This is a genomic window from Nocardioides psychrotolerans (genome assembly GCF_943371775.1).
In the GTDB taxonomy this organism is placed as follows: domain Bacteria; phylum Actinomycetota; class Actinomycetes; order Propionibacteriales; family Nocardioidaceae; genus Nocardioides; species Nocardioides psychrotolerans_A.
The window spans coordinates 1-90,038 of sequence record NZ_CALRWD010000006.1; the positions used below are offsets into that span (position 1 = coordinate 1).

Sequence of the window (90,038 nt, forward strand, 5' to 3'; positions counted from 1 at the left end):
ACAGAGGTAAGGCTAACCTAATTAACTCCTCGCGTCCCGTCAGGTTCGCCGTCGGCTGTGGCTGCACGTCCAGGAGCGCCGTCGCAGGTAATCTCGTCGCGTGAGCACCCAGCCCGGAGACGCGATGCGCACCGCTGCCCCCGCGGCTCGACGCGTGGGTGACTACACCCTGCTGTCCAAGATCGGCGAGGGCGGCATGGGCGTGGTCCACCTGGCCCGTCGCGACGGCGGCGACCGGGTGGCGCTCAAGGTGCTGCGGCCCCACATCGTCGGCGACGACGAGGGGCGCGCCCGCTTCGCCCGGGAGATCAGCTCGCTGCAGCGGATCCGCTCGCGCTGGGTCGCCGAGATCGTCGACGCGGACCCGTGGGCGGAGGTGCCCTACGTCGCGACGCGCTACGTGCCCGGGCTCTCGCTGCACGACCACGTCATCGAGGAGGGCCCCATCGAGGGGCGCAACCTGACGTGGTTCGCCGGGTGCCTGGCCGAGGGGCTGGCATCGGTCCACGACGTCGGCGTGCTGCATCGTGACGTCAAGCCGTCCAACGTGCTGATGGAGGGCCGCACCCCGATCCTCATCGACTTCGGCCTGGCCCGGGTCGCCGACGACCCCAAGCTCACGCACACCGGGTGGCTGCTCGGCACGCCCGGCTACCTCGCGCCCGAGATCCTCTACGGCGACGATGCGACGACGGCCTCCGACATCCACTCCTGGGCCGCCACCGTCGCCTACGCCGGCACCGGCAGCCCACCCTTCGGCCGCGGCCCGAGCATGGCCGTGATGGATCGCGTACGTCGTGGCGAGCACGACCTCTCCGGCCTGCCCCACGACCTGCGCCAGCTCATCGAGGCGGCGCTGGACCCCGAGCCGTCCCAGCGCCCCGACCTCGCGTCGATCCTGGCGTGGCTGCGCCCGCAGACCACCCAGCCGCACCCCGTCGTGCCGCCGGTGCCCACCGGACCCGAGGACATCTTCACGATCCCGCTCGCCCTGGCCGGGTCGCAGGCCGCCGATGCGCTGACCGACCGGTTCACCGAGCCGCCGACCCAGCGGCTGCCCGAGGACCCGCCGACCCGGCCCTACACCGAGGTCGCGCGGGTGGCGCCGCCCGCTGCTCCTCCTGTCGCCCCGCTCCACCCCGCACCCGGACCGTCTCCGGTGGGGCCGATGGGCCAGTGGGAGCAGGACTGGGACGAGCGCGTCGCCGCACCGCCGCCGACGCCGCTGGTCGAGCGGCTGCGTCGCGGCACGCTGCTGCTCGGTGCCGCGGCAGCCCTCGGGGCCGCGCTGACCGCGGCGCCGTGGGTGGCGTGCGCGGTGATCTTCGTGGCGGTCTGGCTGCTGCGCAGCGGCTCGCTGGCCGCCAGTGCTGCCGGCGGGCGTCGGCTGCGCCGCGGTCGCAAGTGGTACGACGGCGCGCAGTTCCTGCTCGGCGCCCCCTGGGACCTCGTCCGGTCCATCCCCGGCACCCTGATGCTGCTGCTGTGGAGCGCCGGGCTCGGCGTCGCCGGCGCCCTGGTCTGCTACGCCGTGGCCGCCAGCGTTCCGACCACGCTGTTCGTCAGCGGGCTGGTCTTCGCCGTCTCGCTGTGGTGGGGACCGGGCGGCACCCGCGTGCGCGGCCCGGTCTCGCGGGTCGTGGTGCCGATCTCGCGCAACGTCGGGCCGTGGCTCGTCGCGGTCGTGGCCGTCCTCGCGCTCGGTGCGCTGCTCGCGCTGCGGGTGTCGGGCAGCGGCGTCAGCTGGGCGCCCGACGACCAACGTCCCTTCGCCGGCTTCACCCCACCGACCACGGGCATCACCGGGCGCTGAGTGTCTCTGTACCGTCGGGAGCACCACCGAGCGGGAGGACCGACGTGATCGAGCTGAGCAAGGGCCAGGAGCTGGCGCTGACCACTGAGGACGGGCGTCCGCGCACCCTCCTGCGGCTGGGTCTGGGCTGGGACAAGGTGCCCACGGCGGGGATGATGGGCACCGGCGCCCCCGACGTCGACCTGGACGCCTCGGCCCTGCAGTTCATGGGCGAGCAGCTCTTCGACCTGGCGTTCTACAACAACCTGCGCACCCGCGACGGCTCGACGGTCCACCTCGGGGACAACAAGACCGGCAGCGGCGAGGGGGACGACGAGACCCTGACCGTCGACCTCGCGAAGGTCTACGCGAAGGTCGACACCATCGTCCTGCTGGTCAGCAGCTATCAGGGCCACAGCCTGACCTGGGTCGACCGCGCCTACGTCCGGCTGCTCGACACCGACGACGTCGAGGTCGCGCGCTTCCGGATCACCGCGGGCGTCGACGAGACCGGGCTGGTCATGGCCACGCTCGTGCGCTCGGGCGAGCACTGGGTGCTGCGCGCGATCGGCGACGGCATCGCGGTCCGCAAGCCGACCGACTCGCTCGCGGCGCTGACGCCCTACCTCTGAGCGAGTCCGTCGTACGACGGCGGTCGGTCGCCCGGAGCCGTGCCCCACGCCGGAGCGGGATCCTCGGTCGTGACGACCCTCAGCACTGCGGGACGGATCCCCGGGCCGAGCGGTAGCCACGACGCAGACCGCGCCACACCGTCGACGAGCACCCCGGCCACGTGGCTTCCCGACCCGACCCGTTCGATCACCGTGGGTGGCCCGGCCGAGGGGCGCACCGTCACGCGGTCGAACGCCGGCGTGGTGAGGCCGACGTCCGCCGTGCCGGGCGTGAGGGGGTAGAGACCGAGTGAGGCCCAGACGTACCACGCCGAGAGGGAGCCGAGGTCGTCGTTGCCGGGCAGACCTCCGGGTGCGACCGACCAGAGACCGTGCCGTGCTCGGGTGACGACCTCCGCCGTCCGCGTGGGCTCCCCGAGCCAGAGGTACGTCCAGGGCGTGAGGAACGACGGCTGGTTGCCCAACCAGGCGTGCGGGCTCCCTGCCCCGGCCGACAGGGAGGAGTGGAAGTCGTCGAGACGCTGCAGCGCCGCGGCAGGGGTGCCGAGACCAGCGAGGAGCCCGGCCACGTCCTGCGGCACGCCGCCGAAGGTGTACTGCGTCGGGTTGCCCTCCTGGAAGCCGTCACAACAACCGCCGGGGTCCGTGTCGGGCCCCGGGAACGCGCCGTCGCCGTCGCGTGGCAGGAGCAACCCGCGCCCCTCGTCGAGCAGGTTGCGCCAGGACCTGCTGCGCTCTGCGAAGCGAGCCGCGAGGTCCTCACGTCCTGCCGCCATCGCGAGGCGGGCGACAGCGAAGTCGTCCACCGCGTACTCCAGCGTGGTCGACGCCCCGTGGGGTTGCGGCCAGCCACGCTCCGGGGTGGTGTTGGGGACGTAGCCCAGACGGAGGTAGTCCGCGAGCCCGGGTCTCGGCCTGAACCAGCCCTGCCCCGGAAGGCCGTCGGTCTGCTCGCCCTGCCGGGCCAGGCGCGTCACCAACGGCTCGAGCGCGAAGTCCCGCGCCCCGAACGCGTGGGCCGTCGCGATGACGGGCGCGGCGGAGTCGCCGTTCATGACCCCGGTGTAGGACGCCACGAGGGGCCAGCGCGGCAGCCACCCGCCCTGGGTGGCCATCCGGGCCAGGGACCGCACGACGGCCGACGCCACGTCGGGGCGCAGCCACGCGAGCAGGGGCAGCTGGGTGCGGTAGGCGTCCCAGCCGGCGACCGCGCTGTAGTGGCGCTCGCCGGGCGCGAGCCGGTGCACCTCGCCGTCGAAGCCGGGATAGCGACCATCGGCGTCGCTGACCAGGCTCGGGTGCAGCAGCGAGTGGTAGAGCGCGGTGTCGAGCAGCGTCCGCTCCTGTGCCGTGCCCCCGGTGACCTGCACGCGCGCGAGCTCGCGGTCCCAGGCGGTCGACGCCTCGGCCCGCAGGTCGGCGTAGGACCAGCCCGGACGCTCGACCTCGAGGTTGCGACGTGCCCCCGCGAGGTCGACGAAGGACACCGAGACCTGCACCTTGCTGGTCCCGCCCCGGCGGTCCAGGGTCACCCAGCCTCCCGGGCGGGCGCCGCCCCACGTCCCGTGGGCGACCATCGGGCGGGCCAGGCGCAGCAGCACGTGGACGCGATAGCGGCCGGGTGACCCGCAGAAGCCCCCGCTCGTGGTCGACACCGCGATCTCGCGCCTGCTCGGGAAGCGCACCCGGGCGCCGCGGGCGCCGGCCAGGCTGCCGCCTGCCTTGACCAGCAGCCGCGAGGGGCGACCCCGGGGGAAGGCGAGGACGGCGAGTCCCGTGCGCAGGCCGGCGGCCAGGGAGACGCCGACGCCGTTGCCGAGCCGCGCGGCGTACCACCCGGGGTCGGCCCGCTCGGCGGCGTGGTCGAGGGCGACGCTCGCACCGGCCGGGTCGGCCGGCAGCGCGCCGGTCACCGGCAGGAACGGCACGTCGCCGAGCGCCGGGCAGCCGGCGCCGGAGAGGTGGGTGGCCGAGAAGCCGCGGACCCGGTCGTCCTCCCAGCCGTAGCCGGAGGCGGTCGTGGACGGGCGCCCGTCGCGTGCGCCGGTCGTGTCGGGGCCGAGGTGCACCAGCCCGAAGGGGCGCGCCGCCGCCGGGGTCGTGTTGCCGCTGTGCCAGGGCGCCGACCCGCCGGTGCCGATGAAGACGTCGACGTCACGGCCCGGGGGAGCGGCCTTCGCGGCGGCCGGCAGCGTCGCCAGGACGAGCGCCGCGACGAGGCCTGCGGCGTACGCCGCGCAGCGGGTGCGTCCCGAGACCGTCACCCGCTGACCGTACGCCGCGGGCGCGCCCCGTACGCCCGGATCGCGAGACCCCTGTCCACCTGCCGGTCGCCGTGGCACCATGGGGACATGCAGCACCGCATCATCATTCGCTAGCGCATCGAGCTCCGCCCGATGCGCCACCTCTCGCACTCCGAGAGGTTTTTTTGTGCCCCGATGTCCCCAGTCGTCCCCAGAACGAGAGATCCCCGATGGACCTGCACGGCGCCTTCCACGTCTACGACACCACCCTGCGCGACGGCGCGCAGCAGGAGGGGCTCAACCTCTCCGTCGCCGACAAGCTGTCGATCGCGCGGCAGCTCGACGGGCTCGGCGTGGGCTACATCGAGGGCGGATGGCCGGGGGCCAACCCCAAGGACACCGAGTTCTTCCGCCGCGCGAGCCAGGAGCTCGACCTGCGCCACGCCAGGCTCGCGGCCTTCGGTGCGACCCGCAAGGCGGGCGTCCGTGCCGCCGACGACCCGCAGGTCGCCGCCCTGCGCGACAGCGGTGCCGGCGTCGTGACCCTGGTCGCCAAGTCGCACGACCGCCACGTCGAGCTCGCGCTGCGCACCACCCTCGAGGAGAACCTCGAGATGATCCGCGACACCGTCAGCCACCTCAAGGCCGAGGGTCAGCAGGTCTTCCTCGACGCCGAGCACTTCTTCGACGGCTATCGCGCCAACCGCGACTACGCCCTCGAGGTCCTCCGCACGGCGTACGGCGCCGGCGCCGAGGTCATCGCGCTCTGCGACACCAACGGCGGGATGCTGCCGCCGTGGGTCTCCGACGTGGTCCACGACGTCATCGGCTCGACCGGCGTGCGCGTCGGCATCCACTGCCACAACGACACCGGCTGCGCTGTGGCCAACACGCTGGCGGCCGTCGACGCCGGCGCCACCCACGTGCAGGGCTGCATCAACGGCTACGGCGAGCGCACCGGCAACGCCGACCTCGTCACGGTCGTCGCCAACCTCCAGCTCAAGCTCGACCGCCAGGTGCTGCCCGCCGGCCTGCTCGGTGACTCGACCCGCATCGCGCACGCGGTCGCGGAGGTCACCAACTTCCCGCCGGCCTCGCGCCAGCCCTACGTCGGCACGTCTGCCTTCGCGCACAAGGCCGGCCTGCACGCCAGCGCGATCAAGGTCGACCCCAACCTCTACCAGCACATGGACCCGGTCGGCGTCGGCAACGACATGCGCCTGCTGATCTCCGACATGGCCGGCCGGGCGTCGATCGAGCTCAAGGGCAAGGAGCTCGGCTTCGACCTCTCCGACGACAAGGACCTGGTCGCGCGCGTGACCGGTCGCGTCAAGGAGATGGAGCAGCGCGGCTACACCTTCGAGGCGGCCGACGCCTCCTTCGAGCTGCTGCTGGTGGAGGAGGTGGAGGGCGTGCGCCCGTCCTACTTCGAGGTCGAGTCGTGGCGCGTCATCACCGAGACCCTCACCCACGCGCAGGCGGGGGAGGAGGCGGTCTCCGAGGCGACGGTCAAGCTCAAGGCGGCCGACGTGCGCTACGTCGTCACGGGGGAGGGCAACGGCCCGGTCAACGCCCTCGACTCCGCGCTGCGCTCAGCGATCGTGCAGGCCTTCCCGGAGGTCGCGAAGTTCGAGCTGATCGACTACAAGGTGCGCATCCTCGACCAGGGTCACGGCACCGACGCGATCACCCGCGTGCTCATCGAGACCAGCGACGGCGCGTCGTCGTGGGTCACCGTCGGTGTGGGCCACAACGTCATCGAGGCGTCATGGGGTGCGCTCGTGGACGGGCTGACCTACGGGCTGCGGCGCCACCACAACGACTAGGCCGGGCCGGGAGGCGCGTGTCCGGGCCATCGAGACAGGTGCAGCCCGTGCGCTAGTGAGAGGGGTCCACGTGGCCCCCTCTCACTAGTGTGGAGCGGGTGTCGTCAGCGTCGACCGGCCGCGCCTGGATGGGCGTCGGCGGAGACCACCCGGCGCACGAGGTCGTCCCAGGCCCGCTCGATCCGGTCGACCGGGATCTGCTCGATGTGGGTCTGCTGCTGGAGGATGACGATCTCCAGGGGCGCCAGGAGCGAGGTCGCCAGGATCGGGACGTCGCCGTGGACGCCGAGCTGGGTGAGCAGGTAGCGCACGTGCATGGCCGCGAAGCTCATCGCGGCGTAGGCGCGTGCCCCGGAGTGCCCGGCCGCGGTGATCAGGTCGCCGTGCTTGAGGTTGGTCTCGATGCGCGAGCGACCGAAGGCGAGGAGCCGCTCCATCGGCGGCGCCCCCGGCCCGAGCGGTGGGGGACCTGACAGGACGGACGCCTGCCACGCGGTCTCGGAGTGGTTGAGGAGCGCGGCCATCAGCCCCTCGCGGCTCTCGAAGCGGCGGTAGACGGTGCCCTTGCCGACGCCCGCGCGTGCGGCGACCGCGTCCATCGTGACGGCCTCGACGCCGCAGTGGTCGACGAGGTCGGTGGCCGCGCGCAGCAGTGCCTCCCGGTTGCGGGCGGCGTCGCTCCGCTCGGGCGGGGGGCCGCCCAGGAGGGGCAGCGACCGGTGCTCGCTCATGGCCGAACTGTAGGGGTCGGAGAAAGTCCGGACCTCCGGGAATAGAAAGCGGACTGCGGTCCGTTTAGCCTCGTATGACTACCCAGACCCGCATCGTCGCCCTCGTCGGCAGCCTCCGCGCCGACTCCCTCAACCGTCGCATCGCCGAGGCGCTGCGCGACCAGGCACCCGAGGGCGTCGTCGTCGAGATCGCCGAGGGCCTCGAGTCCCTCCCGTTCTACAACGAGGACCTCGACGGCGACGCCGTCCCCACGGCCGCCGCGACCCTCCGCGAGCTCGTCGGCAACGCCGACGCCGTCCTCGCCGTGACGCCGGAGTACAACGGCACCATGCCGGCCGTGCTCAACAACGCCATCGACTGGCTCTCGCGCCCCTACGGCGTCGGCGCCATCGTCGGCAAGCCGTTCGGTGTCGTCGGCGCCACCCCCACGCCGTACGGCGGCAAGTGGGCGCACGCGGACGCCGCGCGCTCCGCGGGCATCGCCGGCGCGATCGTCGTCGACGGGGCCGTCCACTCCCAGTCGGCCCTCGAGGTCGACGTCCTCGAGGACGTCGAGGTGCTCGAGCGCCTCCAGGCCGTCGTCGCGTCGCTCGCGGCGTTCCAGCCTGCTGCTGCCTGACGCGCTCGTCGGTCTAGGGCGCGCCCACGGGCGGTGACCCGTGCCGGGCGGCGTACTCCTGTGCGTACGCCGCCACGGCCACCGGCAGCGTCGGGTAGATGCGCTCGGCGCCGATCGCCTCCGTCAGCCCGACCCGGTCCAGGTCCAGCCGCAGGTCCTGCTTGACCCGGGCCAGCGCGAGCACGACCCCGCGAGCGGCCAGCTCGCCCCGCACGTCCTCGAGCGAGTCGAGCGCGGTGAGGTCGACCTCGACGTTGCTCTCCATGTTGACCAGCAGCCACTCGACCGGCTGGTCCTGGGTCGCGGCCTCCTCGACGGCGGCCAGCGCCCGGTGGCGGAAGTCCTCGGCGTTGGCGAAGAACAGCGGGGAGTCGTAGCGGTAGATCACCAGCCCGGCCACCGTCGTCGCGTCCGGGTGGTCGTCGACGTCGTGCATCCCGGCGAGACCCGGCACGAAGCCCAGGATCCCGTCGTGGCCGCGCGCCACGCGCCGCAGCAGGTCGAGGATCGAGAGCCCCACGGCCAGCGCGATGCCCGGCAGGATGTCGAGCAGGAGCACGCCGGCCACGGTGGCCAGCACGAGCACCAGCTCGCTGCGGCGGAAGTGCCCGATCCGCCGGATCTCGGCCCCGTCGACCAGCCGGATCGCGGCGTAGGTCACCACTCCGGCCAGGGCCGCGTCGGGGAAGGCCTCGAGCACCGGTCGCAGGACGAACATCGCGACCAGCACCGTGACCAGGGCGACCAGCGAGTGCAGCTGGGTCTTGACCCCGAGCGAGTCACCGATGACGGTGCGACTGCCGCTGCTGCTCACCGGGAAGCCCTGGGTCAGTCCGACCGCGACGTTGGCCGCTCCGAGCGCGAGCAGCTCCTGGTCGGCGTCGACGTGCTCGTGGTGGCGCGCCGCGAAGGCGCGTGCGGTCAGGACGTTGTCGGTGTAGCCCACGACGGCGATGCCGACGGCGGGCAGGGCCAGCTGGAGCAGCACGTCGAGGTCGACCGACGGGAGGCCCGGCACGGGGAGTCCGGCCGGGATGGCACCCACGGTCGAGATGCCGTGGGTCTCGAGCGAGAAGAGCGCGGTGACCCCTGCCGCGAGCAGCATCGCGATGAGGGGGTGCGGCCAGTGCGGACGCAGACGCTGCGCGACCAGCAGGCTGCCCGCGACGACCAGCGCCATCGTCACGGTGGGCAGCGCGACGTCGTCGAGGTGCGTGAGGACGAAGCGCACCTCGCTCACGGGGTCGTCGCCCTCGACGTCGATCCCGGTCAATCGGTCGAGCTGACCGACGATCATGAGGACGGCGACCCCGGCGAGGTAGCCGATCAGCACCGGCCTGCTCAGCAGGTCGGCGACGAAGCCCAGGCGCACGAGCCGACCGACCAGGCACACGAGGCCGACGAGCATCGCCAGGGCGGCCGCGGCGCCGGCGTAGGTGGCGGGGTCGCCGGCGGCGATCGCGCCCACGCTGGCCGCGCTCATCAGGGCGGTGGTCGACTCCGGCCCGACCGAGAGCCGCCGCGACGAGCCGAGCAGCGCATAGACCAGCAGCGGCGCCAGCGCGGCCCACAACCCGGTGACCGCGGGGAGCCCGGCCACGGCGGCGTAGGCCATCACCTGGGGGACCAGGTAGGCCGCCACGGTGATGCCGCCGAGCACGTCGCCGCCCAGCCAGGCGCGGTCGTAGTGGCGCAGGTCGTGCAGCCCCGGGAGGAGCCGGCCGTGCTGCCCGCGGTCGCGGGAGAGCTCGTGTGCCACGGGCACAGTCAAGCGTGACGAGCGCCCCGGTGGGGTGGAACGGCCCAGAGTGGGTCCCGGTCGCTAGGTTCGACCCATGGCCGAGCTGCACGACCTGACCGCCCTGGAGCAGGGTGCGCTGGTCGCCTCCGGGGAGATCTCGTCCCGCGAGCTGACCGAGCACTACCTGGAGCGGGCCGTCCGTCTCGACGACGTCGGTGCGTTCGTCACGCTCACCCCCGACCTGGCGCGCGAGCGGGCTGCGTCGCTCCCGGAGGGGACGAGCCCGCTGCACGGCGTACCAACCGCCATCAAGGACCTCAACCTGACCGCCGGCGTGCCGACCGCCTTCGGCTCGCCGGCCTTCGCCGACTTCGTGCCTGAGGTGTCCGACGCGGTGACGCTGGCGATCGAGGCCGCCGGGATGGTGAGCATCGGCAAGACCAGCACGCCCGAGTTCGGCTCGCCCTGCTACACCGAGCCCGAGGGTCTCCCGCCGGCCGTCACGCCGTGGGACCGCACCCGGATGGCGGGAGGCTCGTCGGGCGGTGCGGCCGCCGCCGTCGCCGCAGGGCTGGTCCCGGTCGCGCAGGGCTCGGACGGTGGAGGCTCGATCCGGATCCCGGCCTCGTGCTGCGGCCTGGTGGGGCTGAAGCCGACCCGCGGTCGCATCTCCGGCTTCCCGACGTACGGCGACCCGGTCGGTCTGTCCACCTCTGGCTCGATCGCGCGGACGGTCCGTGACGCGGCCGCGCTGCTCGACGTGCTGGCCGGTCGCCGCGCGGGGGACCCGGCCTGGGCGCCGCCGCCGTCCGGGACCTTCCTGGACGCCTGCGACCGCGAGCCCGGCCGGCTGCGGATCGCCCGGTTCGTCGAGCCGGTCATCGCCGACGTGGTGGTCGATCCCGCGTGCGTGACCGCCTGGGAGATGGCGTCTCGAGCGCTGGAGGCGCTGGGCCACGAGGTGGTCGACGTGCCCGTCCCGCTGCCGCCCGAGTCGGTGCCCGTCTTCGAGACCTGCTGGGCGGTGCTGACCGCGCTGTCGGTGGTCCCGCCCGAGCGCGAGCACCTGCTGCGGCCGCTCACGCGCTGGCTGTCCGATCGTGGCCGGGCCGTGAGCGGCCCCGACTTCGGGCTGGCCATCGGGGCGATGCGGCGCTTCGCGGCCGAGGCGCTGGTCGCGCTGGCGCCGTACGACGCGGTGCTGACGCCGACCCTGGCCGCGCCGCCGCTGCCCGTCGGTGCCCTGCGCGACGACGCCGACCCGGCCGCCGACTTCGAGGCCCAGAAGGCCTTCACGCCCTGGACGTCGGCGTGGAACGTGACCGGCATGCCGGCGGTGTCGCTCCCGCTGCACTGGACGTCCGACGGGCTGCCGGTCGGGGTGATGCTGGCCGCGCGACCGGCCGAGGAGGAGCTGCTGCTCTCGCTCGCGGCCCAGGTCGAGGCGGCGGTGCCGTGGCACGCACGGAGGCCTCCCCGATGGTGAGCCGGCTGATCCTGTGCCACTCCGCCGAGCTCGCCGCCGACGAGCTGGCGGCGGTGCGGGCGCTGATGGACGCGGCCTTCGACGACTTCACCGACCACGACTGGTCGCACGGGCTCGGCGGGATGCACGCCCTGGTGGTCGACGGGGACGACGTGCTGGCCCACGGCTCGCTGGTGATGCGCCGCTTGCTGGTGGAGGGGAGGTCGCTGCGGTGCGGCTACGTCGAGGCGGTCGCCACGGCGCCGACCCGGCGCAGGCAGGGTCACGCGACGACGGTGATGACCGCTCTCGAGGGGCTGGCGCCCGCCTACGACCTGCTCGCGCTGTCGTCGTCGCAGCGGGCGCAGGTGTTCTACGCAGGCCGGGGCTGGCAGCCCTGGCGCGGCCCCAGCTCGGTCATGACGCCCGAGGGATGCGTGGCCACGCCCGAGGAGGACGGCGCGATCCTGGTGCTGGACCGAGCGGACTCCGGGCTGGACCTGGAGGCTCCGATCACCTGCGACTGGCGCGACGGCGACGTGTGGTGAGCTCCGGCGCGGGGAGGCGTCAGGCGATGCCCCACCGCGCACGGAACTCGTCGGGTGCCTGGGTCTCCAGCTGCTCCCTGATCTGGTCGAGCGCCAGCGCTGCATCCTCGCCGGGGACGAGCGGGACCCGCAGCTCCTCCACCCCGTCCGAGCGTCGCCTCACGACGATGTCCCCGGCGCGGGTGAGCTCCAGCAGGCCTCCCTGGGTGGCGCACCACAGGTCGAGCGCCCCCAGCAGCACCCGCCGCGCGGGGCCACGGCGACGCGGCTCGAGCCGGTGCACGTAGACCTCGTCGGCGCTGACCGGCTCGAGGGGAGGCTCGAGGGTGGTGGTCATGGGACCAGCGTAGGACGGTGTGGCAACGTGCGCGCCACAGCGACCTTCGCGATCGACGACTGAACCCACGGGACCCGGGGCAGCGTCTCCAGGGCATGGGTCCACGACAGACGGGAGGCGCCGAGGTGCGTGACGAGTCGCGCGCTGGCGCCGCGGAGGCCACCTACGAGGAGTTTGTGGTGGCACGTTCGCCGACGCTCTACCGCACGGCCTACCTGCTGACCGGCCAGCAGACCGACGCCGAGGACCTCCTCCAGACGGCGCTGGTCAAGGTCTACGTCGGGTGGCGCAAGGTCGCCGCGGCCCGCTCGCCCGAGGCCTACGCCCGCCAGGTGCTGGTCAATGCCTTCGTCTCGGGGCGTCGCCCGGCGCGCTTCACGCGGGAGCGCCTGGTCACCTCGCTGCCCGAGCGGGGGGCCGAGGACGTGGACCCGACGGACCGGCTCAGCCTCTGGCCGCACGTCGAGGCGCTGCCGCCGCGGCAACGAGCCGTCGTGGTCCTGCGCTACTACGAGGGCCAGAGCGAGGCGGAGATCGCCGAGACCCTCGGCTGCGCCCGCGGCACCGTCAAGTCCACCGCCTCGGCCGCCCTGGCCACCTTGCGCACCCGGATGGGAGAGTCGTCATGAGCCTCGAGGACCGCCTCGCCGCCGAGCTCGGCTCCCGCGCCGACCGGCTCAGCACCCCGCACGTCGAGGTCTCCGGCCTGGAGCGGTTGGGACGACGCGAGCGTCGCCGTCGTCGTACGACGTGGGCGTCGGCCGGTGCTGCCGTCGCGGCTGCTGTCGTGATCGGCAGCGCCTCGATCCTCGCGCAGCCGGACGCCCGCACCGCCCCGGGGCCGGACCCCGCCACGGACCCCCCGTCGCAGGTCGTCGAGGAGTCGGGTGCGCTGCCCTACCTCCTCGACGGGACGCTGCACCTGGGGGACCGCCGCATCGCGGTCGACCCCGGCTGGCAGATCGCCTTCGCAGGGGGCACGACCCTCGTCGGCCGTCAGTGGGAGGGGCCGTGGGCCGTCGTCGAGGGCGACCGGCTGGTCGAGCTGCCGACCGGGATCACCACCCCGGTCGGTGTCATCCTCTCCGACGACGGGACGACGGCCGCGTGGGTCAACACCCTGGGCCGCACCACCCAGCGCGTCGTCCTGTGGGACCTCGTGGGCGGCTCGGAGATCGACCGGGTCGAGGTGGAGGTGGAGCCCGACTTCCGCGGCCAGCTCTCGCTCACCGGGATCGACCTGCTGGGCCGGGTCACCTGGACCGACAACATGCTCGAGGACCTCACCGTCTGGCGCCCGGGCACCGAGCCGGTCCCCGTCACGGGTCTGCCCGGGTCCTACCAGCGGGCCTGGCCGGGCGGGGTCGTGGCGGCCGGGCGCTACGGCGGCATCGGGGACGACGGGCGCTTCACCAGCGTGGGCCGCGTCGACGACGCCAACGGCTCGTCGTCGTTGTGGTCGCCCGACGGCACCACCCGGGTGCAGGTGAGCGGCACCAGCGCGGTGCTCCTCGACCTGCGCCGGGACGCCGTCATCCAGTTCCCCGACCTCGGCGTGCGGCTGAGCTCCGTCAGCCCGCGCGGGTGGGTGTCCCCGACCCAGGTGGTGCTGGCGGGTCCGCTCGCCGACTCCGACGACGGCCGACAGGCGCTCGTCCTGTGCGATGCCACGACGGTCCTGTGCGAGCCGGTCGACGAGGACGTGTCGGGCGATGCGCAGCTGCCCGACCGGTGGTGGTGAGGCGGTCGTCGGCGCTGTGCTGGGCGGGCGAGTCTGTCGCTTGGTGGGTGTTGCAACACCCCTCAAGCGCCAGGGTCCCCGGACATCCGGGGACTCATGCACCCCTCGGCCACCCCCACGAACTCCGCCCGCGACAAGGAGCCGGCGCCGGCCGGAAGGACCCCGAGCACCGGGAGACCGGTGACGCGGGGCAGGTCGTCGAGGTTGCAGGTCTCGGCGAGGCCGGGGTCGGCGGGCCAGGAGCCGATGACCAGTCCGGCCGGCTCGAGGGCCCGGGCGCGGAGGGCGCCGACGGTGAGCTCGGTGTGGTTGAGGGTGCCGAGCCCGGCCGAGGTGACGACGACGACCTCGACGGTCCCGGCCGGCAGTGCGTCAGCGAGGAGTGATGCCAGGTCGAGCAGCGTCCCGCCGTCGGCGTCGAGCCGCACGAGCAGCCCACCGGCGCCCTCGACGACCACCGTGTCCCACGAGTCGGAGCACGCGAGCTCCACGATCCGTGACGCGTGCTCGGCCACCGCGGGGATCGCCACGCCCTGGCGTCGCGCGGCCGTGTCGGGCGCGAGCGGCTCGTCGAGTCGCACCCACTCCTCGACGGCACAGCCGGTGAGGGCGGTCACCACGTCGACGTCACCGGCCGAGCCGTCGCCGATGCCGGTCTGCACGGGCTTCACCACGACGACCGAGCCCGTCGCAGACGCACGAGCCGCGAGTGCCGCGGTCACGATCGTCTTGCCGACGTCGGTCGACGTGCCGGTCACCACCACGACCGTCATGCGTGCTCCTTGACGACCGCGACCAGGATCTCGGTCGCCCGCTCCCACGCGTCGTCGTCGACGCCGGCGTTGACCGTGATGCGCAGCCTCGAGATCCCGTCGGGCACCGAGGGCGGGCGGAAGCATCCGACCCGCAGGCCGTGCTCGAGCGCGGCGGCCTGGGCGGCGACCGCGACCTGCGGCGACGGCATCGGCACCGACAGCACGGCACCGGCCGGGGGCTCGACACCGAGGGCGGCGGCGAGGTCCACCACGCGGCGGCGTACGACGGCGGGCAGCTCGGGACGCGCCCGCAGCACGCCCAGCGCGGCCAGCGCCGCGGCGGTCGGGGCCGGTGCGAGCGCGGTGTCGAAGATGAAGGGGCGGGCCTTGTTGACCAGGTGCTCGACCAGGGCGGGCGGGCCGAGCACGGCGCCACCCTGGCTGCCCAGCGACTTGGACAGCGTCATCGTGACGACCACGTGCTCCTGCCCGGCAAGACCGCGCTCGTGCACCAGCCCGGGGCCGTGGACCCCGAGCCCGTGCGCCTCGTCGACGACGAGCATCGCGCCGTGCGCGGCGCAGACCTCCGCGAGCTCGACCAGCGGGGCCTCGTCGCCGAGCACGGAGTAGACCGACTCCGCCAGCACCAGCGCCCGCTTGTCCGACCCCGCGAGGGCGGCCGACACCGCGGCCACGTCGCTGTGCGGCACGACGACCAGCTCGGCGCGCGAGAGCCGCACCGCGTCGACGAGGGAGGCGTGGATGTGGGCGTCGGAGACGACCAGGGTGTCGCGGTCGGCCAGGGCGGTGACCAGGGCGAGGTTGGCGTGGTAGCCGGTCGACATGACCAGCGCCGCCGGCTGCCCGGTGTAGGCCGCGAGCTCGGTCTCCAGCGTCTCGTGCAGGCGCAGCGTCCCGGTCACCAGCCGCGAGGCGCCGGCACCGGCGCCCCACATGAGTGCCGCGTCGGCGGCCGCAGCGGTGACCACGGGGTCGCGCGACAGCCCGAGGTAGTCGTTGCCCGCCAGGTCGATCGTCGCGTCCGCCGCCGGCCGCGGTCGCAGCACCCGGCGCAGCCCGGACTCCTCGCGCACGGCCGCCTGCTGCGCCAGCCACGCCGACCAGGTGCTCACGACACCTCCGCCGCTCGGGTGACGGCCGCGCAGATCCGGGCCAGGTCGTCGTCGTCGGTGACGTAGGGCGGCATCGTGTAGATGAGGTCGCGGAAGGGGCGCAGCCACACGCCCACCTCCGCCGCGGCGTCGGCGGCCTTCGCCGTGTCGACCGGGTGGTCGAGCTGCACGACGCCCACCGCGCCCAGGGTGCGTACGTCGTGCACGCCCGGCAGCGCGCGTGCCCCGGCCAGGCCCGCGGTCAGCCCTGCCTCGATCCGCGCGACGTTGCCGGCCCAGTCGCCGGACGTCAGGAGCTCCAGCGACGCCAGGGCCACGGCGCACGCGAGCGGGTTGCCCATGTAGGTCGGACCGTGCATCAGCACGCCCGACTCGGAGGCGGAGATGCCGCGCCCGATCGCCTCGGTCGTGAGGACCGCAGCGAGGGTCAGGTAGCCGCCGGTCAGCGCCTTGCCGACGCACATGATGTCGGGGGAGACCCCGGCCGCGTCCGCGGCCCACATCGTGCCCGTGCGGCCGAAGCCGGTGGCGATCTCGTCGAAGACCAGCACCAGCCCGAGCTCGTCGGCGACCTCGCGCATCACGCGCAGGCAGGCCGCGGGATACGCGTGCATGCCGCCCGCACCCTGCAGCAACGGCTCCACGATGATCCCCGCCAACGACGACGCGTGCTCGCGGGCCAGCGACGTGAACGCCTGTGTCCACGCGGCGATCTCGTCCTCGCCCGCGGAGTGACCCGGCGGTCGCGGAGCAAAGACGTGCTCGGGCAGCGCGGCGGCGAACATCGAGTGCATCCCGCCGACCGGGTCGCACACGCCCATGCAGCCGAACGTGTCGCCGTGGTAGCCGCCCTGCACGGTCAGCATCCGCGTGCGCTCGGGACGACCGAGGCCGCGCTGGTGCTGCAGCGTCATCTTGAGCGCGACCTCGACCGACACCGAGCCGGAGTCGGCGAGGAAGACCTTCTCCAGACCCACCGGGGCCAGGGAGACCAGCTTCTCCGCCAGCCGGACCGCCGGGGCGTGGGTCAGTCCGCCGAACATCACGTGCGCGAAGTCCTGCGCCTGCTCGGCGAGCGCCGCGTTGAGGGCCGGGTGGTTGTAGCCGTGGATCGCGGCCCACCACGACGACATCCCGTCGACCAGCACGCTGCCGTCGGCCAGCGTCAGCCGCACGCCCGAGGCCCCGGTCACCAGCCGCACCGGAGCCGGCGCGGTCATGGACGTGTAGGGGTGCCACAGGTGCTCGCGGTCGAAGGCGAGCAGGTCCTCGGGCGTGACGAGCACGGTCAGGCGTTGGGGCGCTCGGTGGTGCCGGCGCCGCGGCGGCGCTTGGCGGGGTCGCGCGAGCCCTCGTGGTCGGCGGGGCGCGGGTCCTCCTCGGCGCCGAGGACGACGAAGCCGTTGTCGCGGATCATCTCGAGGTCGGCCTCGGCGGCCTGGCCCTCGGAGGTGAGGTAGTCGCCGAGGAAGATCGAGTTGGCGACGTTGAGCGCCATCGCCTGCAGGGAGCGCAGGTGCATCTCGCGCCCGGCGGCGATGCGGATCTCGCGGTCGGGACACACGAAGCGCGCCATCGCGAGGATCTTCAGGCAGCGTGTGGGGGAGAGCTCCCAGGTGTTCTCGTAGGGGGTGCCGTCGAAGGGCATCAGGAAGTTGACCGGGATGGAGTCCGACTCCAGCTCGCGCAGTGCGAAGAGTGCCTCGACGAGCTGCTCGTCGGTCTCCCCGAGTCCCGCGATCAGGCCGCTGCAGGGCGAGAGGCCGGCGCTCTTGGCCTTGGTGACGGTGTCGACGCGGTCGGCGTAGGTGTGGGTCTGCACGATCGTGTCGTGGTGGGACTCGGCGGTGTTGATGTTGTGGTTGTAGGCATCGACGCCGGCCTCGCGCAGCCGCTCGGCCTGGCCGTCCTTGAGCAGGCCCAGGCAGGCGCAGATCTCGACCTGCGGGTTCTCGGCCTTGATGGCACCGACCATGTCGGCGACGCGCTCGACGTCCTTGTTGGTCGGGCCGCGGCCGCTGGAGACCATGCAGACCCGGGTGGCGCCGCCGCGCAGGCCGGCGGCGGCCTGCTGCATGGCCTCGTCGGTGTCGAGCCACTTGTACTTCAAGATGTCGGCCGTCGAGCCCAGGGCCTGGGAGCAGTAGTTGCAGTTCTCGGGGCACAGGCCGGACTTGAGGTTGACCAGGTAGTTGACCTTGACGGTGTTGCCGAAGTGCTCGCGGCGCAGGCGGCCGGCCGCGGCGACGAGGTGGACGAGCTCGTCGTCGTGGGCGCGCAGCACGGCGAGGGCGTCGTCCTCGGTGGCGGGCTTGCCCTCGAGGATCGAGGTGGCGAGCTGGTCGAACGACGTGGTCATGGGGCTCTCCTGGCGGGTCGACATCGGCACCCAGTATGAGGCCGGGAAGGTCGGCTCCGGTCCTGGGACCGCCACCTGAACGCTGGTCAGGTGAACGGCGTTCAGGTTAGGGTCCGGAGCGGCCCCGGTCAACGTGACCCGGCCTGCCTCAGGAGTGCTCCCCAGGAGGAGTGTCATGCGCCACCAACGCCACGACGTGGTCGAGCGAGCGGTCGACGTGCTCGACCGCTTCGGCCTGGCCGACCTCACCATGCGTCGCCTCGGCAGCGAGCTCGGCGTCCAGCCCAGCGCGCTCTACCACCACTTCAGCAACAAGCAGTCCCTGCTCGCGGCCGTCGCCGACGAGCTCCTGCGCCGGGGTGACCGCCCGCTGCCCGACGGCCCCTGGGACGTCCGCGTCGCCGCGGTGTGTGCGCAGCTGCGCGACGCGATGCTGGCCTACCGCGACGGCGCCGACGTGGTCGCCACCGTCCACGCGTTCGGGCTGGGCGCGAGCGCGCCGTACGACGCTCTGGTCGGCGCGCTGGCCGATGCCGGCTTCCCCGCGGAGCTCTCCCGCACCGCCGCGCGGACCCTGCTGCACTTCGTCTTCGGCCACGCCGCCGACGAGCAGACCCACCTCCAGGCCGGCAGCGCCGGCGCGATCTCGGACGGTCCTCGCGGTGGCTCGGACTTCGAGGTCGGGCTGGCGCTGGTCATCGACGGGATCCGGCTGCGTCAACCAACCGACCTGCACCAGGTCTGACCGGCCTGCTGTGACGGGTCCCGGCCTCGGCGGAGGGTCCTCCGGGTCGTGGTCTTCCGCGCTAGTGAGAGGGGGCCACGTGGCCCCCTCTCACTAGCGCACGGAGCACCCGATCCGCGCGCCGGTCATCCCACCCGACGCGCGAGGTGCAACGCCTGCTGGCGCTCGTAGGCCTGGGCGACCGAGCCGAAGACGAGCGCGCGGTCCGGCTGGTCCGAGGGGATCACGGCACGTCCACCACCGCGCCGTGCAGCTCGGCGAGCAGCAGCGCTCCGGCGAGGTCGAGCTGCGTGCGTCGCAGCCGGGCCGCGGCGAGGTCCACGCCGTCGAGCGTCGCCCCGCGCAGGTCGGTCGCGCTGAGGTTGGTCTCGCGCACGGACGCCCCGGAGAGCTGGGCGCCGCGCAGGACCGACGACGTGAGGTTGCACAGCGACAGGTCGGCCTCACGCAGGTCGAGGTCGGCCAGGTCGAGCTTGCTCAGGTCGGTGCCGCGCAACGACACCCCGCGCCACTGGCCACCGCTCACCTTCATCGGTCGCATCGTGCACCGGACGAAGACCGAGCCGGTCATCTTGCAACCGTCGAAGCTGGCGTCGAAGAAGTTGCTCCCCTCGAACTCACAGGTGACGAAGGCACTCGCCCGGTGGACCGAGGAGTTGAACCGCACGCCCGCGAAGACGCACCGCTCGAAGACCGCGCCCGACGAGCGGGCCTCGCTCAGGTCGACGTCGATGAAGGTCGACTCGACGTGGCGCCCGCCGCCGAGGTCCTCGGCATACCAGTCCTCGCCGCGGAAGGTCGCGCCGTGCGAGCCCTGCGGCATGCCACCGACCTCAGACATCGACCGTCCCGAGCTCGGAGGACTGCGCGAGGCGGTCGGGGAGGCTGGCCAGCACGCGTTCGTCCACAGCCCCACCCTCACACGAGGGCCCGACACCGCGCGATCGGGCACTCGGTGACGCCAGCGCGGCTCAGGTCGTCCCGCCAGCACCCACGACCACGTGCGCGAGCGCCTCGGGACGCACCAGCCGCGCGTAGTCATGCCCCTCGGGGATCCACTTCCTGCGCCACAGGTCGAGCTCGTCGTCGCTGTCACCCTGGTCGCGGTTGCGATCGACGGCGCGACGGCCGGCCAGCTCCGGCGAGAGGTCAATCCAGACGGCGAGGTCCACGAGGGGCAGGGTCTCGGGGCGGATCAGCCGGATGCCCTCGACGACCACCACCAGTGGCATCGGGACGTCGCAGGTGCGCTGCGCGCCGCCGTAGGCACGCACCGGGTAGGTGAGGCGTCGCTCAGGGGTCGTGGCGCGCAGGCGCCCGAGCAGGTCGAGCAGCACCGGCCAGTCGTGCAGGTCGAAGAGCCCGGAGCCAGGACCGGCCCCGGCGGCGAAGAAGCAGTCGGTGCGGATCACCTGCTCGGGTGTCCCACCCAGGTCGGTCATCAACCCCGCCGCGAGGGTCGACTTGCCGGCCCCGCCGTGGCCGGAGATGGCGACCACCGGCGGTCGCTCCGCGCCCGTCAGCAGCCGGGCGACCCGGTCGCGCACGGCGTCGTAGGACGTGTTCATGAGGCCAGCAGGCGCTCGCACTCGGCGAGCAGCCGCGCGCGGATCGGCGCACCCCGTTGCGCGAACTCCCGCTGCGCCTCGACGTAGGCCGCCTTGCCCTCGGGGGTCTCGATCGGCACCGGCTCGAAGCCCAGGTCGGCCAGGTCGTAGGGCGCGGCGCGCATGTCGAGCTCGCGGATGTCGCGGGCCAGCTCGAACGCGTCGGCGACGAGGTCGGAGGAGACCATCGGCGAGAGCCGGAAGGCGTGCTTGTAGAGGTCCATGCCGGCGTGCAGGCAGGCCGGCTGCTCGAACGCCGGCCGGTCGTCGCGGCCGGGGGAGAGGGTGTTGAGCGGTCGGGCCGGGTCGGTGAAGAACCGGAAGGCGTCGAAGTGCGAGCACGCCACCTTGTGCGACTCCACGACCGCGTCGGTGCCGTCGGGGCCGAGGCGCAACGGCCAGTCGGCGTGGCGGGTCTCGTCCTCCGCGAGGCGATAGACCATGGCCCACTCGTGCAGCCCGAAGCAGCCGAAGTGGGCGGGTCGCGCGGCGGTGGCGGTGAGCAGCGCGCGCAGGGAGCCGAGCAGCGGCCGCTGCTTCTCGACGTACGACGGCGCGACGCTGACCACGTCACCCGCCTGCTCGTAGCCCTTGAGGCCGGCATGCTCAGCGGCCCCCACCAGGCCGACGCCGAAGCCGGGGTGCCAGCGGCGCAGCTGGGCCGGGCGCTGGGAGTAGTAGGTGAAGAGGAAGTCGTGCACGGGGTGCTTCACGGCGGCGTCGCGACGCGCGAGGTGCGGAGCGGTGAAGGCGTCGACGCGCGCCGCGTGCGCGTCCGCGCGCGAGCGCCACTCCGCCTCGTCCAGCACAGCGTCGAGCACGTCGACGTCCTTCCGGGTCTCCACCCGCCAAGGGTAGGCGCCGCCCCGGTGGCCGATAGGGTCGAGGGCGTGCGCATCGCAAGGTTCACCACCGGATCAGAGCCCTCCTACGGCGTCGTGACGGGGGAGGTCGACGAGTTCGGCCAGCCCGCCGAGGACAGCGTCGTCGTTGCCCTCGCGGGCGACCCCCTCTACGTCGGCATCAAGCTGCTCGACCAGGAGCACCGCCTCGCGGACGTCAAGCTCCTCGCGCCGGTCCTGCCGCGCAGCAAGGTCGTCGGCATCGGTCGCAACTACGCCGCGCACGCCGCCGAGCTGGGCCACGACCTGCCCTCCGAGCCCCTGATGTTCCTCAAGCCCAACACCAGCGTGGTCGGTCCGCTCGACCCGATCTTCTACCCGCCGCAGACGCAGGACCTGCACTACGAGGGCGAGCTGGCCGTGGTGATCGGTCGGATCTGCCGCGACGTGCCGGCTGAGCAGGCGACCGACGTCATCCACGGCTACACGATCGCCAACGACGTGACCGCCCGCGACCTGCAGAAGTCCGACGTGCAGTTCACCCGCGCCAAGGGCTTCGACTCCTTCTGCCCGCTGGGTCCCTGGATCGAGACCGACCTCGACCCGCAGCACTTCATCGACGGCGTACGCCTGCAGACGCACCTCAACGGCGAGGTCGTCCAGGACGGCTCCACCGCCGACATGATCTTCGACATCCCCACGCTGATCGCCCACGTCTCCAGCGTCATGACGCTGCTGCCCGGCGACGTGATCCTCACCGGCACCCCCGAGGGTGTCGGTCCCATGGAGGTCGGTGACGAGGTCGAGATCTCGATCGCCGGTCTCGGCACTCTGACCAACAAGGTGGCCACCCGATGAGCACGCCCACGACCGCTGGCACGACCGACCCCTCGGTCCGCGTCCGCTTCTGCCCGTCGCCGACAGGCTCGCCGCACGTCGGCCTGGCGCGCACGGCCCTCTTCAACTGGGCCTTTGCCCGCCACCACGGCGGCACGATCGTCTTCCGCATGGAGGACACCGACAAGGAGCGCAGCACCCAGGAGTCCTACGACGCGATCCTCGAGCTGTGGCGCTGGCTCGGCCTCACCTGGGACGAGGGCATCGAGGTGGGAGGCCCGCACGGGCCCTACAAGCAGAGCGAGCGCGGCGAGATCTACGCCGACGCCCTGGCCAGGCTGCGCGAGTCGTCCTACACCTACGAGTGCTTCTGCACCAACGAGGAGGTCGACGCCCGTCGCGAGGCCTCGGGCTCCAAGATCATGGGCTACGACGGCTTCTGCCGCGAGCTCTCCGCAGAGCAGCGGGCGGCGTTCGAGGGCGAGGGGCGCAGGCCGATCGTGCGCTTCCGGATGCCCGACGGCTCGATCACCTGGACCGACCTGGTGCGCGGCGAGATCTCCTTCGAGTCCGAGAACGTCCCTGACTACGCGCTGTGCCGCGCCAACGGCGACCCGCTCTACACGCTGGTCAACCCGGTCGACGACGCCCTGATGGGGATCACGCACGTGCTGCGCGGTGAGGACCTGCTCTCCAGCACCCCGCGCCAGCTGGCTCTCTACGGCGCTCTCGTCGAGCTCGGCATCGCCCAGGAGACCCCGCAGTTCGGCCACCTGCCCTACGTCATGGGCCAGGGCAACAAGAAGCTCTCGAAGCGCGACCCCGAGGCGCACGCGCTGGCCTATCGCGACCAGGGCTTCCTGCCCGAGGGCCTGATGAACTACCTGGCCCTGCTCGGCTGGGCGATCTCGGGCGACCGCGACATCTTCTCGCTGGAGGAGATGGTCGAGGCGTTCGACATCAAGGACGTCAACCCCAACCCCGCCCGCTTCGACCTCAAGAAGGCCGATGCGATCAACGCGTCCCAGATGCGCCTGCTGTCGGTCGAGGACATCACCCACCGGGCGCTGCCGTTCCTCAAGGCTGCCGGCGTCGTCTCCGACCCCGTGTCCGACGCGGACGCCCAGCTCCTCGAGCTCGCCATGCCCCTGGTGGCCGAGCGGATCAACAAGCTCACCGAGGCCGTCGACATGCTCGGCTTCCTCTTCGTGGAGGAGCAGGACTTCACGCGCGACGAGGCCGATGTCGACAAGCTGCTCACCGAGGACGGCAAGGCCATCGTCCAGGCGTCCCACGACGCGGTGGCGGGCCTGCACGAGTGGTCCACCGCCGCGATCCAGGAGGCCCTGCAGCAGGCGCTGGTCGAGGAGCGCGGGCTCAAGCCCCGCGTGGCCTTCGGTCCCGTGCGCGTCGCGATCACGGGCCGCCGCGTCTCGCCGCCGCTGTTCGAGTCGATGGAGCTGCTCGGGCGCGAGCGCAGCCTGGCCCGGCTGCAGAGCGCGCTGGGCTGAGGGGACGCACGATGGGCCACGGCTACGACGAGATCCTGCGTGGTGCCCCGCGGCGCGGTTGGGGCTGGACGTTGCTCGGCGTCACGACGTACGCCGCCGGCTTCGTCCTGCTGGCCCCCCTGCTTCTGCTCGGCGTCTTCGCGCTCTACTTCGCGGCGATCGGTGACCTCAGCGCCGACCGGATGACCGCGCTGGGCGACCTCGACGACGTGACGCCGGCGATGCTGGCCTACCTCAACCTGTCGCTGGCCGCCGCGATCCCGATCGGGTGGTTCGTCATGCGCTGCGTGCACGGGCTCAAGCCGCGATGGCTCTCGTCGGTCATGCCGCGCATCCGCTGGCGCTGGATGGCGGTCTGCTTCGGCCTGTCGGTGCTGGCGCTGATCGCGACGGTGCTCGTGTCGGCGGCGCTGCCGCAGCAGGAGAGCGGCATCACCGGTGACGTCAACGCCTTCACCGACACCACGCGCGACTTCCTGCTCGTCGTGGTCCTGCTCACGCCGCTGCAGGCCGCGGGGGAGGAGTACGCGTTCCGCGGCTACCTCACGCAGGCCTTCGGTGGTCTCCTGCGCAGTCGCACGGCAGCGGTGCTCGTGCCCTCGCTGCTCTTCGCGCTGGCGCACGGTGCCCAGGACCCGCCGATCTTCTTCGACCGCTTCGCCTTCGGTGTGGTCGCCGGCATCCTCACCATCGCCACGGGCGGCCTCGAGGCCGCGATCGCGATGCACGTGCTCAACAACTGGCTCGCCTTCGGCTCCGCGCTGGCCTACAGCGACATGACCTCGGCCATGAACCCCACCGGCGGCACCTGGTGGAGCCTCCCGGTGACCCTGACGCAGTCGCTGAGCTATCTCGCCCTGGCCGTCATCGCGGCCCGCAGGCTGGGCGTCCGCACCACGATCGAGGGGGCCGTTTTGGAACCCGTCGGGCCACGCGTGTAACGTTTCTCCTCGGCCGCCGGACCTCGGTGCGGAGGGCCTAAGAAGAGTAAGACCATTGGGATATGGTGTAATTGGCAACACGACTGGTTCTGGTCCAGTTATTCTAGGTTCGAGTCCTAGTATCCCAGCCAAGATGCCGGTGGAGACCGGGATTTTGTGTGGCAGAGGGGCTTTCGCTAGTCTGTCGCAGCACCAAATAGCAACACCAGCACCATCTCTTGCCCCCGTTGTGTAGCGGCCTAGCACGCCGCCCTCTCACGGCGGTAGCGCCGGTTCGAATCCGGTCGGGGGTACAGATCACGCAGGGCCGGTCCACCAGGACCGGCCCTGTGTGCATTTCGTGTCGTGGCTGCGTCAGGCGCAGAGCCCGGCGGCGAGGCGGGCCGCGGCCTGCTCCTGCGCGGCAGCGGTCTCCTCCGGCGTGGCGGACGTGCTGTCCGTGGGGGAGGCGCCGTCCGACGGTGAGCCGCTCGCCGTGCCGACCGGGTCGTCGGCCTTGATGCTCTCCTCGCTGAAGTCGCGCCCGAGCCGCCGATCGTTGCGGATCCGCTCCCAGAGCCGGTCGGCGTCCTCGGTCCACACCAGCCGGTTGGGGTCGGGCTCGTACTCCGCGAACGGCACCGTGATGAAGCGGATGTCGTCGAGGCCGGTGTTCTTGAACTGCATCGCCAGGTCGACGAGGGCCGGCAGGTTGGCCAGCTCCTTGTCGAGCTTGAGCGAGCTCGTGGCGGCGTCGAGGAAGGAGAAGACGCGGTCCGGGCGCGACAGCGTGCCCGCGGAGACGACCTTGTTGATCATCGAGGCGATGAAGGCCTGCTGACGCGTCATGCGTCCGATGTCGCCGGTGACCGAGAGCACGGATCGCTCGCGCACGTAGTTGAGCGCCTGCTGCCCCGTCAGCGTCTGCGTGCCGGCGTCGAAGAAGATGTTGTGCTCGGGGTCGTCGACGTCCTTGGGGAGGCACACCTCGACCCCGTTGACGGCGTCGACCATGTCCTTGAAGCCGTTGAAGTCGACCACCACCTGGTGGTCGACGCGCACGTCGGTGAGCGCCTCGAACATCTGGGTCGTGCACAGGGCGCCCCCGAGCGTGAAGGCCTCGTTGAACATCACGAGCTCCTCGCCCGGGATCTGCTCGCCGTCGGGCATCATGCAGTCGGGACGGGTGACCAGGGCATCTCGAGGCAGGCTGACGCCATAGGCGTCCTTCCGGTCCGCCGAGATGTGCAGCAGGATCGTCGTGTCCGAGCCCTCGCTCGCCTGCGCTCCGTCGATCCCGTTGCCCTCGCCCTCGCGGGTGTCGGAACCCATGATGAGGATGTTGATCGGCTTCTGGGGTCCGTCGACCTCGACGACGTCCGGGCGGTCGACGCCGTCGGGGATCCCGGGGAGCGTCTCGATGTTGTTGTTGAGCTGCTGGTAGGCCACGGAGACGCCCACCCCCGTGAGCAGGGCGAGCACCAGGTGGGTGACGAGGATGACCTTCAGCACCGTACGACGGTGCTCGCGCGCCAAGGGGCGCCTGCGCGCCACCGGGGTGGGGTGGGTCGCCGGCTCGGCCGGCGGCGTCTCGTCGTCGGCCACGTTCACATCATCACAAACACCTGGTTGAATCCCTCGCCTTTCTGCGAGATGCCCGCGAGATCCCTGTGAGCGTGGCGCGACGATCGTCCACGGCGGTGTCCGATTCCCGCTAGCAACCGGTGTGGTGCTCGAGCATGATGGAGGCATGTCGCCGACCGAGCAGCTCGACCCCGAGTCCTGCTACGGCGCCGTGAAGTCGCGCGACCGCCGCTTCGACGGTGTCTTCTGGACCGCGGTCCGCACGACCGGCATCTACTGCCGTCCGTCGTGCCCGGCCCGCACCCCCGCGCTCGCCAATGTCAGCTTCCACCCCAGCCCGGCCGCCGCCCAGGCCGCGGGCTACCGCGCCTGCAAGCGCTGCCTGCCCGATGCCTCACCAGGAAGCCCGGACTGGGACGTCGCCGCCACGGCTGCCGGTCGAGCCATGCGGCTGATCTCCGACGGCGTCGTCGATCGAGAAGGCGTGGACGGGCTGGCGCGACGCGTCGGCTACACCCCGCGCCACCTCTCACGGCTCCTGGCGGGCGAGCTCGGGGCCGGCCCGCTCGCCCTGGCCCGGGCCAAGCGGGCCCAGACCGCGCGGGTGCTCCTCGAGACCACCGCACTCACCTGCGCCGAGATCGCCTTCGCCGCAGGCTTCTCCAGCGTGCGGCAGTTCAACGACACGATCCGCGAGGTCTACGCCGCGAGCCCGACCGACCTGCGGGGTCGTCGGGGCGCGCGACCGACCACCGGCTCCGTCACCATGCGACTCGCGGTGCGCACCCCCTTCGCGGGGCGGGCGCTGCTGGCCTTCCTGGCCTACCACCTCGTCCCGGGCGTGGAGGTCGCCGGCGACGGCTGGTATGCCCGCACCCTCGACCTGCCGCACGCGCCCGGCACGGTCCGGCTCGACATCACCGACGCCCTCGACGAGGGGGAGACCGCCTTCGTCACCGCGACCTTCGCCCTCCAGGACCTGCGTGACACGGCCGCCGCCGTCGAGCGAGCCCGACGCCTGCTCGACGCCGACTGCGACCCGATCGCCGTCGCCGACCACTTCGCCGGTGACCCCGTGATCGGACCGCTGGTGCGGGCCACGCCCGGCCTGCGGCTTCCGGGCCAGGTCGACGGTGCCGAGACCGCCGTGCGCACGGTGATCGGGCAGCAGGTCAGCGTCACCGGCGCGCGGACCGTGACCGGGCGGATCGTCGCGGCGCACGGACGTGCCGTCGAGACGGGCACCCCGGGCCTCACCCACCTCTTCCCCGACCCCGCCACCCTCGCCGGGGTCGATCCCGAGACGCTGCCGATGCCCCGGGCCCGCGGGAGGGCGCTGGTCGGGCTGTGTGCCGCCCTGGCGTCCGGCGACGTGGCGCTCGACCGTGGTCCCGACCGCGACGACGTCCGCCGTGCCCTGATCGCCCTGCCCGGGATCGGGCCCTGGACGGCCGACTACGTCGCGATGCGGGCGCTGGGTCATCCCGACCTGTTCCTGCCGACCGACATCGGGGTCCGCAACGCCGTCGCCGGGCTGGGCCACGACCTGCCGTCGGCCTTCGCGGCGTCCGAGACCTGGCGGCCCTGGCGCTCCTACGCCCTGATGCACCTGTGGAACACCCTCATGCCACCCGTCCCCACCGACCCCCAGGAGGTCTGAGATGTGGACCGTGATCGACAGCCCCATCGGCGAGCTGCGCCTCGTCGAGAACGGCGGTGCCATCACCGCCATCGAGTTCTCCCCGTTCGGCGACCCCGACGGCCGGGTCCGCGGCGCGCGCGACGACGACCACCCTGTCCTCGCCGAGGCGCGACGTCAGCTCACGGCCTACTTCGCCCGTGACCTCCAGGAGTTCGACCTCCCGCTCGCTCCCGGTGGCTCGGTGTTCCAGACGCAGGTCTGGGAGCAGCTCCGGCTCATCGACTACGGCGAGACCGCGACCTACGGCGAGATCGCGGCGCGACTCGGGCGCACCAACGCGGCGTCGCGCGCGGTCGGCCTGGCCAACGGCAGCAACCCGATCCCGATCGTCATCCCGTGCCACCGGGTCATCGGCGCCAACGGGACGCTCACGGGCTACGCCGGGGGAGTCGAGCGCAAGCAGGTGCTCCTCGAGCTCGAGCAGGACGCGCTCTTCTGAGACCCGGCGTCCGGAGCGCTCACTCAGCGGCGGCGCGGCGCAGCGACTCGGAGAGCCGCTCGGCGGCGGCGAGCACCGCGGGGGCGTGCATGCGTCCGGGCTGACGGGAGAGCCGCTCCAGCGGCCCGGAGACGGAGACGGCGGCGATGATCTTCCCGCCCGGGGAGCGGACCGGGGCGGAGACCGACGCCACGCCCTGCTCGCGCTCGCCGACCGACTGGGCCCAGCCGCGCCGGCGGATGCCGGACAGGGCGGCTGCGGAGAACGCCGCGTTCTGGAGACCGCGGTGCATCCGCTCGGGGTCCTCCCAGGCCAGCAGGACCTGGGCGGCGGAGCCGGCGCGCATCGTCAGCTGCGACCCGACCGGGATGGTGTCGCGCAGGCCGGAGGGGCGCTCGGCAGCGGCGACGCAGACGCGGTGGTCTCCCTGGCGACGCCACAGCTGGGCCGACTCGCCGGTGATGTCGCGCAGTCGCGCGAGGACCGGGCCGGCCGTCGCGAGGAGGCGGTCCTCCCCGGCAGCGGCGGACAGCTCGGCGAGCCGGGGGCCCAGGACGAAGCGTCCCTGCATGTCGCGAGCGACCAGCCGGTGGTGCTCGAGGGCGACGGCCAGACGGTGGGCGGTGGGTCGGGCCAGACCCGTGCCGGCCACGAGACCAGCCAGGGTCGCAGGTCCGGACTCGAGCGCGGTGAGCACGAGCGCGGCCTTGTCGAGAACGCCGACACCACTGGAGTTGTCCATATAGCAATACTGACGTCTCAGATCATGGGATGCAAGAGCAAGCCGGTGTGACCTGGTCGAGTCGGCGGTCGGTCTGGACCGGCCTGGTGCGAGGAGGTGCGCCAGGCGCCCTTGTCCGCATAGCGAGATCGATATCTCAGATCATGGGACGACGGCGTAGCGTTCTCCCGGCACGATCACCACCGGTCACGAAGGAGCGAAGTCATGGGCAAGACCTTGTCCGAGAAGGTGTGGGACGAGCACGTCGTCCGCTCCCACGAGGGAGAGCCCGACCTTCTCTTCATCGACCTGCACCTCATCCACGAGGTCACCAGCCCCCAGGCCTTCGACGGCCTGCGCCTGGCTGGTCGCGCGGTCCGTCGCCCCGACCTCACCCTGGCGACCGAGGACCACAACGTCCCCACGCTCGACTGGGACAAGCCCATCGCCGATCCCGTCTCCCGCACCCAGGTCGAGACGTTGCGCAAGAACGCCGAGGAGTTCGGCGTGCGCCTGCACCCGCTCGGTGACGTCGAGCAGGGCATCGTCCACGTCGTCGGCCCCCAGCTCGGCCTGACCCAGCCCGGCATGACGATCGTCTGCGGTGACAGCCACACCAGCACCCACGGTGCCTTCGGTGCGATCGCCTTCGGCATCGGCACCTCCGAGGTCGAGCACGTCCTCGCCACGCAGACCCTGATGCAGGCCAGGCCCAAGACGATGGCCGTGACCATCAACGGCAGCCTCCCGCCGGGCGTCACCGCCAAGGACATGGTGCTCACGCTGATCACCCACACCGGCACCGGTGGAGGTCAGGGCTACATCGTGGAGTACCGCGGCCAGGCCATCGAGGAGCTCTCGATGGAGGGCCGCATGACGGTCTGCAACATGAGCATCGAGTGGGGCGCCAAGGCCGGTCTCATCGCACCTGACCAGACGACGTTCGACTACATCGAGGGCCGCCCCGAGGCGCCCCGGGGCGCCGACTGGGATGCCGCGGTCGAGCACTGGAAGACGCTCGTCACCGACGCCGACGCCGAGTTCGATGCCGAGATCGTGCTCGACGCCTCCGAGATGACGCCGTTCGTCACCTGGGGCACCAACCCCGGCCAGGGCGTCCCGCTCGGCGGGTCGGTCCCCGACCCTGCCCAGTTCGAGGACGCCCAGGACCGCGTCGCTGCCGAGAAGGCCCTGCAGTACATGGGCCTCGAGGCCGGCACCCCCATGCGCGAGGTCAAGGTCGACACCGTCTTCGTCGGCTCTTGCACCAACGGCCGGATCGAGGACCTGCGCCTGGCGGCCCAGATCATCGAGGGTCACAAGGTCGACGCCGACACGCGGCTGCTCGTCGTGCCCGGGTCGGTGCGGGTGCGCATGCAGGCCGAGTCCGAGGGCCTCGACGTGATCTTCAAGGAGGCCGGCGCCGAGTGGCGCGGGGCCGGCTGCTCCATGTGCCTGGGCATGAACCCCGACACCCTGGAGCCCGGTGAGCGCAGCGCGTCGACCTCCAACCGCAACTTCGAGGGCCGCCAGGGCAAGGGTGGTCGCACCCACCTCGTCTCGATCCCCGTCGCAGCCGCGACCGCCATCCGAGGGACGCTGTCGTCCCCGGCCGACCTGGAGGCCTGAGTCATGGAGAAGTTCTCGTCGCACACCGGCGTCGGTGTCCCGCTGCGTCGCAGCAACGTCGACACCGACCAGATCATCCCGGCCGTCTACCTCAAGCGCGTCACGCGCGACGGCTTCGAGGACGGGCTGTTCAGCGCCTGGCGCAACGACCCCGAGTTCGTCCTCAACAACCCGGTCTACGCGGCCGGCTCGGTCCTCGTCGCCGGTCCCGACTTCGGCACCGGCTCGTCGCGCGAGCACGCGGTGTGGGCCCTGCAGAACTACGGGTTCAAGGCGGTCATCTCCTCCCGCTTCGCCGACATCTTCCGTGGCAACTCGGGCAAGGCCGGACTGCTCGCCGCCCAGGTCGACGAGAAGGTCGTCCAGCGGCTGTGGGACTACCTCGAGGCGACCCCGGGTGCGGCGATCACCGTGGACCTCGAGTCCCGCACGGTGCGTGCCGGCGAGGGGGAGGACGCGATCGAGGACTCCTTCGACATCGACGACTACACCCGCTGGCGCCTGCTCGAGGGGCTCGACGACGTCGGGATCACCCTGAGCCACGCCGACGACATCACCGCCTTCGAGGCGTCACGACCCAGCTGGAAGCCGGCCACGATCCACGGCTGAGCGGGTCCACATGGTGGGTCGGACGGAATAGGGGAAGCGTCAACCTCCTTGTGACGGGCACCGGGTGATCGTGCCCTGCGGGGCATCGACCACCGCATCCGTCGACGAAAGGACTGACGTGCCCACCATCTCGGCCAACGGCATCAACCTGAGCTACACCGACTCCGGCGGTGAGGGTCGCCCCGTCGTGCTCATCCACGGCTGGCCCCTCAGTGGCGCCTCCTGGAGCGAGCAGGTCCCGGCGCTGACCGACGCGGGCTACCGCGTCGTCACCTACGACCGTCGGGGCTTCGGCGACTCCGACAAGCCCGGCACGGGCTACGACTACGACACCTTCGCCGCCGACCTCGGCGGGCTGCTCGACGGCCTCGACCTCCAGGACGCGAGCCTGGTGGGCTTCTCCATGGGTGGCGGTGAGGTCGCCCGCTATCTCGGCACTGCTGGCGACGCCCGCGTGCACTCGGCCGTCTTCGCGGCTGCCGTACCGCCCTACCTGCTGAAGACCGACGACAACCCCGACGGCGGGCTCGGCGAGGACGACGTCAAGGGCATGATGGGCGCAGCCTCCTCCGACCGCGAGGGCTTCCTCGACGGGTTCACCACCGACTTCTTCTCGGCCGGTGGGGAGCTGAAGGTCACCGAGGAGCAGCGGCAGGACGCACTGGCTCTCGCGGCCAAGGCCGAGGACGCCGCACTGGTCGCCTGCATCGAGGCCTTCGGCACGACCGACTTCCGCCAGGACCTCGCCACGATCAAGGTCCCGAGCCTCGTCATCCACGGCGACTCGGACGCCACCGTGCCCTTCGAGGTCTCCGGAAAGCGCACCGCTGACAGCGTTTCGGGCGCCGAGCTGGCCGTGATCGAGGATGCACCGCACGGATTGAACGTCAGCCACGCGGCGGCCTTCAACCAGCACCTCCTGGCATTCCTGGAGAAGTGATCTCGGCCGTCGGCTATCGAGATATCCCAGGCAGGTAAGGGATATCGGATAACGACAGCACGCACCACGTTGGCGCACGTCAGGCGATTGCCGGGCGTGCGCCTACGTGTTCGTGGTCTAGCGCCGAAAAATAGGTTCCGCGATTGACGGCGTGGTGATTGTGACAATGGCCACCAATGCCTAGCGTGCATTGATGAAAGTCGGGCACAGCTCGACGCCACCAGTTCATTGGAAGGGAAGCTAGTGAACAAGTCACAGCTCATCGACGCACTCGCGACGCGTTACGAGGGGAACCGCAAGCAGGCAGCACATGCACTCGAGTCCGTCTTGGACACGATCACGCGTGAGGTCGCCAAGGGCGAGAAGGTCGCCATCACGGGCTTCGGCTCCTTCGAGAAGAGGATCCGTGAAGCCCGGTGGGTCCGCAACCCGCAGACCGGCGCACGCATCAAGGCCAAGAAGACGGCGGTGCCGAAGTTCAGTCCCGGGGCCGACCTGAAGAACGTCGTCTCCGGTGCCAAGAAGCTTCCGAAGCTGACGCTCGCGGCTCCCGCGGCTGCGGCGAAGAAGGCGGCGGCCCCGGCGAAGAAGGCGGCGGCCGCTGCCAAGAAGGCGGCTCCGGCCAAGAAGGCGGCGCCTGCTGCGAAGAAGGCGGCTCCGGCCAAGAAGGCAGCGCCGGCCAAGAAGGCGGCGCCTGCTGCGAAGAAGGCGGCTCCGGCCAAGAAGGCGGCACCTGCTGCGAAGAAGGCGGCTCCGGCCAAGAAGGCGGCACCTGCTGCGAAGAAGGCGGCACCGGCCAAGAAGGCGGCACCTGCTGCGAAGAAGGCGGCACCGGCCAAGAAGGCGGCACCCGCTGCCAAGAAGGCGCCCGCGAAGAAGGCTCCGGCCAAGAAGTCCTGACACACCACGAAACGGGCCGTCCTCCCTCAGGGGGACGGCCCGTTCGTCATGTCAGCTGCAGGTCGGCCACGAGTGCGGAGGTCTCCGGGCCGAGCCCCAGGGACCGTGCGTCGCGCAGGTCGTCGAGGTCGTCGACGTCGCGCCGCAGCGACGGAAGGTCGAGTCCGATCTCGGCGCCGCCGGAGGCCCGGTGCGCACGACGCGAGCCGAGACCGAACTCCGGGTCGAACTCGTCGTACGGCGCGGTGTAGAGCGTCGTGCCGACACCCTCTGCGTCGGGCACGAAGGAAGGCCCGCCCGGCACCACCGATGCGAGGGCCCGACCGAGGTCGGCGGGGCGCAGTGCCGGCAGGTCGGCGCAGAGCGCCGCGGGCGTCAGGTCGGGGAAGCGGCGCCGGGCCTCGGCCACGGCCTGGCGCAGCGCGGCGTTGAGGTCGTTGGTGTCGCCGTCGGGGATGGTCACGCAGCCGAGGCTCTCGAACTCCCGGGAGAACGACGCGTCGTCGGTTGCGACCAGCACGGCGTCGACGTGCCGAGCGGCCAGGCACGCGCCGACGGTGTCGAGGGCGAAGGCGCGCGCGAGGGCTCGACGCTGGGGGTCGTCGAGACCCGTCATCCGGGACTTGCCGTGCGCCGGGGGCTTGACCGGCACCACGACGACGTAGGACGTGACCACGCCTCGATCCTGTCAGGGGACTCGGCGCGGCGAGACGGTGGCCTCGGTCACGTCGGCGAGTAACCTGCACTCCCGTGAAGGTTCGCACAATGCAGGACAAGCGCCGCCCCGGCTTCGCGTTCGCCGTGACCATCGTCAAGCCGGTGCTGCTCGCCACGACGACCCACGAGTGGATCGACGGCGAGAAGCTGCCGGCCACCGGGGGGTGTGTCGTGGTGCTCAACCACGTCTCCCACGTCGACCCCCTCACGGCGGCTCACCTGGTCTACGACCACGGACGGGTCCCGCACTACCTGGCGAAGTCGAGCCTCTTCCACAACAAGGTGTTGGGCTTCCTGATGAGGGCGGCCGGCCAGATCCCGGTGGAGCGCGCCAGCAGCAACGCCGTCGGTGCCTTCACCGCCGCGGTGGAGGCGGTGCGGGCAGGCAAGGTCGTGGTGGTCTACCCGGAGGGCACCATCACCCGCGATCCCGACCTGTGGCCGATGACGGGCAAGTCCGGTGCCGCTCGCATCGCCCTGGAGACCGGCTGCCCGGTGATCCCGGTGGGTCAGTGGGGTGCCCACGAGATCCTCTATCCCTACGCCAGCAAGCCCGACCTCTTCCCGCGCAAGCTGATCCGGATGAAGGTCGGCGACCCCGTCGACCTCGACGACCTGGTGCAGCGCCCGCGCGACCACAGCGTCTTCGCCGAGGCGACCGACCGCATCATGGCGGCGATCACCGGCCTCGTGGAGGACGTCCGGGGTGCGACCGCACCTGCGGAACGCTTCGACATGCGCAAGGCCGGCATCCGCCCGACCGGCACCCCCGACCCGAAGGACGAGCAGTGAGCACGAAGGTAGCCATCCTCGGAGCCGGTTCCTGGGGGACCGCCTTCTCCATCGTGCTCGCCGACGGCGGCAACGACGTGACGATCTGGGGTCGGCGTGAGGAGGTCTGCGCCTCGATCAACGACCAGCACGAGAACGTCGACTACCTGCCCGGCATCGAGCTGCCCCCGGCGGTGAGCGCCACGCACGATCCCGAGCAGGCCCTGGCCGGCGCCGATGTCGTGGTTCTCGCGGTCCCGTCCCAGTCGTTGCGGGCCAACCTCGTCGAGTGGGCGCCGTACGTCGGCAAGGACGCCGTCATGGTCTCCCTGATGAAGGGCGTGGAGCTCGGCAGCCTCAAGCGGATGAGCGAGGTCGTCGCCGAGGTCACCGGAGCCGGACCGGAGCGAATCGCGGTCATCAGCGGCCCCAACCTCGCCAAGGAGATCGCCCGTCGCGAGCCCGCGGCGTCGGTGGTCGCCTGCGAGGACGAGGACGTCGCGCGGATGCTCCAGGCTCGCGTGCACTCACCCGCCTTCCGGCCCTACACCAGCGTCGACGTGCTCGGCTGCGAGCTCGGGGGCGCCTACAAGAACGTCGTCGCCCTCTCGGTCGGCATGGCAGTGGGACTCGGCTTCGGCGACAACACGACCGCGTCGGTGATCACGCGGGGGCTCGCGGAGACCGCGCGCCTCGCGATGAAGCTCGGTGCCAACCCCCTGACCCTGATGGGGCTCGCGGGGCTCGGTGACCTCGTCGCCACCTGCTCGTCCCCGCTGTCGCGCAACCGCACCTTCGGGGAGAACCTCGGCAAGGGGATGACGACCGAGCAGATCATCGCCTCGACCCGTCAGGTGGCGGAGGGTGCCAAGTCCTGCTCGTCGCTGCTGGCACTGGCCAACCAGTCCGGCGTCGACGCCCCGGTCGCGCACCACGTCGACGCGGTCGTCGCGGGGACGATGACCGCCAAGGACATGGTCGACGCGTTCATCGCCCGTGACACCAAGGCCGAGACCGACTGAGGGACCCTCAGACGACGAGCGTGTCCAGCGCACCGACCAAGTCGCGCCACAGGTCCTCGACGTCCTCGATGCCGACCGAGAGCCGCACCAGGCCCTCGGGGATCGTGGCCGGCTCCGCCTTCCACCGTCGGCGACGCTCGAAGGTCGACTCGACGCCACCGAGGCTGGTCGCGTGGACCCAGAGCCTGGTCTTCTGCACCAGCAGGTCCGCGGCCAGCGCCTCGCCGGCGAGCACGATCGACACGATGCCGCCGAAGCCGGGATAGCGGACCTCGGAGACCGCCGGGTGCTCGCGCAGGCGCTCGACCAGCGTGGTGGCGTTGGCCTGGGCGCGCTCGACGCGCAGGTGGAGCGTGCGCAGGCCGCGCAGGGCGAGGTAGGCCTCGAGGGTGCCCGGCGTCGATCCGAGGAGGTCGCGGCGACCCTTGAGGACGCCGTAGAGCTCGTCGTCGCCCGTGACGATGGCGCCCATGAGGACGTCGCTGTGGCCGGCGAGGTATTTGGTCACGGAGTGCACGACGATGTCGGCGCCGAGCGACAGCGGCTGCTGGAGCAGGGGAGTGGCGAAGGTGTTGTCGACGACGACGTAGGCACCTTCCTCGTGGGCGGCTGTGGCGATCGCCGCGATGTCGGCGACCTCGAGAGCCGGGTTGGTCGGCGACTCGAACCACACGAGCGCGGCGTCGACGCACGCCGCCGCGACGGCCGCGGTGTCGGTGATGTCGACCAGCTGGGTGGTGATGCGGCCGCGGGACTCGAGGTCGGCCAGCTGGAGGAGCGTGCCGGTGTAGGAGTGCTCGGGCGCGACGACCTTGCCGCCCTGGCCGACCAGGTCGAGGACCGTCGTGACCGCGGCCATCCCGCTGGCATAGCTCAGGCAGCGGCCACCCTCCAGGGCACCGAGGGCGTCCTCGAACGCGGTCCAGGTGGGGTTGCCGTAGCGGCCGTACTCACGGTCGCCGCCCGCGACGTACGTCGAGGTCATCGTGATCGGGGTGTTGAGGGGCTCGTCGGACACGTGCGGGGGACGTCCGGCGGTCACCGCGATCGTCGCGGGCTGGAGGTCGGGCGAGTCCTCGGTCATGCACGGAAGCCTAGGCGGATAGGGTCGTGGCGATGAACGCGACCACCCCCGACAGCAGCCCCGAGAGCCGCGCCGAGAGCCGCAAGCCCCGCGTCGCCGTCGTCTTCGGCGGACGCTCCAGCGAGCACGCGATCTCGTGCGTCACCGCCGGCAGCGTGCTGAAGGCCATCGACCGCGACGCCTACGACGTGGTGCCGATCGGCATCGCGACCGACGGGCGCTGGGTGCTCGAGAGCGGCGACCCCGACCGGCTGCGCATCGAGGGCGCCGACCGCCTGCCGAGCGTCGACGGCGAGCGGGCCCCGGTGGCGCTGGCCCAGCAGGCCGCCGGCACGGACCTGGTCGTCAGCGAGCCCTCCCAGCCCCCGCGCACCCTCGGCGAGGTCGACGTCGTCTTCCCGCTCCTGCACGGCCCATGGGGCGAGGACGGCACCATCCAGGGGATGTTCGAGATGGCGGGGGTGAGGTACGTCGGCGCGGGCGTGCTCGCCTCCGCGGTCAGCATGGACAAGGCCTACATGAAGGTGGTGCTCGCCGCCGCCGGTCTGCCGGTCCTGCCCTCGGTCACCGTCACCGCCCGCGACTGGGCGCGCGACCCCTCCGCGTGCCGCGCGCAGGCCGACGAGCTCGGCTACCCGTTGTTCGTCAAGCCGGCCCGGGGCGGCTCCAGCATCGGCATCTCGAAGGCCCACGACGCCTCCGAGCTCGACGCCTGCATCGAGGAGGCGCACCGCCACGACAGCAAGGCGCTCGTGGAGGTCTCGGCCGAGGGGGGTCGCGAGGTCGAGTGCGGCGTGCTGCAGGCCCTCGACGGCACCCCCGAGACCAGCCAGCCCGCCGAGCTGCGCGTCGGTGGTGACCACGAGTTCTACGACTTCGCCGCCAAGTACCTCCCCGGTGAGCACACCGAGATCGACATCCCCGCAGAGCTGCCGCCGGGCGTGGCCGACGAGCTGCGGGCGCTCGCCGCCCGGGCCTTCGAGGCGGTCAGCTGCGAAGGACTGGCCCGGGTCGACTTCTTCGTGATGCCTGACAAGTCGCTGGTCGTCAACGAGATCAACACGATGCCCGGCTTCACGCCCACGTCGATGTATCCCCAGATGTGGGCGGCGAGCGGCGTGGACTACCCCGAGCTCGTCGACCGGCTGATCCGGCTGGCCCTCGCGCGCGACACCGGCCTGCGCTGACCCGGCGCGCACCATCGCGCCGACTCGGCGCCGCGCGTCAGATGCAGGGCTGCTCGAGGCGGAGCGTGGACTTCACGGCGTCCGTGAGGTCCGTGAGCGCCGCCGACACGCCGTCGGGGCGGTAGTCCGCCGGCACCGCTAGCTGGATGAGCGGGCGGTAGCTCACCGCGGTGACGATGACCTCCTCGTCCTGCGCGTCCTCCTCCAGCGAGTCCGGCGGCGCGAACCATCCGACCCCGTTGACGTCGTCGCAGGTCGAGAACGCGTCGTAGTCCTCCGGCAGCGTGACCCCACAGGTCAGCACGATGGCCGGGTCGCCCCAAGCCGCGCCGAGGGCGTCAGCGGGCTCGACGTCGACCTGCTCCAGGTCGTTGAGCGTCGAGGGCAGCGCGTCGACCAGCTGCTCGCAGGCCTGCTGGTCCTCCTCGCTCAGGTCTGCCGACACGATCTCGGGCGTGCTGCTGCAGGCGCCCAGGAGGAGCACCAGGCACGCCGTGACGCCCGCGGACGCGACAACGCCCCGGACCCGTCGGGGACCGGGGCGTCGACGAGAGATGGTGCGGATCGAGCTCACGTGCCTCAGATGTGGACGACCGGGCAGGTCAGGGTGCGGGTGATCCCGTCGAGGGTCTGCACCTTGGCGACCACGAGCTTGCCCAGCTCGTCGACGTTGCGGGCCTCGGCGCGCACGATCACGTCGTAGGGCCCGGTCACGTCCTCGGCGAGCGTCACGCCCTTGACCGCTGCGATGGCCTTGGCGACCTCGGCGGCCTTGCCGACGTCGGTCTGGATCAGGATGTACGCCTGGACGACCATTGGGTGTCTCCCTCAGCTGGCGATGTCTCGAGTGACATCGGTGTGTCGTTGCGTGGATCAGTGTGACGGCCAACCTATCGGACCGCTCGCGGGTGTCCATAGCCGTCCCCGGTCCGGGGGGCGTGCCTGCGTCTGGTGGGATGGGGCCATGCCCTTCCCGCCCGACGCGACCCTGGCCGACGCCGGTGAGTTCGGCCTCATCTCCGACCTCGTGGCGCTCTTCCCGCAGGGCGAGCACGTCCTGATCGGGCCGGGCGACGACGCGGCGGTCCTCCGCATCCGCAACGGTCACGTGGTGGTCTCCACCGACCTGATGGTCGAGGGGCGCCACTTCCGTCGCGAGTGGTCCTCCGCCGAGGACGTCGGTCACCGGGCAGCGGCCCAGAACCTCTCCGACATCAACGCCATGGGCGGCCGCGCGCACTCCCTCACGGTCGGCCTGGCCGCCCCGCCGGACCTCCCGGTCCAGTGGGCGCTGGACTTCGCGGCGGGCTTCGCCGCCGAGTGCGCGCTCGTGGGAGCCAGCGTCGTCGGGGGAGACGTGACCCGGGCCGACCAGGTGGTCATCGCCGTCACCGTCATCGGCGCGTGCACCACCGCCCCGGTCGTCCGCTCGGGTGCCGAGCCCGGCGACGTCCTGGCGATCACCGGCCGCCAGGGCTGGGCCGCCGGAGGACTGGCCGTCCTGGGCCGCGGTTTCCGCTCCCCGCGGGTCCTGGTCGAGGCCTACCGCCGCCCCGAGCCGCCGTACGACGCGGGTGCGGTCGCCGCCGACGCCGGCGCCACCTCCATGATCGACGTCTCCGACGGCCTCCTCGGCGACGCCGCCCACCTCGCCGAGGGCTCCGGGGTCAGCATCGACGTGCGCACCAGCGCCTTCGAGATCCCCGAGCCGCTCCAGGCCGTCGCGGCCGCCACCGGCTCCGACCCCATCTCGTTCATCCTCGGCGGTGGCGACGACCACGCCCTCCTCGCCACCTTCCCGGACCCCGACTCCGTCCCCGACGGCTGGACGGTCATCGGCGAGGTCCTCGAGGGCGACCCCGTCGTCACGGTCGACGGGGGCGCGTACGACGGCGCAACCGGCTGGACCCACTTCTGACGGTCGCGGTCGAGGACGCACCGACCCCGCGACCCACCTCCACCACCCACCACGGCGAGGCACGCTGTCCGCACGCGGTGGACCGGGAGCCAGGGCCTCCTCCCGGGGGCTAAGAGGGAGGCGTGGCGCCGGGGAGACCTGCGCAACCAGGCACTGCTGCCGCCCGGCGACACGGCGAGCATGTCCCCCGGGAGGAGGCGCCTGGCGGACGGGCCACCGCGCCTGGAGCAGAGGGACGAGCCCTCTCCCAGCCGCCGCACCAGCGGCGGAACAAATGCAAGAAGACCGCCACCCGGAGGTGACGGTCTTCTCGAAGCTGTGGCTCAGGTCAGCGGGAGACCTTGCCGGCCTTGAGGCAGCCGGTGCACACGTTGAGGCGCTTGGGGGTGCCGTTGACCTTGGCACGCACACGCTGGATGTTGGGGTCGAAACGGCGCTTCGTGATCTTGCGCGACCACGGCCGGTTGTTGCCGAAGCCAGGCTTCTTGGCGCAGATGTCGCAGACGGCAGCCACGGTGATTGCTCCTGATGATCGAGGTGATGAACGAGGGGCCCGCACGGCGGGCAACCGAACAAGAGTATCCGACCGATGCCTGAGCAGAAAATCGTGCCGATCCGACTAGTCTTGCCGCTCCGACCCCCGACCCGAGGCAGGCGATGGAAGAGACCCCGCGCAGCGGCATCATCGAGCTCGCGGTCGTGCTCCGCTTCGTCGACGTGGCCACCGACGCCCTCGCCGAGGCCCGGGAGGAGATCGACGCCCTCAACGTCTATCCCGTGCCCGACGGTGACACCGGCACCAACATGTACCTCACCGTCTCCGCCGCGCGTGACGCCATCCGGGAGATGGCCGGCAGCCGGTCCGACATCGACCGCGACGAGGCCCTGACGGTCTTCCGCCGCGGGGCGCTCCTGGGGGCACGCGGCAACTCCGGGGTCATCCTGAGCGAGATGCTCGGCGCGATCGCGCGGCGCATCGCTGCCTCGAGTCCCGAGGAGCGCAACGCCCGGGTGATGGCCGACGCCCTCCACGACGCGACCGAGGCCAGCTATGCCGCGGTGGGGCGTCCGGTCGAGGGCACGATGCTGACCGTCGCGCGGGCCGCCTCCGAGGCGGCGCTGGCCCTCGCCGACGATCCCGGCGCACGGGCCCGCGACGTCTTCACCAGCGCAGCCCGGGCCGCGCGCGAGGCCTTGGCGCGCACCCCGGAGCAGCTCCAGGTCCTGCGCGACGCGGGCGTCGTCGACGCGGGAGGCCGCGGGCTCAGCGTGATCCTCGACGCCGCCGAGACGGTGCTGACCGGTCGGCGACCGATCCCGGTGACCAGCCCGATCGGCCAGCGCTCCATCCCCATCCCGCACGCCCCGACCGGCGCACTGCCGGAGGGTGACCTCACGGCGGACGGCCCGGCCTACGAGGTGATGTACCTCCTCGACGCCACCGACGACGCCATCGCGCCCCTGCGCACGACCCTGGACGGGCTGGGCGACTCGCTCGTCGTGGTCGGCGGCGAGGGCCTGTGGAACGTCCACGTCCACGTCGACGACGTGGGGGCGGCGATCGAGGCGGGCATCGAGGCCGGTCGTCCGCACCGGGTGCGGGTGACCCACTTCGCCGAGCAGGTCGTCGAGGCGCGCCAGGCGCGGGACGCCCGCACCGGCCGCAGGATCGTCGCGGTCGCCGCCGGTCCCGGTCTGGCCGAGCTCTTCGGTGAGGCCGGGGCGGTCGTGGTCCTCGGCGGCCCGGGTCGCCGACCCTCCACCGGGCAGATCATCGAGGCCATCACCGACTGCGGCGCCAGCGAGGTCGTGGTGCTGCCCAACGACGCCGACTCGGTCCGCGTCGCGCAGATCGCCGCCCAGATGGTCGAGACCGACGCCGCCCTCGGTCACGTGCGCGTCGCGGTCATCCCGACGCAGGCCCAGGTGCAGGGACTGGCGGCGCTCGCGGTGCACGAGCCGGCGCGCACCTTCGACCAGGACGTGCTGGAGATGACCGCGACCGCCCGCCACGCGCGCCACGGGGCGGTCACGATCGCGGCGCGCCAGGCGATGACGATGGCCGGGCCGTGCGAGCCGGGCGACGTGCTCGGCGTCATCGCGGGTGACTTCGCGGTCGTCGGCCACGACCTGACCGACGTCGCCTCCGGCGTCCTCGACCGTCTCCTGGCCGGTGGGGGCGAGCTGGTCACCCTGGTGGCGGGGGAGGGGAGCGGCGAGCTGGCCGATCGGGCGGCCGCCTGGGTCGACGAGCACCACCCCCATGTCGACGTCGTGGTGTACGACGGTGGTCAGGAGCGTTACCCGTTGCTCCTGTCCGTCGAGTGAGAGGGCACGCGTGATCAGCCTCGACAGCCCCGTCGCAGCGGTGTTCGGCGACGCCAAGGGCAAGCGCGACAAGGTCGTGAAGAACCTCCGGATCGAGACGGTCGGGGACCTCCTGCACCACTTCCCGCGTCGCTACATCAAGACCGGCGAGCTCACCCGCGTCGACGACCTCGAGCCCGGGCAGATGCTCACGGTGGTCGGGGAGCTCGGCAAGACCGACGTGCGCTCCTACACCGACCGCCGCTCCGGCAAGGTGGCCTTCCGCCTCGAGACCCTGGTGCACACCGACGGCCCGAGCCTGCGCCTGACCCACTTCGCCAAGAGCAAGCACGTCTCGGAGTGGCAGGCCCGCCGGCTCCCCGTGGGCCGCCAGGGGCTCTTCATCGGCCAGGCCGGGCGCTTCCGCGACGAGTGGCAGCTGACCAACCCGACGATGGTGCTCTTCGGGGTCGAGGCCGACGGCAGCGGCGAGGAGGTCGACGCGCTGGAGCTGATCCCGCCGCTCTACCCGCTCTACCCCCTCACCAAGGGCGTCGACCACTGGGACATCCTGCGCGCGGTCACCTTCGCCCGCTCCGTGGTCGAGCCCCCGGTGGAGCTGATCCCCGAGGACGTACGACGTGCCCACGACGTCGTCGACGCCCCCACCGCCCTCACCTGGATCCACGCCCCCGAGGACTTCTCCCAGGTCCAGTCCGCCCGCCGGCGCTACCGCTTCGAGGAGGCACTGGTCACCCAGCTGGTGCTCGGCAAGCGCCGCCGTGCGGTGCGTGCCCTCGGGGCGCACGCCCGCACGGGAGGTGACGGCGCGCTGCTCGCGGCCTTCGACGAGCGGCTGCCCTTCACGCTCACCGACGGGCAGCGCACGGTCGGTGCGCAGGTGGAGGCCGACCTCGCCCAGCCCCACCCGATGAACCGGCTGCTCCAGGGCGAGGTCGGGTCCGGCAAGACGCTCGTGGCGCTGCGCGCGATGCTGACCGTCGTCGACTCCGGCGGGCAGGCCGCGCTGCTCGCCCCCACCGAGGTCCTCGCCCAGCAGCACTACCGCTCGATCACCGCGATGCTCGGCGACCTCGCGCTCGGCGGGATGCTGGGCGGTCCGGAGGCGGGCACGGCCGTGGAGCTGCTCACCGGCTCGATGACCAAGACCCAGCGCACGGCGCCGATGTCGCGCCTGGCCAGCGGCGAGTCCGGCATCGTCATCGGCACCCACGCCCTGCTCGAGGACAAGGTCGTCTTCGCCGACCTGGGCCTGGTCGTCGTCGACGAGCAGCACCGCTTCGGCGTCGAGCAGCGTGCGGCCCTGACCGCCAAGTCCGTGATGCCGCCCCACGTCCTGGTCATGACGGCCACGCCCATCCCGCGCACCGTGGCGATGACCGTCTTCGGCGACCTGGAGACCTCGGTCCTCACCGAGCTGCCGGCCGGCCGGGCGCCGATCCAGACCAACGTCGTCAACACCCTCGAGCACCCGACCTGGATCTCCCGCGTCTGGGAGCGGGTGCGCGAGGAGGTCGCCAAGGGACACCAGGCCTACGTCGTGTGCCCGCGCATCGACGGCGACGAGCCCGAGCAGGGCGAGACCGACCAGCTCGAGCTCGACGAGGACGGCCTGCCGATCCCGCCCGAGGAGACGCGTCCGCCCCTGGCGGCCGTCGAGCAGGTGGTCGTGGAGCTCCAGCTCGGCGAGCTCAACGGGTTGCGGGTCGCCAAGCTCCACGGCCGCATGAGCGCCGACGAGAAGGACGCCACGATGCGCGCCTTCACCGCCGGTGACATCGACGTCCTGGTCTCCACCACCGTCATCGAGGTCGGGGTCGACGTCGCCAACGCGACCGCCATGGTGCTGCTCGACGCCGACCGCTTCGGCGTCTCCCAGCTCCACCAGCTGCGCGGCCGCGTCGGTCGTGGCGGCCACCCCGGGCTGTGCCTGCTCGTCACCCACGCGCCCTACCTGTCGCCCGCCCTCGAGCGGCTCGGCGCCGTCGCGAGCACGACCGACGGCTTCGAGCTGAGCCGCGTCGACCTCGAGCTGCGGCGCGAGGGCGACGTGCTCGGCGCCTCGCAGGCCGGCGGTCGCTCCGGGCTGGTCAACCTGCGGGTGCTGCGCGACGAGGCGACGATCGTGCAGGCCCGCGAGGCCGCCGAGACGCTGCTCGACCGTGACCCCGACCTGCTCGACGCCCCCGCCCTCGGGGTGGCCGTCGCCGACCTGGAGCTGTCCCAGCAGGGCCAGTTCATCGAGAAGTCGTGAGGACCGCGTGACCCGGATCATCGCCGGCGCGGCCAAGGGCCGCCGCCTCAAGACCCCGCCCGGCTCCACCACGCGGCCCACCAGCGACCGGGTCCGTGAGGCGTTCTTCTCGGCCGTGGAGGCGTGGTGCGGCTCCCTGCACGGCCTGCGCTTCCTCGACCTCTACGCCGGCTCGGGAGCCGTGGGCCTGGAGGCCTGGTCCCGCGGCGCCGGTGTCGTCACCCTCGTCGAGCAGGACCGCCGCACGGCGGCGCTGGTGAGCGACAACGCCCGCACCGTCGGCTTCCCCAAGGCCGACGTGCGTGCGGTCTCCGTGGCCGCGACGCTGCGCCGCCCCCCGGCCGCTCCCTACGACGTCGTCTTCAGCGACCCGCCCTACCCCCTCGACGAGGACGGGGTCGCCGCCGACCTCGCGGCCCTGGTCGAGCACGGCTGGCTCGTGCCGGGTGGGCTCGTGGTCGTCGAGCGGTCCCGGCGCAGCCCCGAGCCGACCTGGCCGAGCGGCTTCGAGGACACCCGGTCGAAGCGCTATGGCGAGACCGTGCTTTGGTACGGTCACGCAGCCCTCGACGGGCTCCCCGACCACCAGCAGGAGTGAGGGACCACCTCGTGCGCCGAGCCGTCTGCCCCGGGTCGTTCGACCCCGTGACCAACGGTCACCTCGACATCGTCCAGCGCGCCTCGACCCTCTTCGACGAGGTCGTCGTGGCGGTCGGGGTCAACCAGTCCAAGAACCGGCTCTTCAACGCCGAGGAGCGCATCGCCATGCTCGAGCAGGCGTGCGCACCCTTCCCCAACGTGCGTGTCGACGGTTTCAAGGGACTGCTGACGACCTTCTGCGAGGAGCACGGCATCCACGCCATCGTGAAGGGCCTGCGGGCCGTGAGCGACTTCGACTACGAGCTCCAGATGGCCCAGATGAACTCCTCGCTCACCGACGTCGAGACCGTCTTCGTGCCCACCAGCCCGGAGTACTCCTTCCTGGCCTCGAGCCTGGTCAAGGAGGTCGCGACCTTCGGGGGCGACGTCTCCGGCCTGATCCCCGACTTCGTCAACACGGCGCTGCTCACGCGGCTGGCCGAGCGGGCGGCGCAGGCCGGCGGGGCGTAGGCGTTTTGCTCCGGGCACGACCGGACGGATACGATCATCGCTGATCTGTTGTGCCCGGAACTGAAAGTGATCCACTGAGCAAATTGGACCCGAGAGCGCCGCTCGTGCTCGATACACGCGAGCTCGGCCGCCGCCCGGGGTCCCAGCGCGAGGTGTCACGGACCGTCCCGGCCCCAGCAGATCTGGGCATCGAAGTCCTTCGTGTCCCCGAAGGTGCACAAGTCGTTCTCGACCTGCGCATCGAGGCGGTCATGGAGGGTGTCCTGGTCACGTGCGAGGCGCAGGCCTCGCTCGAGGGCGAGTGCGTGCGGTGCCTGGAGCCGATCGACGACGACGTCGACGTGAGGTTCCAGGAGCTGTTCCTCTACGACGACCAGGCCGCCACCGAGGGGTACGACCCCGAGGACGACGACGGGGTCAGCATGCTCGAGGACGACCTGCTCGACCTGGAGCCCCTGCTGCGGGACGCGGTAGTGCTCGCGCTACCGTTCCAGCCGCTGTGTGAAGAGGATTGTCCCGGGTTGTGCGTCGAGTGTGGCGCGCGGCTGGCGGATGACCCCGACCACACGCACGAGGCGCCGATCGACCCGCGTTGGGCGGGGCTGACCGAGCTCCAGCACGACGAAGACTGACCAGCGAAGACTGACTTGTTCAGAGCCTGACCGGGCCCCCGGTCGACGTAAGAGGAGATAACAGTGGCTGTCCCGAAGCGGAAGATGTCGCGCAGCAACACGCGTCACCGTCGCTCGCAGTGGAAGGCCGTCGCGCCCTCCCTGGTGACCTGCGCCAACCCCGCCTGTGGTGCCAAGCACCTCCCGCACCGTGCGTGCGGCACCTGCGGCCAGTACGGCGCGAAGGCCGACCGTCGTCAGGTCCTCTGAGGCCTGCGACAGTCCGCTGAGCAACTACAGCGACCTGCGACGAGCGCTCGGTGATCCAGAGCTGGATCCCGAGCTGCTCGAGCGCGCCCTGACGCACCGGTCCTACGCCTACGAGAACGGTGGGCTGCCGACCAACGAGCGCCTGGAGTTCCTGGGCGACTCGGTGCTGGGCGTCGTCGTGACCGAGACGCTCTACCTCACCCACCCGGACCTCTCCGAGGGCCGGTTGGCCAAGCTGCGCGCCGCGGTCGTCAACGCGCGCGCCCTGGCCGGCGTGGCGATCGGCATCGGGCTCGGCGACCACGTCAAGCTGGGCCGGGGCGAGGAGGCGACCGGTGGTCGCCACAAGGCCTCGATCCTCTCCGACACGGTCGAGGCCGTCATCGGCGCGGTCCACCTCAGCGGTGGCGGGATCGTCACGTCCTCCGAGGTCGTCCACCTGCTCTTCGACCCCCTCATCGAGGCCGCGTCCGCCATGGGCGCGGGTCTCGACTGGAAGACCTCCCTGCAGGAGCTGGCGGCCGAGCACGCCCTCGGCGTCCCCGAATACCTCATCGAGGACGACGGCCCCGACCACATGAAGACGTTCACCGCGCAGGTGCGCGTGGGGGAGTCGGTCTACGGCAACGGCGTGGGCCGTTCCAAGAAGGAGGCCGAGCAGGCCTGTGCCGAGACCGCCTACGGCGAGATCGTCGCCGGGCTCCCCGCGGCCGGCAACGCCTCCGGCAGCACCGCCACCGTCACCGACTGACGTGCCGGAGCTCCCCGAGGTCGAGGTCGTCCGCGCCGGCCTCGAGCGCCACGTCCTCGGCGCCACCATCACCCGCGTCGACGTCTTGCACGAGCGGCCCGTCCGCCGTGACCCCCGCGGTGCCTCCGGCTTCGCCGACGCCCTGGTCGGTCGACGCCTCGTGGCGGCCCGCCGGCGCGGCAAGTACCTCTGGATCCCGCTCGACAACGGCGACGCGATCCTGGGCCACCTCGGCATGAGCGGTCAGATGCTCGTGCAGCCGCCCACCCTGCCCGACGAGCGCCACCTGCGGGTGCGCTTCGTGCTCGAGGGCGCCGACGAGGGACGCGAGCTGCGCTTCGTCGACCAGCGCATGTTCGGCGGCCTGTCGGTGTCGACCGGCGGCGCCGACCTCCCGGCCGAGATCGCCCACATCGCCCGCGACCCGCTGGACCCCGACTTCGACGACGACGACTTCGTACGACGAGCCCGTCGCCGCAGCTCCGGGGTCAAGCGGTTGCTGCTCGACCAGGCACTCGTCTCGGGCGTCGGCAACATCTATGCCGACGAGTCGCTCTGGCGCGCCCGTCTCCACGGCGAGCGACCGGGGGACCGACTGACCGGCCCGCAGCTGCGCACGCTGCTCGACCACGCCCGCGACGTGATGAGCGAGGCGCTCGGTCAGGGCGGCACGTCGTTCGACGCGCTCTACGTCAACGTCAACGGGGAGTCGGGCTACTTCGACCGCTCGCTGCACGCCTACGGCCGTGAGGGCGAGCCGTGCGAGCGCTGCGGCACCCCCATCCGGCGCGTCGCCTTCATGAACCGCTCGTCCTACTTCTGCCCGGCCTGCCAGCCGGCGCCGCGTGCCCGCCGCGTCGTGCGTCCCGGCACGCCCCTCCCGGACTGACTCGGCCGGCTGACTCGGCCGACTGGCTCGGTCCCGGACAGATCAGCCCAGATTGACCCCCGGGGCCCTCGGTGGGACGCTTGGAGACGGCCCGCTCCGGGCCGCCACCGCTTCCGAAAGGCTCGATGTCATGGCCAAGGCGCTGATGGGACACATCTACAGCGACCTGCGAGACCCGCGACTGTCTGCCGACAACGCACGGCTCCGCACCCGCGTGCGTGAGCTGGAGGACCTGGTCCTGCGGCTCAGCGAGGAGAACGACCGGCTCGTCGCCGCCCAGGCGGCCGACCTGCTCGACCTCGACACCGCGCCCCTGCAGGAGATGCAGCCCGCCTGAGCCTCACGGCTCCTCGCACCGCACGTCCGCTCCCCGGCACGCCGGGCGCTCGCGTGACCGCCCCGCACGTGCGTCGTTGACCCTCCGTGCGCCTCTCCCTCTCCGCCCTCGCGGCCAGCCTCCTCGTCGGCTCCTCCCTCGCGCTGGCGGGCCCGGCGTCACCGGCGTCGGCCGACAGCACCCGGGACCGGCTCGCCGAGATGTCCGAGCGACAGGGGCGCACCAGCTCGGTCGTCGAGAGCCCGCGGATCGCTCAGCTCTCCTCCAACCCGACGCAGACCGGCATCTCCGGCTGCTTCATGAAGACCGCCCCGATCTTCGTCACCAGCGGCGTCGACTCGCTGCGCGTGTGGAACGTCAGCGACCCGGCGCAGCCGCGTCTGGTGGGCACGCTGCTCAACGCCCTCTTCGAGAACGAGGCGATGAACTGCGGTGAGCGCACCACCTCGCGCGGCACCCAGCGCTTCGCGCTGATCGGGGTCGACCTCGTCCAGGCGGCGCCCGACGACATCGAGCACGTCAACGCGGGCGGCAACGAGCTGATCGTCGTCGACGTCACGAAGCCGTCGGCCCCGACCATCCTGTCCCGCACTCCCGGGTCGACCAGCACCCACACGGTCGCCTGCGTCGAGGAGCGCAGCTGCCGCTACGCCTACTCCGCCGGTGGCCGCGACGACTTCTCCGTCTTCGACCTGCGCAACCTCCGCAAGCCCGTCGAGGTCGACGCCCGCCCGAAGCAGGCCGGGGTGCAGCCCTTCGCCTCGCCGACCGGGGGCCACAAGTGGAACTTCGACGCCGCCGGTATCGGCACCCACACCGGCTTCGGCGGTGCGTCGATGTGGGACGCCTCCTCGCCGGCCCGACCGCAACTGATCACCACGACCGGCAAGGCCGGCGCCGGCGAGGACCCGCGCTTCCCCGGCTACAACGACTTCATCCTGCACAACTCCTTCCGGCCCAACGCGACGGCGTTCAAGCCCGGCAAGCGCCCCTCTATCGCCAACGGCAACGTGCTGCTGGTGACCGAGGAGGACTACGAGCAGACCGACTGCGCGCTCGCCGGGTCCTTCCAGACCTGGTGGGTCAAGCGCCTCGACGGCACCCCGTCGGCGATCGTCCCCCTCGACAAGGTCGAGCTGGCCGACCTCGGCACCTTCCCGCTGCCCCGCGGTGCCTTCTGCTCCTCGCACTGGTTCGACTACCGCCCCGGCGGCCTGGTCGCAGCCGGATTCTACGGCGGCGGCACCCAGGTCCTCGACGTACGCGACCCCCGCGACATCAAGCCCTACGCCCACTCGATCTGGGGCCTCTCCGAGGTCTGGGACGCCATGTGGGTGCCGGTCTACACGTCCGGCAAGCAGACGGGGGCGCGCACCAACGTGCTCTACTCCATCGACCTCGTGCGCGGCCTCGACGTCTATGCCGTCGACGTCCCGGGTGACGGCCGCGGCGCCGTGCCGCCCGCCTCGAGGGGCAGCGAGCGCACGGTCGGGCAGCGGGTCGCGGGCGGCGTCGTACCGCTCGGGGTCGTGGGTGCCGCGATGGCCGCCGCACTCGCCCTGCGGCGCCGGCGGCGGCCGGCTCCCGGGGCCTGACGCCCGCGTCCCCCGTCGTAGGGTCTGCTCCTTGTGAGCAGACTCGTCGAGACCGTCGTGCCGCGGCGTCTCGGCACCGACTTCCGGTGGCTGCTCGCGTCGTCGTGGACCAGCAACCTCGGTGACGGGATCGCGCTGGCCGCGGGTCCGCTGCTGGTCGCGTCACAGACCGACCAGGAGTTCCTCGTCGCGCTGGCGGCGCTGCTGCAGTGGGCGCCGCCCCTGCTCTTCGGGCTCTACGCCGGCGCCCTGACCGACCGCCTCGACCGGCGGCTGATCGTGGTCACCGTCGACCTCGCGCGGTGCGGGGTGCTGGTGGTGCTGGCCTCGGCGGTGGCGACCGGGCACGTGTCGGTCGGGTTGGTGCTCGGCTCGCTCTTCCTGCTCGGGACGGCCGAGATCTTCGCCGACAACGCCTCGGGCACGTTGCTGCCGATGATCGTGGCGCGCGACGACCTGGCGATCGGCAACGCCCGGCTGCAGACCGGCTTCATCACCGTCAACCAGCTCGCCGGGCCGCCTCTCGGGGCGGCGCTCTTCGCCGCCGGGATGGCGTGGCCGTTCGCGATGCAGGCGGTGCTGGTGCTGCTCGGTGCGGTCCTGATCTCCCGACTGTCGGTGGGGCGGCCGGAGCTCGGGTCGCGCGAGGGCGTGCCCGATCGGCGGGTGCGCGCCGACATCGTCGAGGGCTTCCGCTGGGTGCGTCACCACGCGGCCGTGCGCACGCTGGTGCTGACGATCTTCATCTTCAACATCACCTTCGGTGCCGCCTGGTCGGTGCTCGTCCTCTACGCCAGCGAGCGGCTCGGGCTCGGCGCGGTCGGTTTCGGGCTGCTGACCACGATCGCGGCGGTGGGCGGGCTGCTGGGCACGCTGGCCTACGGCTGGATCACCCGCCGGGTGTCACTGGGCAACCTGATGCGCGTCGGCCTGGTCATCGAGACCCTCACCCACCTAGCGCTCGCGATCACGACGGTGCCGTGGGTCGCGATGGCGATCTTCTTCGTCTTCGGGGCGCACGCCTTCATCTGGGGCACCACCTCGGTGACGGTGCGCCAGCGCGCGGTGCCGACGGCCCTCCAGGGCCGCGTGGGGTCGGTCTACACCGTGGGGATCTTCGGCGGGCTGGTCGCCGGCGCGGGCATCGGGGGAGTGCTGGCCCAGGCCTACGGGGTCACCGCCCCGTTCTGGTTCGCCTTCGCCGGGTCGGCCGTCTTCGTGGTGCTGATCTGGCGCCAGCTGGCCCACATCGCGCACGCCGACGAGGCCCCCGCGCCCGGGTGACCCGTGCCCGGGATCGGGGTTCCACCGCGACGGCGCCGTCGGCAGGTAGGGTGAGGCGCGCTGAGCTTCCCCAGCGGCGGTCGCCCCCGCACCCGCGCTTCAGTGCACGCCAACCACTGATGGAGTCTCGCGTTGTACCTGAAGAGCCTGACCCTCAAGGGGTTCAAGTCCTTCGCCTCCTCGACCACGCTCCAGCTCGAGCCGGGCATCACCTGCATCGTGGGTCCCAACGGCTCCGGCAAGTCCAACGTGGTCGACGCGCTCGCCTGGGTCATGGGCGAGCAGGGCGCCAAGTCGCTGCGCGGCGGCAAGATGGAGGACGTCATCTTCGCGGGCACCTCCGGTCGCCCGCCTCTGGGTCGCGCCGAGGTGCTGCTGACCATCGACAACTCCGACGGGGCGCTGCCGATCGAGTACGCCGAGGTCACGATCAGCCGCACGATGTTCCGCTCCGGGGGGTCGGAGTATGCGATCAACGGCACCTCCTGTCGGCTCCTCGACGTGCAGGAGCTGCTCAGCGACTCCGGCATCGGTCGCGAGATGCACGTCATTGTCGGCCAGGGCCAGCTCGACACGATCCTCCACGCGACGCCGGAGGACCGGCGCGGCTTCATCGAGGAGGCCGCGGGCGTCCTCAAGCACCGCAAGCGCAAGGAGAAGGCGCTCCGCAAGCTCGACTCCACCGACGGCAACCTGACCCGCCTCAACGACCTGCTCAGCGAGATCCGCCGCCAGCTCAAGCCGCTGGGCCGCCAGGCCGAGGTCGCCCGTCGTGCCGCCGGCGTCCAGGCCGACGCCCGCGACGCCCGCGCCCGGCTGATGGCCGACGACCTCGTCACGGCCCGCACCGCGCTCCAGCAGGAGATGGCCGACGAGTCGATCCTGGTCGAGCGTCGTGCCGAGGTCGAGAAGGCGCTGGCCGAGGGTCGCGAGGCCGAGGCGGCGCTCGAGGCGGCGCTGCGCGAGGACCTGCCCGCGCTGTCGAGGGCCCAGGACGTGCAATACAGCCTCAACGGACTCCGCGAGCGCCTGCGCGGCACCGCCTCCCTGGCGGCCGAGCGCGTGCGCAACGCCGCGACCATCAGCGAGAGCGAGCCCCAGGGGCGCGACCCGGAGGACCTCGAGGCCCAGGCCGAGCAGGTCCGCCAGCAGGAGCAGCAGATCGCGGCCGAGGTCGACGCCTCGCGCACCGCGCTGGAGCAGGCCGTCACCGGACGTCGTACGGCGGAGGAGGCGGCCGCCGAGGAGGACCGCCGGGTCGCGGGGCTGGTGCGCGCCGCGGCCGACCGTCGTGAGGGCCTCGCCCGCCTCCACGGCCAGGTCAACGCGCTCAAGTCACGCGCCGCAGCGGCCGACGACGAGATCGGCCGGCTCGGGCTGGCCCGCGAGGAGGCCGTCGCCCGCGCCGACCGGGCCCAGCGCGACTTCACCGCGCTCGAGACCCGGGTCGCCGGGCTCGACGCCGGCGAGGAGGGCCTCGACGCGGAGCACGAGGCCGCCACCCAGGTGCTCGACGACCTCGAGGAGCGCCTCGCCAAGACCCGCGAGGAGGCCCAGCAGGCCGACCGCGACCGCTCGTCGCTGGCCGCCCGCAAGGACGCCCTCGAGATGGGCCTCAACCGCAAGGACGGCGCCGGGGCGCTGCTCGCGGCCACCGACACCGTCTCCGGGCTGATGGGCTCGGTCGCCGCGCTGCTGTCGGTGCGCACCGGCTTCGAGACCGCGATCGCCAGCGCCCTCGGCTCCGCCGCCGACGCGGTGGCCGTGACCGACGCGGGCTCCGCGGTGGCTGCGATGGGTCACCTCAAGACCGACGACCTCGGTCGTGCCGGCATGCTCCTCGGCGGCCTCGTCGAGACCGACGAGCGCACCTGGCCCGCCCTGCCCGACCACGCGTCCTACGCCGTCGACGTCGTCGAGTGCCCCGACACCCTGCGCCCGGCGCTGCGGCGGCTGCTCTTCAAGGTCGCCGTCGTGTCCGACCTGGTCGCGGCCCAGGCCCTGGTCGCCGACCTGCCCGACGTCACCGCGGTGACCCGCGAGGGCGACGTGCTCGGTGCCCACTTCGCGGCCGGCGGCTCCTCCAGCCAGCCCAGCCTGATCGAGATCCAGGCCGCCGTCGACGAGGCCTCCTCGCAGCTGGCCGAGGCGATCGCGGCCTCGGAGCGGCTGACCTTCGACCTGTCCCGCCTCGAGGCCGAGCGCCTCGAGGCGCAGAAGCGCGCCGACGTGGCGCTGGCCAAGCTGCACGAGTCCGACGCCACGCTCGCGGCGGTGGCCGAGGAGCTCGGGCAGCACGGCTCGGCGGCCCGCTCGGCTCGCGGCGAGGCCGACCGGCTCGGCCAGGCGATCGAGAAGGCCCAGGCCGCGCGCGAGCAGGACCTCGCCGGGCTCGCCGACCTCGAGCAACGTCTCGCCACCGCCGAGGACGCCCCCGACGAGGAGCCCGACACCGCCGAGCGCGAGCGGCTGGCCGAGGCTGCCAAGGCCGCGCGCCAGGGCGAGATGGACTCCCGGCTCGCGCTGCGCACCGCCGAGGAGCGCGCCCGCGCCCTGCACGGACGCGCCGAGTCGCTGATGCGGGCGGCCCGCACCGAGCGCGAGGCCCGCGCCAAGGCCGCCGCCCGGCGCGAGCGACTGCTCCGCGAGGGCCAGGCCGCGGAGGCGGTCGGCGTCGCGGCGTCGTACGTCCTGTCCAGGCTGGAGGTCTCCATCCACCAGGCGACGGAGGCCCGCAAGGAGGTCGAGGCGTCGCGCACCGGTCGCGAGCAGGAGCTCCTGACCCGCCGCACCGCGCTGCGCGACCTGACGCGCGAGCACGACGAGCTGGTCAACTCCGTGCACCGCGACGAGATGGCCCGCACCCAGCAGCGCATGCGCATCGAGCAGCTCGAGGAGCGCGCGCTCGAGGAGCTCGGGCTCGACGCCGACGGGCTGACGGCCGACTACGGGCCCCACAACGACGTGCCGGCGACGGCACCCGACGCCGACGGCACCCTGCCCGACCCGGTGCCCTTCGTGCGCGAGGAGCAGCAGAAGCGGCTCAAGACCGCCGAGCGCGAGCTGACGATGCTCGGCAAGGTCAACCCGCTGGCGCTGGAGGAGTTCTCCGCGATGGAGGAGCGGCACAAGTTCCTCACCGAGCAGCTCGAGGACCTCAAGCGCACGCGCGCCGACCTGCTCGACATCGTCAAGGAGGTCGACGCCCGGGTCGAGGCCGTCTTCACCGAGGCCTTCGCCGACGTGACCGCGGCCTTCGACCAGACCTTCGCTCGCCTCTTCCCCGGTGGTGAGGGCCGCCTGGTGCTCACCAACCCCGGCGACATGCTGTCGACGGGCGTCGAGGTCGAGGCCCGGCCGCCGGGCAAGAAGGTCAAGCGGCTGAGCCTGCTGTCGGGCGGCGAGCGGTCCCTGGTCGCCGTGGCGTTCCTGGTCGCGCTCTTCAAGGCCCGGCCCTCGCCGTTCTACATCCTCGACGAGGTCGAGGCGGCACTCGACGACACCAACCTGGGCCGCCTCCTGCAGATCTACGAGGAGCTCCGCGAGAACTCCCAGCTCCTCGTCATCACCCACCAGAAGCGCACCATGGAGGTCGGCGACGCCCTCTACGGCGTGACCATGCGCGGAGACGGCGTCAGCGCCGTCATCAGCCAGCGACTGCGAGAGACCGAGCCCGTCTGATGAGCACGAGACCCACGCGGGGCGACTTCGTCGCCTGGCGCACCGTCACCACGCGCTGGCGCGACGACGACGCCTACGGCCACCTCAACAACGCGACCTACTACGAGCTGTTCGACACGGCCGTCAACGCCCACCTCTACGAGAAGACCGGGCTCGACATCCGCGCGCTGCCGCAGATCGGCGTCGTGGCCGAGACGTCGTGCCGCTACTTCCGCGAGATCGGCTTCCCGGAGCCGATCGAGACCGGGCTGGTCGTCGACAAGGTCGGCACCACGTCGGTCGTCTACAGGATCGGGCTCTTCCAGGGCGACTCCGACGAGGCTGCGGCCGAAGGGCGGTTCGTGCACGTCTACGTCGACAACACCGACCCGGCCCGGCGCAGCACGCCGATCCCCGACGCGATCCGGGCGGTCGTCGAGCCCCTGCTGAGGCCCGCCGGCGAGGCCGCGCATGAGTGAGGCGACCTCGATCCTGGACTTCCCGCGTCGTTACTGCCCGACCTGCGACCGGATCGTCCGCAAGGACTTCAAGCCCGGACCCGGCGGTCGCCCCGACGCCTCGTGCCCGCGCTGCCGGAGCCTGGAGCGGCACCGGTTCTTCGCGATCCTGCTGAGCGTGCTGGCGCCCCTGCTCGACGACGTCGACCTGCTGCTCGAGGTCTCGCCGTCGCCGCAGACCACGCCGCTGCTCGGCCGCCTCGGTGCGCGGACCCACCTCAAGCTCGACCTCGGCGCCGACAACCGCCGCGTCGACGTGCTGGGCAGCCTCACCGACGTCCCGCTGGCGGACGACTCGGTCGACCTCCTCGTCTGCTACCACGTGCTCGAGCACATCCCCGACGACCTCGCGGCCATGCGCGAGATCGCCCGGGTGCTGGCGCCCGACGGCCTCGGCATCCTGCAGGTCCCGTTCCGCCCCGGCACGGTCACCGACGAGGACCCGTCGGCCGGCGAGGAGGAGCGCGTCCGCCGCTTCGGCCAGGCCGACCACGTGCGCTACTACGGCGACGACTTCGAGGACCGGCTGGCGTCGTGCGGCCTGGCGATCCAGCGCATCACGCCGCGCTCGCTGCTCGGTGGGGAGATGGCCACCTGGGTGCGGGCCGAGCCCGACGAGATGGTCTGGCTGGTCCGGCCCGTGTCCGGAGCCGTGGTGCCGGCGCCCCTCGAGGGGCTGCCCACCGCCCTCACCCGCACCTTCGACGCGATGCTCGGGGAGATGACCCGCCTGCAGGGCGAGGTGCTCCAGGCCCGTGGTCGGCTCGAGCGGGTCCGGGCCGAGCGCGACCGGCTCCTCGCGGCAGCGTCGACGCCGGCATCGGCACCCGCCGTGCAGCCGAGTGCCTCCGTCGCGCGCCGCGTCGTACGACGGGTGCGGGGGATGAGGGGCACGTCACGCGGCCGCGCCGACTGAGGAGTGAAGGGCGGCCCCTCGGGGCATGGGAGGCTGAAGATCCGTTCCTCGTCTCTCGGGAGTCACCTTGCTCATCGCATGGATCGCCATGCTCGTCATCCTGCTGATCTGCGCGGGCGTCGGCCTCTTCGTCGCCTTCCCGCACCGCGGGGAGCGGCTGCCGGCCGCCCCCTGGCTCGGTGAGGCGATGGCGCGTGCCGCCGACGCCGTCCCCACCCTCGACCCGGAGGGCGACGCACGTGACGTCGCGACCGCCGACCGCCTGACCTCACGGGGCACCGCACAGCGCTGACCGGGGCGGCACCGGCCTCTGGTTGGATTGGGGCCATGGACGGCTTGGCTCTCGTGATCCTGCTCATCGCCCTCGTGGCGCTCGCCCTCGTGGGGACCGTCACCGGGCTCGTGGTGACGCGCCGGCGCAAGCCGGCACCGCTGCACGACACCTGGACCGACGACCTCGGCCTCCCGCCCGGTGGTGAGCCGGGCACGACGGACCTGCTCGAGCCGGAGGTCCTGGAGCCGGAGGTCGTCGAGCCCACCGCTCCGGCCCTCGAGAAGCCCGAGGGCACCGCCTCCCGGCTGGTGCGGCTGCGTCAGCGACTGGCCGGCTCGCAGGGCGGCCTCGGCCGAGGCCTGCTGGCCCTGCTCAGCCGTGATCGCCTCGACGAGGACACCTGGGAGTCCATCGAGGACACCCTGCTCACCGCCGACGTGGGCGTCGCCCCGACGCAGGAGCTCGTCGAGCGCCTGCGCACCCGGCTGCGCGTCGACGGCAACGAGGCGGGCGACCCGCGCACGGTGCTGCGTGAGGAGCTGCTCACCCTCGTCGACCCGACGATGGACCGCCGGCTGCAGGTCAGCGGCGAGGACGGCAAGCCCGGCGTCGTGCTCGTGGTCGGCGTCAACGGCGCCGGCAAGACCACCACCGTCGGCAAGATCGCCCGGATCCTGGTCGCCGAGGAGCGCTCGGTCGTGCTCGGCGCGGCCGACACCTTCCGTGCCGCCGCGGTCGAGCAGCTGGCGACCTGGGGCGAGCGCGTCGGCGTCGAGGTCGTGCGCGGCCCCGAGGGCACGGACCCCGCCAGCGTCGCCTTCGAGGCGGTCAAGGACGGCGTCGACCGGGGCGTCGACACCGTGATCGTCGACACCGCGGGTCGGCTGCAGAACAAGCAGGGCCTCATGGACGAGCTCGGCAAGGTCAAGCGCGTCATCGAGAAGCAGGCGCCGGTCACCGAGGTGCTGCTCGTCCTCGACGCGACCACCGGTCAGAACGGCCTGATCCAGGCCCGGGTCTTCAGCGAGGTCGTCGACGTCACCGGCATCGTCCTGACCAAGCTCGACGGCTCCGCCAAGGGCGGCATCGTCGTGGCCGTCCAGCGCGAGCTCGGCGTCCCCGTCAAGCTCGTCGGTCTCGGCGAGGGTGCCGACGACCTGGCTCCCTTCGATGCCGGCGCGTTCGTCGACGCCCTCCTGGGCTGACCTCGACGACCGGAAAGTGCGGGACGTTTTCGACGTTCCAGCGTGCTGGGGAGGTCGAAAACGTCCCGCACTATCCCGGCTGGAGATCGGCGTGCACCATCGCGCCGACTCGGCGTACGGCGTGCACCATCGCGCCGACTCGGGGGGCGGCGGGTCAGGCCTGGCGGGACGTCCAGATCGTGGAGGCGTCGCTGAGCACCTGAGCAGCGCGGGCGTCGAACGAGTGGGCGGCGGCGACCCGGTCGGAGATCGCGGCCAGCGCGTCGTCCGACGGCCAGCGCGAGCGGCCCTCGGGCGAGCAGAGGAACGCCAGTTCCTCGGGCGTCCGGTAGACCTGGACGGCGCCCTCGAGCTCCTCGACCCCCGGCACGTCGTCGCAGACCACCCGCGCACCGGCCGCGACGGCGTCGAAGAGCCGGTTGGCCAGGAAGCCGTGGGTGGCCATGTCGCCCCAGTGGTCGGCGAGCACCAGCCCGTGGGTGCGGTAGAGGGTCATCAGCGCGTCGTTGGCGACGTACGACGAGCGCAGGTGACCGTCGGGAAGCACTCCGTCCCAGCCAGGCCCGTGCACCTCGACCGGGACGCCGGTGGCCACGGCGTCGAGCACGATCTGGCGCGGACGGCGGGCGTGGGTGTTGCCGACGAAGAGCGGCCGTGATCCGTCGCCCAGCGGCACGGAGGCAGCGGGACGCAGGGCGAGGTCGGTGGCCTGGAGCAGCGGCCGGACCGGTCGCCCGGTCCGCTCCGACATGAGCGCCGCCCACGAGGCAGATGCGGCATAGACGAGCTCGAAGTCGAGCAGCTCCTCGGCGCTCACGTCGTCGGGGTGACTGATGACCCAGACCGCGTTGACCTTGCCGGGGATGGGTCGGATCGGGTCGAGGCCGCGGATGCCGAGGACGACGTCGTCCATGCGCGTGGCGGCGACGTGGTGGGCACCGTGGCGGAAGAGCACGGGGTCCTGACCGCGGGCGGACAGGGCGCGAGCCATCGACCGGGCGAAGTGCACGTCACCCCACAGGTCGCCCTTCTCGCCACCGGGGGCGGCGATCTTGAGCGCCCACCGCAGGGCGGGTGAGCCGTCGGGCAGCGGAGGAGCGGGCGGGCGCACGATGAGCGGCTTGGGGCGGGGGAGCGGCACGTCCTCGCCGCCGACGTGCGCGATCGCGAAGCCGGCCTCGGTCCAGCGCTGCCGGTCCGCCAGCGGCAGCCGACCGCGCCAGCGGCCCAGGAGGTGCACCCGGTTCTCCATGACCTGCGTCATGCGACCGGCGGTCTTGCCCTCGTGGTGCGTGACGCGGGAGGCCGTCTCGACCACGAAGTGGCCCTCGCGCAGCTCGCCCGCCCGCAGGCACAGGTCGACGTCCTCGGCGCCGTTGACGAAGATCGTGTCGAAGCCGCGCAGCCGGGCCACGTCGCTCGCCCGCATCAGCAGCGCGGCCGCCGTGACGGCGGTGAAGCGGGGATCGCTGATCTTCGCTGCGTCCTCCATCGGGTGCCCGACGAGGTAGTGGCACGGGATGGCGTGGTCGACCGGGAAGACGGTGCCCGCGGTCTGGATCGTGTCGTCGGGGTAGAGCAGCAGGGGCTGCACGCCGAGCACGCGCTCGTCGGCGAGGTGCGCGACCAGCGGCTCCCACCAGCCGGGGCGCGGCTCGGTGTCGTTGTTGAGGAAGAGCACGTGCTCACCGGTCGAGCGTGCGAAGCCGACGTTGCAGCCGATCGCGAAGTTGAGGTTGCGGGGGAGTCGCACGAGCCGCAGGCGCGGGTCGCCGAGCAGCCCGGCGCCCAGGGTCATCGCCACGTCGGAGCGCGAGCCGTTGTCGACCACGACCACCTCGACGTCCACCCCGGGGGTGTTGCGCAGCACGGTCTCGACGGCGCGCAGGGTCATCGCGGAGTCGTTCCACGTGGGGATGAGCACCGACACCCGACCGGCCACGCGGGCAGGCACGTCGCGCTCCGTCGCGGTCCAGTCGACCCAGTGCTGCCCGAGCACGACGTACTGCCACGCGTCGGACTCGCTCGTCGTGATCCGGTCGCTCACCTCGCGCGAGTCGTCGTAGTCGACCGCGAGGAACGGCAGCAGCTCCAGCTCCACCTGCTCGGCCAGCTTGAGCGCGAAGTCATGGTCGACCCAGCGCCGCAGCGCGACGTCGAAGCCGCCCACCTCCAGCGCCAGGTCCCGCTCGACCACGAGCACGTTGAGGTCCACGTGGTTGACGACCATCAGCGCGTCACGCGAGCCGCGGAAGGCGCGGTGCACCACCCGCTCGGGGTCGTCGGCGTCGCGCAGCACCATGCCGGCGTACGCCGCCCGCAGGCCCTGCCCGTGCATCGTCCCCACCGCGAGGCGCAGGAAGTCGGGGCGCCACGTGTTGTCGCTGTCCAGGAAGGCGACGTACGGCGAGCGGGCGGCGGCGAGCGCGGTGTTGCGGGCCGCGCAGACACCGCCCCACTCCTGCTGGACCACCCGGATGCGGGGGTCGCGGGCGGCCCACGTCTCCAGCACCGCGACCGTGTCGTCGGTGGAGCCGTCGTCGACGACGACCAGCTCCCAGCGCTGCAGGGTCTGCGCCGCCAGCGAGGCGAGCGCGACCTCGACAACGCCGGCGCGGTTGCGCACCGGCATCACGACGCTCACGAGCGGTCCGTCGCCGTCGGGGAGGGGTGCGTCCTGCCAGCGGGCGCGCCACGCCGTCTCGGCGTCGGCGTCCCAGGTCTCGGTGGTGCGAGGACCCCGCAGCTCCTGCTGGGCCCGCACCAGCCGTACGTGCTCCAGCAGGAGCCCGCGCGCGACGCTCCACGTCAGGCCGCGGCCACCCGGCAGCTCCGTGTCGGGACCGGCGGTCGACAGGAAGAGCCCGAGGGTGCCGCCGGGGTGCGCCGCCTTCTGCTCGGCGGTTCCGGGCACGGCCGACGCGTCGAAGAGCGGGCTCAACCGGTCGGTGCTGCCGGCGCGGGTGAGGTAGCGCAGCAGCGGCACGAACGTGCCCTCCTCGAGCTTGGCGCGCAACCACGGGGGGAGCGAGCCGAGGTCGAGAAGGGGGTGGGGTGACCAGGCGCCGGCAGCGCTCACGCACGCCCGCGCGGCCGCGAGGTCGGAGTCGAACGCGACCCCGGCCTGCGCCGAGCAGAAGTCGCGGTCCACGATCCCGGCCTCGACGAGGCGCTGGGCCGGAGCGGCCGGAGCGGCCGGAGCGGCCGGGCCGGCTGATGCCGCCACGGGCTCCTCGGTCGCGGACGGAGCCGGGTCGGGCTGCCTCCTGGAGAACTTCACGCCGACACCCTAGGGCGCTGCGACGAGGCGCAGGCGTGCCCGTCCCGCCCGCACCTCAATCGGGACACGCCCGGTCCGTAACACGGAAGTTACGCACGCCCGGGACTCGTTTCATCACCGCAACAAAGGCGCGCGGACCGTGAAACCTCCGGCCGTGAAGGTTCAGGGCAATGAGGCGGGGACCTCGCCACGACAACGCAGTCGTGTGCCGGCCACGCCCCCGGACAGTGATTCCCCTGGAGGTTCTGTGGACGGCTATTACGCCTTCATGCTGGTGGCGACGGCCCTGGTCCTGATGATGACGGTGCCCGCCCTGGCGCTGTTCTACGGCGGCATGTCTCGCTCTAAGTCAGTGCTCAACATGATGATGATGTCCTACGTCGCTGCGGCGATCGTCGGCATCCTCTACGTCGCGGTCGGTTGGTCGATGGGCTTCGGTGGCGAGGGCACGTTCTTCGCCGACCCGACCACGCTGATCTGGCTCAAGGACGTCCCGACGGACAGCTACATCTTCGTGATGTTCCAGATGACCTTCGCGATCATCACCGCCGCCCTCATCAGCGGTGCGGTGGCCGACCGGATGAAGTTCTCCGCCTGGATCCTCTTCGTCCCGCTGTGGGCGGTCCTGTGCTACTTCCCGATGGCCCACATGGTCTTCAGCTGCACCGACGACTCGCTCATCTGCGGCCGCATCGGTGCGCAGGACTACGCCGGCGGCACGGCCGTCCACATCAACGCCGGTGTCGCGGCCCTCGTGCTCGTGATCCTCCTGGGCAAGCGCATGGGCTGGCCGAAGGACCAGATGCGTCCGCACAACCTGACGCTCACCATGCTCGGCGCCGGCCTCCTGTGGTTCGGCTGGTACGGCTTCAACGTCGGCTCGATCGTCTTCACCGGTGACACCGACGAGGCCAACATGGCGCAGTTCTTCTCCGAGACGGGTCGCACCTTCACCACCACCACCTTGGCCACGATGGCCGCCATCCTCGGCTGGCTCCTCATCGAGAAGCTGATGCACGGCAAGGCCACCTCGCTGGGTGCGGCCTCCGGCATCGTCGCGGGCCTCGTCGCCATCACGCCGGCCACCGGTGCGGTCGACATCGAGGGCGCGGTCGCGATCGGCTTCATCGCCGGTGCCGTCTGCGCCTGGGCCGTCAGCCTCAAGTACAAGCTCGGCTACGACGACTCGCTCGACGTCGTCGGCGTCCACCTGGTCGGCGGCATCATCGGCACCCTGCTGATCGGTGTCTTCTCGACGTCCGACGGCGCGGGTGGCATCGACGGCCTCCTCTACGGCGGCGGTGCCGGCTCCCTGGGTGACCAGGCGCTCGGTGTCCTCGTCGCGGTCGCCTACTCCGGCGTGGTCACCGCGATCATCGCCCTGGCCATCAAGTACACGCTCGGCCTCCGGATCACCGAGGAGGACGAGGCCGAGGGCATCGACCTCACCGAGCACGGTGAGTCGGCCTACGACCTGCACACCAGCATGAGCGGCGGTGGCGGCAAGACCGGCGTCCTCGCGGCCAGCATGGCTCCCTCGGAAGGACACAAGGCATGAAGCTCGTGACCGCGGTCATCAAGCCGCACAAGTGGGAAGACGTCCGCGAGGCGCTCGAGACCTTCGGGGTGACCGGCATGACGGTCTCCGAGGTCAGCGGCTACGGCCGCCAGAAGGGTCACACCGAGGTCTACCGCGGTGCTGAGTACGACATCGCGCTCGTGCCCAAGATCCGCATCGAGATCGTCGTGGACGACGACGACGCCGCCGACATCGTCGGCATCGTCGTCAAGACCGCCCAGACCGGGCGCATCGGGGACGGCAAGGTGTGGGTCAGCCCCATCGAGACCGTGATCCGCGTCCGCACCGGCGACAAGGACGAAGCCGCTCTCTGAGCGGTCCGCTCGACCCGCAGCACCGCAGGGTGGACGACCCGGCTGTCGTGAGACAGCCGGGTCGTTTACATGTCTGAAACAAATCGCTTGGAGGGTGGTCGTCCGTGACAGCACCTTCACTCCTCGACCTCGCGCCCCTGGTGGCGGATCCGGCCGGGCTCGACTCCGGCGACACGGCCTGGCTGCTCGCGGCCAGCGCGCTGGTCCTGCTCATGGCCCCGGGCCTCGCGCTCTTCTACGGCGGCATGGTCCGCTCCAAGAGCGTCCTCAACATGATGATGATGACCTTCGGCTCGCTGGCCGTCATCACCATCCTCTGGGTCCTCGTCGGCTACTCCATCGCCTTCGGTGACGACCTCGGGCTCGGCCTGGTGGGTGACCCCACGCAGTACGCCGGCCTCTCGCAGCTGATGTCCGAGGACAGCAACGGCGACTCCGGGGTCCCGTTGATCCTCTTCGCCGTCTTCCAGGGCCTCTTCTGCGTCATCACCGGGGCCCTCGTCTCCGGGGCGATCGCCGACCGCGCGCGCTTCGGAGCGTGGATGGCCTTCGTCGCGGTCTGGACGCTCGTCGTCTACGCGCCGATCGCCCACTGGATCTTCGACTTCTCCGCCGGTGACCACGTGGGGGGCTGGATGGCCAACAACCTCGGGGTCATCGACTTCGCAGGCGGCACCGCCGTGGAGATCACCTCCGGCGCCTCGGGGCTCGCGCTCGCCCTGGTGCTGGGTCGACGGATCGGCTTCGGCAAGGACCCGATGCGGCCGCACAACCTCACCCTGGTCATGCTCGGCGCCGGCCTGCTGTGGTTCGGCTGGTTCGGCTTCAACGCCGGCTCCGCGCTCGGGGCCAACCAGACGGCCGCGGTCGTCTTCACCACCACGCTCCTCGCCGGCGCGGCCGGCGCGCTGGGCTGGCTCGGGGTCGAGCGGCTGCGCGACGGCCACGCGACCTCTCTCGGCGCGGCCTCAGGCCTGGTTTCCGGGCTCGTCGCGATCACGCCGTCCTGTGCGTCGGTCTCACCGGTCGGCGCGATCGTGATGGGCGCGGTCGCCGGGGTCGTCTGTGCCCTGGCGGTCGGCCTGAAGTACCGCTTCGGCTACGACGACTCGCTCGACGTCGTCGGCGTCCACCTGGTCGGCGGGCTGGTCGGCACGTTCGGCATCGGGCTGCTTGCCACGGCGGCCGCGCCGACCGGGGTGGACGGGCTGTTCTACGGCGGCGGTCTCGACCAGCTGGGCAGGCAGTTGCTGGGCGGCGGCGCGGTGTTCGCCTACGCCTTCGTGGTCTCGGGCATCATCGGACTCGTCGTCGACAAGGCCATGGGATTCCGCATCGACGAGGAGCACGAGCTCAGCGGCATCGACCTCGTGGTCCACGCCGAGACCGCCTACGACCTGCACGCCACCGCCGGTGCCCGCTCGGGCTCGGGAGTCCTGGGCGGTTCCACCGCCTCGAAGGAGGAAGAACGATGAAGCTCGTCACCGCCGTCATCAAGCCGCACAAGTGGGAGGACGTCCGCGTCGCCCTGGAGTCGGTCGGGGTCACCGGCATGACCGTCAGCGAGGTCAGCGGCTACGGCCGGCAGAAGGGTCACACCGAGGTCTACCGCGGTGCTGAGTACGACATCGCGCTCGTGCCGAAGATCCGGCTCGAGGTCGTCGTCAGCGACGAGGACGTCGAGGCGATCGTCGGCGCGATCCAGACCAGCGCCAGCACCGGCCGCATCGGCGACGGCAAGGTGTGGGTCGCGCCCCTCGACTCCGTCCTGCGCGTGCGCACCGGCGACCGGGACGACGCGGCGATCTGAGCCGATGACGGCACCCGAACGGGCCGCCCGCACCGCGGAGGCCGACGCCCTGTGCGCCCGGGCCTACGCCGCCTGCGGTGGTCCAGACGTCGGTGCCGCCCTGGTGGCGGTGGGGGGCTACGGCCGCAGCGAGCTGGCCCCCCACTCCGACCTCGACGTCGTCCTGGTCTCCGACGAGGGCGTCGACCTGGGGGAGCTGGCCCACAAGATCTGGTATCCCCTGTGGGACTCCGGCTCCAAGATCGACCACTCCGTGCGCACGCTGCCGGAGATGCTGACCGCAGCCGAGGCCGACCTGCGCGTCGCCTCCGGGCTGCTCGACCTGCGCCACCTCGCGGGCGACCCCAACCTCACCCTGCGACTACGCACGACGATGCTCGCCAACTGGCGCAAGGGCGCCAAGGAGCGCCTCCCGGCCCTGCGCGAGATGGTCCGCTCCCGCCACGACCTGATCGGTGAGCTGGCGCACCTGTCGGTGCCGGACCTCAAGGAGTCCGAGGGCGGGCTGCGCGATGCCACGGTCCTGCGGGGCATGGTGGCGACCTGGCTGGTCGACGTGCCCCACGCCGACCTCGAGCGCTGCCGCCTCGCGCTGCTCGACGTGCGCGACGTCGTGCACGGCACGGCCGGGCGGGCGACCGAGCGGATCACTCCCGAGATGTGGGCCGACCTGGCGCAGGGCCTCGGCCTGCCCGACGAGCGCGCCGCCCAGGTGCACGTGCGTGAGCTCGGTCGCCGGCTCACCCACCTCTCACGCCTCGCCTGGCGTCGCGTCGACGCCGTGCTCGCGCGTCCCGCGGCCGTCGGGGCGCGCCGCCCCTCGCTGGAGCCCGTGGCTGCCGGCGTCGCCCTCTCCTCGGGCGAGATCGTGCTGGACAAGAAGGCGCGCCCGGCCGACGACCCCGTCCTGCTCCTGCGCGCTGCCGTGGCGGCCGCCGAGCGCGACGCGGTGCTGGCGCCGGCGACGGCGGCGCGACTGGTGCGGGAGTGCTCGCCGTTGCCGGACCCTTGGCCGGCCGAGGCACGCCAGCTCCTGGTGCGGCTCCTGGCCTCCGGGCGCAGCCTGCTGGGCGTGTGGGAGACGCTCGAGGAGACCGGTGCCCTGAGCGGCTTCCTGCCCGAGTGGGAGCGGGTGCGCCTGCTCCCGCACGCGTCGGTCATCCACCGCTTCACCGTCGACCGCCACGTCATCGAGACCGCGATCGAGGCATCGTCGCTGATCCGGGGCGTGGCGCGACCCGACGTGCTGATGGTCAGCGCGCTGCTCCACGACATCGGCAAGGGCGGGCTGACCGAGCACAGCGTGGCGGGGGAGCCGATCGCACGCGCCATCGCGACCCGGATGGGCTTCGCGCCCGAGTGCGTCGAGCTGATCGCGCTGCTCGTCCGCTGGCACCTGCTCCTCGCCGAGACCGCGACGACACGCGACCCCGACGACCCTGCGACCGTCGAGCTGGTGACGTCGCGGCTGAGGACGGTCGAGGCGGTCTCCCTGCTGGGCGCCCTCACCGAGGCCGACGCCAAGGCCACCTCGCCCAAGGCCTGGTCCTCGTGGCGCTCCGGCCTCATCCTCGACCTGGCCCGGCGCGCGCACGCCGCCCTCGGCACCGGCGCGGCCCTGCCGCCGATCCAGAGCGACGACGTCCCGATCCCGGGCGACCTGCGCGCCGACAGCGTCCACATCTCCGTCGAGCCGGTCGAGCACGGCTCGCGCGTGACCACGATCGCCGTCGACCGCGTGGGACTGCTCGCCGACTTCGCTGCGATGTTCGCCCTTCAGCGCACCGCGGTGCGAGCCGCGCGCGTCTGGGCGCAGGGTGACTACGGCGTGTCGGTCTGGGAGGTCGCCGCCGAGGACCTGGACCCCGCGATCCTGCGACAGAAGTACGACGCGATCGTCGACGGCCGGCTCGACGCGTCGCACCGGCTGCGCCCCGCGGCAGGCGCCGAGCTCGCGCCCACGGTCGTCGTACGACCCGAGGCCAGCGACCTGGCCACCGTCCTCGAGGTGCGCACCGCCGACCGGCCGGGAGTCGTCTACCTCGTCTGCGCGGCCCTGGCCCGGCTCGACGTGGCGGTCCGCTCGGCGCACCTCGACACCCTCGGGCCGCAGGCGGTGGACGTGTTCTACCTCCAGGAGCCCTCGGCCGGGGTGCTCTCGGAGACGCGGGCCGCCGAGGCGGCGCACGCCGTGCGCGAGGCGCTGACGGGCCCAGCCGCGACCGCGTGACCAGCCGGCCGAGGCCCCGGCGTTAGGCTGGTGCCCGCCACCAGACCCATCGAATCGCCTGCCCTAGGACGTCACTTCCGTGTTTGCCACCCTTTCCGACCGGCTCGCCGACACCTTCAAGAACCTGCGCGGCAAGGGCCGGCTCTCCGAAGCCGACATCGACGCCACCGCGCGCGAGATCCGCATCGCGCTGCTCGAGGCCGACGTGGCGCTGCCCGTCGTCAAGGAGTTCGTCGGCGCGGTCAAGGACCGGGCACGTGGCGAGGAGGTCAGCGGGGCGCTCAACCCGGCCCAGCAGATCATCAAGATCGTCAACGAGGAGCTCGTCTCCATCCTCGGCGGCGAGACGCGCCGGCTGCGCTACGCCAAGTCCGGCCCGACCGTCATCATGCTCGCCGGCCTCCAGGGCGCCGGCAAGACGACCCTGGCGGCCAAGCTCGCGCTGTGGCTCAAGGAGCAGGGCAAGTCCCCGGTCCTCGTGGCGTGCGACCTCCAGCGTCCCAACGCGGTCAAGCAGCTCCAGGTCAACGGCGAGCGTGTCGGCGTCCCCGTCTTCGCCCCCGAGGCCGGCAACGGCGTCGGCGACCCGGTCTCCGTCGCCCGGGCGTCGATCGAGGAGGCCAAGCGCAAGCTCTACGACGTCGTGATCGTCGACACCGCCGGTCGTCTCGGCGTGGACGCCGAGCTGATGCAGCAGGCCTCCGACATCCGTGACGCGGTCAACCCCGACGAGGTGCTCTTCGTCGTCGACGCGATGATCGGTCAGGACGCCGTCGTCACGGCCCAGGCCTTCCTCGACGGCGTCGGCTACGACGGCGTCGTGCTCACCAAGCTCGACGGTGACGCCCGCGGTGGTGCGGCCCTGTCGATCGCCTCGATCACCGGTCGCCCGGTCATGTTCGCCTCCAACGGCGAGAAGCTGACCGACTTCGACCTCTTCCACCCCGACCGCATGGCGTCGCGCATCCTCGACATGGGCGACATGATGACCCTGATCGAGCAGGCCGAGAAGACCTTCGACCAGGAGCAGGCCATGAAGGCGGCCGCCAAGCTCAGCGGCCAGGGCGGCGAGTTCACCCTCGACGACTTCCTCGAGCAGATGCAGCAGGTCCGCAAGCTCGGCTCGATGTCCAAGATCATGGGGATGCTGCCCGGGATGGGCCAGTTCCGTGAGCAGCTGGAGAACTTCGACGAGCGTGAGATCGACCGGATCCAGGCGATCATCCAGTCGATGACGCCGGCCGAGCGCGCCAACCCCAAGATGATCGACGGCTCGCGCCGCGCCCGCATCGCCAAGGGCTCGGGACGCATGGTCTCCGACGTCAACCAGCTCGTCGACCGGTTCTTCGAGGCCCGCAAGATGATGATGCAGATGGCGCGTGGCGGCGGGATGCCCGGCATGCCGGGCATGCCCGGGATGCCCGGTGCCGGCAAGCGCGGCAAGCCGAAGGCCGTGGCCAAGAAGGGCAAGGGCGCCAAGAAGTCCGGCAACCCGGCCAAGGCCGCCCAGGAGGCTGCCGCAGCCAAGGAGAAGGCCGCCGCTGCCGCCGCCAACCCCTTCGGCACGCCCAAGGAAGACATCGACTACGAGGCGGCCGCCGCCAACCTCAACCTGCCCAAGGACTTCTCGAAGTTCCTGAAATAGGCTGCCGGACGCACAGCGGGGAGTCGGATCAGACATGGGCACGGTCCTCGTCGTCGACGGCGCCAACGTGGTCGGCGCCCGGCCCGACGGCTGGTGGAAGGACCGCGCGGGTGCGGCGACGCGGCTGCACCTGCAGCTGATGGTGGCCGACGTGCCGCAGGACCGGGTCGTGCTGGTGCTGGAGGGCGCGGCCAAAGGCGGGGTGCGCCCCGGCAAGGACGCGCACGTGCGCACCGTGCACGCCAAGGGCAACGGCGACGACACGATCGTGGCGGAGGCCAAGGCGGCCTCCGAGGCCGGACACCGGGTCTTCGTGGTGACCGCCGACCGGATCCTGATGGGTCGTGTCGAGCGGTGGGGCGCGATGATCATGACCCCGACGTGGCTCCTGGACCACCTGGACTGACTCCTCCCGGGCGCGACGCGAGCGAGCAGATAGCGTCGCCCCATGAGTGCTCCGACAGCCCTGCGCTTCCGTGGTCCCGTCCTGCCCGACGGCGAGGCGCGTGACCTCTACGTCGTCGAGGGGCGGGTCACCTACGAGCCGGTCGCCGGCGCCGAGACCGAGGCCGAGGGCTGGATCGTCCCGGGCCTGGTCGACGCCCACTGCCACCTCGGGCTCGACGACCACGGTGCCGTCGACGACGAGGCGACCGAGGGGCAGGCCATCCTCGACCGCGACGCCGGCGCGCTGCTGATCCGCGACTGCGGCTCCGCGGCCGAGACCGCGTGGATCCACGAGCGCGACGACCTGCCGCGGCTGGTCCGGGCCGGTCGCCACATCGCCCGCACACGTCGCTACATCCGCCACTACGCGCACGAGGTGGAGCCCGAGGACCTCACCGCGCACGTCGTACGAGAGGCGCAGCGTGGTGACGGCTGGGTCAAGCTCGTCGGCGACTGGATCTCGCGCGATGAGGGCGACCTGGCGCCGTCGTTCCCGGCCGCGGCCTTCGCCGAGGCGATCGCGGCGGCGCACGAGCACGGCGCGAAGGTGACGGCCCACTGCTTCGGTCGCGACGTCCTGCCGGGGCTGCTCGAGGCCGGCATCGACTGCATCGAGCACGGCACCGGGCTCAGCGTCGACCTGGTCGAGACGATGGCCGAGCGCGGCGTCGCGCTGGTGCCGACCGTGATGCAGCTGGACAAGTTCCCCGACTACGCCGAGGCAGGGGCGGAGAAGTTCCCCGACTACGCCGCGACCATGACCGACCTCTTCGCGCGTCGTCGCGACACGATCATGGCGGCCTACGAGGCCGGCGTCAGCCTCTACGCCGGGTCCGACGGCGGCGGTGTCGCTCGCCACGGCAACCTGGCCGGGGAGGTCATCGCGATGGCCGGGCTCGGCCTGCCGGCGTCGTACGCCCTCGGCGCCGCCTCCTGGCGAGGACGTGAGTGGCTGGGCTTCGACAACCTCGTCGAGGGCGCCTCGGCCGACTTCGTGGTCTACGACCGCGACCCGCTCGGCGACCTCACCGCGCTGCTCGAGCCGCGGTGCGTGGTCCTGCGGGGTCGGGTCGTCGCCTGACCCCGGCGTAGGGCTTATGCCTCGCGGCGCGGGCGACCGGTGGCGAAGAGCACGCCGGTGACGATCAGGACCACCAGGCCGAGCCCGCCGAGGACGAGCGGGACCAGGATGGTGGCGAAGATGCCGCCGACGAAGCTGCCGATGGCCGGCGCCGGTCCGACCTCGACCTCGCCGAGGGCGGCGGGGCAGGTGACCTCGAGTCGCCCGGAGCCGGCGTCGTAGCGGGCGACGCCCTCCCACTCGCGTCCGTCGAGGCTGCGGGTGAACGAGCCGCCGGGGGAGCGACCACGCACCTCCGACCCCGTCGAGGTGTCGACCACCACGCAGTCGAGGTCGGGAGCGCTCGGGTCGGCCCACAGCAGCACGTCCGACTCGGTGTCGACGACGACGCTCTGGGGCGTGTCGTCGGCGGTGATGCGGGCGTCGACGTCCATGAAGCCCGTCAGCGTCCACACGAGCAGCCCGATGAACGCCACGATCGCGCCCACGACCATCGCGCCCCCGAGCGCGAACCACCACCCGCTCGGCCGGCGGCGTCGCGGCGGAGGCGGGGGAGCGACGTAGGGCTGCTGACCGCCATAGGGTGGTTGCGGGGGCTGGGTCATCCACCCACCCTGCCCGATTTATCAGACCTCGCGCGACTCTGGCACAATCACCGGCTGAGTCCTGCGCGGGCGGACCCTCTCACCCGGCCGTCGCAGAGCCCATCGAAGGACCGGCCCGCGTGTTCCCCACCCGGACCCCGATTCCTTCACCCACCACTGAACTCAAGGAGACACCACAACCGTGGCCGTCAAGATCCGTTTGAAGCGCCTGGGCAAGGTCCGGGTGCCGCAGTACCGCATCGTCATCGTCGACTCGCGCAAGAAGCGCGACGGCAAGGTCATCGAGGAGATCGGCAAGTACCACCCCAAGGAGGACCCGAGCTACATCAGCGTCGTGTCCGACCGGGCGGTCTACTGGCTCGGAGTCGGCGCGCAGCCGACCGAGGCCGTCGCCAAGATCCTCAAGATCACCGGCGACTGGCAGAAGCACAAGGGCATCGACGGCACCGAGGGCACCCTCAAGGTCGCCGAGCCCAAGCGCGACAAGCAGGAGATCTTCAACGAGGCTCTCAAGGAAGCGGCGAGCGAGCCCAAGGGCGACGCCGTGACCAAGAAGACCGAGAAGAAGAAGGCCGCCAAGGCCGAGGAGCCCGAGGCTGCTGCCGAGGCCCCCGCTGCTGAGGCTCCCGCCGAGGAGGCCCCCGCGGCCCCCGCCGACGAGACCCCGGAGGTGGCGGCTGAGGCCGAGGCCACCGAGGGCGACGAGTCGAAGGCCTGAGCCCGATGCTCGCCGATGCTCTCGAGCACCTCGTCCGTGGTGTCGTCGACAACCCCGATGACGTCGTCGTTCGAGACAAGCAGCTGCGCCGCGGCTCGATCCTCGAGGTCCGGGTCCACCCCGACGACCTCGGCAAGGTGATCGGTCGCGGCGGCCGCACGGCGTCCGCGTTCCGCACCGTGATCGGTGCGCTCGCGGGCAAGAACGGCGCCCGCATCGACTTCGTCGACGTGGACCGCCGCCGCTGACGGCGACGCACACAGCACCACGCTCCACGGACCGGGCGTCCTCCTGCGGGAGGGCGCCCGGTCTGCTTTTCCTCCCCACGGTCCGCTGGCCCTACCCTGAGGCCGTGCAGCAGATCGAGCTCGTGGTCGGACGGATCGGCAAGCCCCACGGCATCCGCGGCGAGGTCACCCTCGACCTGCGCAGCGACGAGCCGGACCGGCGCTTCGCCCCGGGCGCCGTCCTCGACGTGCAGCCCCCGAAGGGCTCGGCCTTCCCGCACCGCACGCTGACCGTCACCCGGGCCCGGTGGCACCAGCAGACGCTGCTGGTGACCTTCGAGGAGCTGGCCGACCGCACGGCCGCCGAGACCGCCCGGGGTGTCCTGCTGCGCGCCAACGTCGACGCCGACGAGACGCCCGAGGACCCCGACGAGTACTACGACCACCAGCTGATCGGTCTCACCGCCTTCGACCTCGAGGGGCGCGAGCTCGGGACGGTCAGCGCCGTCGCCCACGGCGGTGCCCAGGACCTGCTGACCGTGCGCACCCCCGACGGCCGCGACGGGCTGGTGCCCTTCGTGAAGGCGCTGGTGCCCGAGGTCGACGTCGCCGGCGGGCGCATCGTGGTCGCCGACCGGCCGGGACTGGTGACCCCCCTCGAGGACGACGAGTCGTGAGGCTCGACTACCTCACGATCTTCCCCGACTACTTCGCCCCGCTGGCGCTCTCGCTGCCCGGCAAGGCCCGCGACAAGGGCTTGATCGACGTCCACGTCCACGACCTGCGCTCCTGGGCCACCGACCGCCACCACACCGTCGACGACACGCCCTACGGCGGCGGCGCCGGCATGGTGATGAAGCCCGAGCCCTGGGGCGTCGCCTTCGACGAGCTCGACCTCGACGGTGCCACGATCGTGTTCACCACGCCGTCGGGAGAGCCGTTCAGCCAGGCGCTGGCCCGCGACCTCGCGACGCGCGAGCGGCTGGTCTTCGCGTGCGGTCGCTACGAAGGCATCGACCAGCGGGTGCTCGAGCACGCGGCGGCCCGCGCCGAGGTGCGTGAGGTCTCCATCGGCGACTACGTGCTCAACGGGGGAGAGGTCGCCGCGCTGGCGATCACCGAGGCCGTCGTCCGCCTTCTGCCCGGCTTCATGGGCAACGCCGAGTCCCTCGTCGAGGAGTCGCACGAGGACGGCCTGCTGGAGTACCCCGTCTTCACCAAGCCCGCGAGCTGGCGCGGCCTGGACGTGCCCGACGTGCTCCTCTCGGGTGACCACGCGCGCATCGCCCGCTGGCGCCACGACCAGGCCGAGCGTCGTACGACGGAGCGCCGGCCGGACCTGCTCCGACCCGACGCGGTGGCCGGCGACGGCGGGTGGGAGGTCGTGCCCGCGACGCGCGGCGACGCGGGGGAGCTGCTCACCCTGCAGCGCGCCTGTTGGCTGCAGGAGGCGATCGCCAACGACAGCGTCGCCGGGATCCCGGCCCTGCACGAGTCCCTCGACGACGTGGTGGCCGGACTCGCGGACTGGACCACCGTGGTCGTGCGCTCCCACGGTCGGCTGGTGGGTGCTGCGCGCGGGCGGCTCGACGGGGCGGTGTGGGACATCGGGCGGATCATGGTCGCCCCCGACCTCCAGGGTCGCGGGCTCGGGCGGCACCTGCTGGAGCACGTGCAGGCGATCGCGCCGAGCGCCGCGACGTCGTACGCGCTGTTCACGGGGGAGCGCAGCGTCGACAACCTGCGGATGTACAAGAAGGCCGGCTTCCGGCTGCGTCCCGACCTGCCGTCCCCGCCCCTCGCGGTGGTGCTGACCAAGCCGAGACGCTGATTTCGGCCGGGACCCGGCGGTGTGGCAAACTCGACCCCCGGTCCAGTCGGCCGAAGGTCCGCTCCGAAGCACACCCGGAGGGTCTGCGTCAGGTTCCTGCCACAGGGGGAGCCTCGCGCCGCCGGCCACACGTCTGGTCCACACCGCAGAACCCATCCGATACCGCGCCTGACCTGTGGCACTCGCGAGGAGAAATCATGACCAACCTCATTGCCGAGCTCGGCAACGCCGCCAAGCGCGACGACGTCCCGGCCTTCCGCGCCGGTGACACCATCAAGGTCCACGTGAAGGTCGTCGAGGGCAACCGTGCCCGCGTCCAGATCTTCCAGGGTGTCGTCATCCGCATCCACGGCGCCGGCATCGGCCGCACCTTCACCGTCCGCAAGGTCTCCTTCGGCGTCGGCGTCGAGCGCACCTTCCCGCTGCACTCCCCGATCTTCGAGATGGTCGAGGTCGTCACCCGCGGTGACGTGCGTCGCGCCAAGCTCTACTACCTGCGCAACCTGCGCGGCAAGGCTGCCAAGATCAAGGAGCGTCGCGAGTTCTGAGCCTCCGGCTCTTCTCGAACGACGCTTGCCTAGACTCTGCGCGTGACCCCCGACTCCCGCGGCAACGAGCCCGTCGACCCCTCTCCGGAGGGTGATTCCGACCCGGCCGCCGCTGACGAGTCAGGGGTCGCGCGCACTGTCGTCTCCGAGCCCACCGAGGCAGCCGGCGATGGCAAGAAGCCGAAGCGCAAGCGCAAGAACCTGCCGATCTGGCAGGAGACGATCCTGCTGCTCGGCGTCGCCCTGGTGCTCGCGATCCTCATCAAGGCGCTGTTCGTCCAGGCCTTCTACATCCCGTCGGAGTCCATGGAGCCGGGCCTGGTCAAGAACGACCGGATCCTGGTGCAGAAGCCGTCCTACTGGTTCGGCGGCTCGCCCTCGCGCGGCGACGTCGTCGTCTTCGAGGACCCGGGTGGCTGGCTCGGCGCCGCCGAGGACACCGGCCCCACCAACGCCTTCACGAGCGCGCTGGCCAAGATCGGGCTCTACCCGACCGGCGGCCACCTGGTGAAGCGCGTCATCGGGGTCGAGGGCGACGTCATCGAGTGCTGCGACGAGGAGGGGCGGATCCTGGTCAACGGCGAGCCGCTCGAGGAGGACGACTACGTCCCCGCCGAGGTCGGCATCAAGTGCAAGGGCCCGATGACGGGCAACTGCGACTGGACCGCCGGCCCCGTGCCCGAGGGCCACATCTTCGTGATGGGCGACAACCGCGCCCACTCGGCCGACTCGACCGTGCACCTGTGCACCGAGGCGGAGACCGACTGCACCGACAGTCCCTACGTGTCCACCGACCTCGTGGTCGGCAAGGTCTTCGTGCTGGTCTGGCCGCGCGACCGCTTCGACTGGCTCGACCGGCCCGAGACGTTCGCGGACGTGCCCGAGCCCGCTGCAGCCCCCGCCGCAGACTGAGCGCTCGTGAGTGACCTGCCCCGAGGTCTCACCGTGCGTCGCGACGCCGGGCTCTACGGCTACGAGCGCGCGCTGCGCCGCCACGGCATCGAGCCGATCGCGGGGGTCGACGAGGCCGGGCGGGGTGCCTGTGCGGGCCCTCTGGTCGCGGGAGCCGCGATCCTGCCTCCCGGCAAGGCGGGGATCATCCCGGGGCTGGCCGACTCCAAGCTGCTCACCGAGAAGGCCCGGGAGCGCTGCTACGAGCAGATCGTCCGGCGCGCCTCGTCGTGGGCGGTGGTCGTCGTGGAGCACGACGAGTGCGATCGGCTCGGGATGCACGTCGCCAACATCGAGGCGCTGCGGCGAGCCGTCGCGCTGCTCGACGTGCCGCCGGCCTACGTCCTGACCGACGGCTTCCCCGTCGACGGGCTCGGGGTCCCCGGGCTCGCGGTCTGGAAGGGTGACCGGGTCGCCGCGTGCATCGCGGCCGCCTCGGTCCTCGCCAAGGTGACCCGTGACCGCCTGATGACGGACCTCGACGGCGAGTGGCCGGCGTACGACTTCAAGACGCACAAGGGCTACATCACCGAGACGCACACCGCGGCGCTGACCGAGCACGGCCCGTCGCCGGTGCACCGCATGCGCTTCGTCAACGTACGACGTGCGGCCGGGTTGTCAGAGCCGTTGCGGTAGCCCGAAGACCGTCTGCACACCCGAGGAGAACAGCACCGAGTCGGGCGCGCGGTCGGTGACCCCCGGGAGACCGGCGGCTGTCACCAGCTGGTCGTCCACGCGCAGGGCCCGGGCATGGCGCAGCGGCCACGGGGCGTGGGTGTTGGGGATCCACCAGCTGCGGCCGAAGCGACGCGTGTGCAGCCCGAAGCGCGCGGTGAGGAACAGCTCGAGCCCGGCCGGCTCGTCCAAGGGGGCACCGACCTCGACCTCGAGGTGGCTGTGCGGGCGCGCCAGGCTGCGACGACGGCTGTCGTAGGTCATCCGGAGCCCCTCGGGGTCCGCCGGCATGGCCGGGGGACTGCACGACATCCGCGCCCACTGGTAGGGCACCCCGAAGGAGGCGTTGGCCCCCGCGACCACGGCCAGCCGCTCGGCCTCCAGCGACGCGAAGACCACGCCACGGCGGCCGGCGTCGTCGATCGTGTAGTAGCGCACGTTGGTCTCGAGGAACGTCCCGAGCCAGGGCACGGCCGGCCCGTGGCCGACCCCGGCACCGACCATGCGGAACGGGATGAGCCCGACCCAGCCGCTGCCGTCGTACAGGTCGGGGCGGACGCCGTCGGGCAGCTGGGGCGCCAGGAGGTCGGGGTCGACGCGCCAGTGCAGGAAGCTGATGTCGCGCCACCACTGACTCATGATCTGCCGTGACGGCAGTGGCGGCCCCTGGCCCACGATCGGTCGGGGTGTCCCTCGTGCCGCGCCGCCTTCAGTGACCCTCACACGTCTACGATGCCAGTGCCGTGGGAACGCCCGTCCGGCACCGACGCCCCGACGACCCGCAGGAGACCTGATGAGCGCCGAGGAGCTCGAGAAGTACGAGACCGAGCAGGAGCTCACCCTCTACCGCGAGTACCGCGACGTCGTCGGCATCTTCAAGTACGTCGTCGAGACCGACCGTCGCTTCTACCTGTGCAACCAGGTCGACGTGAAGGCCCGCACCGAGGCCGGCGACGTCTTCTTCGAGGTGTCGATGAGCGACGCCTGGGTCTGGGACATGTACCGCCCTGCGCGCTTCGCCAAGAACGTCAAGGTCCTGACCTTCAAGGACGTCAACGTCGAGGAGCTCAACCAGTCCGAGATCGACCCTCCGAAGCCCTGACCTGGGCAGATACCTCCCGGGGCATCCACCTGCCGAGATCGGGAAATCCTGGAACCCTGGGTAGGTCCACCCCCTGACGCTCTACCCTGATCTGGGGAAGGCATGGGGTCCTCCCCGTTGTCCTCGCGGGGGGTGGGAGACATGGTCGGTCGAGGGATGCGCCTGCGGCGCCGCTCCGACGACGGCGCCTCAGCCGTCGAGTTCGCCCTCGTCGTTCCCCTCCTGCTGCTCCTGCTCTTCGGCATCATCAGCTACGGCGTGATGCTCAGCTTCCGCCAGACGCTCAGCCAGGCGGCCGCCGAGGGCGCTCGAGCGGCGGCCGTGACGTTCGTCGAGACCGACAAGCAGGATGCCGGCTACGACGCCATCGACGGTGCGCTCGACAGCTTCGGCGCCACCTGTGTCGGTGGCTCACTGCGCAAGGGGGCAGTCACGGTCGGCACGTGCACGGTCACGGCTCCCGGTCCCTGCACCCCTGCCGCCACCGGCGTCGAGTGCGTGACGGTGACGCTCTCCTACGACTACCGCGACCACCCGATCGTCCCGTCGTTCCCCGGCGTGGGCTACGTGATGCCGTCGGTGCTCACGTACTCGGCGCAGGCGAGGGTCAGTTGACCAGGAGCCGCGACGAGCGTGGCGCCGTCGCGGTCATCGTCGGCGTGATCTCGATGGTCCTCGTCGTGATCGCAGCCTTCGCGGTCGACCTGGGCATGCAGCGAGTGGCGCGGCGGGACATGCAGTCCCTGGCCGACGTGGTCGCCCTCGACCTGGTGCGTGAGCTGGACGGCCAGCGGACGATCGCTGACCTCACCCCGCTGATGCCGGGCCTGGCGCAAGCCAGCCTGGTGCGCAACAAGCTCTGCGGCCCGGCGAGCAACCGCCAGGTGTGCAACGTCGGTGACGTCCCACAGCTCAGCGTCGAGCTCGGCACCCTCAGCCCTGCCGGAGCCTTCACCGCCTCTGTCGCGCCCGCGGTGGTGCCGACCGCGCTGCGCGTCACCGCGGCCACCAGTGTGGGCTTCGCGTTCGTCCCCGGCAGCGGGGGCGCGGTCCGCACCGCTGTGGCCAACACCGACTCGGGCGCCTGCTTCAAGCTCGGCGCCGTGGGCGTCGGGCTCGACACCAAGCGCTCGCTGCTGCTCAACGCGATCCTCGGGGAGGCGCTCGGGACCCCCGTCAGCTTGACGTTGGCCGGCTACCAAGGCCTGGCGAACGCTTCACTGTCGTTGCTCGACCTCGTGGGTGTCCCGTCCCTCGGCGCCGGCACGGTCGACGAGCTCCTGTCCACCGACGTGAACCTCGCAGACTTCTACGACGCTGCCGCCGTGGTGCTGACCAACCAGGGCGACACGGCCCAGGCCGACCTGTTCGAGGCGTTCGCCCTCGCCGTGGGGCCCGTGGCCGAGGTCGACCTCGGCGACCTGGTCAACCTCGACCAGGGCAACGGCGCAGCCGCTGCTGCGTCGTTCAACGCCCTCGACCTGCTCTACGGCTCCGCCACGGTGTCCGACGGCCAGTCGTTCGTCGAGGTGCCGACGCTCGGGATCTCGCTTCCGTTGGTCTCGCTCACCGGCAGCGTGCGTGTGGGGCAGGCCGCGCAGGCCGGGTGCGGGCGGGTGCAGTCGGCCACCGCGACGACCCAGCAGGTGTCGACCGACCTCGACGGGACGATCGCCTCCCTCCCCGGCGTCTCCGGTGTCGGGCTCACGGTCAGCTCCACGAGCGTCACGATCACCGACCTCAAGGTGACCGCCGCCAGCGCCACGGGGGTGCTGACGGCCGCGGACTGCGGCACTCCTGACGTCGCGGACCCCGACTCCATGTCGGTCCTGGCGACGCCCGGGCTGGTCACCATCACCGGCAGCCTGTCCATCCGGCTGGGTGCCCAGATGCAGCTGCCGCTCGGGCTCCTGGGGGGACTGGTGCTGGTGGGGCTCGACATCCGGATCCCGGCGACGCTCAACGCGACCTCGTCCGCCGCGGGGACGACCGTCGCCATGGAGTTCCCGACGCTGCCCTCCTACGCGACCGCCCATCCTGCAGGCTCGGCCGGCGTGGGCCTGGCGCCCGGCGCGGTCTCCCTGAGCCCGGGGGGCACGACGGTCACCGCCACCCTGCTCGGGATCCCCTTGCCCCTGGGTGGCTCGCTCGCGACCGTCGTCAACGCAGCGATGACGATCACCTCGTCCCTCACGACGCAGCTCAACTCCGCCCTGGTCCTGCCTCTGATCGACGCGTTGGGGGTCAGGCTCGGCAGCGCCGACGTCTTCGGGCTCCCGCGCCCGCTCTGCGCCGAGCCGGCCCTGCGCGGCTGATCCACGCTCCACCGATCGGCCATTTCTCCTAGTCATCCCTGCTCAACCTCCACAGGAGTGCGGGCCAGGGGGGCTGGTCGGACCTACCGTGGGAAGCGGGGTAGATCGTGGGGGCCACCTAAGGGAGAGCAAGGACGTGTCGGAGCCGATGTCTCGACGTCGCGACCCTCGCCGCGAGCGCGGTGCCGCAGCCCTCGAGTTCGCCCTGGTAGCGCCGCTGCTCATGCTGCTGCTGATGGGCATCATCACCTACGGCTACATGCTGAGCTTCCGGCAGTCGCTGAGCCAGGCGGCCGCGGAGGGTGCCCGGGCCGCCGCCGTCGCTCCGATCTCCGCCAACCGTCAGGCCCTGGCCACATCGGCGGTGGGGGCCGCCGTCGGCGTGAGCTGCGGGACCACCTACCTGACCTGCACTGTGACCTTCCCCACGACGTGCACCTGCGTCTCGGTGACGGTGACGCACCGCTACAAGGCCGACCCGAGCAAGCCCGTCTTCCTGGGGCTGGGTCTCGTGATGCCGGAGACCATCAGCTACACGGCCGTCTCCGAGGTCAGCTGATGCGTCGGCGTGACGAGCAGGGAGGAGTGGCGGTCCTGACCGCCGCGGCCGTCGCGGTGCTCGTCGCCGTTGCTGCCTTCGCCGTCGACCTGGGCATGCAGCGCGTCGTACGCAGCGACATGCAGGCGCTTGCCGACGTCGTCGCGCTCGACGCCGCCCGCCTCCTCGACGGCCGGAAGGCCGGTGAGATCCGGGCGGGATCCCTCACGGAGCCGTCGCTCCAGGCGACCGTGGCCGCCAGCGTGGCCCGCAACTCGACCTCGTTGGGCAGCGTCACGTCCGTGACAGCCACGTTGGTCTACGTCGTCACTGGGACCAACGGGGAGCAGGTTCCCAGGAAGCTGCCGTCAGGTGCCGTGGAGGAGGTGGCTGACGGGGGCATCCCGGACGGTGTCCTCATCGATGCGCAGGGCTCCGTGGACTTCGCTTTCGCCCCGGGGTCCGGGGCCGCGAGCCGCAGTGCCGTGGCAGAGGCGTCGTCCACCGCGTGCTACCGCTTGGGGTCCTACGTCGCTGCCGTCCGGTCCGGTGACTCCGCGGTCCTGAGCCAGCTCAACGACTTCCTCGACCTCAACCTGAGCGTGTTGAGCTATCAGCAGATCGCGGCAGCCGACCTGACCCTGGCGCAGCTCGCTGCCGATCCCCGGATCGGCAGCGCCGACCAGCTCCTGACCGGCTCCGTCGGCTATGCCAACCTGGTCAACGCGACGATCGATGCCCTGAAGAAGGAACCCGGCGGCAACACGGCGGCTGTGCAGGCGCTCTCGTCCTTCCTTGCCCTCGCATCCGCCACCCCCATCGTCCGTGTGGGCGACGCACTCAGCATCTCGCCGACGGACGCTGCCGCCCTGAAGACCAACTTCAGCGTGCTCGACATCCTGGCCGGGACCCTGATGGTGGCCAACGGGGAGCACGCGATCGAGATCCCCAACATCCAAGCCGGTGTGCCAGGGGTAGGGGACGTCGACGGCTACCTCTACGTGCAGCAGGGGCCGCAGCTCGCGTGCGGTGCGCCCGGCAGCGCCACCTCCGTCGCCGAGACGAGCCAGGTCCGGACCGACGCGACGGTCAAGTTCCTGAACACCCCGAGCATCAACATCACCACGGCGTTGCTCGACGGGACGCTCCAGACGGCCAAGGCGGAGGGCGGCATCACGGTCAGCCTGGGCAACGCCACGGGCCGCCTGAGCGCCACGCCGAAGGTGCACTGCGGTGCCGGCACCCTTGCGGACCCCCACACGTTCAGCGTCGACGTCACGTCGGGAGCCGTGGACTACTCCCTCCGCGCGACCATCGAGCTCTCCGGGAAGCTCAAGATCGGCATCCTGAGCAACGTGAACATCACTGCCAAGGCGGACATCACGATGGCGGCGCCGACGGGTGCCCCGGCCAGCACTGCCAACTTGAAGATGCCTCCCAACGACACGGTGCCCGTCGAGACGGGCGGCGATCCCAACCTCCTGACCAGCGCCGTGCCCACCGTGACAGTCAAGGACCTCGTGTTCTCGGTCAGCGCCCTCGACCTGCTGACCCTGGGGCTCTCCCTCACCTCGCTCACGTCCACCATCACCCAGGCGCTCCAGGCCGCGGTGGCAGGTCCGGACGGATTCGTCGAGAAGACCCTTCGTCCCTTCGCCTACAACCTCGACAACATGCTCGTGAACCCGGTCGCCACGCTCTTCGGGATCCGCGTCGGGGGTGCCGACGTCTACGCCGTGCAGGCGGTGTGCAACGTGCCCGTGCTGCGCCACTGAGGGACCGGGGTCGTCCTTTCGGTCATTTCTCCTAGTCATCTCGAGCGGCTGCGAGTGGTTCGGTCGACCGGCGGACACTAGGGCGTTCTAGCATCCCCGCAGGGGGACCATCGGGGGTCCTCGGAAGGGCAGGGCTGCGCGCGTGGGACGTCGTACTCGGAGATGTTCTGGACGCGGAGAGCAGGGAGCGGCGGCCGTCGAGTTCGCCCTCCTGCTCCCGCTCCTGCTCCTGCTGGTCTTCGGGATCATCCAGTACGGGCTGTACTTCTGGGCCGTTCAGGGCGGCAGCGACATCGCACGCTCGGCCGCTCGTCGGGCTGCCGTGGGGGACCCGGCCACCTGCGTGACCTTCCAGAGCGCCGTACGCCGCGACATCGACTCGCTCACGGGCACCGGAGCGGGCGCGACCGTGCGCCGGACCTATCCCACGGCCACCGCCTCCGGGGTGCAGGTCGGCGACACCGTCACGGTCGAGGTCAGCTTCGACAGCTTCGACCTGCAGCTTCCCTTCCTGCCCTTCGTGGACGACGGGCGCGTGACGACGACCGTGGAGACTCGGGTGGACTTCGTGCCCCAGCAGCCGCAGGCCTGCCTGTGAGGCACAGCCGCGACGACCGCGGTGCGATGGCCATCATGATCGCGATCTTCGTGGTCGTCATGTTCACCTGCGCCGCCCTGACGGTCGACCTCGGCAACGCATGGGCTCGCAAGCGCGCCGTGCAGCGCCAGGTCGACATCAGCGCCCTGGCGGCCGGGCACCTGCTGCCGATGACCGACACCAACAGGAGCACCATCCTCGCGGAGGTCGCGTCCTACCTCGAGGAGAACGTCGTCGTCGGGCAGGACCCGGTGACAGCCGGCGCGCTCGCCAACGGGGCGACGGCCGACGGGGAGGTGATCTTCCAGGACAGCCGGGGGCTCGGCTGCCTGGTCGACTGCGCCCAGATGACGGTGGTCGCGCCCGAGGCGGACGTCGCCTTCGGGCTGGCCGGCATCATCGGAGCGACCGGCACCAGCGTCCAACGATCGGCCTCGGTCCGAGTCGTCTCGGCGCTGCCCCCGGCGTCGAAGATGATCCCGTTCTGGTTGCCCAACGGCTGCGGCTACGGCTCGGCGCTTGCCGACACCAGCGGAGGCAGCACGACGTCCGCGCCGGCACCCTCGCCCACCCCGACCGCGTCATCGACCCCGACGACCAGCCCCAGCTCGACGTCGACCCCGACGGCCACGGCGTCCGCGGCGCCGGTCGGGGCTGCTCCCGACATCGAGGTCGGCGGCCACACCCTCACCGGCGCCAGCCCGATCGCCGCGGCCAGCGGGTCGTCCTTCGAGATCTCGGGCTACCAGATCTCCAACATCCCGAACAACACCGACCGAGCCTCGATCCGCCTGTACTCGCCGGACCGCAGTCGCTACATCGACTACGCGGCCCAGAGTCCGGGCCGGGGTGCGCTGCAGGTGCCGCCGTTCACCGTCGGCACCGAGGTCACGGCCGCAGCGGGGGACTGGACGGCCTACGCGCTGCTCGCCGACAAGGGCACTGGCGACCTCACGATCTCGAGCACCTCGTTGGTCGTGCAGGTGCAGGCGACACCGTCGCCCTCTTCGCCGTCGCCGTCGCCGTCGCCGACCGCGACCCAGACCAGCGCGTCAGCGGCGCCGACGAGCGTCCCGGTCGGATGCGTCGGGCAGGCGCGCGGCAACTTCGGCCAGCTGGACTCTCCGCGGCGCGAAGGCTCCTCCACCCAGACCCGCCTGGCCCGCAACATCGCGTCCGGACTCGACCACCAGCTGGTGCCCTTCGCCTTCGCTCCTGGTGACGAGGTCAAGGACTGCGGCCGGACCAGCCAAGGCTTCATCTCCGGGGCACAGCCCGACACCAGCTCGCTCGACGGCCGCAACTGCATCGTCGGGGACACCGGCAACGACGGCCCGGCGATCATGGACGGCTTCGTCCAAGGCGTCGACAGCGTCCGCGGTCGGCTCGACGCGTCGCTGCCCGGTGCGCGCACGACCTGCTCCGGCCGCGCCGACGTCAGCGTCGGCGGTGTCTCCGTCAACAACGACGTGCTGTCCTGCTTCCTGCGCAACGGGGCGACGCTCGACCGGCTGGCCCAGGCGACCGGGGTGGACGCCACGATGCTCGACCCGCGCGTGGTCGACTCCCCGCGCTTCGTGTGGCTTCCGGTCGTCTATGCGACCGACCGCGCCCAGAAGGACTTCCAGCCGATCTACGACTTCGTGCCCGGGTTCGTCACCGACGAGACCCAGTCCGCGGCCGCGAGCCCTGCCAACGGGTTGGAGGTCAACGGCAACTCCGTGAAGACGCTCACGGTCTTCACCTTCAACAAGGCAGCGCTCCCGATCGACGAGCAGGCCGCCACGACCGTGTTCGACCAGAAAGCCCAGCAGAGCATCGTGCGGCTCGTCGACTGACGCAGCGCCGCTGCGCGGCCCGCGAGTCGTCCACAGGGAGGTCGGCGACCGCGTTCTCCACAGCCTCGTCGACGGCGTGCCCCTGACGTCCCCGGCCCCGGGCAGCCTCGGCGCAGGAGGTCTGGAGATGACGACGACAGCAGCAGCCCGACAGGCGTTGGGCACCTATGGAGAGTCGGTGGCGGCGCGCCACCTCGTCGAGCGGGGGTTGGTCCTGCTCGACCGCAACTGGCGGTGCGACGCGGGTGAGGTCGACCTCGTGCTCCGGGAGGGGCACGTGCTGGTGGTCTGCGAGGTCAAGACCCGCAGCAATGACGCCTGCGGGACGCCCCACGAGGCGGTGGGCCCTGACAAGCGTGACCGCCTCGGGCTCCTGGCCGAGCGCTGGGCCGCGGAGCACGGCGTGGCACCGCCCGACACGCGCATCGACCTGGTCGCGGTGCTCAGACCGGTGCGTGGGCCGGCCGTGGTCGAGCACGTGAGGGGGATCTGATGCCGTTCGCCACCGCTCGGTCGGTGTGCCTCGACGGCGCCGTCGGGCACCTCATCGACGTCCAGGCCGACGTGTCGCCCGGTGCTGTCGGCACGACGCTCGTCGGGCGCGCCGATCCGGCGCTCCACGAGGCCCGCGACCGGTGCCGGATGGCGATCATCAACAGTGACCTGCGGTGGCCGGCGACCAAGCGGATCACGGTGCTGCTCTCACCGGCCGACCTGCTCAAGCGGGGCACCCACTTCGACCTCGCGATCTGCATCGCGGTCCTGGCCGCCGACACCGTGGTGCCGCGCCACGCGCTGGAGTCCACGGCCTTCATCGGCGAGGTGTCCCTCGATGGCCGGTTGCGCTGCGTCGCCGGGGTGCTGCCCATGGTGTTGGCCGCGGCCGCCCGCGGCGTGACCCGGGTCTTCGTGCCCGAGCCGTCCGCCCAGGAGGCGTCGATGGTGCCGGGGATGACCGTGCTCGGCATGCGCTCGCTGGCCCAGGTCGCCGCCGAGCTCGCGGGGGAGGAGGTGCCCGAGGCGCCGCCGGTGGCGCCCATGTCGGGCAGCCGACTCCTGTCCTGGCGCGGCGAGGAGCGCCTCGAGGAGGTCGACTTCGCCGACCTGCACGGGCTGCGTGAGACCAAGTACGCCGTCGAGGTCGCCGCCGCCGGCGGCCACCACGTGATGCTGTCCGGACCCAAGGGGTCGGGCAAGACCAGCATCGCCGAGCGGATCCCGACCATCATCCCGGAGCTGGCGCCCGAGGAGTCCTTGGAGCTCACCGCGATCCACTCCCTCTGCGGGACCCTCGACGCGGCTCAGGGGATGGTGCGTCGGGCCCCCTTCCGCGCCCCGCACCACGATGCGAGCAAGGCCAGCCTGATCGGCGGCGGCTCGGGCCAGGTGCGACCGGGGGAGATCAGCCGTGCCCACGGCGGCGTGCTCTTCCTCGACGAGTTCCCCCTGTTCAGGTCCGACGTGATCGACGCGCTGCGCCAGCCCATGGAGAGCGGAGACGTCACCATCGCCCGGCACGGCGAGGCGGCCGTCCTCCCGGCGCGGGGCATGGTGGTGCTGGCGTGCAATCCCTGTCCCTGTGGCGACTACCGGCCCGCCGCGGGCACCAACAAGTGCAAGTGCCGTGAGGTGGTGCGCCGTGACTACCAGGCCCGGGTCAAGGGGCCGGTCTCCGACCGGATCGACATCACCCGCCACGTCGAGCCGCCTCTGCCGCACGAGCGGGGCGACCGGTTCGACCTGCTGGAGACCTCGGCCGAGATCCGGGCTCGGGTCGAGGTGGCGCGTCGGCTGCAAGCCGTCCGCTACACCGACTGCAGCTGGCGTCTCAACGGCCAGGCCCCGGGGCCGGCGCTGCGGGAGCGCTGGCCGTTGCCGCCCGCTGCGCAGCGCCTGCTCGACGACGAGGTGTTCGCCGGTCGGCTCACGAGCCGTGGCGCGGTGCGCGTGCACCGGCTCGCGATGACGGTCGCCGACCTCGCCGCAGTGCGTGCCGGGGTCAACGTGCGCCCCGGCACGGTGGAGGTGGAGACGGCCCTCCGGCTCAGGTCGGGCGACCCGCTGCTGGCCCGTCAGGTCGCCTTCTCGGTCGCGGTCGCGGTCGCGGTCGTGGACGTGGACGAGGAGCAGGCCGGATGAGCGATCAGGAGCGGTTGGCCCGCGTGGCCCTCAGCCGGCTGACCGAGCCCGGGGACTCCCGGTTCACCAGGCTCGTCGCCGAGTTCGGAGGAGTGGACTTCCAGACGGCGTTGCTGCGGGACCGAGACGCCCAGGGCATGCTCCACGACCTCGCAGTCCGGTTGGGCTCCTGCGACCCGGCGCGAGAGCTCGAGCGGGCCGACCGCCTCGGGATCCGGTTCATCATGCCCGGTGACGCCGAGTGGCCCCGACAGCTCGATGACCTGGTGCACGCCCCCGAGCTCCACCAGCGTGGTGGTCCGCCGATCGGCTTGTGGGTCAGGGGTCCGCTGCGACTCGATCAGCTCGGCGCTGCGGTGGCCGTGGTCGGCTCTCGCTCGGCGACCACCTACGGAGAGCAGGTGGCGGGTGAGATGGGGGCCGTGCTGGTCCGGCACGGTGCACCGGTCATCTCGGGAGCGGCCTTCGGCATCGACCAGGCTGCCCATCGCGGCGCCATCGCGATGGAGGGGCCGACCGTCGCGGTGCTCGCCTGCGGTGCCGATCGCGCCTACCCCGTGGCCCATCAGGCGCTGATCGACCACATCGGGCGGCACGGGGCCGTGGTCTCCGAGGCACCGCCCGGCTGCGCCCCCACGCGGATCCGGTTCCTCGCGCGTAACCGGCTGATCGCCGCCCTGTCGCGTGGCGCGGTGGTCGTCGAGGCCGCCCAGCGCAGCGGGGCCCTCAACACCGCTTCGTGGGCCGAGCGCCTCAACCGGCAGGTCCTCGCCGTCCCGGGCCCGGTGACCAGCGCCCAGTCCCAGGGATGCCACGACCTCGTCCGGCGCGGAGTCGCCACCTTGGTGACCAACCCCCAGGAGGTCCTCGAGATGGTGAGCAGCGCGGGGGAGCACCTCGCGGAGCAGACGCAGCAGCCGCCCACGCTGCGCGACCGTCTCACCCTGCGCCACCGCCAGGTGCTCGACGCGGTGCCGGTCGCCGCCGGTGTCGGGACGGACTCGGTGGCTCGCACGGCTGGTCTCGGCCTCGTCGAGGTGCGCTCCGCGCTGCTCCACCTCGAGAAGAACGGGCTGGTGGAGCAGGACGGCGTCGGATGGCGGCTCGGGTTGTTGGGGCGCGCCTGAGCCGATGCCGCCGACCGTGTTCCTAGAGTCAGGGGGTGACCGCCGACCCGACGCCCGTGGAGCCAGCGGAGGTGGGGGCCGCGCTGCTGCCCGAGCCCATGGCCCGCGTCCTCGGCGACTACGAGCGTCACCTGGTCTCCGAGCGGGACCTCACACCCCACACCGTCCGCGCCTACACGGCCGACATCGCGGGGCTGCTCGAGCACGCGTCCCGACTGGGCTGCACCGAGGTGACCGAGGTCGACCTCCGCACGTTGCGCAGCTGGCTGGCCAAGCAGCAGACGATGGGCCTGTCCCGCACCACGTTGGCGCGACGGGCGACTGCTGCTCGGGTGTTCACGGCCTGGCTGGCGCGCACGGGCCGGGCATCGGGTGACGTCGGGGCGTCACTCGGCTCGCCCAAGGCCCACAAGTCGCTGCCGCCGGTGCTGCGCGCCGACGAGGCGAGCGACCTGATCGCAGCCGCGGCAGAGCTGGCCGACGACGGCAGCCCCGTCGGGTTGAGGGACGTGGCGATGCTGGAGCTGCTCTATGCCACGGGCATCCGCGTCGGTGAGCTCGTCGGCCTCGACATCGACGACGTCGACCGAGACCGCTTCGTCATCCGGGTCTTCGGCAAGGGGCGCAAGGAGCGGTCCGTGCCGTTCGGCCGACCGGCCGCTCGGGCGATCGACTTCTGGCAGCGCCAGGGACGCCCGCACCTGCAGGTCGAAGGCTCGGGTCCCGCCCTCTTCCTCGGGGCGCGTGGCAAGAGGATCGACCCTCGAGCGGTCCGCACCCTGGTCCACCAGCGAATCGCGCAGGTGCCGGGGGCGCCCGACATCGGCCCTCACGGGTTGCGTCACACCGCGGCCACCCACCTCCTCGAGGGGGGCGCCGACCTGCGCTCGGTGCAGGAGCTGTTGGGGCACGCCTCGCTGGCCACGACCCAGCTCTACACGCACGTCACCACGGATCGCCTCCGCCGGGCCTACCAGCAGGCACACCCGCGAGCCTGAGCCCGGAGCTCAGTGGCGCAGCTCCTGCAGGAGTGCCACGAGACCGACGACGGGCGTGAAGAAGGCCGCCATGGCAGTCGTCCGGAGCAGTGGTGCGGCGGCGGGGCCCAGGCCCCCGAGCGGCAGCAGCCGGACCGGTCCCATGCCGACCAGCCGCAACGGGTCGAGGTAGGTCTGGCCCTCGATCCAGCCCCAGTGAAGGCAGGCGCGTGGGAAGCAGTGGGACCCCGGGAGCTGGAGCACGCCCACCGGCTCGCCGCGAGCCACGGTCGCGCCGATCGCAGCGATGGCCGTCACCGGCTCGTAGGTCGTGCGGGTCGTGCCGTGGTCGACGACGACCACGCCCCGACCGGCGAGCGAGCCCGCGAAGGTGACCGTGCCGGGCAGCGCCACCCGGACCGCTTGACCGGCACGTCCCGCGAGGTCGACTCCCCGGTGGCCCGCGCCGTAGGTCGAGTCGGGTGGGTCGAACGCCGCCACGACAGCGGGCACGGGACTCAGCGGCCACACCCCGACCGGATCCGGACCCTCGGGCGCGCCGGCTGCCGACCCGGCTCCGGCCAGGAGCATGAGGGCACCCAGGACGATGGTGGCGAGCCCGAGGGCGCGGGTCCGGTCGGCGGCGGTCGTGCAGGTGGTGATGGCCATGGCGCGATCGTCTCCCCGCGCGACGGCGGGTGGACGTCACCGGGCCGTGTCCTGGGGACGACGAGCGCGGCGCTGCGGCCTGTGGACGGCAGGTGGGCGTCCGGGCGATTGGCCGCAGGTGGCCACGCTCGACTAGTCTGGCCCTCATCAGAGCCAGGTCTCGACCCGGCACTAAAATTCGCACGCTTGCCGACCACGACGAGGCTCCTGAGCCTCGATCACCCGTGGGCGACGGCCCTCAGTCCCGCGAGACCTCACGGTCGAGCAGGTGGGGTCGCGCGCGAGCGTCAGGCGCGACCGACACCCGTCAGTCGTGAAGGAACTGAAAACGACCGGAGCCAGCCCCGGTGCGTCCTGTGTCAAGGGCGGACATCACGGTGCTGCCTCCTTACAGGAGAACCACCACCATGGCAGTCGTCACCATGCGCCAGCTCCTCGAGAGCGGCGTCCACTTCGGGCACCAGACCCGTCGCTGGAACCCCAAGATGAAGCGCTTCATCATGACCGAGCGCAACGGCATCTACATCATCGACCTGCAGCAGTCGCTGGCCTACATCGACCGCTCCTACGCCTTCGTCAAGGAGACGGTCGCCCGCGGCGGCACGGTCATGTTCGTCGGCACGAAGAAGCAGGCCCAGGAGGCCATCGCCGAGCAGGCGACGCGCGTCGGCATGCCCTACGTCAACCAGCGTTGGCTCGGCGGCATGCTCACCAACTTCCAGACCGTGCACCAGCGGATCAACCGTCTGAAGGAGCTCGACGAGATCGACTTCGACGACGTGGCCGGCAGCAGCCGCACCAAGAAGGAGCTGCTGCAGATGCGTCGCGAGCGCGACAAGCTCAACAAGTCGCTCGGCGGCATCCGTGAGATGACCCGCACGCCCAACGCCGTGTGGATCGTCGACACCAACAAGGAGCACCTCGCCGTCGAGGAGGCCCGCAAGCTGCGGATCCCGATCATCGGCATCCTGGACTCCAACTGCGACCCCGACCTCGTCGACTTCCCGATCCCGGGCAACGACGACGCCATCCGCGCGGTCGGCCTGCTGACCCGCGTCGTCGCCGACGCCGTCGCCGAGGGGCTCATCGCCCGCTCCGGTGCCAAGAACGGTGGCGCCGCCACCGCCGAGGAGCCGCTGGCCGAGTGGGAGCGCGAGCTCCTGGGTGGCGACGCCGAGAAGGCCGCCGTCGAGGCGACCGGTGGCGACACCGAGGCCCCCGCCTCGGAGGCCACGGGTGCCTCGAGCGAGGCTGCCGCGTCCGCCGACGCTGCTGAGGCCACGACCGAGGCTCCGGCCGCGACCGAGGCTCCGGCCGAGGCTGCCGCCACCGGCGAGGCGCCCGCCGAGGCTCCCGCAGCCGAGGCCACCGACGAGGCCAAGGCCTGATCGTCTCCGACCGCGGTGGGG

General features: G+C 72.0%; 87 protein-coding genes, 2 tRNA genes and 1 pseudogene. 68 read left to right on the top strand and 22 right to left on the bottom strand.

The annotated features are described in order from the left end of the window. The first annotated feature begins 100 nt into the window (after window positions 1–100). Together AAG827_RS03050 and AAG827_RS03055 are read left to right on the top strand one after the other, a co-directional pair. The gene (locus AAG827_RS03050) at window positions 101–1,813 is read left to right on the top strand and encodes a serine/threonine-protein kinase (RefSeq protein WP_341924333.1); all 1,713 of its coding nucleotides are present in this window, start codon (window positions 101–103) and stop codon (window positions 1,811–1,813) included. A 44-nt stretch (window positions 1,814–1,857) separates the two neighbouring features. Next, window positions 1,858–2,424, top strand: coding sequence for a TerD family protein (locus AAG827_RS03055; RefSeq protein WP_341924334.1), 567 nt, complete (start codon window positions 1,858–1,860; stop codon window positions 2,422–2,424). Here the strand turns inward: AAG827_RS03055 and AAG827_RS03060 are convergent. Beyond that, window positions 2,415–4,688: a GH92 family glycosyl hydrolase gene (locus AAG827_RS03060; RefSeq protein WP_341924335.1), complete on the bottom strand. Its 2,274-nt coding sequence runs from the start codon at window positions 4,686–4,688 to the stop codon at window positions 2,415–2,417. The two genes, AAG827_RS03055 and AAG827_RS03060, sit on opposite strands and share 10 nt — an antisense overlap. Before the next feature lie 209 nt (window positions 4,689–4,897). Between AAG827_RS03060 and cimA the strand changes: the two genes are divergently transcribed. Further along, window positions 4,898–6,493, top strand: coding sequence for a citramalate synthase (gene cimA, locus AAG827_RS03065; protein WP_341924336.1), 1,596 nt, complete (start codon window positions 4,898–4,900; stop codon window positions 6,491–6,493). A 104-nt stretch (window positions 6,494–6,597) separates the two neighbouring features. On the opposite strand, the gene AAG827_RS03070 is transcribed toward cimA, so the two are convergent. Continuing rightward, complete coding sequence (locus AAG827_RS03070; RefSeq protein ID WP_341924337.1) at window positions 6,598–7,224, bottom strand: helix-turn-helix domain-containing protein; 627 nt, start codon at window positions 7,222–7,224, stop codon at window positions 6,598–6,600. Window positions 7,225–7,298: 74 nt separating this feature from the next. On the opposite strand from AAG827_RS03070, the gene AAG827_RS03075 reads away from it, so the two are divergent. Continuing rightward, on the top strand, window positions 7,299–7,844 hold the full coding sequence (locus AAG827_RS03075; RefSeq protein WP_341924338.1) for an NAD(P)H-dependent oxidoreductase: 546 nt from the start codon (window positions 7,299–7,301) through the stop codon (window positions 7,842–7,844). 13 nt (window positions 7,845–7,857) lie between these two features. On the opposite strand, the gene sulP is transcribed toward AAG827_RS03075, so the two are convergent. Beyond that, window positions 7,858–9,603 carry a sulfate permease gene (gene sulP / locus AAG827_RS03080; RefSeq protein WP_341924339.1) on the bottom strand — a complete coding sequence of 582 codons (1,746 nt, stop codon included), beginning with the start codon at window positions 9,601–9,603 and terminating at the stop codon, window positions 7,858–7,860. Window positions 9,604–9,679: 76 nt separating this feature from the next. Between sulP and AAG827_RS03085 the strand changes: the two genes are divergently transcribed. Together AAG827_RS03085 and AAG827_RS03090 are read left to right on the top strand one after the other, a co-directional pair. Further along, window positions 9,680–11,071: an amidase gene (locus tag AAG827_RS03085; RefSeq protein WP_341924340.1), complete on the top strand. Its 1,392-nt coding sequence runs from the start codon at window positions 9,680–9,682 to the stop codon at window positions 11,069–11,071. Continuing rightward, the gene (locus tag AAG827_RS03090; RefSeq protein ID WP_341924341.1) at window positions 11,041–11,598 is read left to right on the top strand and encodes a GNAT family N-acetyltransferase; all 558 of its coding nucleotides are present in this window, start codon (window positions 11,041–11,043) and stop codon (window positions 11,596–11,598) included. Before AAG827_RS03085 ends, AAG827_RS03090 begins: the two co-directional genes overlap by 31 nt. Before the next feature lie 19 nt (window positions 11,599–11,617). Here AAG827_RS03090 and AAG827_RS03095 read toward each other — a convergent pair whose 3' ends face one another. Continuing rightward, window positions 11,618–11,935, bottom strand: coding sequence for a hypothetical protein (locus AAG827_RS03095; protein ID WP_341924342.1), 318 nt, complete (start codon window positions 11,933–11,935; stop codon window positions 11,618–11,620). A 125-nt stretch (window positions 11,936–12,060) separates the two neighbouring features. On the opposite strand from AAG827_RS03095, the gene AAG827_RS03100 reads away from it, so the two are divergent. Further along, window positions 12,061–12,564 carry a SigE family RNA polymerase sigma factor gene (locus tag AAG827_RS03100; protein WP_341924416.1) on the top strand — a complete coding sequence of 168 codons (504 nt, stop codon included), beginning with the start codon at window positions 12,061–12,063 and terminating at the stop codon, window positions 12,562–12,564. Then, window positions 12,561–13,676: a hypothetical protein gene (locus AAG827_RS03105; RefSeq protein ID WP_341924343.1), complete on the top strand. Its 1,116-nt coding sequence runs from the start codon at window positions 12,561–12,563 to the stop codon at window positions 13,674–13,676. Before AAG827_RS03100 ends, AAG827_RS03105 begins: the two co-directional genes overlap by 4 nt. A gap of 62 nt (window positions 13,677–13,738) precedes the next feature. On the opposite strand, the gene bioD is transcribed toward AAG827_RS03105, so the two are convergent. From bioD to bioB, 4 genes are read right to left on the bottom strand one after another with little or no spacing between them, the layout of a single operon-like run. Continuing rightward, on the bottom strand, window positions 13,739–14,449 hold the full coding sequence (gene bioD / locus AAG827_RS03110) for a dethiobiotin synthase (protein ID WP_341924344.1): 711 nt from the start codon (window positions 14,447–14,449) through the stop codon (window positions 13,739–13,741). Continuing rightward, window positions 14,446–15,564, bottom strand: a complete 1,119-nt coding sequence (locus AAG827_RS03115; RefSeq protein ID WP_341924345.1) for an 8-amino-7-oxononanoate synthase — start codon at window positions 15,562–15,564, stop codon at window positions 14,446–14,448. Before AAG827_RS03115 ends, bioD begins: the two co-directional genes overlap by 4 nt. Then, the gene (locus tag AAG827_RS03120; RefSeq protein WP_341924346.1) at window positions 15,561–16,850 is read right to left on the bottom strand and encodes an adenosylmethionine--8-amino-7-oxononanoate transaminase; all 1,290 of its coding nucleotides are present in this window, start codon (window positions 16,848–16,850) and stop codon (window positions 15,561–15,563) included. The genes AAG827_RS03115 and AAG827_RS03120 overlap by 4 nt, the downstream gene beginning before the upstream one ends. Before the next feature lie 2 nt (window positions 16,851–16,852). After that, the gene (gene bioB / locus AAG827_RS03125) at window positions 16,853–17,923 is read right to left on the bottom strand and encodes a biotin synthase BioB (RefSeq protein WP_341924347.1); all 1,071 of its coding nucleotides are present in this window, start codon (window positions 17,921–17,923) and stop codon (window positions 16,853–16,855) included. A gap of 175 nt (window positions 17,924–18,098) precedes the next feature. Between bioB and AAG827_RS03130 the strand changes: the two genes are divergently transcribed. Further along, window positions 18,099–18,668, top strand: coding sequence for a TetR/AcrR family transcriptional regulator C-terminal domain-containing protein (locus AAG827_RS03130; protein ID WP_341924348.1), 570 nt, complete (start codon window positions 18,099–18,101; stop codon window positions 18,666–18,668). A 223-nt stretch (window positions 18,669–18,891) separates the two neighbouring features. Here the strand turns inward: AAG827_RS03130 and AAG827_RS03135 are convergent, their stop codons facing one another. The 3 genes from AAG827_RS03135 to AAG827_RS03145 form a co-directional block, all read right to left on the bottom strand. Continuing rightward, window positions 18,892–19,491, bottom strand: coding sequence for a pentapeptide repeat-containing protein (locus tag AAG827_RS03135; RefSeq protein ID WP_341924349.1), 600 nt, complete (start codon window positions 19,489–19,491; stop codon window positions 18,892–18,894). 148 nt (window positions 19,492–19,639) lie between these two features. Continuing rightward, window positions 19,640–20,236: a hypothetical protein gene (locus AAG827_RS03140; RefSeq protein ID WP_341924350.1), complete on the bottom strand. Its 597-nt coding sequence runs from the start codon at window positions 20,234–20,236 to the stop codon at window positions 19,640–19,642. Then, on the bottom strand, window positions 20,233–21,120 hold the full coding sequence (locus AAG827_RS03145; RefSeq protein ID WP_341924351.1) for a 3-methyladenine DNA glycosylase: 888 nt from the start codon (window positions 21,118–21,120) through the stop codon (window positions 20,233–20,235). Before AAG827_RS03145 ends, AAG827_RS03140 begins: the two co-directional genes overlap by 4 nt. Before the next feature lie 45 nt (window positions 21,121–21,165). Between AAG827_RS03145 and AAG827_RS03150 the strand changes: the two genes are divergently transcribed. From AAG827_RS03150 to AAG827_RS03170, 5 genes are all read left to right on the top strand, one after another. Beyond that, on the top strand, window positions 21,166–21,975 hold the full coding sequence (locus AAG827_RS03150) for a fumarylacetoacetate hydrolase family protein (protein ID WP_341924352.1): 810 nt from the start codon (window positions 21,166–21,168) through the stop codon (window positions 21,973–21,975). Next, window positions 21,972–23,465, top strand: a complete 1,494-nt coding sequence (gltX, locus tag AAG827_RS03155; protein WP_341924353.1) for a glutamate--tRNA ligase — start codon at window positions 21,972–21,974, stop codon at window positions 23,463–23,465. Before AAG827_RS03150 ends, gltX begins: the two co-directional genes overlap by 4 nt. A gap of 11 nt (window positions 23,466–23,476) precedes the next feature. Further along, window positions 23,477–24,406, top strand: coding sequence for a type II CAAX endopeptidase family protein (locus tag AAG827_RS03160; protein WP_341924354.1), 930 nt, complete (start codon window positions 23,477–23,479; stop codon window positions 24,404–24,406). 56 nt (window positions 24,407–24,462) lie between these two features. After that, window positions 24,463–24,537: transfer RNA gene (locus AAG827_RS03165), tRNA-Gln, on the top strand. Window positions 24,538–24,626: 89 nt separating this feature from the next. Continuing rightward, window positions 24,627–24,699: transfer RNA gene (locus tag AAG827_RS03170), tRNA-Glu, on the top strand. Between the two features lie 61 nt (window positions 24,700–24,760). Here the strand turns inward: AAG827_RS03170 and AAG827_RS03175 are convergent. Then, window positions 24,761–25,990, bottom strand: a complete 1,230-nt coding sequence (locus tag AAG827_RS03175; RefSeq protein ID WP_341924355.1) for an LCP family protein — start codon at window positions 25,988–25,990, stop codon at window positions 24,761–24,763. A gap of 145 nt (window positions 25,991–26,135) precedes the next feature. On the opposite strand from AAG827_RS03175, the gene AAG827_RS03180 reads away from it, so the two are divergent. Continuing rightward, entirely contained in the window at window positions 26,136–27,629 is a 1,494-nt protein-coding gene (locus AAG827_RS03180) for an AlkA N-terminal domain-containing protein (RefSeq protein ID WP_341924356.1), read from the top strand. A 1-nt stretch (window position 27,630) separates the two neighbouring features. Beyond that, window positions 27,631–28,110, top strand: a complete 480-nt coding sequence (locus AAG827_RS03185; protein WP_341924357.1) for a methylated-DNA--[protein]-cysteine S-methyltransferase — start codon at window positions 27,631–27,633, stop codon at window positions 28,108–28,110. A 19-nt stretch (window positions 28,111–28,129) separates the two neighbouring features. Here AAG827_RS03185 and AAG827_RS03190 read toward each other — a convergent pair whose 3' ends face one another. Beyond that, complete coding sequence (locus AAG827_RS03190; RefSeq protein WP_091110341.1) at window positions 28,130–28,852, bottom strand: IclR family transcriptional regulator; 723 nt, start codon at window positions 28,850–28,852, stop codon at window positions 28,130–28,132. A 204-nt stretch (window positions 28,853–29,056) separates the two neighbouring features. On the opposite strand from AAG827_RS03190, the gene leuC reads away from it, so the two are divergent. From leuC to AAG827_RS03210, 4 genes are all read left to right on the top strand, one after another. After that, window positions 29,057–30,460 carry a 3-isopropylmalate dehydratase large subunit gene (leuC, locus tag AAG827_RS03195; RefSeq protein WP_341924358.1) on the top strand — a complete coding sequence of 468 codons (1,404 nt, stop codon included), beginning with the start codon at window positions 29,057–29,059 and terminating at the stop codon, window positions 30,458–30,460. A gap of 3 nt (window positions 30,461–30,463) precedes the next feature. Next, window positions 30,464–31,069 (top strand): 3-isopropylmalate dehydratase small subunit, encoded by a 606-nt coding sequence (gene leuD, locus AAG827_RS03200; protein WP_341924359.1) that lies wholly within the window; start codon window positions 30,464–30,466, stop codon window positions 31,067–31,069. Window positions 31,070–31,187: 118 nt separating this feature from the next. Further along, window positions 31,188–32,009 (top strand): alpha/beta hydrolase, encoded by an 822-nt coding sequence (locus AAG827_RS03205; protein ID WP_341924360.1) that lies wholly within the window; start codon window positions 31,188–31,190, stop codon window positions 32,007–32,009. A 243-nt stretch (window positions 32,010–32,252) separates the two neighbouring features. Further along, entirely contained in the window at window positions 32,253–32,909 is a 657-nt protein-coding gene (locus AAG827_RS03210; protein WP_341924361.1) for an HU family DNA-binding protein, read from the top strand. Window positions 32,910–32,955: 46 nt separating this feature from the next. On the opposite strand, the gene cofC is transcribed toward AAG827_RS03210, so the two are convergent. Next, a complete protein-coding gene (gene cofC / locus AAG827_RS03215; RefSeq protein ID WP_341924362.1) occupies window positions 32,956–33,585 on the bottom strand; it encodes a 2-phospho-L-lactate guanylyltransferase in 630 nt (209 codons plus the stop codon). Window positions 33,586–33,659: 74 nt separating this feature from the next. On the opposite strand from cofC, the gene AAG827_RS03220 reads away from it, so the two are divergent. Both AAG827_RS03220 and AAG827_RS03225 read left to right on the top strand, forming a co-directional pair. Further along, on the top strand, window positions 33,660–34,418 hold the full coding sequence (locus tag AAG827_RS03220; RefSeq protein ID WP_341924363.1) for a lysophospholipid acyltransferase family protein: 759 nt from the start codon (window positions 33,660–33,662) through the stop codon (window positions 34,416–34,418). Then, window positions 34,415–35,419 (top strand): NAD(P)H-dependent glycerol-3-phosphate dehydrogenase, encoded by a 1,005-nt coding sequence (locus AAG827_RS03225; RefSeq protein ID WP_341924364.1) that lies wholly within the window; start codon window positions 34,415–34,417, stop codon window positions 35,417–35,419. Before AAG827_RS03220 ends, AAG827_RS03225 begins: the two co-directional genes overlap by 4 nt. 7 nt (window positions 35,420–35,426) lie before the next feature. Here AAG827_RS03225 and AAG827_RS03230 read toward each other — a convergent pair whose 3' ends face one another. Continuing rightward, window positions 35,427–36,503, bottom strand: coding sequence for an aminotransferase class I/II-fold pyridoxal phosphate-dependent enzyme (locus tag AAG827_RS03230; RefSeq protein WP_341924366.1), 1,077 nt, complete (start codon window positions 36,501–36,503; stop codon window positions 35,427–35,429). Window positions 36,504–36,535: 32 nt separating this feature from the next. Here AAG827_RS03230 and AAG827_RS03235 point away from each other — a divergent pair, with 32 nt between their 5' ends. Continuing rightward, window positions 36,536–37,690, top strand: coding sequence for a D-alanine--D-alanine ligase family protein (locus tag AAG827_RS03235; RefSeq protein ID WP_341924368.1), 1,155 nt, complete (start codon window positions 36,536–36,538; stop codon window positions 37,688–37,690). Between the two features lie 37 nt (window positions 37,691–37,727). Here AAG827_RS03235 and AAG827_RS03240 read toward each other — a convergent pair whose 3' ends face one another. Continuing rightward, window positions 37,728–38,264 carry a DUF3515 domain-containing protein gene (locus AAG827_RS03240; protein WP_341924369.1) on the bottom strand — a complete coding sequence of 179 codons (537 nt, stop codon included), beginning with the start codon at window positions 38,262–38,264 and terminating at the stop codon, window positions 37,728–37,730. A 5-nt stretch (window positions 38,265–38,269) separates the two neighbouring features. Beyond that, entirely contained in the window at window positions 38,270–38,506 is a 237-nt protein-coding gene (locus AAG827_RS03245) for an Lrp/AsnC ligand binding domain-containing protein (protein WP_091021602.1), read from the bottom strand. A 148-nt stretch (window positions 38,507–38,654) separates the two neighbouring features. Between AAG827_RS03245 and AAG827_RS03250 the strand changes: the two genes are divergently transcribed. Beyond that, window positions 38,655–39,608: a thiamine-phosphate kinase gene (locus AAG827_RS03250; RefSeq protein WP_341924371.1), complete on the top strand. Its 954-nt coding sequence runs from the start codon at window positions 38,655–38,657 to the stop codon at window positions 39,606–39,608. A gap of 328 nt (window positions 39,609–39,936) precedes the next feature. Here AAG827_RS03250 and rpmB read toward each other — a convergent pair whose 3' ends face one another. Further along, window positions 39,937–40,122, bottom strand: coding sequence for a 50S ribosomal protein L28 (gene rpmB, locus AAG827_RS03255; protein ID WP_056862348.1), 186 nt, complete (start codon window positions 40,120–40,122; stop codon window positions 39,937–39,939). Window positions 40,123–40,265: 143 nt separating this feature from the next. On the opposite strand from rpmB, the gene AAG827_RS03260 reads away from it, so the two are divergent. The 16 genes from AAG827_RS03260 to ftsY all read left to right on the top strand — a co-directional run bounded on the left by AAG827_RS03260 (window position 40,266) and on the right by ftsY (window position 57,610). After that, window positions 40,266–41,936, top strand: coding sequence for a DAK2 domain-containing protein (locus AAG827_RS03260; RefSeq protein ID WP_341924372.1), 1,671 nt, complete (start codon window positions 40,266–40,268; stop codon window positions 41,934–41,936). A gap of 10 nt (window positions 41,937–41,946) precedes the next feature. Beyond that, complete coding sequence (locus AAG827_RS03265; protein ID WP_341924373.1) at window positions 41,947–44,190, top strand: ATP-dependent DNA helicase RecG; 2,244 nt, start codon at window positions 41,947–41,949, stop codon at window positions 44,188–44,190. 7 nt (window positions 44,191–44,197) lie between these two features. Further along, window positions 44,198–44,788: a 16S rRNA (guanine(966)-N(2))-methyltransferase RsmD gene (gene rsmD, locus AAG827_RS03270; RefSeq protein WP_341924374.1), complete on the top strand. Its 591-nt coding sequence runs from the start codon at window positions 44,198–44,200 to the stop codon at window positions 44,786–44,788. A gap of 11 nt (window positions 44,789–44,799) precedes the next feature. Further along, window positions 44,800–45,300: a pantetheine-phosphate adenylyltransferase gene (gene coaD / locus AAG827_RS03275; protein WP_341924375.1), complete on the top strand. Its 501-nt coding sequence runs from the start codon at window positions 44,800–44,802 to the stop codon at window positions 45,298–45,300. Between the two features lie 251 nt (window positions 45,301–45,551). Further along, window positions 45,552–45,932 (top strand): DUF177 domain-containing protein, encoded by a 381-nt coding sequence (locus AAG827_RS03280; RefSeq protein ID WP_341924376.1) that lies wholly within the window; start codon window positions 45,552–45,554, stop codon window positions 45,930–45,932. Window positions 45,933–45,995: 63 nt separating this feature from the next. Then, window positions 45,996–46,181, top strand: coding sequence for a 50S ribosomal protein L32 (gene rpmF, locus AAG827_RS03285; protein WP_309647903.1), 186 nt, complete (start codon window positions 45,996–45,998; stop codon window positions 46,179–46,181). Between the two features lie 16 nt (window positions 46,182–46,197). After that, a complete protein-coding gene (gene rnc / locus AAG827_RS03290) occupies window positions 46,198–46,932 on the top strand; it encodes a ribonuclease III (protein ID WP_341924417.1) in 735 nt (244 codons plus the stop codon). Between the two features lies 1 nt (window position 46,933). Next, entirely contained in the window at window positions 46,934–47,821 is an 888-nt protein-coding gene (gene mutM / locus AAG827_RS03295) for a bifunctional DNA-formamidopyrimidine glycosylase/DNA-(apurinic or apyrimidinic site) lyase (protein ID WP_341924377.1), read from the top strand. A 130-nt stretch (window positions 47,822–47,951) separates the two neighbouring features. Continuing rightward, entirely contained in the window at window positions 47,952–48,158 is a 207-nt protein-coding gene (locus AAG827_RS03300) for a hypothetical protein (protein WP_309647905.1), read from the top strand. Between the two features lie 86 nt (window positions 48,159–48,244). Next, window positions 48,245–49,753: a hypothetical protein gene (locus tag AAG827_RS03305; protein ID WP_341924378.1), complete on the top strand. Its 1,509-nt coding sequence runs from the start codon at window positions 48,245–48,247 to the stop codon at window positions 49,751–49,753. A 33-nt stretch (window positions 49,754–49,786) separates the two neighbouring features. Further along, complete coding sequence (locus tag AAG827_RS03310) at window positions 49,787–51,037, top strand: MFS transporter (protein WP_341924379.1); 1,251 nt, start codon at window positions 49,787–49,789, stop codon at window positions 51,035–51,037. A 132-nt stretch (window positions 51,038–51,169) separates the two neighbouring features. Further along, window positions 51,170–54,718 carry a chromosome segregation protein SMC gene (gene smc / locus AAG827_RS03315; protein WP_341924380.1) on the top strand — a complete coding sequence of 1,183 codons (3,549 nt, stop codon included), beginning with the start codon at window positions 51,170–51,172 and terminating at the stop codon, window positions 54,716–54,718. Continuing rightward, window positions 54,718–55,176 (top strand): thioesterase family protein, encoded by a 459-nt coding sequence (locus tag AAG827_RS03320; protein WP_341924381.1) that lies wholly within the window; start codon window positions 54,718–54,720, stop codon window positions 55,174–55,176. The genes smc and AAG827_RS03320 overlap by 1 nt, the downstream gene beginning before the upstream one ends. Further along, window positions 55,169–56,131: a methyltransferase domain-containing protein gene (locus AAG827_RS03325; RefSeq protein WP_341924382.1), complete on the top strand. Its 963-nt coding sequence runs from the start codon at window positions 55,169–55,171 to the stop codon at window positions 56,129–56,131. Before AAG827_RS03320 ends, AAG827_RS03325 begins: the two co-directional genes overlap by 8 nt. Window positions 56,132–56,198: 67 nt before the next feature. Beyond that, window positions 56,199–56,423: a hypothetical protein gene (locus AAG827_RS03330; protein WP_341924383.1), complete on the top strand. Its 225-nt coding sequence runs from the start codon at window positions 56,199–56,201 to the stop codon at window positions 56,421–56,423. 35 nt (window positions 56,424–56,458) lie between these two features. Beyond that, window positions 56,459–57,610, top strand: coding sequence for a signal recognition particle-docking protein FtsY (gene ftsY, locus AAG827_RS03335; RefSeq protein WP_341924384.1), 1,152 nt, complete (start codon window positions 56,459–56,461; stop codon window positions 57,608–57,610). 154 nt (window positions 57,611–57,764) lie between these two features. Here ftsY and AAG827_RS03340 read toward each other — a convergent pair whose 3' ends face one another. Further along, window positions 57,765–60,890 (bottom strand): glycosyltransferase, encoded by a 3,126-nt coding sequence (locus AAG827_RS03340; protein ID WP_341924385.1) that lies wholly within the window; start codon window positions 60,888–60,890, stop codon window positions 57,765–57,767. Window positions 60,891–61,137: 247 nt separating this feature from the next. Here AAG827_RS03340 and AAG827_RS03345 point away from each other — a divergent pair, with 247 nt between their 5' ends. From AAG827_RS03345 to AAG827_RS03380, 8 genes are all read left to right on the top strand, one after another. Further along, entirely contained in the window at window positions 61,138–62,448 is a 1,311-nt protein-coding gene (locus AAG827_RS03345; protein WP_341924386.1) for an ammonium transporter, read from the top strand. After that, a complete protein-coding gene (locus AAG827_RS03350; protein WP_309650419.1) occupies window positions 62,445–62,783 on the top strand; it encodes a P-II family nitrogen regulator in 339 nt (112 codons plus the stop codon). The genes AAG827_RS03345 and AAG827_RS03350 overlap by 4 nt, the downstream gene beginning before the upstream one ends. Before the next feature lie 104 nt (window positions 62,784–62,887). Continuing rightward, window positions 62,888–64,258 (top strand): ammonium transporter, encoded by a 1,371-nt coding sequence (locus tag AAG827_RS03355; protein ID WP_341924387.1) that lies wholly within the window; start codon window positions 62,888–62,890, stop codon window positions 64,256–64,258. Next, complete coding sequence (locus AAG827_RS03360; RefSeq protein ID WP_309650421.1) at window positions 64,255–64,593, top strand: P-II family nitrogen regulator; 339 nt, start codon at window positions 64,255–64,257, stop codon at window positions 64,591–64,593. The genes AAG827_RS03355 and AAG827_RS03360 overlap by 4 nt, the downstream gene beginning before the upstream one ends. A 4-nt stretch (window positions 64,594–64,597) precedes the next feature. Further along, window positions 64,598–66,823 (top strand): [protein-PII] uridylyltransferase, encoded by a 2,226-nt coding sequence (locus AAG827_RS03365; protein ID WP_341924388.1) that lies wholly within the window; start codon window positions 64,598–64,600, stop codon window positions 66,821–66,823. A gap of 79 nt (window positions 66,824–66,902) precedes the next feature. Beyond that, window positions 66,903–68,468: a signal recognition particle protein gene (ffh, locus tag AAG827_RS03370; protein ID WP_341924389.1), complete on the top strand. Its 1,566-nt coding sequence runs from the start codon at window positions 66,903–66,905 to the stop codon at window positions 68,466–68,468. Between the two features lie 34 nt (window positions 68,469–68,502). Then, the gene (locus tag AAG827_RS03375) at window positions 68,503–68,874 is read left to right on the top strand and encodes an NYN domain-containing protein (RefSeq protein WP_341924390.1); all 372 of its coding nucleotides are present in this window, start codon (window positions 68,503–68,505) and stop codon (window positions 68,872–68,874) included. Window positions 68,875–68,916: 42 nt separating this feature from the next. Further along, window positions 68,917–69,996 carry an amidohydrolase family protein gene (locus AAG827_RS03380; protein ID WP_341924391.1) on the top strand — a complete coding sequence of 360 codons (1,080 nt, stop codon included), beginning with the start codon at window positions 68,917–68,919 and terminating at the stop codon, window positions 69,994–69,996. Window positions 69,997–70,010: 14 nt separating this feature from the next. On the opposite strand, the gene AAG827_RS03385 is transcribed toward AAG827_RS03380, so the two are convergent. Next, window positions 70,011–70,601 carry a hypothetical protein gene (locus AAG827_RS03385; protein WP_341924392.1) on the bottom strand — a complete coding sequence of 197 codons (591 nt, stop codon included), beginning with the start codon at window positions 70,599–70,601 and terminating at the stop codon, window positions 70,011–70,013. 181 nt (window positions 70,602–70,782) lie between these two features. Between AAG827_RS03385 and rpsP the strand changes: the two genes are divergently transcribed. The 8 genes and pseudogenes from rpsP to AAG827_RS03425 all read left to right on the top strand — a co-directional run bounded on the left by rpsP (window position 70,783) and on the right by AAG827_RS03425 (window position 75,512). Next, on the top strand, window positions 70,783–71,319 hold the full coding sequence (rpsP, locus tag AAG827_RS03390; RefSeq protein WP_341924394.1) for a 30S ribosomal protein S16: 537 nt from the start codon (window positions 70,783–70,785) through the stop codon (window positions 71,317–71,319). Between the two features lie 5 nt (window positions 71,320–71,324). After that, window positions 71,325–71,567 carry an RNA-binding protein gene (locus AAG827_RS03395; RefSeq protein ID WP_341924396.1) on the top strand — a complete coding sequence of 81 codons (243 nt, stop codon included), beginning with the start codon at window positions 71,325–71,327 and terminating at the stop codon, window positions 71,565–71,567. A gap of 104 nt (window positions 71,568–71,671) precedes the next feature. Beyond that, window positions 71,672–72,223: a ribosome maturation factor RimM gene (gene rimM, locus AAG827_RS03400; RefSeq protein WP_341924397.1), complete on the top strand. Its 552-nt coding sequence runs from the start codon at window positions 71,672–71,674 to the stop codon at window positions 72,221–72,223. After that, window positions 72,220–72,888, top strand: a pseudogene (trmD, locus tag AAG827_RS03405) (tRNA (guanosine(37)-N1)-methyltransferase TrmD); the annotation flags it as partial. The gene rimM and the pseudogene trmD, both read left to right, overlap by 4 nt. Before the next feature lie 168 nt (window positions 72,889–73,056). After that, complete coding sequence (locus AAG827_RS03410) at window positions 73,057–73,377, top strand: GNAT family N-acetyltransferase (RefSeq protein ID WP_341924418.1); 321 nt, start codon at window positions 73,057–73,059, stop codon at window positions 73,375–73,377. 197 nt (window positions 73,378–73,574) lie between these two features. Beyond that, window positions 73,575–73,925 (top strand): 50S ribosomal protein L19, encoded by a 351-nt coding sequence (gene rplS, locus AAG827_RS03415; RefSeq protein ID WP_341924398.1) that lies wholly within the window; start codon window positions 73,575–73,577, stop codon window positions 73,923–73,925. Window positions 73,926–73,967: 42 nt separating this feature from the next. Beyond that, on the top strand, window positions 73,968–74,837 hold the full coding sequence (gene lepB, locus AAG827_RS03420) for a signal peptidase I (RefSeq protein ID WP_341924399.1): 870 nt from the start codon (window positions 73,968–73,970) through the stop codon (window positions 74,835–74,837). Between the two features lie 6 nt (window positions 74,838–74,843). Continuing rightward, on the top strand, window positions 74,844–75,512 hold the full coding sequence (locus tag AAG827_RS03425) for a ribonuclease HII (RefSeq protein WP_341924400.1): 669 nt from the start codon (window positions 74,844–74,846) through the stop codon (window positions 75,510–75,512). On the opposite strand, the gene AAG827_RS03430 is transcribed toward AAG827_RS03425, so the two are convergent. Then, complete coding sequence (locus AAG827_RS03430) at window positions 75,495–76,190, bottom strand: DUF2071 domain-containing protein (RefSeq protein ID WP_341924402.1); 696 nt, start codon at window positions 76,188–76,190, stop codon at window positions 75,495–75,497. The two genes, AAG827_RS03425 and AAG827_RS03430, sit on opposite strands and share 18 nt — an antisense overlap. Before the next feature lie 154 nt (window positions 76,191–76,344). Here AAG827_RS03430 and AAG827_RS03435 point away from each other — a divergent pair, with 154 nt between their 5' ends. The 11 genes from AAG827_RS03435 to AAG827_RS03485 all read left to right on the top strand — a co-directional run bounded on the left by AAG827_RS03435 (window position 76,345) and on the right by AAG827_RS03485 (window position 87,981). Beyond that, window positions 76,345–76,653 carry a DUF2469 domain-containing protein gene (locus AAG827_RS03435; RefSeq protein ID WP_341924403.1) on the top strand — a complete coding sequence of 103 codons (309 nt, stop codon included), beginning with the start codon at window positions 76,345–76,347 and terminating at the stop codon, window positions 76,651–76,653. A 141-nt stretch (window positions 76,654–76,794) separates the two neighbouring features. Then, window positions 76,795–77,268 (top strand): TadE/TadG family type IV pilus assembly protein, encoded by a 474-nt coding sequence (locus tag AAG827_RS03440; RefSeq protein WP_341924404.1) that lies wholly within the window; start codon window positions 76,795–76,797, stop codon window positions 77,266–77,268. Further along, a complete protein-coding gene (locus tag AAG827_RS03445; RefSeq protein WP_341924405.1) occupies window positions 77,265–78,968 on the top strand; it encodes a pilus assembly protein TadG-related protein in 1,704 nt (567 codons plus the stop codon). The genes AAG827_RS03440 and AAG827_RS03445 overlap by 4 nt, the downstream gene beginning before the upstream one ends. Window positions 78,969–79,116: 148 nt before the next feature. Further along, window positions 79,117–79,527, top strand: coding sequence for a TadE family protein (locus AAG827_RS03450; protein WP_341924406.1), 411 nt, complete (start codon window positions 79,117–79,119; stop codon window positions 79,525–79,527). A gap of 26 nt (window positions 79,528–79,553) precedes the next feature. Then, window positions 79,554–81,281, top strand: a complete 1,728-nt coding sequence (locus tag AAG827_RS03455) for a hypothetical protein (protein WP_341924407.1) — start codon at window positions 79,554–79,556, stop codon at window positions 81,279–81,281. A gap of 142 nt (window positions 81,282–81,423) precedes the next feature. Further along, a complete protein-coding gene (locus AAG827_RS03460) occupies window positions 81,424–81,879 on the top strand; it encodes a TadE/TadG family type IV pilus assembly protein (protein ID WP_341924408.1) in 456 nt (151 codons plus the stop codon). A gap of 26 nt (window positions 81,880–81,905) precedes the next feature. After that, complete coding sequence (locus tag AAG827_RS03465; protein WP_341924409.1) at window positions 81,906–83,717, top strand: hypothetical protein; 1,812 nt, start codon at window positions 81,906–81,908, stop codon at window positions 83,715–83,717. Between the two features lie 76 nt (window positions 83,718–83,793). Then, a complete protein-coding gene (locus tag AAG827_RS03470) occupies window positions 83,794–84,210 on the top strand; it encodes a YraN family protein (protein WP_341924410.1) in 417 nt (138 codons plus the stop codon). Further along, window positions 84,210–85,856: a YifB family Mg chelatase-like AAA ATPase gene (locus AAG827_RS03475; protein WP_341924411.1), complete on the top strand. Its 1,647-nt coding sequence runs from the start codon at window positions 84,210–84,212 to the stop codon at window positions 85,854–85,856. Before AAG827_RS03470 ends, AAG827_RS03475 begins: the two co-directional genes overlap by 1 nt. Further along, a complete protein-coding gene (gene dprA / locus AAG827_RS03480) occupies window positions 85,853–86,983 on the top strand; it encodes a DNA-processing protein DprA (RefSeq protein WP_341924412.1) in 1,131 nt (376 codons plus the stop codon). Before AAG827_RS03475 ends, dprA begins: the two co-directional genes overlap by 4 nt. 98 nt (window positions 86,984–87,081) lie before the next feature. Further along, entirely contained in the window at window positions 87,082–87,981 is a 900-nt protein-coding gene (locus AAG827_RS03485; protein WP_341924419.1) for a tyrosine recombinase XerC, read from the top strand. A gap of 9 nt (window positions 87,982–87,990) precedes the next feature. On the opposite strand, the gene AAG827_RS03490 is transcribed toward AAG827_RS03485, so the two are convergent. Then, entirely contained in the window at window positions 87,991–88,629 is a 639-nt protein-coding gene (locus tag AAG827_RS03490) for a peptidoglycan DD-metalloendopeptidase family protein (RefSeq protein ID WP_341924413.1), read from the bottom strand. 407 nt (window positions 88,630–89,036) lie between these two features. Here AAG827_RS03490 and rpsB point away from each other — a divergent pair, with 407 nt between their 5' ends. After that, window positions 89,037–90,017 carry a 30S ribosomal protein S2 gene (rpsB, locus tag AAG827_RS03495; RefSeq protein WP_341924415.1) on the top strand — a complete coding sequence of 327 codons (981 nt, stop codon included), beginning with the start codon at window positions 89,037–89,039 and terminating at the stop codon, window positions 90,015–90,017. The last annotated feature ends 21 nt before the right edge of the window (window positions 90,018–90,038 follow it).

Excerpts from the sequence above, each read along its gene's own strand:
- AAG827_RS03075 (WP_341924338.1), top strand. The coding sequence starts at position 7,299 with ATGACTACCCAGACCCGCATCGTCGCCCTCGTCGGCAGCCTCCGCGCC.
- leuD (WP_341924359.1), top strand. The coding sequence starts at position 30,464 with ATGGAGAAGTTCTCGTCGCACACCGGCGTCGGTGTCCCGCTGCGTCGC.
- AAG827_RS03485 (WP_341924419.1), top strand. The coding sequence starts at position 87,082 with ATGGCCCGCGTCCTCGGCGACTACGAGCGTCACCTGGTCTCCGAGCGG.
- AAG827_RS03430 (WP_341924402.1), bottom strand. The coding sequence starts at position 76,190 with ATGAGTCAGTGGTGGCGCGACATCAGCTTCCTGCACTGGCGCGTCGAC.
- AAG827_RS03185 (WP_341924357.1), top strand. The coding sequence starts at position 27,631 with ATGTGGACCGTGATCGACAGCCCCATCGGCGAGCTGCGCCTCGTCGAG.
- AAG827_RS03070 (WP_341924337.1), bottom strand. The coding sequence starts at position 7,224 with ATGAGCGAGCACCGGTCGCTGCCCCTCCTGGGCGGCCCCCCGCCCGAG.
- AAG827_RS03365 (WP_341924388.1), top strand. The coding sequence starts at position 64,598 with ATGACGGCACCCGAACGGGCCGCCCGCACCGCGGAGGCCGACGCCCTG.
- AAG827_RS03140 (WP_341924350.1), bottom strand. The coding sequence starts at position 20,236 with ATGAACACGTCCTACGACGCCGTGCGCGACCGGGTCGCCCGGCTGCTG.
- AAG827_RS03130 (WP_341924348.1), top strand. The coding sequence starts at position 18,099 with ATGCGCCACCAACGCCACGACGTGGTCGAGCGAGCGGTCGACGTGCTC.
- AAG827_RS03280 (WP_341924376.1), top strand. The coding sequence starts at position 45,552 with ATGGAGGGTGTCCTGGTCACGTGCGAGGCGCAGGCCTCGCTCGAGGGC.
- AAG827_RS03350 (WP_309650419.1), top strand. The coding sequence starts at position 62,445 with ATGAAGCTCGTGACCGCGGTCATCAAGCCGCACAAGTGGGAAGACGTC.
- leuC (WP_341924358.1), top strand. The coding sequence starts at position 29,057 with ATGGGCAAGACCTTGTCCGAGAAGGTGTGGGACGAGCACGTCGTCCGC.
- AAG827_RS03325 (WP_341924382.1), top strand. The coding sequence starts at position 55,169 with ATGAGTGAGGCGACCTCGATCCTGGACTTCCCGCGTCGTTACTGCCCG.
- rpsB (WP_341924415.1), top strand. The coding sequence starts at position 89,037 with ATGGCAGTCGTCACCATGCGCCAGCTCCTCGAGAGCGGCGTCCACTTC.
- AAG827_RS03095 (WP_341924342.1), bottom strand. The coding sequence starts at position 11,935 with ATGACCACCACCCTCGAGCCTCCCCTCGAGCCGGTCAGCGCCGACGAG.
- bioD (WP_341924344.1), bottom strand. The coding sequence starts at position 14,449 with ATGACGGTCGTGGTGGTGACCGGCACGTCGACCGACGTCGGCAAGACG.
- gltX (WP_341924353.1), top strand. The coding sequence starts at position 21,972 with ATGAGCACGCCCACGACCGCTGGCACGACCGACCCCTCGGTCCGCGTC.
- AAG827_RS03490 (WP_341924413.1), bottom strand. The coding sequence starts at position 88,629 with ATGGCCATCACCACCTGCACGACCGCCGCCGACCGGACCCGCGCCCTC.
- AAG827_RS03375 (WP_341924390.1), top strand. The coding sequence starts at position 68,503 with ATGGGCACGGTCCTCGTCGTCGACGGCGCCAACGTGGTCGGCGCCCGG.
- cimA (WP_341924336.1), top strand. The coding sequence starts at position 4,898 with ATGGACCTGCACGGCGCCTTCCACGTCTACGACACCACCCTGCGCGAC.
- AAG827_RS03300 (WP_309647905.1), top strand. The coding sequence starts at position 47,952 with ATGGCCAAGGCGCTGATGGGACACATCTACAGCGACCTGCGAGACCCG.
- AAG827_RS03160 (WP_341924354.1), top strand. The coding sequence starts at position 23,477 with ATGGGCCACGGCTACGACGAGATCCTGCGTGGTGCCCCGCGGCGCGGT.
- AAG827_RS03230 (WP_341924366.1), bottom strand. The coding sequence starts at position 36,503 with ATGACCGAGGACTCGCCCGACCTCCAGCCCGCGACGATCGCGGTGACC.
- ftsY (WP_341924384.1), top strand. The coding sequence starts at position 56,459 with ATGGACGGCTTGGCTCTCGTGATCCTGCTCATCGCCCTCGTGGCGCTC.
- AAG827_RS03440 (WP_341924404.1), top strand. The coding sequence starts at position 76,795 with ATGGTCGGTCGAGGGATGCGCCTGCGGCGCCGCTCCGACGACGGCGCC.
- AAG827_RS03465 (WP_341924409.1), top strand. The coding sequence starts at position 81,906 with ATGGCCATCATGATCGCGATCTTCGTGGTCGTCATGTTCACCTGCGCC.
- AAG827_RS03360 (WP_309650421.1), top strand. The coding sequence starts at position 64,255 with ATGAAGCTCGTCACCGCCGTCATCAAGCCGCACAAGTGGGAGGACGTC.
- AAG827_RS03395 (WP_341924396.1), top strand. The coding sequence starts at position 71,325 with ATGCTCGCCGATGCTCTCGAGCACCTCGTCCGTGGTGTCGTCGACAAC.
- AAG827_RS03435 (WP_341924403.1), top strand. The coding sequence starts at position 76,345 with ATGAGCGCCGAGGAGCTCGAGAAGTACGAGACCGAGCAGGAGCTCACC.
- AAG827_RS03385 (WP_341924392.1), bottom strand. The coding sequence starts at position 70,601 with ATGACCCAGCCCCCGCAACCACCCTATGGCGGTCAGCAGCCCTACGTC.
- AAG827_RS03380 (WP_341924391.1), top strand. The coding sequence starts at position 68,917 with ATGAGTGCTCCGACAGCCCTGCGCTTCCGTGGTCCCGTCCTGCCCGAC.
- AAG827_RS03135 (WP_341924349.1), bottom strand. The coding sequence starts at position 19,491 with ATGCCGCAGGGCTCGCACGGCGCGACCTTCCGCGGCGAGGACTGGTAT.
- rplS (WP_341924398.1), top strand. The coding sequence starts at position 73,575 with ATGACCAACCTCATTGCCGAGCTCGGCAACGCCGCCAAGCGCGACGAC.
- AAG827_RS03235 (WP_341924368.1), top strand. The coding sequence starts at position 36,536 with ATGAACGCGACCACCCCCGACAGCAGCCCCGAGAGCCGCGCCGAGAGC.
- dprA (WP_341924412.1), top strand. The coding sequence starts at position 85,853 with ATGAGCGATCAGGAGCGGTTGGCCCGCGTGGCCCTCAGCCGGCTGACC.
- AAG827_RS03250 (WP_341924371.1), top strand. The coding sequence starts at position 38,655 with ATGCCCTTCCCGCCCGACGCGACCCTGGCCGACGCCGGTGAGTTCGGC.
- AAG827_RS03105 (WP_341924343.1), top strand. The coding sequence starts at position 12,561 with ATGAGCCTCGAGGACCGCCTCGCCGCCGAGCTCGGCTCCCGCGCCGAC.
- AAG827_RS03260 (WP_341924372.1), top strand. The coding sequence starts at position 40,266 with ATGGAAGAGACCCCGCGCAGCGGCATCATCGAGCTCGCGGTCGTGCTC.
- bioB (WP_341924347.1), bottom strand. The coding sequence starts at position 17,923 with ATGACCACGTCGTTCGACCAGCTCGCCACCTCGATCCTCGAGGGCAAG.
- AAG827_RS03475 (WP_341924411.1), top strand. The coding sequence starts at position 84,210 with ATGCCGTTCGCCACCGCTCGGTCGGTGTGCCTCGACGGCGCCGTCGGG.
- AAG827_RS03190 (WP_091110341.1), bottom strand. The coding sequence starts at position 28,852 with ATGGACAACTCCAGTGGTGTCGGCGTTCTCGACAAGGCCGCGCTCGTG.
- AAG827_RS03180 (WP_341924356.1), top strand. The coding sequence starts at position 26,136 with ATGTCGCCGACCGAGCAGCTCGACCCCGAGTCCTGCTACGGCGCCGTG.
- AAG827_RS03085 (WP_341924340.1), top strand. The coding sequence starts at position 9,680 with ATGGCCGAGCTGCACGACCTGACCGCCCTGGAGCAGGGTGCGCTGGTC.
- AAG827_RS03245 (WP_091021602.1), bottom strand. The coding sequence starts at position 38,506 with ATGGTCGTCCAGGCGTACATCCTGATCCAGACCGACGTCGGCAAGGCC.
- AAG827_RS03450 (WP_341924406.1), top strand. The coding sequence starts at position 79,117 with ATGTCTCGACGTCGCGACCCTCGCCGCGAGCGCGGTGCCGCAGCCCTC.
- AAG827_RS03320 (WP_341924381.1), top strand. The coding sequence starts at position 54,718 with ATGAGCACGAGACCCACGCGGGGCGACTTCGTCGCCTGGCGCACCGTC.